Raw genomic sequence first — 112,646 nt, 5'->3', positions numbered from 1 at the left:
GTTTCGATGCGCTGCGCCATGCCGATGGCGGAACACCGACCGCCGAATTGCGGCTTAAAATGCAGAAGATCATGCAGGAAGATGCCGCTGTCTTCCGCACTGCAGAGACACTCAAGTCAGGGTGCAAACGCATCGGGGAAGCCTGGAAAGGGCTTTTCGATCTCAAGGTTTCCGATCGCTCGATGGTCTGGAATTCCGATCTGGTGGAAACGCTGGAACTGGAAAATCTCCTGATCTGCGCTGTCAGCACGGTTACCGGCGCGGAAGCCCGCAAGGAAAGCCGTGGCGCCCATGCCCGCGAGGATTTCAAGGATCGCGATGACAAGAACTGGCGCGAACACACTCTTTCCTGGATCGACAACAAGGGCAAGGTGAAGCTCGACTACCGCCCGGTGGTACTCGACCCGCTTACCAAGCCCGCCGAAGGGGTATCGAACCCAAGAAGATAGCCCCCAAGGCGCGGGTATATTAGAGCGTGTCAAGCCCCCCGAATCTGGTTGAGAGTTCAACCACACCGGTTGTAACTGTCCTCCAGTCTCACAATGTCGTCTTCGCCCAGATAGGTGCCGGTCTGCACTTCAATCAGCACCAGGGGTTTGCTGGCCCGGTTGGCAAGCCGGTGGACGGCGCCCAGGGGTATGTAAACGGAATCGTTTTCCCTGACGGTACTTGTCATGCCGTTGATTGTCGTTTCAGCCTCGCCGCTTACGATGATCCAGTGCTCGGCCCTGTGGCGATGTTTCTGCAGAGACAGGATACCGCCGGGCTTTACCGTGATCCGCTTGACCTGATGACCGCCCGAAACATCCAGTAGTTCATAACTGCCCCAGGGCCGCTCGTACAGCAGTCCATGGCTGGCCTCCGGACGCCCGCATTCGCGCAGCTTGCCGACCATCATGTCGACCTTTTCCGCCTGCTCCCGGTTTGCGACCAGAACGGCATCGCGGGTGCTCACAACAACCAGGTTTTCCGCACCGACCAGAGTGGTAAGCCTGCCGCTGGAATGAACAACGTTGCCGCTGCTGTTGAGCGACACGACGTCACCGAAAAGGACGTTGCCGTCAACATCGCAATTTGTAACGTCGCCCAGGGCGCTCCAGTTTCCCATGTCGGACCAGGCGTAATCGACAGGACATACAGCAGCCTTGCCGGTTTTCTCCATCACGGCATGATCAACCGAGATGGCCGGGCAATCCCCGAAGGCTGCCGGTTCTGCCCTTATGAAATCCAGGCCGGGCGAACGCCGGACGAAGGACCGCCGGACCGGATCATGTATTTGCGGCGCCAACTCGGCTAGTTCGCTGAGGAAGGCAGAGGCTTTGAACAGGAAATTGCCGGTATTCCAAAGATAGCCGGCCTTTAACAAGCTGATGGCCTTTTCTGCGTCGGGTTTTTCGACAAATGCATCGACCCGGTATCCGGCGCCTGTTTCTGCGCCGGGAAGGATATAGCCATATCCGGTTGCCGGCCGGTCCGGCTTGATTCCGAAGGTAATCAGCCATCCCTCGCCAGTCAGGCCTGTGGCAGTGAGGACTGATGCTTCGAACTTTGCCCGGCTTTCCATGAAATGGTCGGAAGCCAGAACAAGCACAGTGGCGTTTGCATCGCGTTCCACAGCCTGAAAGCAGGCCAGGGCAATGGCGGCACAGGAATTTCTTGCAACCGGTTCGAGCAGGATGTCGGCGGTTACATCCAGTTGCTGAAGCTGTTCGGCGATCAGAAAACGATGAACATGGGTTCCAGCGACAATCGGATTTGGATCGAACAATGCGCCGCGGCAGCGCAATACGGTATCCTGAAACAGCGATCGTTTGCCGGTAATGGAAAGAAACTGTTTGGGCCGGGAAGTCCGGGACAATGGCCAAAGCCGTGTGCCCGGTCCGCCACACAAGATTACCGGAATGATAGACGCCAAATTCCCCACCCTGCCAAGTTTTCCGGCATTCTGTAGTTGAGTGGGTTTGAACGCGTCAGGCGTACAATCAACACAGCGAATACGACCCTATCGCGCCTTTCGGAGTTTGCCAAGCAGCTTGATGCCAGATTGCTGTTTGGCAATGCACCGCAGGCTGCGGATATGCTTTTGGCCATGGTTGATGTTGAACTTGCCGCTCGAATGGGCTTAACGATGCTTGCGGGAGAGCCCGCCAATCCGGCTTACAGGGTACCAAAATGCTGATTGCCAATCTTGCGACCTATCCCCCTAGAGCCGGGCGGCTGGAACAGATGATGTCCATCATCGCGCCCGGCGTCGATCGCGTTAATCTTGTGCTTAACGAATATGAGGAAATTCCGGCCCATCTGGCAAAGCACAAGAATGTCTTTGCGGTAATCCCCGAGGAAGACACGAAGGACACCGGCAAATTTCTGCCGAAGGCGGACAAAAACGACCTTGTGTTTCTGGTCGATGACGATCTCATCTATCCAGCAGACTATTTTTACCGAAGCGCCGAGATCTACGAAGCACTGGGCCAAGGAAAGTGGGTCGGCGGCTATCATGGGACGTTCTATTCCCGGTTTCCGAAAAAGCTGACACCGAGAAAGCTGCTGCAGGTTCTGCCGGTGAGCCTTGGCAAGGCAGAACCGTTCAAGAACACCTATCACTACAGCAAGAAGCTGGCCCAGCACAGAAGGGTGGCGCAGATCGGAACGGGTACTGCCGTGTTGCGCGGCAATCTGATGCCGCCATTTGACTACATGCGCTCATCGCAGAAATTCGTCGACATCCGGTTTGGCCGCTGGTGTGCCGAGCAGGGCATCAAGATGGTGTGTTTTGCCAGGGAAAAAGACTGGATCGGCAAGATTGCGTTTCCGGTCACGATCCGCAACTCGTTCACGCGCCACTTGCCGCAGGAAGTGGTGGCCGAAATACGTTCTTATGCGCTTGAACTGCCGGACATGGGAAAGGCCCACCGGATTGAAGCCTATTGAACTTTGGTAAGATGTGCGCTGCTCAGCGGTTGCGACAGGCCGAATTCGCCGTTACTACGAACTGGATCATCAATTGACGCGAAACGATCTCGCAAAAGCACAACGTTGCGATCCCACGGCATGAGAATGCACCCGCAGGCAGGTATCCATGGTTGAACTGACGCTCCCGAAAAATTCACGGATTACCGAAGGCAAGACCTGGCCAAGGCCGGAGGGTGCCACCAATTTGCGTGAATACAGGATTTACCGCTGGTCGCCTGACGATGGCGACAATCCGCGCGTCGATACCTATTATGTCGATATGGACGATTGCGGTCCGATGGTGCTTGACGGCCTCATCTGGATCAAGAACAACGTTGACCCGACGCTGACCTTCCGCCGCTCGTGCCGCGAAGGGATTTGCGGCTCCTGCGCGATGAACATCGACGGCACCAATACGCTGGCCTGCACAAAAGGGGCCGATGAAGTCTCCGGCACGGTGAAAATCTATCCGCTGCCCCACATGGAAGTTGTGAAGGATCTGGTGCCGGACATGAATCACTTCTACGCCCAGCACCGTTCCATCGAACCCTGGCTTCAGACCACCACGCCGCAGCCGCAAAAGGAATGGCGCCAAAGTCACGACGACCGCGAAAAGCTGGATGGACTGTATGAGTGCATCCTGTGTGCCTGCTGCTCAACTTCCTGCCCGTCCTACTGGTGGAATGGCGAGCGCTATCTCGGTCCTGCCGCGTTGCTGCAGGCCTATCGCTGGCTGATCGACTCGCGTGACGAGGCGACCGGCGAACGGCTGGACAATCTGGAAGACCCTTTCCGCCTTTACCGCTGCCATACCATCATGAACTGCACACAGGCCTGTCCGAAAGGGCTGAATCCGGCCAAGGCAATTGCGGAAATCAAGAAGATGATGGTTGAGCGGCGGCTCTGACTTGACCCTGGTCAAGGCCGCCTTGTTCCAAACGGCTACCTCTCCAGTAACCAATGTTACTGGAGGCATATGATGGCCGCATCTGACTGGACTGAATTTACCGCCCGCACGAATGCGCGCATGGCAAAACTGCGCAAGGACATGCCGGAAACGGCAACGGCCTTTGGCAGTCTGGCCAAATCGGCCATCGCACCGGGAGCGCTGGATTCCAAAACCAAGGAATTGATTGCGCTTGCGATCGGAATTACCGCCCGCTGCGACGGCTGCCTTGCATTTCACACCAAAGCCGCCAGGAAATACGGCGCCAGCCGGGAAGAGATCATCGAGACGATCGCCGTGGCGCTCTACATGGGCGGCGGGCCATCCATGATCTATGGTGCAGAAGCCCTCGATGCTTTCGACAGCTTGAGCTGAAGGGTTTCCGCCCGCTGTCGCGCCTTGCTGAAACCGAGCTGGCTGATTACCTGAATATCTCGCCCCGCTTACCGCTCCGGTAAACGTTCCGGGAGCGCAGATAGGGTGCGATTTTCCAGCTCAACCACGGTGTGGCAAGAAGGCTTGCCACGACAACGGAGGGCAGCAGCCACGTCAGATGGTCGCGCAAGGGCGGAACGGTCAGCACAATGATGGCGCCTGTTCCGAACACAACGGCATTCACCATCAGGGCCACCAGAATGGTCATTATGGTTCGTGTGCGCATGGTCTGCTCCATATTGTTTTGCGATATGGACAAAACGATCGTGCGTCTTGATGGTTCCACTCGTTGGCCTTCCAGGACAGGAGCGATGGTGTCCTTTTCACGGCTTTGTGTGCCGGATTGAGTTGCGCGGCAAAGCTGCCTGCCTCATTTCACATGCAAGCCAAATGGATACATCCGGAGGGTAACTGCCATGAACAAGATTGCGGCGATTGTGAAAGTGGGGCTCGTCTGTGCCGGAATGCTGGTTTCCTCGGGTTCGCCCGCCAGATCGGAGACGGCCACGGCCATTCTTGCCGGGGGCTGTTTCTGGTGTATCGAATCCGATTTCGAGCAGGTGGAGGGTGTTGTCGACGTGGTGTCCGGCTATACCGGCGGCGAGACCGACAATCCGACCTACAAAAATCATGTGAAGGCAGGTCATCTGGAAGCCGTCCGCATTACCTACGACACGGAAAAAACCTCCTACGCCGAATTGCTGGAAACGTTTTGGCGTACGGTCGATCCGACCGATGCGGGAGGGCAGTTCTGCGATCGCGGCAATTCTTATACGACGGCGATTTTCGTTGCTGATGCGCTGGAGCGTGAAATGGCCGAGGCGTCCAGGCAGGAAGCGCAGGAAGCGCTGGGAAAACCGATCGTCACGCCGGTGCTCGATGCTGCCCCGTTTTATCTCGCGGAAACCTATCACCAAGACTACTACAAGAAGAATCCCAAGCGTTATAAATACTACCGCTGGGCTTGCGGGCGCAATCAGCGCGTGAAGGCCCTTTGGGGCGAGCACGCCTATCAAGGGGTTGCAGATCACTAGCTGTGAGTTCTCACCAGGTTGTTCATTCGGTCCCTCTCCTGATCACTGATGGTTTACAACTTCAGCTTTTCAGAATGGGATCGAGTGAACAACCTGGTGAGAACTCACAGCTAGGCGATTAATACGACCGGGTCCGTCCGGGCTGCCAGCCCAATTCGTGCATGGTTGCGAACCAATATTCCGTTAGGTAATGTTCTGTTCAGCTTTGGTTTACCTTGTTTGTCATATGCTGTTGCAGCCAAGGCGATTCCAAAGCCGGATTGGCAAGTTTGCGCGGTGAACATATTTCGGGCGCATCTGTAAGCATTATGACGGCGAAAGCCGAAACGGTAGGCTGCCCATGCGGCAGCGAACGGGGCAACAAATGGGACTGAAATCGTTAGCAATGCCACTGGCGTGTGTATTGGTGCTGGGCGCGGCCGTGAGCGGCTGCAACCGGTCGATCAATTCGATTGCACCAGCTTCATCGGCGCCTCAGCGGCTGCCGGCAGCTCCCGTTGAATCAGTGCAAGCCGACCAGCTCCCCCCGCCTGTCGATCAGCCTGTGACAGAAGGTCAGCAGGCGCCTGTTATACCGCAATTGGCTGATGGCCAGACCCAGGTGGCTTCCACCGATACGGCACCTGCGCCCAGCGGAGAACCGGTCAGCCGTGAATCTGTTTCCGGTGCCTGGATTGTCGGCAGCGACAATCCCGATTGCCGGATGATTCTTGCCTTCACCAAATGGTCGGGCGGCTATCGTGCGGCCACCAAACGCTGCAGCTCACCGGAAGTTGCCAGCGTCAGTGTGTGGGACGTGCAGGGGCAGCAGGTGGTGCTGATGGATGCCAACGGCAACACCATTGCCAGGCTCTACAACTCCGGTGGCGAACGGTTTGATGGCACCACGAACAGCGGTCAGCCAATTACCTTCACCCGGTAGGCGTTTCCTTCTTTCGGTAACTCTTCAGTGGTTTCAGGGACTTGACAGCAGGTGGTCTGCTCGTCATGCCTGAAGAGCGTTGTTTTCAAGTTACCGGTTTCCGGCTGTGTCCAAATCAACCGAATTAATGCCAGAGGCCGATGACGGTGCCAGCCGCACCGGAGCGGTCAGCAGTCTGCTTGCTGCGCGGATACGCAAGGGTGAAATCGAACAGGATCCGGTACAGACCAGCCTTGCCCGCAAGCTGGATGCGCTGGCGGCGGAACTGGAGACGAGGGCGCTTGCCTCGAAATCGTCGTCTCTGGGCTGGCTCTTTTCACGGCAGAAGAAACCGGAACTGTTCCGGGGCATGTATATCCACGGTGGTGTCGGCCGTGGAAAATCGATGCTGATGGACCTGTTTTTCCAATCGGTGAACCTAAAAAGGAAGCGGCGGGCGCATTTCCATGATTTCATGGCCGACGCGCAGGAGCGGATTCATCAACAGCGGCTGGCTTTCAAAAACGGAGAAACGAAGGAAGAAGACCCCATGCCGCCGGTTGCCAGGGAACTGGCTTCAGAGGCAAAGCTGCTTTGTTTCGACGAATTCACCGTCACCGACATAGCCGATGCGATGATCCTGGGACGGCTCTTCAGCGGGTTGTTTGAAGCCGGCGTCGTCGTCGTAGCAACGTCGAACGTGGCGCCGGACGATCTGTACAAGGATGGCCTCAACCGGCAGCTGTTTCTACCGTTCATCGATGTGCTGAAAGCCCACTGTGCTGTTCACTGGCTGGACGCACGTACCGACTACCGCCTCAAGAAGCTTTCCAGGGCGCCGGTCTATGTCACCCCGCTTGATGCTGGCGCCAAAGCTGCAATGGATGATATCTGGCAGCGCATGACGGCCGGCAATCCCGCTGCACCGTCAGCGCTTGAAGTAAAGGGGCGCAAGGTGGCCGTGCCGCTGGCAGCCGGTGGTGTGGCACGATTTTCCTTTACCGATTTGTGCGAGCAACCGCTTGGCGCCCGTGACTATCTGGCCATTGCCCGAAATTACCACACGGTCTTCGTCGACGAGGTGCCGCTGATGGACCGAAGCGTTCAAAATCATGCCAAGCGGTTTATCAATCTGATCGACACGCTTTATGACTGCGGAACGCGGCTGGTGATTTCGGCTGAAGGTCCTCCTGAGGCGCTTTACAGCGCCAGTGCCGGGACGGAAGCCTTCGAGTTTTCGCGAACCGTTTCGCGGCTTCATGAGATGCAATCGAAGGAATACCTTGCCGCAAAAACCGGTTGAATTGCTGGAGAACCCGCGGCTTTGCCTCTGCTGCTTCCTGGCGGATATGGCAGTAAGCGGCTGGAATCATGTAAAATTCCATCAATATTTTACTTTTACGTAAGCCCCATATTTTTTAAACCATTGAAAAAGTTCAAGTTTTCGTGTCCACTGTTGTCAAGCGATAAAAAATCCGTTACGGGATCGCCGCTAGCGCAGTTCGGCAATTGACGGAAGCGGAGAATTTTGAACGCGCAAACACAGTCCGCCGGTTGGGATGCCGGCTTGCGCCCGGCAGGCAAGTCATGTGCGGAAAGCCGGGTGAAAGGCGACGTTAGCGGCTGCAAAGGGCAGCACTTCAAACAGGGCCCTTGTGGCGTCGAAGGATGCAGGGCCTGGAAAGAAAAGGAATTTCCATACAATGGCGAGAAACAAGATCGCATTGATCGGATCGGGCATGATCGGCGGAACGCTGGCCCATTTGGCGGGCCTGAAGGAACTCGGCGATATCGTCCTGTTCGACATTGCCGAAGGCATTCCGGAGGGCAAGGCACTGGATATCGCAGAATCCTCGCCCGTTGACGGTTTTGACGCCAAGCTTTCCGGCACCCAGAGCTACAAGGCGATCAAGGGCGCCGATGTCTGCATCGTTACCGCCGGTGTGCCGCGCAAGCCGGGCATGAGCCGCGACGATCTGCTGGGCATCAACCTGAAGGTCATGGAGCAGGTAGGCGCCGGCATCAAGAAATATGCCCCCAACGCCTTTGTCATCTGCATCACCAATCCGCTTGATGCCATGGTCTGGGCGCTTCAGAAATTCTCCGGCCTGCCGCGCAACAAGGTCGTGGGCATGGCAGGTGTGCTCGATTCCTCGCGCTTCCGGTACTTTCTTGCCGATGAATTTGACGTTTCCGTCGAGGATGTGACGGCCTTCGTACTGGGTGGTCATGGCGACACCATGGTTCCGTTGATCCGCTATTCCACCATTGCCGGCATTCCGCTGCCCGACCTCGTCAAGATGGGCTGGACCACAAAGCAGCGTATTGACGAAATCGTCGACCGCACCCGCAAGGGCGGCGGCGAGATCGTTGCCCTGCTCAAGACCGGTTCGGCCTATTACGCGCCCGCCGCTTCGGCGATTGCCATGGCGGAGAGCTATTTGCGGGACAAGAAGCGTGTGCTGCCCTGTGCGGCGCATCTGAAGGGCGAATATGGCGTGAAGGACATGTATGTCGGCGTGCCGACCGTAATTGGCGCCAATGGCGTGGAACGGGTGATCGAGATCGATCTCAACCGGACGGAGGAAAAGATGTTCCAAAAGTCGGTCGATGCGGTTTCCGATCTATGCGATGCCTGCATTGGCATCGCACCGAACCTGAAGTGACGAACAGCCCCGGCCCCCGAAAACGGGCCGGGGTTTTTGCAATGGCCCCACCTGTCGAGGGGGGAGCTGGAAAAAAGACCGTGCGAAACGGCAACAGGCGCAAGCGCTACCGGGAGCGAGAGCATGAGCGAGCAGCAATCCAACCAGGAATTCGCCAATTCGTCTTTTCTGTATGGCGGCAATGCCGGCTACATTGAAGAGCTTTATGCCCGTTACAAGGAAAATCCTGCTTCGCTGAGTCAGGACTGGCAGGACTATTTTGCCGCTCTTGCCGATGCCAGCGACGATGTGTTCAAGAATGCAAAAGGTGCTTCCTGGAAGCGCGACAACTGGCCCATACATGCCAATGGGGAGCTTGTTTCGGCGCTTGATGGCGACTGGTCACAGGTCGAGCAGGCCATGTCCGCGAAGATCGCCGGCAAGGCGAAGGCGGCCGGCGAGCCGCTGAGCGAGGAAGCGATCCGTCTGGCAACCAAGGATTCGGTCAGTGCGGTAATGATGATCCGTGCCTACCGCATGCGCGGCCATTTGCATGCAACGCTTGATCCGCTGGGGCTTGCCGCCAAAAAGGAGGATCACAACGAGCTGCATCCCTCTTCATACGGCTTTTCGGAATCCGACTACGACCGGAAGATTTTCATCGACTACATGCTCGGGCTCGAATACGCGACGATCCCGGAAATGCTGTCGATCCTGCAGCGCACCTATTGCTCGACGATCGGTGTCGAGTTCATGCACATTTCCAATCCGCAGGAAAAGGGCTGGATCCAGGCCCGTATCGAAGGCCCGGACAAGGGTGTTGCCTTCACCGAGCTCGGCAAGAAGGCCATCCTGCAGAAGCTGATCGAGGCGGAAAGCTTCGAGCAGTTTCTCGATGTCAAATACAAGGGCACAAAACGCTTTGGCCTGGATGGTGGCGAGTCGCTCATCCCGGCGCTCGAGCAGATCATCAAGCGCGGCGGTCAACTGGGACTGAAGGAAGTCATTCTCGGCATGGCCCACCGCGGGCGCCTCAACGTGCTGACCAATGTGATGGCAAAGCCCTATCATGCCGTTTTCCATGAGTTCAAAGGTGGCTCCTTTGCTCCCGAGGATGTCGAGGGCTCAGGCGATGTGAAATATCATCTGGGAGCCTCTTCAGATCGGGAGTTTGATGAAAACAAGGTGCATTTGTCCCTGACGGCCAACCCATCGCACCTTGAAATCGTCAATCCGGTCGTTCTGGGCAAGGCGCGCGCCAAGCAGGATTATCTGGAAGACAAGAACGAACGCGGATCGCGTGAGCGCGACAGCGTCCTGCCTTTGCTGTTGCATGGCGATGCGGCCTTCGCCGGCCAGGGGGTGGTGGCGGAGTGTTTCGGCCTTTCGGGACTGAAGGGCCATCGCACAGGCGGCTCGATCCATGTCATCATCAACAACCAGATCGGCTTTACCACCAATCCGAGCTTCTCGCGTTCCTCGCCCTATCCTTCGGACGTGGCGAAGATGGTCGAGGCGCCGATCTTCCACGTTAACGGCGATGACCCGGAAGCGGTTGTCTACTGCGCCAAGATTGCCACAGAATACCGGCAGAAATTCCACAAGCCGGTCGTTATCGACATGTTCTGCTATCGCAGGTTCGGACACAACGAAGGCGATGAGCCTGCCTTTACCCAGCCGAAAATGTACAAGGCAATCCGTTCGCATCCCACCGCCGTTAATGTCTATTCGGAAAAACTGATTGCCGAAGGCCTGCTGACCATGCAGGACGTTGCCGACATGAAAGCCCACTTCCGCAAGCATCTGGAAACCGAATTTGAAGTTGGGCAGGATTACAAGCCCAACAAGGCCGATTGGCTTGATGGTGCGTGGTCCGGCATGAAAGTGGCCGACAATGCCGATGAACGCCGTCCCGGCAGTACCGGCGTTCCGCTCAAGGAATTGCGGGAAATCGGCGAGAAGATCACCAGTGTACCGGATGGGTTCAACGTTCACCGAACGATCCGCCGTTTTCTCGACAACCGTGCCGAAGCGATCAAGTCCGGCAAGGGCATTGACTGGGCGACGGGTGAAGCGCTGGCATTCGGGTCGCTGATGATGGAAGGCAATCTGGTGCGCCTTTCCGGCCAGGACGTGGAACGCGGTACCTTCTCCCAGCGTCACAGTGTGCTCTACGATCAGGAAACCGAAGCGCGCCATATCAGTCTCAATGCGCTTGCGAACGGCACGGTGGAGTATGACGTCATCAACTCCATGCTGTCGGAAGAGGCGGTGCTTGGTTATGAGTACGGCTATTCGCTCGCCCGTCCCGACGCGCTGGTCGTCTGGGAGGCGCAGTTCGGCGACTTCGTCAACGGCGCGCAGGTGGTCATTGACCAGTTCATCTCATCGGGTGAACGCAAATGGCTGCGAATGTGTGGACTGGTGATGTTGTTGCCGCACGGCTATGAGGGCCAGGGGCCGGAGCATTCTTCGGCGCGGCCGGAGCGTTTCCTGCAGCTTTGCGCGGAAGACAACATGCAGGTGGCCAATTGCACGACGCCTTCGAACTATTTCCATATCCTGCGCCGGCAGCTGCGCCGCGAATTCCGCAAACCGCTGGTGATGTTTACGCCGAAATCGCTGCTGCGCCACAAGCGGGCTGTCTCCGAACTTTCGGAAATGGGACCGAAATCAAGTTTCCACCGCCTGTTGTGGGATGACGCGGAAAACCGCAAGAACGAAGCGATCAAGCTGGTTTCAGACTCCAAAATCAGGCGTGTGGTGCTGTGTTCCGGCAAGGTCTATTACGACCTTTACGAAGAGCGCGAAAAGCGCGGCGTAAACGATGTTTACCTGTTGCGTGTGGAGCAGCTGTACCCGTTCCCGGCAAAGGCGCTGATCAAGGAGCTGGCACGGTTCAAGAATGCCGAAATGGTCTGGTGCCAGGAAGAGCCCAAGAACATGGGATATTGGGCGTTTATCGAACCGTATCTTGCCTGGGTGCTTGCCCATATCAAGGCCAAACACGCCCGGCCGCGCTATGCGGGCCGCGCGGCAGCCGCATCTCCGGCAACCGGCCTGATGTCGAAACACCTTGAACAGCTCAATTCATTTCTTGAGGATGCTCTCGGCTGAGCTGAAACACCCAAATCGCGAAAAGTACAGGAAAACCGACCATGGCAACTGAAATCCGCGTCCCGACTCTCGGCGAATCCGTCACGGAAGCGACAATTGGCAAATGGCTCAAGGCGGAAGGAGACGCTGTGGCGGTGGACGAGCCGCTGGTGGAGCTTGAAACCGACAAGGTTTCGGTGGAAGTGCCGGCGCCTGCGGCCGGAAAGCTCTCTTCGATTTCCGTCAAGGAGGGGGACACGGTCGAGGTTGGTGCTCTGCTTGGCACGCTGGAAGAAGGTGCGGCGGGCAATGAAGCTGCGCCAGCGCCAGAACCAGCTCAAGAGAAAGCATCTGATCCTGCCCCGGCAAAGGGCGGGGACATGCCTGCCTCTCCTGCTGCTGCCAGGCTGGCGGCGGAGAAAGGGGTCGACACTGCCGGCGTTGAAGGCAGCGGCAAACGGGGCCAGGTTCTCAAGGAAGATGTCATGAAGGCGCAGGCAACGCCGTCCAAACAGCCCGATGAACCTGCCGCCGCCCGGGCGCCTTCCGCACCATCCGACCAGGCGCGAGAGGAGCGGGTCCGCATGACCAGGCTGCGGCAGACCATTGCCCGCCGTCTAAAGGACGCCCAGAACACTGCCGCCATGCTGACCACCTTCAACGAGGTGGACATGACCGCGGTCATGGAAATGCGCAAGAAATACAAGGAGCTGTTTGAAAAGAAGCATGGCGTGAAGCTGGGCTTCATGGGCTTCTTCTCGGTGGCCGTTTGTCATGCGCTGAAGGAGGTTCCGGCTGTCAATGCAGAGATTGATGGCGATGAGATCGTCTACAAGAATTTCTGCCACATCGGGGTTGCGGTCGGCACCGACAAGGGACTGGTGGTTCCGGTGGTGCGCGATGCGGACCAGATGGGCATTGCCGGTATCGAAAAGGAGATTGGGCGGCTCGGCAAGGCAGCCCGTGACGGCCAGCTTTCCATGGCTGACATGCAGGGCGGAACGTTCACCATTTCCAATGGCGGGGTATACGGATCGCTGATGTCGACACCGATCCTCAATGCCCCCAGTCGGGCATTCTGGGCATGCACAAAATCCAGGAGCGGCCCATGGTTGTGGGCGGTGAGATAAAGGTGCGGCCGATGATGTATCTGGCGCTGTCCTATGACCACCGGATTGTCGACGGCAAGGAAGCGGTTACCTTCCTGGTGCGGATCAAGGAGAGCCTTGAAGATCCAGAGCGGCTCGTGCTTGATCTTTAAGGGGCTAAAACCGGTGCGCTGAATTTCTCAAGGAGGGAAGCAACATGACCATCGAACTGAAGATGCTGCTTTATTCGACCATTCTGCTGCTTGTGCTGCTGGTCTTTCAGGTGCTGGCGGAGATCATCCAGAATGGCGTTGGATGGGCGCTTGGTGCGCGGGATGAAGAGCCGGAAGTGGGCGGCTATGCCGGCCGGTTCGAGCGGGCGTTCTACAACATGCTGGAGACCTTCCCGGCTTTTGCGGCTCTCGTCCTGATGGTCGAGGCCACCGAAAGCTGGACGTCGCTGACGGCGATGGGCGCACAACTCTATTTCTGGGGCCGGGTGTTCTACGTGCCTGCCTATGTTACCGGCATTCCGTTGGTGCGCACCCTGATCTGGGCGGTTTCCTTTATCGGCATGTGCCTGATGGCCTGGGTGCTGGTCGGCGTCGCGACGGGCGCTGTAACGGGGGCTGCGGCCTGATCGATGGCAGGTGTCATCGTCATCACCGGTGGCAGCCGTGGCATTGGCGCTGCCTGCGCAAAGCTTGCGGCTGAAGCCGGGTATGACGTCTGTCTCAACTATCGGTCCAACGCGAAAGCTGCCGATGGCATGGTTTCGCAGATCGCGGCGGATGGCGGCAGGGCAAAGGCCGTGGCCGGCGACGTGGGCGACAATGACGACGTCATTGCCCTGTTCAAGGCCGCCGACGAAATGGGGCAAGTGAAAGGCCTGATCAACAATGCCGGCATTCTGGATGTGCGCGCCCGCGTCGACGAGATGCCGCCTGAACGGCTGGAGCGCATCATGCGGGTAAACATCCTGGGCAGTTTCTTCTGCGCCCGTGAGGCGGTCAGGCGCATGTCGACAGCCAAGGGCGGCGAAGGCGGGGCGATCGTCAATCTTTCTTCGGCCGCAGCCCGTCTGGGTGCTGCCAGTCAGTATGTCGACTACGCCGCCTCCAAGGGGGCAATCGACACTTTTACCAGGGGACTGGCACTGGAAGTTGCCGGGGAGGGCATCCGTGTCAACGGCGTGCGGCCCGGCATCATCGATACCGACATTCACGCTTCCGGCGGGGAGCCCGATCGGGCAAGGGAATTGCGTGACATCGTTCCGGTAAAGCGTGAAGGCACGGCAGAAGAAGTGGCGCAGGCGGTTCTGTGGTTAATGAGCGGCAAGGCTTCCTATGTTACCGGCGCAACCCTGGATGTAACCGGCGGGCGATAACATCCCGCATCACGAAAGAGACGAAAGACAATCATGGCAGATCAATACGACGTCGTTATCATCGGTTCTGGCCCCGGCGGCTATGTGTGCGCCATCAAGGCTGCGCAGTTGGGGCTGAAGACCGCAATCGTGGAAAAAATGAAGACGCTTGGCGGAACCTGTCTCAACATTGGCTGCATTCCGTCCAAGGCGCTGCTGCATGCTTCCGAAATGTTCCATGAGGCCGAACACGGGCTTGAAAAACTCGGCGTGAAAACCGGCAAGCCCAAGCTCGATCTGAAGGCAATGATGGCCCACAAGGAGGCAACCATCAAAGCCAATGTGGATGGGGTCGGCTTTCTGATGAAAAAGAACAAGGTGGATGTTCGCCAGGGCAGGGGCTCGATCCCGGAGAAGGGCAAGGTCGCGGTTGCTGATGACAAGGGCAAGGAAACCGTGCTCGAGACGAAGAATATCGTCATTGCCACCGGTTCGGATGTTGCAGGCATTCCGGGGGTCGATCTTGAGTTCGACGAAAAGGTGATTGTTTCCTCCACCGGGGCACTGGAACTTCCCTCAGTACCGAAAAACATGGTTGTCGTCGGTGGCGGTGTCATCGGGCTGGAGCTCGGTTCGGTCTGGGCGCGGCTAGGCGCCAAGGTCACGGTAATCGAATTCCTCGACAAGATTTTGGGCGCAATGGACAAGGATGTGTCGAAGAACTGCCAGCGTGTGCTGGCCAAACAGGGCCTGGACTTCAAGCTCTCCAGCAAGGTCACCGAGGTCAAGAAATCGGGCAAGAGTGCCAAAGTGACGTTCGAGCCGGTGAAGGGCGGGGATAGTGAAACGGTTTCGGCCGATGTCGTACTTGTTTCCACCGGCCGCCGGCCCTACACCGACGGGCTTGGGCTCGAAGCGCTGGGTATCGAGATGGAGCGCGGCATCATCAAAACCGACGCCCATTGGCGTACCAATGTCGAAGGCATTTATGCCATCGGCGACGTGACCGCCGGCCCGATGCTTGCCCACAAGGCGGAAGATGAGGGGGTTGCAGTGGCCGAGACGATTGCCGGCAAGCACGGCCACGTCAATTACAACGTCATTCCGGGGGTGGTTTACACCCAGCCGGAAGTCGCTTCGGTGGGCGCAACGGAAGAGGAGTTGAAGGCAGCCGGCTTAAAATATGTCTCCGGCAAATTCCCCTTTACCGCCAATGGCCGGGCACGTGCGATGAACCATACCGATGGTTTCGTGAAGTTTCTTGCAGATGCCGAAACCGATCGGGTGCTGGGCGTTCACATTCTGGGTTTCGGTGCGGGAGAGATGATCCATGAGGCAGCCGTTTTGATGGAATTCGGCGGTTCCTCGGAAGATTTGGGTCGCACCTGCCATGCCCATCCGACGATGAGTGAAGCTGTGCGCGAAGCGGCAATGGCGACTTTTGCCAAGCCAATTCACATGTAATGCAGCGAAAGCAGGTAGAGCGATGCCAGTCGTCAGCGAAATTGCGGTCCGGCTGCCTCACAATGCGCTGAGGCATGCCGATTGGGCCGATGCCTGGCAAACGCAGATATCAAGACCGTTTGACAATGCGCGCAAGGCTGCTGAGGCTGTTGGCCGGAACTTCCCGAAATGGACCTGGCCAATGCTGGTATTGCGCCAGATTCTGGTGCTGCCCTTCGGCTTGAAGGGGTCAGGCCAAAAAAACGATCGCGTCAGCATATTTCCGGTCGTATCGGAAACCGGCGAACAGATCGTTGCGGGCTTTGACGACCGGCATCTTGATTTTCGCATTGTGGTGGATGTTGCTTCGGCAGATAGCGCGCCCGACTTTCAGACGGTCACGCTGACCACCGTTATCCGGCGGCACAATCTGCTCGGGCGTCTTTATCTTGCTGCGGTGCTGCCGTTTCACAGGGCAATTATAGCGAGCGCGCTTAAGCGCATCGCCAGGCAGCAGAGTTGATACCGGCAAACAAAGGTCACGGCACAGGGCCAGGCTCTAGCTGAGCGGCTGTTCCAGATATTTGACCAGCCATCCATCGGCAAGGCTGGCGGTCTGGACCTGCTTTTCGACCTGTTCGGGTTTCGCCGGGCTCATCGCAAGATGCTTTGCGGGAGTGCCCTTTGAAACATGTGCCATGCCAAAGGAACATCCACCGGCAGTTGCGGGCGCAACCGCAAGGGCTGAAACGGCAAGGCTTAGAAGTAAAGTCTTCATGGCTTTCTCCTTTCCGCCGGCTGTCTGGAACCGGACGGAAACCAAGCCATAGCACAAATCAAGGTTTCCGAAAAGAAAGGCGCCTACTCTGCCGGGCTGACCTGATATCCGGCCTCTTGAAACGCGGCAACAAGACCGGTTTCGCCCGGCAGGTGCAGGGCGCCAACAGCGATGAATGCGTTGCCCTGCTCAAGATAGGGAAGTGCGCGTTCCGCCATGTGGCGGTTACGGCTGGTGATCAGCTTTTCCTTGAAGTCATCATAATCCCTTGAAGCAGCCGATTTGGGCGATACGGCCTTGGTCAGCGGCAGGATCATGCCGATGTCGCCAGCAAGATAGAGCTGTTTCATGGTTTCCAAGACGTCTTCGGCCAGATTGCCCATTTTGAGGGTTTCTTTCAGCGCCTCGAGATGAAAGCTCTCGGGGAGCGCTGCCATGGCGCCGAATTGTTCGCCGATGGTTTCAAGGCCAATGAGATTCTTGCCTTCGACCTTTGCCCGTTTGGCAATCAGCCCGTCAAGAACCGGCTTGCCGGAGCGTTTTTCCGCCAGCTCGCAGGCGGGCAGCGCGACCATGGTTGCCACCAGCCAGGGCCGCATGACCTGGGCCATGGCGAATGGAACGCCGCGTGCTTCGACCGCCTGACGCAGAAGGATCAGGGAGTTTTCATCCAGCCGGTCGGCAAGGGTCGAACCGTCGGTGTAAAGGGTCATGTCCTTGAATTGCAGCATGGCTGCGGAGGCTTGTGCCTGATCGAGTGCCTCGATGTTCTCCACTACCACCGTATGGGCGGCATCGAATGCCTTGCTGCGCGCTCCGTCAAGACGGGCGATGCGGGCATCGGCCATGTGCATGGTGCCGAGGAGCCAGGATGGGGCAACGCCGTCCTTCTCGATCTTCCAGAAAACGGCATTGCCATTTGCTTCGCCCTTCGCCTCCGCTTTCAGCGCAGCCAGCTTTTCCGGTTCTTCCGCAGCGTATTTGGCGATGAGGTTGCTGCCGCTGCAGCTTTCAGGTCCGCTGTTCTGGGCCGTTTCCTGGGCAAGGGCACCAGCAGCCTGGCTGAGTACCATCAAAAATGAGATGAAGAATGCCGCCATCAGGCTTGCCAGCGCCAGCAAGGCACGTTCGCCGTGGCGGTCGAGAAATTCAGTCAGGGTGATTTCAGAATGCATGGGCTTTCCATAGGCCAAAGACATGGATTTCCCGTTAAACCTGCCGGTTAATGAAGGATGAATCGGCCTGCTATCGTTTCTAAGCCCTGGGATGGGCATTTTCATAGACATCCAGCAGGTAGTCGGTATCGACCGCCGTATAGATCTGGGTTGTCGAAAGCGAGGCATGGCCGAGCAGTTCCTGTATTGTGCGCAGGTCACCGCCGCTGCCGAGCAGATGGCTGGCGAAGGAGTGCCGCAGGGCATGGGGGGTCGCCGTTTGAGGCAGGCCGAGGGCCGGGCGCAGTTTTCTTATCTGGCGCTGGATGATCTCCGGACGCAGCTTGCCGCCCTGGGCACCGCGAAAGACCGGTTGGTCTTTATCCAGATGAAAGGGGCAAAGCGTCTGATACTGGCTGATTGCCTCGCGCACTTGAGGCAATAGCGGCACCATGCGCGTCTTTCCGCCCTTGCCTGTTACCGGTAGTACTCCGTTGTTTTCGGCGAGCATTTTCGGGGTCAGGGCGAGCGCTTCGGAAATGCGCAGTCCACAGCCGTAAAGCAAGGCAATCACGGCAACGTCCCGTGCAGCGACCCACGGCTCATCCCGCATGTGTTCGGCGGGATCGGTCAACTGCAACGCCTTGGAAACGGCGACCGGCTTGGGCAGGGTCTTTGGCTGTTTGGGCGCACGGATTGCCGAAAGGCCGGCAGAGGAGGCAAGTCCCTTTTTTTCAAGAAACCGGATGAAGGAGCGTATGCCGGCAAGCCCCCGGCCCAGGGTGCGTGCGCCAGCGCCGGAGTTTCGCCGCCAGGCCAGATAGCCGCGCATGTCGATGGGCCGCAACCTGGCCACATGTTCAAGCTTTGGCGGTTCGCCCACATGGCCGGTCAGAAAGGTCAAAAACTGCCGCAGGTCCCGCTCATAGGCTTCAAGCGTCTTTTCGGCCATGCGCCGTTCGCTGGCGAGCGAAGCCAGCCAGGCGGTGCGGTGCCGGGCGAGCTCGGGCGAAAGCGTAACGAGAAAAGGTTCGGCATTCATGTCGCCAGAATGCCGTAACGAGGTTAGCGAAGGGTGAAAGGCCGCCTAGCCGATCTGCCTAGCCGATCTTCTGGCCGGTTTTTGCCCAGTCGGCGAGGAAGGCATCAAGCCCCTTGTCGGTCAGCGGATGCTTGACCAGCGCCTTGAGGGTTGCAGGCGGAACGGTTGCGACATCCGCACCGATCATCGCAGCTTCCTTGACGTGGTTCACGGTGCGGATGGAAGCGGCCAGAATTTCAGTCTGAAAATCGTAATTGTCATAGATGATGCGTATTTCCTCGATCAGTTCCATCCCCTCGATGCCTATGTCGTCGATACGGCCGATGAAGGGGGAAATATAGGTTGCGCCCGCCTTTGCAGCGAGCAATGCCTGATTGGCGGAAAAGCAGAGCGTTACATTGGTCTTGTGGCCATCGCCGGTCAGCTTCTTGCAGGCTTTCAGCCCGTCCATGGTCGGCGGCAGCTTGATGCAGATGTTGTCGGCAATTTTCGCCAGGACCTTCGCTTCGCGCATCATGCCGTCAAAATCCGTCGCCGTTACCTCGGCGGACACCGGCCCGTCGACGATACCGCAGATTTCCCTGGTCACTTCCGTTATGTCGCGGCCCGACTTCAAGATCAGCGAAGGGTTGGTGGTAACCCCGTCCAGGAGGCCGGTTTCATTGATCTCGCGGATTTCGTCCACATCCGCCGTATCGACAAAGAACTTCATACTGCTGTTTCCGTGTTTGCCAGTGCCTTGATTTCCGGTTCCCTGACCACATTATCCAAAGGCAGGGTCCGGTGTTCCGGCGCTCCTCATATAGCATAATCTGCACGAGGTCATTACGCTGCGTGGCAAGATTCGCGCAGATGACGCTGTGCGGGCAATTCAGGATCACCCCTCTTGGCAGAAACCGTTTCCGTATTGCTGCCCATTCCGGCCGACCGGCCCTACACCTACGCCGTGCCCGAAGGCATGACGGTGGCCCCCGGCGATCATGTTCAGGTGCCGCTCGGCCCCCGGCAGGTTGCGGCAGTCGTCTGGGATGTGGACGGCGACAAGGTCGATGCCAAGAAACTGCGGGAGATCACGACCCGGTTCGACTGCCCGCCGCTTTCAGCCGACATGCGCCGGTTCGTCGAATGGATTGCCCATTACACGCTCTCCCCGCCCGGCATGGTGTTGCGCATGGTGCTGCGGGCGCCGGGCGGGCTGGAACCGCCTGCACCCACCATCGGATATCGCTGGGCAGGCGGCGAGCCCGACCGCATGACCGATGCACGGCGGCGGGTGCTGGAATTGGCACGGGACGGTTCAGCCTGGTCGAAATCGGGCCTTGCCCATGCTGCAGGCGCCAGTGCTTCCGTAGTCGGCGGCCTCATCAAGCTCGGGGTGCTTGAGGAAGTTGCCCTGCCCCATCAGCCGTTGGTACCGCCGCCCGATCCGGCTCATGCGGGCGCTGACCTGACCGCCGATCAGCAAACTGCCGCGGAGGCGGTTTGCAAGCGGGTACAGGGCGGATTTTCCGTTACCCTGCTGGACGGTGTAACCGGCTCCGGCAAGACGGAGGTCTATTTTGAGGCGGTGGCCGAAGCGCTGAAGAAGGGCCGTCAGGTGTTGATCCTGCTGCCGGAAATCGCGCTGACTGCTGCCTTTCTCGACCGGTTTGAGGACCGGTTCGGCGCAAGGCCCGGCGAATGGCATTCCGATGTGGCACCGCGAAAACGCGAACAGCTGTGGCGGCAGGTTGCTACTGGCGAGGTGCGTGTCGTCGCCGGTGCGCGTTCGGCCCTGTTTCTGCCTTTTGCCGATCTCGGCCTTGCCGTGGTCGATGAGGAACACGATTCGGCCTACAAGCAGGAGGACCGGGTTTTCTATCATGCCCGCGACATGGCGGTGGTACGCGGACAAATCGGTGATTTTCCGGTCGTTCTTTCCTCAGCAACCCCATCGGTGGAAAGCCTGGTCAATGCACAGCGCGGGCGTTACCACCACCTGCGGCTGGAAAACCGGTTCGGTGGCGCGGCGCTGCCGGACATTCACACCATCGATCTTCGCAGTTCGCCGCCGCCGCGGGGCGGTTTTATTTCCCCCATCCTGAGCAAGGCGGTGGAAAGGACGCTGGAAGGGGGCGGGCAGTCACTGCTTTTTCTAAACCGCCGCGGCTATGCGCCACTTACCCTGTGCCGGGTGTGCGGACACAGATTCCAGTGTCCCAATTGCACGACCTGGCTGGTGGAACACCGGTTTCGGGGTCAGTTGCAGTGCCATCACTGCGGATACAGCGAGGCAGCGCCACAAGCCTGCCCGCATTGCGGTACGTTCGATCACCTGGCCGCTTGCGGGCCGGGCGTGGAGCGGCTGGGGGAAGAAGCGGTCGATCTGTTCCCCGATGCGCGCATTTTGGTGCTTTCCTCGGACCTGATGGGCGGGGTAAAGCGGCTGCGGCTCGAACTTGAGGCGATTGCGAAAGGTGAATGCGATATCGTCATCGGCACGCAGCTTGTGGCCAAGGGCCACAATTTTCCACTGATGCGCTGTGTCGGCGTTATTGATGCCGATCTCGGCCTTGCCAATGGCGATCCGCGCGCTGCCGAGCGGACCTTTCAACTGCTGTCGCAGGTTACCGGGCGGGCAGGGCGCAGCGGCGGTGAAAGCACCGGGTATCTGCAGACCTACCAGCCCGGCCATCCGGTGATCGATGCCATCGCCAAAGGCGACCGCGAAGCATTCTATGAACGGGAAATCGCCAACCGGGAAAGTGCCGGCCTGCCGCCGTTTGGCCGGCTTGCCTCGCTTATCGTCTCTGCGGCATCCAAGCGTGAGGCGGAAGAACACGCCAGAAAACTGCGCCAGGCGGCAAACCCGCCACAAGACATTACTGTGCTGGGACCAGCTGAAGCACCGATTTTCATGCTGCGGGAGCGCTATCGCTATCGCCTGCTGGTGCATGCCGCGCTGAAAGCCAAACTGCAGGACTGGCTTGGCCACTGGCTGGCGGGCGGGCCCAAGGTGCGCGGTTCGGTTCGCGTGCAGGTGGATATCGATCCCCAGAGCTTTCTGTGAGCCTGTGGATAATCAATGTCCCATGCAGTGTGCATCATTCCATATTTATTCGGCCAACACCCGGGATTCGCTGTGCCGGTGCTTTTGAATCTGCTGTTTCAGCTGTCCTCATGCGACGAAAGACCCCTTGGATTCAGCCGGATGGACTCCCTTTCCTTGGTTGCCACGCATAATCCAGTATGCTAGGTGAAGCGCGATTTTGGACACCCACTGGGTATCCACTATCCGAAAGCTGAAAAAAACAACGAATTTTCAATTACTTGCCGTGACCCGATATGAACGGGCCAGAGCGGATTTCTGCGGGCAGGTCAATTGAATGCTTGTTTGGGGAATTTTAAGCCTTGGCACAGTCCGCCTCACCTGCTTCCGGTGTTACCCGGCGTTATGCAAGCGCCTTGTTCGAACTTGCCGTTTCGGAAAAGAAAATCGATGCGGCAGAAAAAGACCTGGCCCGTTTCGATGCCCTTCTGAAGGGCTCCGATGACCTCATGCGGCTGGTCCGCTCGCCGGTCTTTTCCGCTGATGATCAGTTGTCTGCCATCGACGGTATCCTGACGAAAGCAAAGATCGGCGGCCTGGTCGGCAATTTTGTCCGTGTCGTTGCCCGCAACCGCCGCCTTTTTGCCATGCCGGACATGCTGGCTGCCTTCCGTCAACTGGTCGCCGAACACAGGGGCGAGGCCAGTGCCGAAGTAACGGTGGCAAAAGCGCTTTCAACTACCCAAAAGAAAGATTTGAAGACGGCGCTGAAAAGCGTTGTCGGCAAGGACGTCGCCATTGAGGAGAGCGTTGATCCCTCGCTGTTGGGCGGCATGATTGTCAAAGTTGGCTCACGCCAGATCGACACTTCACTCAGAACGAAACTTTCCTCGCTCAAGCTAGCGCTCAAAGAGGTCGGATAAATGGACATTCGCGCAGCGGAAATCTCCGCAATTCTCAAGGACCAGATCAAGAACTTCGGCAAGGAGGCCCAGGTTTCCGAAGTGGGGCAGGTGCTCTCCATCGGTGACGGCATCGCCCGCGTATACGGCCTCGACAACGTTCAGGCCGGCGAGCTGGTCGAATTTCCCGGCGGTATTGCCGGGATGGCGCTGAACCTTGAAACCGACAATGTCGGCGTCGTTGTCTTCGGTGACGACCGCAACATTCAGGAAGGCGACACCGTAAAGCGTACCGGTTCGATCGTTGACGTTCCGGTTGGTCCCGAGCTTCTGGGCCGTGTGGTCGACGCGCTCGGCAATCCGATTGACGGCAAGGGTCCGATCAAGTCCAAGACGCGTGCGCGTGTGGACGTGAAGGCGCCGGGCATCATCCCGCGCAAGTCCGTGCATGAGCCGATGTCCACCGGCCTGAAGGCAGTTGACGCACTTATCCCGATCGGCCGCGGCCAGCGCGAGTTGATCATTGGCGACCGCCAAACCGGCAAGACCGCGATCATTCTGGATACGTTCCTTAACCAGAAATCGATCCACGACGATCCAAAGCGCGAAGCCGACCGCCTGTACTGCGTGTATGTTGCCGTTGGCCAGAAACGCTCCACGGTTGCCCAGTTCGTGAAAATCCTCGAAGAGCGCGGCGCACTGCCCTATTCGATCGTTATCGCGGCTACCGCTTCCGATCCTGCTCCGATGCAGTATCTTGCACCGTTTGCCGGCTGCACCATGGGTGAATATTTCCGCGACAACGGCCAGCATGCGCTGATCGGCTATGACGATCTGTCCAAACAGGCCGTTGCCTACCGCCAGATGTCGCTGCTGCTTCGCCGTCCTCCGGGCCGTGAAGCCTATCCGGGCGACGTTTTCTATCTGCATTCGCGCCTTCTTGAACGTGCTGCCAAGCTCAATGAAGACAATGGTGCCGGTTCGCTGACCGCGCTGCCGGTCATCGAAACCCAGGCCAACGACGTGTCGGCCTATATTCCCACCAATGTGATTTCCATCACCGACGGTCAGATCTTCCTGGAGACCGATCTGTTCTATCAGGGCGTCCGCCCGGCGGTGAACGTCGGCCTGTCGGTGTCGCGCGTTGGCTCTTCTGCCCAGATCAAGGCCATGAAACAGGTGGCGGGTTCGATCAAGGGTGAACTGGCCCAGTATCGCGAGATGGCTGCCTTCGCCCAGTTCGGATCGGACCTTGATGCTGCGACCCAGCGCCTGCTGAACCGCGGCGCCCGTCTGACGGAACTCCTGAAGCAGCCGCAGTTTTCGCCCCTGCGCACCGAGGAACAGGTCGCTGTTATCTTCGCCGGCGTAAACGGCTATCTCGACAAATTGCCGACGGCCGATGTCGGCAAATTCGAGCGTGGCCTGCTGGCTCACATGAACAGCAATCACGCCGACATTCTCGACGCCATCCGTACCGAGCAGGCGCTGACCGATTCCATCAAGGAAAAGCTCACAGCGGCCATCGACTCCTACGCCAAAAGCTTCGCCTGAGGGAGCGCGGGATAACGCATCATGGCTTCTCTTAAGGACCTGAAAAACAGGATTGCCTCGGTCAAGGCGACCCAGAAGATCACCAAGGCCATGAAAATGGTGGCTGCGGCGAAGCTTCGGCGCGCGCAGGCGGCGGCTGAGGCGGCCCGGCCCTATTCGGCGAAAATGGCCAAGGTTCTCGGCGGACTTGCCAGATCGATGGAAGGCCGTGCAGGCGCACCCGAACTGCTGGCCGGAAACGGCAAGGACCAGGTTCACCTTCTGGTGGTGGCAACGGCCGAGCGCGGCCTTTGCGGCGGCTTCAACTCCTCCATTGCCCGTATGGCGCGCCAGCATGCGCGCAAGTTGATGGGTGAAGGCAAGGAAGTGAAGATTTATACCGTTGGCAAGAAAGGCTATGATGCGCTGAAAGGCGAGTTCAGCCCGATGATTGTCGAGCGGATCGATTTTCGCGGGGTGCGCCAGCTCAGCTTCGATGAAGCCGAGCAGGTGGGCAAGCGCATTATGGAAATGTTTGAAGACGGCGCGTTCGATGTCTGCACGCTGTTTTACTCTGAATTCAAGTCGGTGATCAGCCAGATCCCGACTGCCCAGCAGTTGATCCCGGCTTCTTTCCCCGATCTGGAGGAAGATGAGAGCGAAGGCGATATGGACTTCGTCTACGACTATGAGCCGGGTGAAGAGGAAATTCTCGGCGAGCTGTTGCCCCGCAACATTTCCGTCCAGGTGTTTCGCGCACTGCTGGAGAATGCGGCATCCGAACAGGGTGCACGGATGTCTGCAATGGACAATGCGACCCGCAATGCGGGCGAAATGATCGACAAGCTGACGCTTTCCTACAACCGGCAGCGTCAGGCCCAAATTACCAAGGAACTGATCGAGATTATCTCGGGCGCAGAAGCGCTTTAAAGTCTGGAGAGATGAACGATGGCAAAAGCAGCTACCAGTAAAGCGCCGGCCAAGAAGGCGCCTGCCAAAAAGGCTCCGGCCAGGAAAACCGCAGCCGCAAAGGCGCCGGCAGCCCGAAAATCGGCCGCTGTCAAGGGCGCGACCGGCAAGGTGACGCAGGTCATCGGCGCTGTTGTCGACGTGCGTTTTGACGGCAAGTTGCCGGAAATCCTGAACGCGCTTGAAACCGACAACAATGGCAACCGCCTGGTGCTCGAAGTTGCCCAGCACTTGGGTGAAAACACCGTGCGCACCATCGCCATGGACGCTACCGAAGGCCTGGTTCGCGGCCAGCCGGTTGCTGACATGGGCGAGCCAATCGCGGTTCCTGTCGGCGATGAGACCCTTGGCCGCATCATGAACGTGATCGGCGAGCCGGTGGACGAGGTCGGCCCGCTCAAGACGAAGGCCAAACGCGCCATCCACCAGGCGGCCCCTGAATATATCGAGCAGTCCACGGAAGCGCAGATTCTGGTTACCGGCATCAAGGTCGTTGACCTGCTGGCACCCTACGCAAAGGGCGGCAAGATCGGCCTGTTCGGCGGCGCCGGCGTTGGCAAGACCGTTTTGATCATGGAACTGATCAACAACATCGCCAAGGCGCATGGTGGCTATTCGGTTTTCGCCGGTGTTGGCGAACGTACCCGCGAAGGAAACGATCTGTATCACGAGATGATCGAATCCGGCGTGAACAAGGAAGGCGGCGGCAAGGGTTCGAAAGCAGCCCTCGTCTACGGCCAGATGAACGAGCCGCCGGGAGCCCGCGCCCGTGTTGCGCTGACCGGTCTGACGGTTGCCGAGCATTTCCGTGATGAAGGCCAGGACGTGCTGTTCTTTGTCGACAACATCTTCCGCTTCACCCAGGCCGGTTCTGAAGTGTCCGCCCTGCTGGGCCGTATTCCTTCGGCTGTGGGCTATCAGCCGACGCTTGGTACCGACATGGGCGCCATGCAGGAGCGCATTACCACCACCACCAAGGGTTCGATTACCTCGGTGCAGGCTGTGTACGTTCCCGCAGATGACCTGACCGACCCGGCCCCGGCTTCGACCTTTGCCCACCTTGACGCCACGACCGTGCTGTCGCGCGCCATTTCGGAAAAAGGCATCTATCCGGCGGTTGACCCGCTCGATTCCACCTCGCGCATGCTCGATCCGATGGTAATCGGCGAGGAACACTACAAATGCGCTCGCGACGTGCAGGAGATTCTCCAGCGCTACAAGGCCCTTCAGGACATCATTGCCATTCTCGGCATGGACGAGTTGTCGGAAGAGGACAAGCTGGTCGTTGCCCGCGCCCGCAAGATCGAGCGCTTCCTGTCGCAGCCGTTCTTCGTCGCCGAGGTGTTTACCGGTTCTCCGGGCAAGCTGGTTCCGCTGGAAGACACGATCAGGGGTTTCCGCGATCTGGTTGACGGCAAATATGACCATCTGCCGGAAGCTGCCTTCTACATGGTCGGCACCATTGAGGAGGCCGTCGAGAAGGCACAGAAACTGGCTGCGGAAGCAGCCTGATTGAAGCGCGATGGCGGACGGCCTGAAACCTGAGGATGCCGTTAATGAACTCTGCCCGTGGTCGGGCAAGCCGATATCGGCAGATTCATTGACGTTGTACAAGGACAGGGTCGTCGGCTTCTGCAACACCGGTTGCAGGGACAAGTTTGAAAAGGCGGTCCACCATTTCGAGACCGCGCTTTCGAAGGAAGAATGACCATGGCCGAAGCGTTTCCATTCGAGCTCGTCTCGCCTGAAAAGCAACTTGTATCGGGCGAGGCTACCGAGGTGCTGATCCCCGGTACCGAGGGCTATTTTCAGGTATTTGCCAACCATGCGCCGGTAATGTCGACCATCAAGCCGGGCGTGGTTGAGGTAAAGATGGCCGATGGGGAATCTTCCCGCTATGTGATCTTTGGCGGCTTTGCCGATGTTTCTCCTGCCGGCCTTACCCTTCTTGCCCAGCATGCCGTCGACGTTGCCGATCTCGACAAGGCCGATCTTGAGCGCCGCATCCAGGACGCCAAGGAAGACCTTGCCGATGCCAAGGACGAGGAGGCCAGGGCGAAAGCGGCCGATTACCTCGATCAGCTGACGACGCTGCAGACAGCCTTCTGATCCTGTATGACGGTGAACGATTTGTGGAACCCGGAAGCTGCCGCTTTCGGGTTTTTTGTTTATCCCGGCGGAATGAAAAGCGGATATGCACAAATGCCGCTGGACCCTGCAAGGCGGGCCCCGTATCCTCTCTGCCAATCATATTTCCATTTGAAGCCAGGAGCATAACTCATGCAGCTTTCCGATACCGTGGCCGTCATCACCGGCGGCGCTTCCGGTCTGGGCGAGGCCACCGTGCGCGATTTTGTAGAAGGCGGGGCACGGGTTGCCATCTTCGACATGAATGAAGAGCGCGGCACGGCGGTTGCCGATGAACTCGGCGAGAATGTCATTTTCAACAAGGTCGATGTGACCAGCGAAGAAGACGTTCAGACCGGTGTCAATGCCGCCATGGCGGCGTTCGGCAAGATCACGGCCAATGTGAACTGCGCCGGGATTGCCCTTGCCCAGAAAACCCTCGGCAAGGAAGGTCCGCACACCCTTTCGATGTTCAAGAAAACCATCGACATTAACCTGACCGGCACGTTCAATACCTTCCGTCTTTGCGCCGAACAGATGGCGAAGAATGAGCCGGGCGAGGATGGCGAACGCGGCGTCATCGTCAACACCGCTTCGGTGGCCGCCTATGACGGCCAGAAGGGCCAGGTTGCCTATGCTGCCACAAAGGGCGCCATTGTCGGCATGACGCTGCCGGTTGCCCGCGATCTTGCCTTTTACGGCATTCGCATCTGCGCCATTGCGCCCGGCATTTTTTATACGCCGCTGTTTGAGGGGCTGGGCGAAGAGGTCTTCAATTCGCTGTCGTCCCAGGTGACTTTCCCCAAACGCCTTGGCAAGCCGTCCGAATTCGGTGCGATGGCGCGCACCATCGTTGAAAGCCCCTATATGAATGGCGAGACCGTTCGTCTTGACGGCGGCATCAGGCTCCCCTGACCGGCCTGCATCATCTGGCGCGTGCCGTTCTGTTTCCTGCCAATGCCACAAAAAGGCATGGCGTTGCACCTGCTTTACCCAGGAGCCTTTCACGCTCAAACGATTGCAGGAATGACAGGTATTCAACAGGTTAAACTCCCGGCTGTGGAAGCTTTTCCAACCTGACTTCGTCGAAATCCTCGCAGGATGGAATAACATCCTGCTGCGGTGTTCTCCTTGTCAGATGTGAAAAATCCCACCATTCAAACTGCTTCCATAAGAGCGTGAAAGGCTCTAGCGTTTTGCAGCCATCCGGCACGGTTTGCCGGTGGCGGAGGGAGGCGTGATGGGCAGGAGTGCGGCAGAATTCGACTACATTATTGTTGGTGCCGGGTCGGCGGGCGGATTTCTCGCCCTGCGGCTTTCGGAAGACCCGAGCCTGCGCATCCTGCTGCTGGAAGCTGGGCCATCTGCAAACCACTGGACAACGCGTATTCCGGCTGCGGCGCGGTATACGTTCGATGGCGGTCCGCGCAATTGGGCGTTCGAGACCGAGCCCGAACCCTTCATGGACAACCGGCGGCTGTTTCAACCGCGCGGGAAGACGCTGGGCGGCTCTTCCTCGCTCAACGGCATGGTGTTCGTGCGCGGTCACCGGCGTGATTATGCCGACTGGGTTGCTGCCGGTGCGACCGGCTGGGGGTACGAGGACGTGCTGCCCTTTTTCAAGAGCATGGAACGCTACCGTAACGGACCGAGCGATTTGCGCGGTGACAGCGGGCCTGTTTCGGTGATGAAGGTTACCGACAATCACCCGATTGAAACTGCTTTCATTGAAGCGGGTGTTCAGGCAGGCCATGCAAACCCGGCCGATTATAACGGCGCGGCGCAGGAAGGCGTGACGGTATTCGATGCCAATGTGGACAATGGCCGGCGTTCGGGCACGGCGCGTGCCTGTGTCGAGCCAGCCGCCAAACGCCCTAACATGACGGTGCTGACCGGCGCCCAGGCGATGAAGGTCATGATTGAAAGCGGCCGCGCCACCGGCATCGCCTACCGTTACCGGGGCGAGGATGTCACAGCGATGGCGGCGCGCGAGGTCATCCTGTCGGCCGGTGCCTTTCAGTCGCCGCAATTGCTGATGCTCTCGGGCATCGGCCCGGCAGATCATCTGCGCGAGCACGGCATCGGCATTGAAGCCGACCTGCCGGGTGTCGGCGAAAACCTGCAGGACCATCTTGAAGTCCATCTGAAGTTCACCTGCCCGCACAAAGGCATGACACGCAACAAGCTGATGGCGCGCCATCGCATCCTGCTGGCCGGTTTGGAGTGGTTGCTCTTTAAAACTGGGCCGGCCTCCCTGCCGCCGAGCCGGGTCGGTGCTTTTTTGAAAAGCACGCCTGACGTGGACCGGCCCGATATCCAGTTTCACTTCTGGCCCTATCTGCTCGAAGGGTGGTCGCCGCCGCCCGGCAAGGACGGTTACTGCTTCGATGTCGGCCCGGTTCGCTCTGAAAGCCGCGGCTGGGTGAAGCTGCGCTCGGCCGACCCCTTTGCTGCGCCGCGCATTCAACTCAACGGGCTTTCCAACCCCCAGGATTTCGCCCTCTTCCGCGCTGCGATCAAACATGCCCGGGAGATAGCCGCCCAACCGGCCTTCGACTTTTGCCGCGGCCCTGAGATCTCCCCCGGTGCGGATGCGGTGAGCGACAAGGACCTTGATGCCTATGTGCGGGCCAATGCCAATTCGGCCTACCACCCTTGCGGCACTGCGAAGATGGGCACCGACAAAATGGCGGTGACCGACCCGCAGGCGCGCGTGCACGGCGTTGAAGGCCTTCGCGTTGCCGATGCCTCCATCATGCCGGTGATCACCAATGGCAACATCAACGCGCCGTCGATGATGATCGGCGAAAAGGTCGCCCACATGATCGCGGGGTCAAGCCCGAGGATGACGTAGAAAGGGGGCTTGCCTCGTCCTCCGCCCTTCGGAAAGTTCAGGAGGTTCAGGATGAGGGTGGAGATAGACCGCGCACGCCTTTCCGTTCACGCGCCGCATTCAAGACCGTGTTTTGAAATTGAGAAAGAACACGCAAACCGCAGGGCGGCTCCGCCTTGTTCCTTGGGCATGTGTGCAGCCCGAAAGCCGCCCTGCGCGGAGATTTTGGGTACCGGGAGGCTCTTCAGCACACAGTCCAGCCCGGCCCTCAAACAGGCCCATGGTCCGTCGGGACTTGCCCTAACAAGACAGCCCCTTCACCAACGGCGCAGCGCTCCGCTGCCGCCACCCTCCGGAACCGACGGCGATATCAGACCGGCGTTTGCGCTGGATGGCAGTGGGTGAAGGATAGGGGGAGGTTTTCGGGGTGGGGATATCTTTTCCGGCACAAGCACCACCAACATGGTCATCCTCGGGCTTGTGGCAAGAACCCAGCACCAAAGTTATTCACTGGATCCTCGGCTCAAGGCCGAGGATGACGAAGGAGGGGGCCGAGGATGACGAAGGAGGGGGCCGAGGATGACGAAGGAGGGGGCCGAGGATGACGAAGGAGGGGGCCGAGGATGACGAAGGAGGGGGTGGGGACGACGAAGATGGGCGCGAGGATGACGAGGAAGGGGCCGACAATGACTGCAGTCAGGACCACTCCCTGACATCCACAAAATGTCCTGCAATGGCAGCGGCAGCGGCCATGGCGGGGGAGACGAGGTGGGTGCGGCCCTTGAAGCCTTGCCGTCCCTCGAAATTGCGGTTGGAAGTCGAGGCGCAGCGTTCTTCCGGCTTCAGGCGGTCATCGTTCATGGCAAGGCACATGGAGCAGCCCGGCTCACGCCAGTCGAAACCGGCTTGAATAAAGATCTTGTCGAGGCCTTCGGCCTCCGCCTGTTCCTTCACCAGGCCCGATCCCGGCACGATCATCGCATCGACGGTATCGGCGACCTTTTTGCCCTCGACGATCTTGGCGGCCGCACGCAGATCCTCGATGCGGCCATTGGTGCAGGAGCCGATGAAGACGCGGTCGAGGGTGATGTCGGTGATCTTCGTGCCCGGCTCAAGCCCCATATAGTTGAGCGCCCGCCATTTGGATTCGCGCTTGGTTTCATCAGCGATGTCGTCGGGGTTGGGCACCGTGCCGGTGACCGAGATCACGTCCTCCGGGCTTGATCCCCAGGAGACGATGGGCGGCAGGTTGGCGGCATCCAGCGTCACGACCTTGTCGAACTGTGCGCCCTCGTCGGTATAGAGCGTCTTCCAGTATTCAAGCGCCATGTCGAAGGCCGCGCCACTGGGCGCCTTGGGCTTGCCCCTGATGTAATCGAAGGTCTTTTCATCCGGCGCGATGAGGCCGGCGCGCGCACCGCCTTCAATGGACATGTTGCAGACCGTCATGCGCCCTTCCATGGAAAGGGCGCAGATCGCGTCGCCGGCATATTCGATGACGTGGCCGGTGCCGCCGGCCGTGCCGATCTCGCCGATGATGGCAAGGATAATGTCCTTGGCGGTGACGCCGTCGGGCAGGTCGCCGTCGACGCGCACGAGCATGTTTTTCGCCTTTTTCTGGATCAGCGTCTGGGTCGCCAATACATGCTCGACCTCGGAGGTGCCGATGCCGTGGGCAAGGGCGCCAAAGGCACCATGGGTGGAGGTATGGCTGTCGCCGCACACAATGGTCATGCCGGGCAGGGTGAAGCCCTGTTCAGGGCCTATGATGTGGACGATGCCCTGGCGCTTGTCGTGCTCGGAATAATATTCAATGCCGAATTCGGCGGCGTTATTTGCCAGCGCCTCGACCTGGATGCGGCTTTCCTCGTTCTTGATGCCGTCGACCCGGTCAGGCGAGGTGGGCACGTTGTGGTCGACCACGGCGAGCGTCTTTTCGGGCTGGCGCACCTTGCGTCCGGCCATGCGCAAGCCCTCGAAAGCCTGGGGGCTGGTAACCTCATGCACCAGATGGCGGTCGATATAGAGCAGACTTGACCCGTCATCGTTGCGGGCTACCACATGGGCGTCCCAAATCTTGTCGTAAAGGGTTTTCGGTGCATCAGCCATGAGAATTCCGTGCCGGTATGAATGGAATTTGATTGTTGGCGTTGATCTAAGCTGCGGCGCGGATGAGGTCAAGGAATTCGGCAGCCGGGCGTGTGCAGACACGGCATTCAGGCACGGTACCGGCCCAATGTCAGCCCAATGTCGGCCCAATGTCGGCCATGGGCCGGTGCAAACAAACAAGGCGGCCCCAAAACCATGGGAACCGCCTTTTGCAAATTGATTGTGCAGGCAGGGAAAGCCTATTGTTTGGCTTCGCCTTCTGCCGGGGCCTCTGCTGCCGCTGCTTCCTCTGCAGCCTTGGCGGCGTCCTCGGCGGCCTTTTCCTTCGCCAGGGCTTCGGCAGCGGCGACCTTCTCGGCCTCGATCCGTGCCTTTTCCTCCAGGAATGCCTTGCGCTCGGCGTCGTTCAGCTTCTTGGCGCGGACGTTGGTGTTTTCGGTAATGCGGGCCGACTTGCCGCGGCGGTTGCGCAGGTAATACAGCTTGGCGCGGCGGACCTTGCCGCGGCGCACCACTTCCACCCCTTCGACCAGCGGTGAATAAACCGGGAAGACGCGCTCGACGCCTTCGCCATAGGAAATCTTGCGAACGGTAAAGCTCTCATTGAGGCCGCCGCCGGAACGGGCAATGCAGACGCCTTCATAGGCCTGAATACGGGTGCGGGTACCCTCGGTAACGCGCACCAGCACGCGCACGGTATCGCCGGGTTCGAAATCCGGCAGTTTGCGGTTTTCGGATATTTTGGCAGTCTGCTCGGCTTCGAGCTGCTGAATGATGTTCATCGGTCTGTACCTTCGTTTTCGTTGCCCGCCAGCATTCCCGTATGCGGTTCTTTGCGGAACACTCTTGTTCTTGTTTGAAAGGCAAGAGCGACCAAATCCGGTTTGGGGTGCATCCATGATGTGCCGCGGCAACTCGCCAACCCCGCTCCGGATGGTTTGCACCCGGTCGATTGCATTTTCCGGTATGTCGGAAATTCCGCGCTGCTATAGGCGAAAACAGGCGGTTTGTCGACACTTAGGGCGATTCTTTTTTGCCGTTTGAAAGCAGGTCCGGTCGCCTTTGCCGTGTCAGTTTTTCCGCCTGTTCGCGGCGCCATTGTTCCACCTTGCCGTGATCGCCGGAAGTCAGCACTTCAGGGATGGTACGGCCCTCCCATTGAGCGGGCCTGGTATAATGGGGATGTTCCAGCAGGCCGGTCTCGAAGCTTTCATGGGTTCCGGACTGATCGTTGCCCATGACCCCCGGCAGCAGGCGCACGACGGCGTCGAGCAGGACGATGGCTGCAGGTTCCCCGCCAGACAGCACATAATCGCCGATGGAAACTTCGGTCAGCCCGCGCGCCTCGATGACACGCTCGTCCACGCCCTCGAAGCGGCCACAGACGATCACCGCACCCGGCCCTGCGGCCAGCTCCCGCACGAATGTCTGGTCAAGTACCCGCCCCGGGGGCTCATCAACAGGCGCGGCCGTGATGAGGTTTGGGGGTCTTGCCCGATGCTGTCGATGGCGTTGGCCAACACATCCGCTCTGAGCACCATGCCGGCGCCACCGCCTGCGGGCGTGTCGTCCACCTGGCGGTGTTTGCCCTGGCCGAAATCGCGCAGGGCAATGGTATCCAGGCTCCATGTGCCGTCGGCCAGCGCCTTGCCGGCCAGCGATACGCCAAGCGGGCCGGGAAACATCTCCGGATAGAGGGTGAGGACGCAGGCGCGGAAGGTCATTGTTCCTCCTCTTCGCGCGCGCTGATGGTTTCCGGCGGCACAAAGGTCATCCTGCCTTCATTGATATCAATCGCGGGAAAGTTTTCCCGGGTGAAGGCGAAGAGTTCGCTCTTTCCCCCGGCCAAGCGGATTTCGATCACATCCCCGCCACCGAAATCATGCACAGCGGCGACCTTGCCCAGTACCTCGCCCTCCGGCGAAACGGCTTCAAGCCCGACCAGGTCGGACAGATAAAATTCATCCTCTTGGGGTGCGGGAAGTGCCGAGCGCTCAACAAAGAGTTCCGTACCATTGAGGGCTTCGGCAGCCTCACGGCTGTCGATGCCCTTGAAACGGACCACCAGCACGGTCTTTTGCGGCCGCATTGAGATGATCTCATAGGCCCGGCCTGCGGCATCGTGCAGCGGGCCGTACTGGTCCAGCATGTCCGCCTCGCCGAACGGCTTGACCCGCACTTCGCCGCGGATGCCATGGGCTGCACCGATTTGCGCAAGCAGGACGGATTGATCGGTTGCTTTGTTCATGGGCAGCGTTTTGCGGCCAAACGGGCCCGCTGTAAAGCCGTCAGGCAGCCGGCGCTTCGGCAATATGCGTTGCCAGCTTGTAGGCTTCAAGTTCCTGCGGCGTGAAGTAATAGAGCTGGCTTGGCGGTGTTTCGAGGGCGTGCAGCCATACCGCAGCATCAACCCCCATGGATTCAAGGTGACGGGTGATGACGGCAGTCAGCGTCTGGGTGCCTGAAACCTCGTTGTCGGCATCGCGCAATTCCCGCTGGGCGATAAAGGTCTGATGGACGCCGATGGCCGCCTTGCCGCCTGCCGTTCTCTGCACCCCGCCGGCAAATATCAGCGGACAGGAGGAGGCGCACAGCGCGCCGTCACGCACCACCGTGTCCAGCTTGCGTTCACGCACAAGGCGCGAAATTGCCAATGCATCGTGAACCGATCCGCCCGGAGAACTGAGTTCCACGCGTTTCACATACTCACCGACCTTGTTCATCTCGTCGGCAAAGCGCTGCGCGGAGCCGGGGTCGATCGTGCCTGTAGCCTGCAATGTCCCGCCTGCGCCAAGTTCGATCTTCAGTGCGCTGCGCAAGGTTTCCGGATCGGCGGTTACCGGCGGATGGCCCCGCGTCGTTTGGGTGTCCGTAGAGCCGGGCGGCAGATAGGCGGGGAGAACCGGTTGCAGAATAGTTGGTGCCAGCGGAGTAGCCTGACGGTTCTTGCGAAGGGCATCAAAGTCATGGACGAGCGCCAGCGCAATAACAGCGATCATGACATAGAAAAGACCGCGCATGATCTGCCCGTCGTTCGGCAGGCCATTTGGCCATCCAAACCGGTGCGAGCCGATGGCATTAAGGGGCCGTTTGGCCTTTTCCCACGCCGGGCTTGTCAGGTTGGGGGCCATCAGCCGCGCCTCCGGCTTTCCTCGATGCGCTTGCGCTGTCCGGCACTGACCGGGCGCAGCAATTGCGGCTCCGCCGGAGATGGCGTTTCATCGGATGCTGTCTGCCGGGCGTCATCCCCTGCTTCATCCGGTTCACCGTCTGCAGCTTCCTTTTCTGCAACTTTCTTTTCTGATGGCAGCTCGCTGTCACCAGCCTGCGCGGGCTGATGCTGTGTCATCTGCTGATACAGGCTGACGGCACGGATCATTTCAGCTGCGGTGATCTTTTCAGCCGGTTCCAAAACGGCTGAATCGCGCCGCATGGCCGAATGCGCCACAGCAAGAATCAGCACAAGGACGGCGGGCAGCAGATCGATTGAAATGGCGCCTGCCCAGCTTGGCGCAAAATCCCGGCATAGCGCAGCACCGCTTCGGCGCTCGACAGTGGCACGAACCGGCGAACGGGAACCTTTGCCTCGGCGAGAATGCCGTCGGCTGCTTTCGACAATTGCCGGGACTGGGCCTCGACGGACTGGCGCACGGTCGCCATGACCTGCGACTGGCGCGATGCCAGATCGGCATTGCTGCCATCGGCCACCGGCGCGATGAAGCCGAGGGAAAGGTCGTCAGCGGCGCGGCGCACGGACGGGGCAATGGAGGTCTCCTGCAGGGCGGCGATGACACCGCCAAGCTCGACCGCCTGCTCTGCAAACCGGTCGGAGCGGGGCGCGACCGCGCCGGGCGCGGAGACCAGCCCCCGCATGGCAGCAAGGTGGCGGCGGCCCTTTTCAAACAGTTCGGCAGTCTCCTCGCGGGAGGCCTGGATGGAAGCGGACAATTCGTCCAACTGGGCGCCCATCTGCACAAGAAGCTGCACCACGCTGCCCGAGCCCGAAGTGCCGGTAAGGGCGCCTGAATTGCGCTCATCCTCGGCCAGCCGCTTGAAACGCTCGGATGCGCGCTGGACATCGGGCAGCAGGCTTTGGGCGGAAAGGGCTCTTGCATGGGCTTGGTCGAAATCGGCGGAATATTCTTCCTGAGTGACGGCAAGGTGCTGTTCCAGGGCCGCTGATCCCGCCAGCGCGGCCGCGTTGAGCCAGGAAGACATGGCGATGATCATCAGCGATCCGGCCGCCATGGTGGCAAACAGCAGCAGGCGGCGCGCGCCGTCGCTCACCAGCGGGACGAAGCGCAGCATGTAGGACCAGAAGGCATAGATGCCGACCGAAACGGCCGCCGAATAAACCACTGCGGCGAAAAACACCTGGGCGGCGCTGCCGTCGAGCAGGCTGCGTACCCCCAGATAGGTGTAAACGCCGCTGGCAAGCGCCAGGATTGCCAGCGCAAACCGAGTCATCATCTCCAGCCCGAGAATGGACTGCTTGATTTTGGCGGATTGATTGTTTTCGAGCATGAAGGCTCCACTCTCTACACGATATTGCGGCAGGCTCTTGTCCCTGCCACAACTTTGGGTGTGAGAGCTAAGCACATTGCCGGTTCGAGGGAAAGAAAGCGCATGGTTCGGGCGGGATTAAGGCCGGCCTCAAGGTGCGATTTCAGCATGGTGCCACAGGAGAGGAGCGCGCGCCGTCACGGGACGGTTTGACGCAGATCAATACGCAACAGGGCTGCCTATATATAAGATCATTCTTATATATCCCAATCGAAGGAGAAAGCGATGAGCATTCACATTGGCGATCTGGCGCCGGATTTCGACGTGGAAACCACCACCGGCAAGATCAATTTTCATGAGTGGATCGGCGATGCCTGGGCCTTTTTCTTCAGTCATCCGGCAGACTTCACCCCGGTCTGCACCACTGAAATGGGGCGCACCGCCCAGCTCTCGGAGGAATTTGCCAAGCGTAACGTCAAGCCGATCGGGCTTTCGACGGACTATGTCGCAGAGCACATGAAGTGGATCGACGATGTCAACGATACCCAGGGCACGGTGCTGAAATTCCCGATCATCGCCGACCCTGAAATGGAGATTTCACGCCTCTATGACATGATCCATCCCGGTGAAAGCACCACGGAAGCCGTGCGCTCGGTTTACATCATCGATCCCGACAAGAAGATCCGGCTGATGATGACCTATCCGATGAATGTGGGTCGCAATTTCGACGAGATACTGCGGGTGATCGATGCGCTGCAGCTTGCCGATGCCCGGAAGGTTGCAACGCCCGCCGACTGGACGCCGGGCGGCAAGGTCATCATCCCGCTCTCGGTCAGCGATGAAGAGGCCAAGGACATCTTCCCCAAGGGCTGGGACGAGCAGCGCCCCTATCTGCGGGTGACGGAGTTGTAAAAAACGGATGGATCAGCGTTTCTGATTGCAGAGCATGAAGAATTTTTCCACCCAGTTATCCAAAGCAGCCATGTCATGCCGATTCAACGTTACCGATGTAATATCTGTCACTGGTTGGTCAGCACGAAGCCGTTGAATAAACTCCTCCATCGCGTGAATTTCCACATTGTGCAACGTGTTGTAGAAGCGCTTGAGGTAGTCAAACGGATAGCTTGAAAACAAATCCCGATTGCTGGCCCAAGCATTTCCGCATGCCATGGCAAATATCGGATTTGCCAGAAATGCTTCGAGATTGGATACATCGTCTGGATTAAGTGCCGCGAATGGGCGAACAATCATGACAGCGGTCGCTGATATTGCAGCCTTTTTGTAGTCATCCGTTCGGCTTTCTGGCTTTAACCGGGCAGCCTTGTAGGAGTCGCTCAAAAGAAAATAGCAGTGAGAAAGCAGGATTGGTGAGTCTGTTGTGAAATGGGTGTATTTTCCAATTTCCGGGTAAACACCAAGAAGTCGTTCAGCCATTCCCGAGAAGAAGGCGGCCCTTTTTTGAACCCGGTTATTCTCGAAAAAATCGTTGCTACTCAAGTACCGGCCTGGTTATTAGCTTTTTCTATAAATTTTCGGTTCGTGTCAGCAAAGGATTTCTTAAAAGTATCAAAATTGTCAAGCGCTGTTTGTTCAACCGCCTCAACAGAATCGTTGTTGTCGAGTAGGTTTTCAAATAACTTAACTGCCTTACCTCTTAGGTCTGAATTCGCTAATTTGATGTCAGCCATTTTTTCAATCCTGAATCAAGCGTCGCCGGAACATTCCAGCGACGCTTTATTATGAATCGCCTCGAATCAGCTGTCAATTCAGCTGGCAACTGCAGTTACTCAGCCTTTTCCTCAGCCGGAGCCTCTTCTGCAGGAGCCTCAGCGGCTGTTTCCCCGGCGGGCGCTTCGGCGGCAGCCTCTTCAACTGGAGCTTCCTCGGCAGGTGCCTCGGCGGCAGCCTTGGCTTCTTCCTCGGCGGCAGCGGCAGCAGCAGCGGCTTCCTCTTCCTTCGCCTTGGCTTCGGCGACGCGCTCCTGGGCCTTCTTGCCGGGCTGGGCCTTTTGCGGGTTGTTGCGGGCTTCGCGCTTCATCAGGCCTTCGGCATCGAGAAAACGGGCAACCCGGTCAGTCGGCTTGGCGCCGTGTTTGAGCCAGTGTTCGGCGCGCTCCTTGTCGAGCACGACGCGCTCGCCGTCCTTCGGAAGCATCGGGTTGTAGGTGCCGAGTTTTTCGATGTAGCGGCCGTCGCGCGGCATGCGTTCATCAGCGGCAACGATGGAATAGAACGGGCGCTTCTTGGAACCGCCGCGTGCGAGACGAAGTTTTACAGCCATGGTTGATTTCCTTTTTGACTTGACTGGTTAAGGCACGCTCTAGCCGCGCGCCTGTTCGTGGTGCCGGATCACTTCCCGGATGATGAAATTGAGAAGTGTTTCGGCAAAGTCCGGGTCGAGATCGGCTTCAATTGCGAGTTTCCTCAGCCGTTCGACCTGTTTTTTCTCGCGCTGGGGATCAGCGGGAGGAAGATCGGCTCCGGCCTTCAATTCGCCCACCGCCTTGGTGATGCGGAAGCGTTCGGCCAGAATGTGAATGAGCGCGGCATCGAGATTGTCGATCGATGCGCGGTAATGGGCGAGCTTTTCAAGCGCGTTGTCGGGGGAGGGATTGTTCATTATTTTTTCCCCGGCAGGCCTTTGGGCAGTTTGACGCCCATCTGCTGGGCCATGCGTTCAAGCTCCTTGGGGTCCATGTTGGCGAGATCGCCCATGCCACCGGGCATGCCGCCGCCACCCATGCCGCCGGGAAGTCCCGGCATGCCGCCTGCGCCGCCCATCATTTTCTGCATCATGCCGCCGCCCATTCCGCCGAGCAGGCCGCCCTTCTGCTTCGACATCTTCTTCATCATGCCGGCCATCTGCTGATGCATTTTCAGCAGCTTGTTGATCTCCTGGACGCTCGTGCCGGAACCGGCGGCGACACGCTGCTTGCGTTTCATGTTGAGCAGTTTCGGACTTTTGCGTTCGGCCCGTGTCATCGAGGAGATCATTGCCTGCTGCTTCTTGAAGATCGAGTCGTCGATGCCGGCTTCCTCGATCTGTTTTTTCATTTTGCCGATGCCCGGCAGCAGGTTCATGATGCCGCCCATGCCGCCAAGATTCTGCATCTGGCCAAGCTGCTCTGAAAGGTCGTTCAGGTCGAACTCCCCTTTCTGCATGCGCTTGGCCATTGCGGCGGCTTTTTCCTGGTCGATGGTCTCGGCGGCCTTTTCGACCAGCGAGACGATGTCGCCCATGCCAAGAATGCGGTCGGCGATACGCGCGGGATGAAAGTCTTCCAGTGCGTCCATCTTCTCGCCGGTGCCGATCAGCTTGATCGGCTTGCCGGTGACTGCCCGCATGGAAAGGGCTGCGCCACCGCGCCCGTCGCCATCGACGCGGGTCAGCACCAGGCCGGTAATGCCGACACGGTCGTCAAAGCTCTTTGCCAGGTTGACGGCGTCCTGACCGGTCAGGGCATCGGCAACGAGCAGGATTTCGTGCGGATCGGCCTCCTTGCGGATATCGGCCATCTCGACCATCAGCGGCTCGTCGATATGGGTGCGTCCGGCGGTATCGAGAATGAGAACGTCATAGCCGCCAAGCTTGGCAGCCTGCTGGGCGCGCCGGGTGATCTCCACGGGCTGCTGGCCCTCGACGATGGGCAGGGTTTCAACGCTGGTCTGTTCGCCAAGCTGGCGCAATTGCTCCTGGGCAGCGGGACGGCGCACGTCGAGCGAGGCCATCAGCACTTTCTTGCGGCTCTTTTCCGTCAGCCGTTTGGCGATCTTGGCCGAGGTGGTGGTTTTACCGGAGCCCTGAAGGCCGACCATCATGATGGTGACCGGCGGGGCGGCTGCCAGGGAAATCGGCTCGGCGTCGGAGCCCAGCATTTCGACCAGTTCGTCATGGACGATCTTGACGACCATCTGGCCGGGGGTGACGGACTGGACAACTTCGGCGCCAACGGCCTTTTCACGGATACGGTCGGTGAAGTCGCGCACCACTTCGAGCGCTACATCGGCCTCGATCAGCGCACGGCGCACCTCGCGCAAGGCTGCGGAGACGTCTTTTTCCGACAGCGCGCCGCGCTTGGTAAGGCCTTCGAAAATGCCGCTTAAGCGGTCCGACAGCGATTGAAACACGTTTTCTTCCTTTTCCCGCGGGGTTCGTCCCCACAAGGTATGCACTCACGCCGCAAAACCCAAGCTTGCCGTGGTTTGCTGCAAAGCAAAAAACACCCAAGGGCGCATCGCGCTGTTGGGTGGTGGCTTCCAGGGTCGGTTTTTTCGCCTTTTCAGGCGGCCCCGGTCGGCCTTGGCATATGTCAGCCTTTGGCAGGGTATGGTCTCGCAGGTGAGATGACGGGCTTCAACAGGAAAACCGGGCAAAAGTCAAGCTTTGCGGCATGGGGTCCCGGCAATACGGCAGTGCTGAACGCAACCAATCCGCCGGCCCGGCGTTGTAGGGGGAGGCTGGCGTGCTCCATGCGGACTGCGCCGGGGGTTAAAGCGTTCAATCACAGGAGTATTCCCCATGAAGTTTCCCGTAGCGACGAAAGCAATTTCTGCTGCCGCTCTTGCCCTTTCGCTCACCCTGGCAGCATCGCCTGCCACAGCGCAGGAAGGCGGTGTCGAGCTTGGCCAGCTAAATTGTGAGGTGGCCGGTGGCGCCGGTTTCGTTTTCGGCTCCACCAAGAACATTTCCTGCACTTTTACCCATGCCGATGGCTCGTTTCCCGACGAAGTCTATGCCGGCACGATCCAGAAATTCGGCATCGACATTGGCGTCACCGGTGAACAGGTGATCCTGTGGACCGTGGTTGCAGCCCAGGACAACGTCTATCAACCCGGCGCGCTGGAAGGTACCTATTCGGGTGCAACGGCGTCCGCTGCCTTCGTTGCGGGGCTTGGCGCCAATGTGCTGCTGGGCGGATCAGAGGATTCCTTTGCCCTGCAGCCGGTCAGCGTTTCCGCAGGCACGGGTGTCAATCTGGCCGTTGGCCTTGCCCAGATCACCCTTGAGCGCATGCAGTAATCGGCGCACAATCGGGTAATCGGACTTCTCGCCCCGCAATCGGCCAAGTTACCAGTTGCGGGGTGGGGCCAGGCATCGACCTGGTTTATGGGTCCATGACATAAAACGGCAGGAGGTAGCCATGGGAGACATCAGATTGCCCCGCGACGGCTGGATTGTCGTTGCCGACGGCGAAAAAGCCCTGTTCCTTCGCAATGAAGGCGATGCAAAATTTCCCAATCTGGCCGTGTTCCGGGAAATGGAGCAGGAAAATCCGCCAACGCGGGAACAGGCGGCCAACCGGCCCGGCCGGTTCAATGACGGTCCCAGCGCCCACAAGAGCGCGGTGGCCGATACCGACTGGCACGAATTCGAGAAGACCCGGTTTGCCCGCGAAATCGCCGCCAAGCTTTATGAACTGGCGCACAAAGGCAAATTCAGCGCGCTGGTGCTGGCGGCACCACCGAAGATACTTGGCGAATTGCGCGATGAAATGCACCAGGAAGTCGCCCATTGCGTCATCGGCGAGGTGGACAAGACCCTGACCAACCATCCCGTGCACGAGATCGAGAAGCTGTTGCTGGCAACCGGCTAGAGCGTGTCCTGGTTGGATGGAATCGTTTGAACGCCGGGAACCAGGTTCAGGCGATTACAGAAAACAAAAGGGATTCAACATGGTATTGCATCACCTGTGGTGTCTTTTGCGCGCTGGCTTCGTCGAAATCCTCGCAGGATGGATAAACAAACCTGCTGTGGTCTTCTCCTTGCCAGAGGCGAAAAATCCATCCATTCAAACTGCTTCCAGCTAATCAAGACAGGCTCTAGGCGTTCGGGGCAATCTTCTTCATCACAAGCTGGCGCAGACCGGTGGGCAGGCGGAAAAATATCCGTTTTGCATGCGGCCGGATGAAACCGAGCCACAAACGGGTGTAAAGACTGCCCTTTCCGGTCAGCGGCACGATGAGGTCGCAGACCTGGGTGACGTCGTCTGTCCAGTTCAGCTTGTAGCTGGAGGCGGGAATGAGAAAATCGGCTGTTTTAAAACCCTTGTCGAAGCAGGTCTTGATGACCTCACCAAGATGCAGCCTGCCGGGGCTCGAGGCTTCGTAGGCCGGATTCCAGTTGGCCATGAAGGCATAGTAGCGCCCGCGATAGACAAAACCCCACTGATCGGAAAGCGGCTGGTCGCCGTGCTTCAAGGACATGGCGATGGTGCGGATGGCGCCGCCGCCTGGTGCAGTGCAGTCGGCGAAGCGTTTCAGAAACGCCTCGAAGTCCGTGTCCTGAAAGGCGCGTGAGGTAAGTCCGATGCGTGCCAGCCAGGCTTCGCGTCCCTCATAGGCCCGCTCGATGACTTCGCGGAGAAGCGGACCGTCTTCCGCCACTTCATGGGTAACCGGTGCGCTGCGCTCCAGGCGGTTTTTCGCGTTGCGCAGGTTCTTGCGGGTTTTGGCACGCACGGTTTTGATGTAGGCAGCATGGCTGCCGAATGCCGAAAGGCGAACATAAGGCGCGCCCTCCTTTTCGCCCATTGGCAGCAGCTTGCTGTTCGACAATTGGGCCAGTGCGCTGTCCTCGCGAACCTGACCGAAATGGACATAGTCGGCACCGGTCTTTCTCAATGCCTCAAGCAGGAATGGAGCAAAATCCTCCGCTCTGCTCTGCGGGTCGAGCAGCATGTCGGTATATTGCTGGAAGGGTTCGGCAAAACCCGTCAGTACCTTCATCCGGCCTTTGGTTTGCAGGGCGAGCGGCAGAATGCCGGCAAGTCTGGCAGAGCCATCGGGCCGGGATTTGCGGAAGGTGATGACACGCGGTGCGAAGCCTGGTTTGCCGCGGGAAAACTCCAGGAAATTGCGGCACCATGCAAAGGACTGAAAGAAAACCGTGTCGGGGCAGCTTGCCTCCAGCGCTTCCCATTCCTCGCCCAGGGCGAGAATTTCAGCGGGATCGCAGATGATGTCGACACCGGCGCCAGACTGGAAAGGTCCGGCTCTGGCCTTAGAGCCGGTGAACGCCGTTTCAAATGTCTCATCGAGGTTGACGGTGTCTGGCAGCTGCAACGTTGTTCTTACCGCTTCTTGTGGGGTCATGTGCCGCATCCTGTGCTAGCGTTTCAGATTACAGGCGCAGTTCGTATGGGTCGATGTCGCGTATGCCGGCCTTGCCACTGGGGTCGACAACAAAGTCGATGGTGTAGGGTTTATGAGCCTGTCTGCGCAGGCCTGAGAATTTTACCGCACCGGCAAGCGCCGTCTTGGCGGTGGCGGCGAGGCCACCGGTCTGTTTGCGCGGGTTGGCAATGCCGGCCTTTCGCAACAGGCCATTGGCATAGTTGACGGCATAGGACGTGCGGATTTCCCTTGTGAAGTGCTCTGTGGTCACCGAAACGTTCAGGCAATCATGGTTTTCCACCCGATGCGGCCAGTTGAGCGGCCAGTGCAGCATGTCGCCGGGCTGAAGGTCGGTCACGAAAGCCTTTTCATCAAGGGTTTCGTCATACGGCATGTCGGTTTCATGCAACTCGCCGAGAATGAGTTTCTCGATGGCGTTGCGGGTGACAAACGGCTCTTCGGCCGGATACAGCCAGACACGCTTTGTGCCGCGGACCTGCCACAGCATCTGGCCCGGTACGTCGGAGTGAAAGGGAACGTAGACGTTGGGCGAGGAAATCAGAATGGTGGTCTTGTGCTTGAAGGTTTCAAGGCCGGGCACGCGGGTCTCGAACTCCGCATACATGTCATGCAGCATGTCTCCATAGGCCGGGTCCGCCAGTTGCGGTGCCCGCAGATTGATCCAGATATCGCCCTTGCGGACAGCCTGCAGTACCTCCATGCCGGACAGGCCGCCGAATTCGCCTTCGCGGCGGCGTTTCTTTCCATCGGGTCCCGAAGAACGGGTATTGACATGATAATGGCTGCGTTCAGCCTTTTCGATCAGGTTCGCCAGGCGCTCATCGCTGAACCATTCCGACTGATGCAGCGTGTGCTTGAGCTTCAGCGTTTCCTTGCCGAACATGCCCGCATATTCCGGCTTCCAGTCGGCGATGATGTTTCCGGTGGTAATGTCTCGCATGGTATCTACCTATCTTGATGCAATCGGCCCTGTTGCGGCGGGGACGGGAACCTTCTGGCAAGAGGCGTGCCAAGTCCGTCAGGTACCTTCGCGGGAGGTGAATTGTCTTATTAAAGTGAAATGAATGAAGAAAACGTGCAAAAACACGGGGTTGGAGGGGTGTTCCGGCCGGTTTTCCCGCTCACGTCTTGGTTTGGGGTAAACGGTTGGTAAACGCGTGCCCCGCATCAAGGTTAAGCAAGTGCTAACGAGAATGCTGGCCTGGTACACCCATGGTCAGTTCGGCACAGGAAGGTTGCCGGAGGCGGCAAGCGTCCGGGGCCAACCAGGGAGAATATGGAGACCATGAGCAGGCGGAAAAAGCCGAGCAGAACCGGTGCCGCAGCATCCTCCGCTTTTTCCGCGATGTGGTGGAGCCTGCGGCCGTTCAGCAAAAACCCTTTTTATCGCGGTCCCGTGTCCGATCATTTTGACGGCAAGCGGTTCTACAATGAGGGCGGCACGCCGCCGGGAACGTTCAAGGATCTTGTGCGCTGGAAATTGCAAGGCGAACGCACCAAGTGGCCGGCGCGTTATGACAGCCCGTTTGAAAGGGATGTGCCACCGCAGCGGGTTGCTGCGGACACCGCCCGGGTTACCCATGTGGGCCATGCAAGTTTCCTGATACAGACCAACGGGCTCAATTTTCTCACCGATCCGGTATGGGCAGAGCGGGCCAGCCCGCTGGGATTTGCCGGCCCCAAGCGGGTCAATCCGCCGGGAATAGATTTCGATGCCCTGCCGCCGATCGATGCCGTTCTCTTGACCCATTCCCACTACGATCACATGGACCTGCCGACCCTTGCAGAGTTGGTGGAAAAACATGATCCGCTGATCATCACACCGCTCGGAAATGATGCAATCATCCAAAAGACGGTTCCGGAGGCCCGCACGGCAACCGGAGACTGGTCGGATACTGCCCGGCTTTCCAACGATACCGTGGTTCATTTCGAACCGTGCCACCACTGGGGCGCGAGGGGGCTTCGCGATGTGCAGATGACACTGTGGTGCGCCTTTTCGCTCGAAACCCCGGGGCTGAAAATCCATCATGTGGGCGATACTGCCTTCCATAAGGGCGCCCACTTCCGTGCTGCGGCGCAAAAACATGGCGGTTTCGACCTCGCCATCCTGCCCATCGGGGCCTATGAGCCGCGCTGGTTCATGAAGGCCCAGCACATCAACCCGCAAGAGGCGGTGGAAGGATTCAGGCTGCTGGGGGCAAAGCGTGCCATCGGCCATCACTGGGGGACTTTCCAGTTGACCGACGAGCCGGTGAGCGAGCCGAAGGAGAAGCTTGCCGAAGCGCTGGCAGAAGCTGGAATTCAGGCGGACCGATTTGAGGCGGCTCATCCGGGGCAGGTGTTTATCCTCCCGCCGCCAAAGGCAAATTGACCCAGCCAACCTAAGTAATTTGACGTTGCGGCAGGGCGGGAACCAATCTGCCAGACCGGCGTTACCCTGCTGTGGTAACTGGAGAGAACACTCATGCTTGAATGGATTCTAATTCTGCTGGTGGTCGCAGCCATCGCCAGCCTGTTCGGCCTCAACCGGGTATCGGGCATTGCGCTGACCGGTGCAAGGCTTCTCATCGTCGTCGCGCTTGTGTTGTTCCTGCTCATGCTGCTGGGCGTATTTGCGATCGGGTAATCAGCGCTCTATATGAGGTTCCGGCTGCCGGGACCTCTGGCCGGCTGCCGTAATCTGGAAGTACCGGCCATGGCGAGCGATGTACCTTTTTGCAAGATGAACGGCGCAGGCAATGCAATCGTCGTTGCCGACATGCGCGGGCGTGCGGATTACCTGGCGCCGCAAGCGGCAATTGCACTCAATGAAAGCGTGCCGTTCGACCAGTTGATGGAAGTGCGTACTCCGAAAGGCGCGGGGTTTGACGCCGGTCTGCTGATCCACAACTCCGATGGCAGCGAGGCGGGCGCCTGCGGCAACGGCATGCGCTGCGTCGTTTCCTGTCTCAACAGGGGGGAAGCAAAATCCGAGTGGCTGTTTCGCACCCGGGCAGGCATGCTGCCGGCCACGGTCAACGATGATGGCACGATTTCCGTCGACATGGGCATGCCGCATTTCGGCTGGGAGGACATTCCGCTGGCCGAAGCATTTGCCGATACCACCCGGATCGAACTGCAGATAGGGCCGATCGATGCGCCTGTGCTGCATTCGCCCAGCGTTGCCAGCATGGGCAATCCCCATGCGATTTTCTGGGTGGAGAACGATCCGGAAAGCTATGATCTGGAGCGTTTTGGTCCGTTGCTGGAAAACCATCCGATCTTTCCCGAGCGTGCCAACATCACCCTGGCGCAGGTGGTTTCGCCCGAACACATCGTGATCCGTACCTGGGAACGCGGAGCCGGGCTGACGCTTGCCTGCGGGTCAGCGGCCTGTGCAACGCTGGTCTGTGCGGTGCGCAAGGAGCTTGCCGCACGCAAGGCAAAGATCACCCCGCCAAGCAGAAAGCACCTGACGGTCGAATGGAAAGAAGACAACCGGGTGCTGATGACCGGGCCCGCCGAATTCGAGTTTTCCGGCAGGCTCGATCCGCAAACCGGGGCGGCTGTCATTGATCCGTGACTGTGTGACCGCATCCGTCAGTTGCAGCTTGCGTGCACGCCGGTGATTGCCGGGCCGCCTGTCGTGCAGATCGTGCCGCCCCAAACATAGCCTTCCAGCCCTTCCGAATAGCGGATGCGTATCCACTGCCAGCCATCGTAAAAACTGCCGGTTTCAGAGATGATCTCGATGGGGTCCCCCAGGGGAATGCGGTCAAGTTCGCGCGCAGAAGGGGAATCACCGTCGCGGACAATGGAACCGAAAAGCGACCGGGCTATGCGGTATGCGCCGGCGCCATCACCGCTGCCGGCGCTGGCCGAAGCGTTTGCCACACAGGGGAAGGTGGTGCCGTCGTTCAACTGCAGGAAGCCTTCATTGCCCTTGGCGGCAAATGTGATGGTTCCGTTGGAAAACTGCATGCCGGAGCCGGAGACCACCTGGGGCAGTTGTTCTGCAGGTTCGGCATAGCCGACCAGGCCGACACGCTCTCCCAGAAAGTAGATGTTTTCGCCGAGCAGATAGCCATCGCGCTGCAGGGCGGGATGGGCAAGCACCTTGCAGGTGAAATCGGCAACGGGGGATGCGGCGCTTATGCCGGTAAGGGCGGCAAGAATGCCTGCAGATGCCAGCAGGGGGGAGAGCCATCTGCGGCGGTTGTTCCGATCATGCAGTTTCATTTTTTTTCCTCTCGTTTCAGCCCCCCACCACCTTAGGCTGTATCGACATTCAGGTTTCGGAAGCCGCGCGAGACGGATTTCGTCCCTGGCTCGGCGTCGCGGAACCTCGAAATGATACCGGCCTGTCATCGGTTCCGCTCCTGGAATTGAACGATTTTCCCCATACCGCGCTCCAAATCCTGAATGTCGATACAGCCTAGAGCGTGTCCGGCTTGGTTGGAAGTGGTTTGAATGCTGGCAATTGGCAGCACTTTACGCCATATACGCCGCCAAACCTGTAGAAACCGCAACCACCGGCAAACCGTGCTGAAGACATGGCCATCAGGACGCTCACATTCGGATGCAGGCTGAATGCCTACGAAACCGAAGTCATGCGCAAAAAAGCGCAGGACGCCGGTCTTCATGCGCTTGAGGAAGACGCCATCCTGGTCAACACCTGTGCGGTGACGGCGGAAGCCGTGCGCCAGGCAAAGCAGGCGATCCGCAAGGCAAGGCGCGAAAACCCCAATGCGCGGATCATCGTCTCGGGATGCGCGGCGCAGACGGAGCCGGAAACCTTTGCGGAAATGGTGGAACCCGATCTTGTTCTCGGCAATGAGGAGAAGCTGAAAAGCCAGCCCTACCGCGCCCTGCCGGACTTCGGTGTCAACGATTTCGAGAAAGTTCGCGTCAACGACATCATGGAGGTGCGCGAGACGGCCTCGCACATGGTGCAGGCGGTGGAGGGCCATACCCGCGCCTTTGTGCAGGTGCAGAACGGATGCGATCATCGCTGTACCTTCTGCATCATTCCCTATGGCCGGGGCAATTCCCGGTCGGTGCCCGCGGGCGAAGTGGTCGAGCAGGTAAAACAGCTGGTGGCAAACGGCTATCGCGAAGTGGTGCTGACCGGCGTCGACACCACGTCCTGGGGTGCGGACCTGCCTGGCAGTCCGAAACTTGGCCGGCTTGTTCAGGCGGTACTGAAACAGGTTCCCGATCTGGTACGGCTGCGGCTTTCCTCCATCGATTCCATCGAAGTGGACGAAGCGCTGATGGAGGCCATTGCCGGCGAAGCCCGTTTCATGCCGCATCTGCATCTGTCCCTGCAGCATGGCAGCGATTTGATCTTGAAACGCATGAAGCGGCGTCACTTGAGAGACGATTCGATCAAGTTCTGCGAGACAGTGCGCAAGCTTCGGCCGGAGATTGCCTTCGGTGCAGATCTGATGGCCGGCTTTCCCACGGAAACGGACGCCATGTTCGAAGAAACGCTGTCGCTGATCGATGCCTGCGGGCTGGATTTCGTGCATGTTTTCCCGTTTTCGCCAAGAAACGGAACCCCGGCGGCAAAAATGCCGCAACTGCCGCGTGAGGCAATCCGCGAGCGGGCACGCATTTTGCGCCAGAAAGCCGATGAAGCGCTCTCTGCGCATCTTGCAGGGTTTGCCGGTACACGCGCTAGCATTTTGCTGGAGCAGGGCGGCAAGGGCCGGTTGCCGCAATTCACACTGGCAATGCTGGATCAGGTGGCGGGCCACGAACCCGGCAGCTTCATTCCGGTGGAAATCACCGGGACTACCGGCACCATGCTTTTGGCCAGAATTGCGGAAGCTTCCGGGCGTGAAGCTGCGGCATAGGGAAACAGGATGACGGAAGAAAAAAAGCCCGGCCTTTTAAAGCGTATCTTCTCCTTCGGCTTTGGCCGCAAGAAGGCGGACGACGAAGCGCCCGATGCAGATGCCGCGGCGGAGGCGGAAGCTGCCGAAGCTGCGAAGCTTGCTGAGGCTGCGGAGAAAGCAAAGGCAAAAGCCGGGAAAGAGGCCGCCTCAAAGAAAAAGGCAGAAGAAGCTGCGCTCAAGAAAGCGGAAGCTGCCGACAAAGCTGCTGCCGAAAAACAGGCCAAGGCGGAAGCTGAAAAAAAGGCAAAAGAGGAAAAGGCCGCCACTGACAAGGCGGCGAAAGCTGAAAAGGCTGCAAAGGAAAAAGTAGCAAAGGAACGCGCTGCCGCCGAGAAGAAGGCTGCAGCTGAAAAGGCCAAAACCCAGAAGGCGCAAAAGGCCGCCAGGGCGAAAGCCGGGAAAGAAGCTGCTGAAAGGAAGGCAGCCGAGGAAGCTGAAGCTGCAGAGGAGGCTGCAAGGCTTGAAGCAGAACAGGCAGCCCTCGCCGCTGCTGCAAAAAAGGCCGCCGAAGAAAGCCTGGAAGACGCAGAGGATGATGCCGCTTCCGGGCCCGGGCCCGATGAGGGCCTGGATGAAGAGCCGGATGAAGGCGATGCGGAGTTCGATGCGGCAGGCGATCCCGATCTTGAGCCTGCTTTTGACGAGGACGGGGTTGTTGCACCGCCGCCCGAAGCGCTTGAGATCGAGGACAGCAAGATCACGCTCACCGAGCGCAAGGCAAAAAAAGAGCCTGAGCCCGAACCGGAGGAAGACGAACAGCAAGCGCGCCGCGAAAGCTGGCTGAAGCGCCTCTCCAAGGGCTTGTCGCGCTCTTCAAACCAGCTGAAGGAGAACATCTCCCAGGTCTTCACCAACCGCAAGCTGGACGATGACACGCTACAGGATCTCGAGGACATTCTAATTCAGGCCGATCTGGGCGTTGAAACGGCGATGAACATTACCGATGCGCTTTCGGCGCAGAAATTCGGCAAGACCGTCACCGATGAAGAGGTTCGCGAGATCATGGCCGACGAAATCGAGAAAATCCTCGATCCGGTCGCCGTCGATCTCGATCTGGACCTCGAACACCAGCCGCATGTCATTCTCGTCGTCGGCGTCAATGGTTCCGGCAAGACGACGACGATCGGCAAGCTGGCATCAAAGCTTTATGATGCCGGTTTTTCGACCACGCTGGTTGCAGGCGATACCTTCAGGGCTGCCGCCATCGAGCAGTTGAAGATATGGGGCGAGCGCACCATGTCTCCGGTGTTGTCACGGCCGCTCGGGTCGGATGCTGCCGGTCTTGCCTTCGATGCCTGGGCGGAAACCCGCAAGGAACGGCGCGACGTCATGCTGATGGATACCGCCGGCCGGCTGCAGAACAAGACCGAACTGATGGCGGAACTGGAAAAGATCGTTCGCGTGCTGAAGAAGCAGGACCCGTCCGCGCCCCATACCGTGTTGCTGACGCTCGATGCCACCACCGGCCAGAATGCGCTTAACCAGGTGGAAATCTTCAAGGATATTGCCGGTGTCAACGGTCTTGTCATGACCAAACTCGATGGAACCGCGCGCGGCGGCATTCTGGTGGCGATATCGGCCAAGCACAAATTGCCGGTCTATTTTGTCGGCGTCGGTGAGCAGGTCGAGGATCTGGAACCCTTCGAGGCGCGGGAATTTGCCCGGTCGATTGCCGGCCTGCCGCGTGAAGATGAAGCATAGACCGTATTGGAACCAAATGGATGGCTGACGAAAAACGGAAACTGAGCCAGGGGACCAAGCTGGCGCTGGAAATGGGGCCGCTGGTGGTGTTCTTTCTCGCCAATACCTATGGCGAGGAACTGGCCGCAGCCTTTCCCGCGCTCAAGGCACTGGGCGGCAAGATTTTCGTCGGCACGGCAGCTTTCATGGTTGCCATGGCAATCTCCCTGACCCTGACATGGATATGGGAACGGCGTCTGGCCGTCATGCCGCTGATCACTGCCGTCATGGTGTTCATCTTCGGCGGGCTGACACTGTATCTTCAGGATGAAACCTTCATCAAGATGAAGCCGACCATCGTCAACATCCTGTTTGGCAGCGCGCTGTTCATCGGCCTGTATGTCTTCGGCAAACCGCTGCTGAAACTGCTGTTCGAGGGGCCGTTTCAGCTCGATGACGAGGGCTGGACGAAGCTGACCTTCCGCTGGGCCTGCTTCTTCTTCTTTCTGGCGCTTGCCAATGAAGTGGTGTGGCGCAATTTTTCCAGCGATTTCTGGGTCAATTTCAAGGTCTGGGCGACCATGCCCATGACCATTGTCTTCATGCTGTTTCAATATCCGCTGATCCAGCGCCATTCCCTGGAGACGCTGGAAGAGGAAGATTCAGCCTAGCGCGATCCGGCGGAATATCCCATGACCGCCCCGGTATAGCCATATGCGCCGTTTTGGCCTGGCGCGTCCGCGCCGCCGGAAACGTCATTGAGGGGGTAGTGTTCTTCGGTGATATAGGGTCCGCCGCCAATAGAGGCCTTCGATGAGAGCAGGTCGAAACGGTCAACGGCAAAGGAAGGTGAGGTATAGCCGCCGCGCGAATGGATGAAGTGGGCCACTTCATGGGGCGCCGTCCCCTTGAGCCTTGCAAGTGTCACATGGGGCAGAAACTTGCGCCGGTCGGGTGGCACGCCATGGCGTTTGGCAAGGCGTTCGATTTCCGACTGCAGTTCCATCAGCGCCGCTACCGGCTCGATGCGGGCATACAGCGCCCGTGGCTTGCCATTGCCGAAGGCGTCAAGCCGATCGATGCGAAGGTCGAAAGCGTGGCGGTCTATGCCGCCGAGCGCCAACGCCAGGTCGTTTGCGATGTGGCGGTCGATATCGCCGAAAAAGGCCAGGGTGATGTGAAAGTTCTCCGTGTCGATCCAGCGTGCACCGTTAAGGCCGCCGCGCAGGAGCGATAATTGCATGGCAATGGAAGGTGGCAGGCGCAGCGCGGCAAACAGTCTGGGCATGACAATACTCCCCGCCTGCAACTCACACGGCACTCCCGAAGGGCCGGCATTTTGACGTCAGGCCGCACGAGGCGGCAGGCCGCGAATCGCCGCTTCATGGAATCACGTTTTCTGCCCTGCTCCAAATGAAAATACGGTGACGGCAAATCACCAATCCGCAAGACAGACACTCACCGGTGTTTTATTGAAGATTGCGCACAAAGGCTTCGACCGCCGGCAGCAGGCGTTTGGCAATGACCTGCATGCCCTGCGCATTGGGGTGGATGCCGTCGTCCTGATTGAGGGCTGCCTCGGCGGCAACGCCGTCGAGAAGAAACGGATGGAAGGCGACATCGTATTGCTGCGCCAGGTCGCCATAGATGGCGTTGAAGGCCTTTTCATAGTCTTCGCCCATGCTGGGCGGGCTCAGCATTCCGGCAAGCAGAACGGCGATGCCGCGCGCTTTCAGCGTTTCAATGGCGGTTGCAAGATTGTTGCGGGTTTCCTCGACGGGAATGCCGCGCAGGGCGTCGTTGCCGCCGAGCGCCAGCACAACACCTTTGGTGCCATCGGACACCGACCAGTCGAGCCGGGACAGGCCACCTGCGGTGGTGTCTCCCGAAACCCCGGCATTGACGATTTCAACGGACAGCCCCTTTTCCTTCAGCATTGCGCCAAGCCGCTCGACATAGGCTTCACCCGGACCCAGGCCGAACCCTGCCGTCAGGCTGTCGCCGAGAAAAACAATGCGGACGGGTTCCTGGGCCTTTGCCGGCAGCGGCATCATCATCGCGAGCATGAGACAGAATGGCGCCAGAAGGGCTACCAGCAATGCCGCCCGCATGGGCGCGGATGACATTACCAATCGTTCACGTGACATACCGGGCGGTCTTTCTGTTATGAAGCTTCAAGTGTGATCTTCGCCGAATGGTTTGAAAACCGGCGCAGCAATCCCACATTGGAAATGTAGATTCCGCATTGCAAATGTTGATCCCGTGCCGGGGTCGTTTCTCCCAAATGGAGTTATCGTGGCCAAAAATCCAGCCCCAGCGAAAACAACCGCCAAATTCTCCAACCGGCCAAATACCGTTGCTGCGCCCGCCATCCGGCTGCGCAAGGTCGATCTTACCCTGGGCGATGCCGCCTCCAAGGTTCACGTGCTCAAGGAAATCGACCTTGATGTGGCGCAGGGGGAATCGGCCGGCATTGTCGGGCCGTCGGGTTCCGGCAAGTCGACGCTGCTGATGGTCCTGGGCGGGCTCGAAAGAGCCGACAGCGGCGTGGTTGAGGTGGCGGGAGAAGATCTCTCCGGCAAGAGCGAGGATGCGCTGGCCGCCTTTCGCGGGCGCAATATCGGCATTGTCTTCCAGTCCTTTCACCTCATTCCCAACATGACGGCGCTTGAAAACGTTGCCGTGCCTCTGGAACTTGCCGGAGACGGGGAGGCTTTCGAAAAGGCAACGCTTGAACTTGAGGCAGTGGGTCTTGGAGGCCGGCTCCACCACTATCCCGGCCAGATGTCCGGCGGGGAGCAGCAGCGCGTTGCGATTGCCAGGGCGCTGGCACCTTCGCCGCGCCTGATCGTAGCGGACGAACCGACCGGCAATCTGGACCGCAGGACAGGCGACCAGATTGCCGATCTTCTGTTTGCAAAGCAGAAAGAGCGCGGGGCGACGCTTTTGCTGGTAACCCATGATGCCAATCTGGCGAAGCGCTGTGACCGCATGATACGGGTTTCCTCGGGCCGCATTCTGCCTGACGGCGGAAGGAAAGCTGCCTGATGGACGCCCGCACCGCCGACACTGCTCCCGCTCAGGGGCAAAGCGCTCAGGATCAGGGTTCTGTGGATGCCGGGCAGGCTGCCGCCGGTTCTGCAGGGTTCCTGCTTGCCTTGCGCTTTGCAATGCGGGAGCTGCGTGGCGGATTGCGGGGGTTTTATGTCTTCCTGACCTGTATCGCGCTTGGCGTGGCGGCCATTTCCGGTGTCAATTCCGTCGCCGGATCGATCACCAGCGGGATCGCGGAAGAAGGCCAGAAAATTCTGGGTGGAGATGTCTCTGCCTCGCTGGTTCAGCGCGAGCTTGATCCCCAGCAATTGGCGTTCCTTGAAAGCTATGGAGCCGTCACGAAATCCACCACGCTGCGCACCATGGCCCGCAAGCTGGATGGATCCGATCAGACGCTGGTCGAGTTGAAGGCGGTCGATGATGCCTATCCGCTATACGGCACCCTCGAAGGAGAGGCCGGCTCGATTACTGCGGAGGAGTTGGGCGGCAGGGCAATCGCCATGGAAGGCCTGCTGGGCGAGCGGCTGGGCCTTCAGACCGGCGACCAGTTGAAATTGGGAGCGGCGGAATTCACCATCAGCGATGGTATCGTTTCGGAGCCGGATCGCTTGGGAGAAAATTTCGGCTTCGGGCCCCGCGTCTTGATGTCGATGGAGGCGCTCAAGGCTGCCGATCTGGTCAAACCCGGTTCGCTGGTTCGCCATACCTGGCGGGTTCGTTTCGACGACGCTTCACCCGCCAATGTGAAACGCTTTGCCGAACAGGCGCGAGAACGCTTTCCCGATGCCGGATGGCGCTTGCGCTCGCGGGAAAATGCCGCGCCTGCGCTTTCGCGCAACATCGAACGGTTTTCCGATTTCCTCACCCTGGTCGGGCTGACGGCCCTCATCGTCGGCGGGGTAGGCGTTGCCAATGCGGTGCGCGCGTTTCTGGAAGCCAAACGGCCGGTGATTGCGACGTTCAAGTCGCTCGGGGCGCCCGGCGGTTTCATCTTCAATGTCTATCTGGTGCAGATCCTGCTGATTGCGGCGGGCGGCATATTGATCGGCCTTGCGCTCGGCGCGCTGATGCCGGCGCTTGCCGGCTGGGCGCTTGCCGGCGTATTGCCTCTTCCGCAATCATCTTCCCTTGCTGCGGGGCCACTCGTTGCCGGCGCCATTTATGGCTTTTTGACCGCTCTGGTCTTTGCCATCTGGCCGCTTGCCATTGCGCGCGAAGTGCCGGCGACCGATCTTTTCCGCGGGCAGGGCGGCATTGATTTTGGGGGATGGCCGAAAGCAGGCTATTTGCTTGCGCTGGCGGCCTGCGTCGCCCTTCTTGTGGGGCTTGCCATCCTCACCTCCGAAAACCGCTATATTGCCAGCGTTTTTGTGGGCGCGATTGCCTTTGCCTTTGTGTTGTTGCGTGTGGTCGCCCTGCTCATTCAGCTGGGCGCGAAGTCGATGCCCCATGCCCGCTCGACCGAGCTGCGCATGGCGGTTGCCAATATCCACCGGCCAGGCGCGCTGACTCCCTCGGTCGTCCTGTCGCTCGGACTGGGGCTTGCACTCCTGGTCGCGCTGGCGCTGATTGACGGCAATCTGCGCCGCCAGGTCAGCGACAATCTGCCGGAAAGGGCGCCGGACTTCTTCTTTGTCGACATCCAAAATGGCGAGAAGGATGCGTTTGAAACGCTGCTGAGCGGCCTTGCCCCGGACGGAAAGGTCTTTTCGGTGCCCATGCTGCGCGGCAGGATTACCGAGTTGCGGGGCATCCGTACCGAGAACTATCCTGTCGGCTCGGAAGGGGGCTGGGTACTGCGCGGCGACCGGGGCATAACCTATGCAAGGAACATTCCGGAGAATTCAACCCTGTCCAAGGGCACGTGGTGGCCTGAGGACTATGATGGCGAGCCGCTTGTATCCTTTTCCGCCGAGGAAGCAGGCGAACTCGGTCTTGATGTGGGCGATCCGGTAACCGTCAACGTGCTTGGGCGAAACATCACCGCCCGCATTGCCTCGCTCAGAAATGTCGAATGGGAGACCCTGGCGATCAATTTCGTCATGGTGTTTTCGCCCAACACCTTCGCCGGCGCACCGCACGCCCATCTGGCGACGCTGACGCTGGAGGATAACGTCGCACAGGACGCTGAAGAACGCACTGCACTTGATGCACGGGACGGGGCGATTGTCCGCGCCATTGCCGCACAATACCCTGCTGTCACCACGGTACGGGTGCGCGAGGCGCTCGATACGGTCAACCGGCTGATAGGTCAGCTTGCAACGGCCATCCGGTCTGCCGCCGCCGTGGCGCTGATTGCATCCGTTTTGGTGCTGGGCGGTGCACTGGCAGCGGGCAACCGGGCACGGGTGCACGATGCCGTCGTGCTGAAGACGCTGGGTGCGACCCGTGGGCGGCTGGTGCGTGCCTTTGTCTATGAATATGCCATTTTGGGCCTGGTAACCGCTGTTTTCGCCCTTGCGGCAGGATCGGCGGCAGCCTGGTTCGTGGTTTCAAGGATCATGGAGTTTTCCTACACGTTCGATCCGGCAGTGGCCGGTTTCACCGTCCTTGCCGCGCTGATGATGACGGTCGGTTTCGGCCTGATCGGCACCTGGCGCATTTTGGGCCGCAAGGCGGCGCCGGTCTTGCGGGAACTGTAGGCAGTGCCTGTACAAACCGGGCTTTGACCCGGCTTGGTGCCGCCACGGCAATGCCGCAAAGATTTGTCTTCATGCTCTTGAATGGCGACCCTTGAAGGGTCATATTCCTTGCAAACCGGCCCTGTCCGGAAATGATCAACCATAAGCCACCTCAAGAGGAGACTTATTAGATGGCTGACTATCGCGACAATCCGCTGCGCAATGGCTCTGTTACGGGCCAGACTGCCGGAGCGGAGATTGACCAAGGCCTGCGTGCCTACATGCTGCGGGTCTACAACTACATGGCCCTGGCACTGGCCGTTACGGGCATTGCCGCGCTGGGAACGTTCAACCTGGCGGTTTCCGATGGCCAGCTGACCGCGCTTGGCGCCACGCTATACACCAGCCCGTTGAAATGGGTTGTCATGCTGGCCCCGCTGGCGCTGGTCTTCTTCCTCAGTTTCCGCATCAACAAGATGAGCGTTGCCGCAGCGCAGACGACCTTCTGGATTTACTCCGCCCTGGTCGGCATTTCGCTGTCGACGATCTTCCTCGTCTTCACAGCGACGTCGATCACCCAGACCTTCTTCGTCACGGCTGCCGCCTTTGGTGCGCTGAGCCTGTACGGCTACACCACCAAGCGGGACCTTTCCGCCATGGGATCGTTCATGATCATGGGCCTGTTCGGCCTGATCATCGCCATGGTGGTCAACATCTTCCTGCAGTCGAGCGCGCTGCAATTCGCCATCTCGGCGATTGGCGTGCTGGTGTTTGCAGGACTGACGGCCTGGGATACCCAGAAGATCAAGAGCATGTACGACCATGTTGCCCATGACGAGACGATGATGGGCCGCGCCGCTATCATGGGTGCGCTGAACCTGTATCTCGACTTCATCAACCTGTTCATGTTCCTGTTGCACTTCCTGGGGAACCGGGAGTAACAGCTGCGAACACGGCAATCGGAACGGCGCCCTTTCGGGCGCCGTTTTTGTTTGAGGCTTCACCAAAAGTGTGCTTTCTGGCTCCCCGCGCAGACCCCTTGCCGAGCCAGCCATGTCCTTCCTGATCCGCCCTGCCGAGGAAAAAGATTTTGATGCCGTCACCGCCATCTATGGCGAGGCGGTTGCCCATGGCACGGCAAGTTTCGAGCTCACCGTGCCGGGGCGGGACGATCTCATTGCCCGTCATGACGCCCTTGTTTGCCAGGGCTATCCCTATCTGGTGCTGGAAGCAGACGGTGCGGTTCAGGGTTATGCTTATGCCGGGCCGTACCGGGCGCGGCCCGCCTACCGCTTCGTGGTGGAGAACTCGATCTATCTAGACGCGCGAGCCCGGGGGAAAGGCTACGGCAAGACATTGCTCATGGAGCTTGTTTCCATCTGCGAAAAGGCCGGTTTCAGGCAGATGATCGCTGTCATCGGCGACAGCGCCAATTCCGGTTCGGTGGCTGTGCATGCGGCCTGCGGGTTCCGCATGGTGGGGACGCTTAAAGATGTGGGCTGGAAGCACGGCCAATGGCTCGATACCGTGCTGATGCAATTGCCGCTGGGTGCGGGTGGCGCCATGCCGCCGGACGCTGAAAGCCTGCCCGGTCGGATGGAAACCATCACCAAGACGGCATGACGCGGCGGCGGCTTGACAAGTTCCTATAATTCGATAATTCTAGAAATATCGAATTATAGGATAGCGCATGACCCCGGACAACGCTTCTGAAGGATTTACCGCCATGGGCTCGACGGCCCGGCTTGAGGTTCTGCGTGCGCTGGTAAAGGCAGGGCATGGTGGCCGGCCGGTAAGCGAAATCCAGACGACCCTGGGCATTCCGGCATCCACGCTGACGCATCATTTGAAGGTGCTCGCCGATGCGCGGCTCATTGTTCAGGAAAAGGCCGGGCGCAGCATCATCAGCCGGGCAAATTATGATCAATTGGAGGCGCTGGCCGCCTTCATTCTTTCCGAGTGCTGTTCGGAAGAGGGAAACCGCAATGACTGAAATTACCGGACAGACACCCCCGTCGGCGAAAGCGCTGCTGGAGCCGCTGCGCACGCCCTGGACGCTCACCATCCTCGTGCCGTTGCTGGTTGCAGTATTTGATCCTGAAACGACGGGATCGTTCACGCAGTTTGCGCTGAAGGCGTTTGCCGGGACGTTGCCGTTCATATTGTTCGCGGTTGCCACCATCGCCTATCTGAAGGCATCGGGCGCCGAAACGCTGATTGCCAATGCCTTCAAGGGCCGCGAAACAAGAATGATCGTGCTGGCTTCCCTGTTTGGCGGACTGGCGCCGTTCTGCTCCTGCGAGGTTATTCCCTTCATTGCGGGCCTGCTGGCGCTCGGTGCGCCATTGTCTGCGGTGATGGCATTCTGGCTTTCCTCGCCGCTGATCGATCCGCCGACGCTGCTGATCACCGCTGCTGCGCTCGGCTGGCCGTTTGCCATCGGCAAGGCGGTTGCAGCTGTTGGCGTCGGGCTTGCCGGCGGGTTCATCATCAAGCTGGTGATGGCGCGGGGCGGATTTTCAGAACCGTTGCGCGAATACCGGCGCAAGGGCTGTGGCTGCGGGCCAGACCCGTTCAGCGGCGCACCGGCATGGCGGTTCTGGCAGGAAGAACGGCGCGTCGGCACCTTCCGGGCCGAGTTCATGGACAATCTTCTGTTTTTGGTAAAATGGCTGGCGCTGGCCTATGTGCTGGAATCGCTGCTGGTGCATTATGTTCCCGCCAGCCTGATTGCCGGTATCGTTGGCGGAGAGGGCGTCGTGCCGATTGCCATTGCCGCGCTGGTGGGCATGCCGGCCTATCTTAATTCCTATGTGGCACCGCCGCTGCTGGCAGGCCTGATCGAGCAGGGCATGAGCGCCGGTGCCGCGATGGCCTTCATGGTGGCCGGCGCGATCAGTTCGATCCCGGCCATGGCGGCGGTATGGTCGCTGGTCAGGGCACGGGTGTTTGCGGTCTATCTGGGCCTGGGGATTGGTGGTGCCATCCTTTCCGGCCTGCTGTTTCAGGCAGCGGTTTGAAAGCTGATTGAACCTGGCACTCAAACCACGCTGAGCTTCGGGCGCTTTTTTTCCAGAACCTTCAGCACGGTTGCCAGTTCGTGACCGCGTTTGAGGATGCGGCCATCTGCACCGGTAACCACATAGGCGCCCTGCTTTGCGGCCAGCTTGGGCACTTTCTCGATACAGTGCAGCGGCATGTCGTGGGCGCGGCGGTAAACCGAGAACACCGCACGGTCCTTCAGCATGTCGATGGAATAGTCTTTCCATTCGCCGTCAGCCACCTTGAAGCCGTAGATGCGCAGGATCTGGTCGAGTTCCCGCCGGTCGAAGGAAACGATGGCCGGCTGGCCCTGCCGCATCTTGCCGGAAGCGGTATTCGATGTGGTGGTACTTCGGTCGATCCGGATGATGTTTTCCGTACTGGCCCCGCCTTCAGGTGAATGAAAGCCGGCACGACCCGGCCTGGTTCCCCGCAAATCCGGATTGTCGCTCATTAAGTCGCCGCTCCTCTTCCCCAAGATTTCGACTGCAACGCAACCTGCCGTTATCTTGGGTCGTGCGCTGCAATTTGGCAAGGGGCAGGGCCGGCGCTCAGGCAGACGGCGCAGAAAGAATTCACGGTTTGGCCGCAATTCCTCCCACTTGTCGCCAAGGTCGGGGTCAATTCTCGGCTTGTTGCCTCAGACGGCCCGGCCCGGACATACTGGTTTCCAGCCCCCCCAGCCCCCAGTATTCCGGCCGGGTCCGGCACCAGCGGCTCCCCACCCAGAAGGCCGCCGGATGCGCCAGAACAAAAGAGGCAACGCTTCCCCAAACTGAATGACCGGCAATGTGAAAACACTGCCGGTCTTTTCTTGTCCAGGGTTCCTGTTCGGGGTTTTATCGGGTCGAACAGGTGGCGTGTAATCGGAGTTATATACCGGAAATCACACTGGCACCGATGATCGGGCCGGGCAGGCCGTCTGCCGTCTTGGTCTGCAGGATGAGGGCGCAGTCGGTGAAGCCCTTCTGGCGAATGTCCGGGATGGAAAACTGCAGTTCCATCCCGCCGGACCCTGCCATGCCGAGCATTTCCATCTTGCGGACAATGTTGGAGTAGGTGATCGTTTTCCCGGCGTTTTCGCCGTGTTCAATATGAACCTCACCCTCTGAATTGTAATAGATGGCGTACAGCGTTGCGTCCCTGGCTTCCGGCGATGGAGCGATGGAGACGGAGATGACATTGCCGTCCGTTGTCAGATCAATGGGGACCGTGAGCCCCTTGCCGGTATCCGAGAACTGCTCGGCGGCCTGGACAATGTTGCCCTTGCGCGATCCGACGAAATGGGCCCGGCCGTTAACGATGGCCTGGGGCGTATAAACCTGCCGCTCGCCCAGAGCGCCGGCATAACGCCACTGGCGCTCGGTGTTCTCCGGACTGGCAAAGGTATCCTTCCAGCCCAGACGGTCCCAGTAGTCGACATGCATGGCCAGGCCGAGAATTTCCTTGCCGGCGTTGAACTCGCCAAGCGCGGCATCGGCCGGCGGACAGGAAGAACAGCCCTGGCTGGTGAACAGTTCCACCACTGCCTTTGGCGTGATAAACTCGACAGCAAGGGCGTTTGCGCCCGATACGGCAGTAAGTACAGCCGCCAGCGTCATGGCTGCAAGGCGCCCGGCCATGGGGCGCGGCCCGTCTGTTCTGTCATTTCCCTGCATCGATAAAGTTCCTGTTCGGCTTGCCCGGCGGCTGCAAAGCTGCTCACACGGCAATGTTCCTTATTTAGGTAGGGGAAAGACCGTTCAAACAAAATTCAAATAACGGTGAGAAAAACGTAACGCAAACGCGCAAATATTCCGTCACGTAAGGGTTTTCAGGCGATCCCGGCAGACTTACCGACCGCCCTGAATGTAGTAAAATCAGTTGTTTGAAAAGAAAAAGGGCGGGTTCCCCCGCCCTTCAAAATCAATAGATATTTTTGCACTCCGTGGATTGTAAACCTAGAGCGTGTCCTGGTTGGATGGAATCGTTTGAACGCCGGGAACCAGGTTCAGGCGATTGCAGAACAAAAGGTATTCAACATGGTATTGCATCACCTGTGGCGTCTTTTCCGCTCGGGCTTCGTCGAAATCCTCGCAGGATGGATAAACATCCTGCTGTGGTCTTCTCCTTGCCAGAGGCGAAAAATCCATCCATTCAAACTGCTTCCAGCCAAACAAGACACACTCTAGGCTGCCTTGTTCAGATTGCGCAGGACGTAGTGCAAAATCCCGCCATGGTTCACATAACCGATCTCCTCGGCGGTATCGATGCGGCAGGTCACCGGCACCTTCTTCACCTTGCCGTCGGCGAAGGTAATGACCGCTTCCAGCCGCTGGCGGGGTTTGACGTTCTCGATTCCCTCAATGGTAACGGTTTCATCGCCGTTCAGTCCCAGCGACTGCCAGGTCGTGCCTTCGTCCAGCACGAAGGGAACGACGCCCATGCCCACCAGGTTCGAACGGTGGATGCGTTCGAAAGACGGCGCGATGACCGCCCGCACGCCGAGCAGGTTCGTGCCCTTTGCCGCCCAGTCGCGTGAGGAACCGTTGCCGTATTCGCCACCGGCAAAAACAACCAGCGGAACGCCTTCCTTCTTGTATTGCATGGCAGCGTCGAAGATCGACATCTCCTTTTTCGAGGGATAGTGGATCGTATAGCCGCCTTCCTGTCCGTTCGGTCCCAGCATGTGGTTGCGGATGCGGATGTTGGCAAAGGTGCCGCGCATCATCACCTCATGATTTCCGCGGCGCGTGCCATACTGGTTGAAGTCGACCACCTTCACGCCGTTGTCGGTAAGATACTTTCCGGCGGGTGAAGCAGCCTTGATCGAACCGGCCGGAGAAATGTGGTCGGTGGTGATCTTGTCGCCGAACAGACCCAGAATGCGGGCGCCCTCAATATCGGAGATGCCGTCGGTCTGCATGGTCATGCCCTCGAAATAGGGCGGGTTCTGCACATAGGTGGATTTTGCGTCCCAGGCATAGGTCTCGCCGGCAGGCACCTTGACCTTGCGCCAGTTGGCATCGCCCTTGAAGACGTCGGCGTATTTTTCCTTGAACAGCTTCTTGGTGACGTATTTGTCGATGAAGCCCTGGACTTCCTTTGAGGACGGCCAGATGTCTTTCAGGTAGACCGGATTGCCCTTTTTGTCCTCGCCGATCGGTTCGCGCGTCAGATCGCGGGTTACCGTGCCGGCAAGTGCATGGATGACCACCAGTGGCGGGGAGGCCAGATAGTTTGCCTGCACGTCCGGTGATATCCTTCCCTCGAAGTTGCGATTGCCTGAAAGCACCGAGGCGGCGATCAGCCCCTTGTCGTTGATGGTCTTGGAGATCGCCGGCGGCAGCGGGCCGGAATTGCCGATACAGGTGGTGCAACCGAAGCCGACAATGTTGAAGCCAAGCTTGTTGAGGTCCTTCTGCAGTCCGGAATTTTTCAGATAGTCGGCAACTACCTGGGAGCCCGGCGCCAGGGAGGTCTTGACCCAGGGCTTGGTTTTCAGGCCGAGCTTGACGGCATTTCGCGCCACCAGGCCGGCGGCAATCAACACCGAGGGGTTGGACGTGTTGGTGCAGGAGGTAATGGCAGCGATGGCGACATCGCCATGGCCAAGGTCGTAGTTTTCGCCCTCAACCTTGTAGCGGCGGTCGGCATCGACCGTCTTCTTGTATTCGGTTGCCAGCCCATCGGAAAAGTTCTCCGAGACATTTTCAAGCGCCACGCGGTGCTCGGGGCGCTTGGGGCCGGCGAGGGAGGGCACAACCTCGTCCAGGTCGAGCTCAATCGTGTCGGTAAAGACCGGTTCTTCGGAGCGGGTGGTGCGGAACAGGCCCTGCGATTTGCAGTATTTTTCAACCAGTGCGACGCGGGCCGGCTTGCGGCCGGTCATGGTCAGATAGCGCAGGGTTTCCTTGTCGACCGGGAAGAAGCCGCAGGTGGCGCCGTATTCCGGTGCCATGTTGGCGATGGTGGCGCAATCGGCAAGCGACATGTGGTCAAGGCCGGGGCCGAAGAATTCGACGAACTTGCCGACAACGCCCTTCTTGCGCAGCATCTGGGTAACCGTCAGCACGATGTCGGTGGCGGTAATGCCGTCCCGCGGCTTGCCGGTCAGGCGAAAGCCGATGACTTCGGGCAGCAGCATGGATTGCGGCTGGCCAAGCATGGCAGCCTCGGCCTCGATGCCGCCCACGCCCCAGCCAAGCACGCCAAGGCCGTTGACCATGGTGGTGTGCGAATCGGTGCCGACCACCGTATCGGGATAGGCAAGTTCAACGGTTTGCGTTTTCCCGCCTTTTTTGACCTTTTCCTTCCTGGACCAGACCGTCTGGGCAAGATATTCAACGTTGACCTGGTGACAGATGCCGGTTCCCGGCGGTACGACGCGGAAATTCTTGAACGCCTGCTGGCCCCATTTCAGGAAGCGGTAACGCTCGCCATTGCGCTGGTATTCAAGCTCCACATTGTGCTTGAAGGCTCGCGGAGTACCGAATTCGTCGACGATCACCGAATGGTCGATCACAAGATCGACGGGGACCAGAGGATTGATCTTCTGCGGATTGCCGCCCAGGGAAACGGTGGCATCGCGCATGGCGGCCAAATCGACAACGGCGGGAACGCCGGTAAAGTCCTGCATCAGCACGCGTGCCGGATTGAAGGCAATCTCCTTGCCCTTTTTGCCCTTGTCGCGGAGCCAGGCTGAAAACGCCTTGATGTCGGCTGCCTTGATGGCCGAACCGTCTTCATGGCGCAGTACGTTTTCCAGCAGGATCTTCAGTGAATTGGGGAGTTTGGAAATGCCCTTCAGCCCGTTCTTTTCAGCAGCTTTCAGGGAATAATAGTCGTACTTCTTGCCGCCCACGGTCATGGTTTTGCGGCATTTGAAGGAGTCGAGGGAAGTCGTCATATGCGTGTTCCGTCTGCATGTGTCTTGCCAGTGCATGACCGTCGATGCAGGCTTACGCTTGGCGTTCGGGCAGCGCATGCTGCCCAATGAGGAACACGCCTTTGGAGAGGGCCAGAAAAGCACGAGGCGTGCGGCACGCTCCAGCGGGTACGACCATTTCCGCGCATCAGCCTGCAAGACAACCGCGCCCTTCGGGGAGCGATACCGGCAGGAAAAGGGTTTCTAAAACAGGCCGGCCGCTGGCCCGTCGCGGGCCTTATAGGCGGTTTTGCCTCAAGTGCAAATAGGCGGTTGGTTTTAGGCGGAACGGCACAGAAGTGTTTCAATCGTCATGGGAAACGGTCTAAACAAGCCGGATGCGGTTTGAGGCAGACACCATTTCGGTCAATCGCGGCTTGCGGCGGATCGTTCAGGACGTCAGTTTCTCCCTTGGCAAGGGGGAGATGCTGACGGTTACCGGTTTAAACGGCGCGGGAAAGTCCACCCTGCTCAGGGCGCTTTGCGGCCTGTTGCCGCTGGCGGGCGGGCGGCTTCTGCTGGAAGGTGCCGGCGAGGGAGAAGACGAGCCGCTGATCTTTCGCGAACACATGCACTATCTTGGCCCCAGGAATGCCATGAAACCGGCGCTCAGCGTGCATGAAAACCTTTCTTTCTGGAAGGAGTTTTCAGGCTCCGGGGACGATGGAATGACCATCGGTGAAGCCCTGCTGGCGGTTGAACTTCCCCATGTGGCCGACCTTCCGTTTTCCTATCTTTCGACCGGGATGAAGCGCCGGGTGGCGATCTGCCGCCTGCTGGTTTCGAAAAAGCCCGTATGGATCGCCGACGAACCGACCTCTGGGCTCGACAGCCGTTCCAGCGAACTGTTTTCCGAACTCTGCCGTACCCATTGCGGCGATGGCGGCATTCTCATCGCCGCCACCCACCTGCCGCTGGGGCTTTCCCATGCCAAAACCCTTGAGGTGGATTTGCTCAACAGCTTCGTTGACGGCGATGCCTTCTTCACGGCGGAGAATATGGGATGACCGCGCTGCTTGTCCGTGAGGTTCGTGGCGCGCTTCGCGCCGGCGGCGGGGCACTGATGGGTGTCCTGTTTTTTCTGGCGGTGGTCACCGTTTTTCCCTTCGCCATCGGCCCTGACCTCAACCAGCTGGGCCGCATCGGCCCGGCAATCTTATGGATCGGCGCGCTGCTAGCAAGCCTGCTTGGGCTCGACCGCCTGTTTGCCATGGAGCGCGAGGACGGCTCGCTCGACATTCTCGTCATGCAGCCTCATCCGCTGATGGTGACAGTCCTTGTCAAATGTCTTGCCCACTGGATCGTCAGCGGCCTGCCGCTGATCCTCGCAACGCCTTTGTTCGGGGTCATGCTAAACGTTTCGCCCCTGGGCATTGCCGCCGTAATGGCAACGCTTGCAGCCGGCACGCCGGCCATTACCTTCATTGGTGCGGCATCTGCGGCCGTTGCCTCGGCCCTGCCGCGCGGTGGACTGCTGATTGCTATCCTGACCCTGCCGCTTGTCATTCCGGTGCTGATTTTCGGCATCACGGCCACCAATGGAGCGCTCTATGACCCCGATCCGTTTACCGCGCCGTTCCTGATCTTGTTGGCGTTGACGCTGTTTTCCGGAGTTCTCGGCCCTCTTGCCGCCTCATTCATGCTGCGGCATTCTGCGGAGTGACCGCGTGGCGATGACCCACTATATGAAAGGCCCATGAGCAGCACCCCGAACACACAGAGCATTGCCCAGGCCTCCGCCTCCTGGTGGACGCGGCTTGCCAATCCGACGCGGTTCTTGGCGCTGGCCGGGCGGCTGATCCCGTGGCTTGCCGCGCTTGCCTTTCTTGCCGCCGCTACCGGTCTGTATCTCGGTTTTTCCGCCCCGCAAGACTATCAGCAGGGCGCGACGGTGCAGATCATGTTCATTCATGTGCCGTCCGCCTGGCTTGCCATGATGTGTTATTCGGTGATGAGCATTTCAGCGCTTGGCACCCTGGTATGGCGCCATCCGCTGGCCGACGTTTCGCTCAGGGCGGCTGCGCCCATCGGCGCCGCCTTTACCCTGCTGGCGCTGGTGACGGGTTCACTTTGGGGCAAGCCGATGTGGGGCACGTGGTGGGTGTGGGATGCGCGGCTGACCAGCGTTCTGATCCTCTTCCTGATCTATCTTGGCATCATGGCGCTGTCGCGGGCCATCGAGGATCCGGTGCAGGCGGCAAGACCGCTTGCCATCGTCACGCTGGTCGGGTTCGTCAACATTCCGATTATCAAGTTTTCCGTCGACTGGTGGAACACGCTGCACCAGCCGGCATCCGTTTCGCGCTTCGGCCGCCCGGCGATGGACGCGGTTTTCCTTTATCCGCTGCTGACCATGGCTGCCGCCTTCACGCTGCTGTTTTTTACCCTGCACCTGATGAACATGCGCAACGAGATTCTCGCCCGCCGCATCCGCGTCATGAAGCTCAAACAGGCGGGAAAGTAGGCAATCCATGTTCGGCAAGCACGCTGTCTTCATCATCCCGTCCTATGCGATCACCGCACTGGTGATCGCGGCACTGGTTGTGTGGATTGCCGTTACCTACCGCCAGCGCAGACGGGAAGTCGAACGCATGGAAGATGGTGAGACATCCCGCTCCCGCAAAAGGGCCAGCCAATGAACGCAAATTCCTCGCGAAAGGCGGCAGAATCGGCATCCGAGAAAGGCACGCCGGCCGCGCGCCCGGGCCAGGGTTCGGGACGGGGCATGCTGATTGCCCTTCTGCCGCTGATCGTCTTCCTGGCGCTGGCATTGATTTTCTACAAGCAACTCGCCGATGGCGGTGCAAGCAGCGATATTCCTTCCGCACTGATCGGAAAACCGGCGCCGGAGGTTGTTTTTGCTCCGCTGGAAGGACTGAAGCAGGCAGGCGCGCCGGTGCCGCCGCTGACGCCGGAATTGCTAAGGAACATACCGGCCGGAAAGCTGGCAATCGTCAATGTATGGGCGTCGTGGTGCGGCCCGTGCCGTCAGGAACACCCGGTGCTGGTGGAACTGGGCAAGGAGGATGCGTTTTCAATCTACGGCATCAACTACAAGGACCGCACGCAAAACGCCCTGCGGTTTCTTGGCCAGCTTGGAAATCCGTATGATGCGGTCGGTGTTGACCCGAAAGGCCGCGGTGCCATTGAGTGGGGGGTCTACGGCATCCCCGAAAGCTTCATCGTCGGTGCGGACGGCGCGATTCTCGCCAAGCATGTGGGGCCGCTGACACAGGAGGCGGTTGAAAAAACCATCCGGCCACTGCTCACCAGTTCAGGAAAGTAGCCGGTTCAGGCCAATAGCTGATCGGGCAAGGGGAAAGCTACAGGGTGGCCGCGCCGCTGTCCTCGATGGATTCCGGCTTGGTATTGAGGGCTTCCAGCGCCTCGTCGAGCAATTTCAGTTCTTCCCCGAAATCCCTGTCGGAGGCCGCGCCACCTTCGGTTTCGGCACGCATCTGGGCGCGGACGTCTTCGCGCAAACGTTCCAGTTCGGCGATCTGCTCTTGTGTGTTCAGCTTCCGGTTGGAGGCGATCTCCTCGATTTCGGTTTTCATACTCTGGCGGGTCATAAGCGGCCTCCATGCTTTCGTTCAGCGCGAATGGGCAATGGGTATAACGGCGAACCACCCCGAAGGGTTCCAAAAAGCCGGGAAAATCTTTAGTCAGCGCAGCAGCCGTTCGGCGATGGCCGGTGTTGCACGGCCGATCATCTGTGCCACGGCATCATAGGCGGCCTCTCCATGACCCCAGGGATCGGGAACATCTTTCATGCCGAGGCCGGCATAGTCGAGAAAGAGCCCGATTTGCGCCTTCGCATCGGGGTTTTCAGCTTCAAGCCGCCGAAGGTTTTCCACATTGCTGCGGTCCATGCCAAGAATGACGTCGAATTCGGCAAAGTCGGCCCGGGTTAGCTGGCGGGAGACCTGGCCGGCCAGTGAAACGCCAAGCTTGTTTGCCGCCTTCATGCTGCCTTCATGGGGCGGTTCGCCATCATGCCAGCCGGATGTCCCTGCAGAATCGGCAGTGGCGGTCCACTCCGTTCCCGACCGTGTCAGGTGATGGTTGAACAGGCCTTCTGCAAGGGGCGAGCGGCAGATATTGCCCAGGCATACAAACAGTATTCGCTTCATTGGCGCTTGATCCCAGTTTCCGCAGGGCTTGGCAAGAAGCACAATCCCGGTTTCAATACCCACCTGTCGCGACCGAAAGGAAGAGATCATGGCCACACCCCTTGCGCCGCAGGAAATTGAAATGCAGCTGCAGCAGATCGATGGCTGGGAACTGGCCGCGGACAAAAAGGCCATCCACCGCCAGTTTCGCTTCAAGGATTTCAGCGAGGCATTCGGCTTCATGAGCCGGGTGGCGCTGGCAGCTGAAAAACTCAACCACCATCCCGACTGGAGCAATGTCTACAACCGGGTCGACGTCTCGCTGTCGACCCATGATGCGGGTGGATTGACCGAACTCGATTTCAAGCTGGCAGGGATGATGGACCGGATGGCCGCCAAGTCATGAACTGGCACCATTCAAGTCACAATAAGGAGTGCGAACCCTGGATTTGCAAGGCGGCCAATGCATTACCATATGTAAGATATGACTAAGACAGAGGAAAAGCCCGCCGGGCGGCAAGAGCGCGCTGCCGACGAGGATCTGAAGAAGCAGATTCTCGAGGGGGAGATTCTTCCCGGCGCCGAAGAGAAAATGGATGCCAACGAGAAAAAGGTGGCATCGGGCTTCTGGAAAACGCTTGCCAAGGCCGCCGGCAAGGTCCCCTTCGTGGAAGAGCTGGTTGCGGCCTATTATTGTGCCTTTGATCCGAAAACGCCGAACAAGGTGCGCGCCATTCTGCTGGCGGCGCTGGCCTATTTTGTATTGCCGCTGGATGCCATTCCCGATTTTCTGGCGATTTTCGGTTTTTCCGATGATGTTGCGGTGCTCGGCGCGGTTCTTGCCATGCTGCAGGGCCATATCCACCAGGAACACCGCGATCTGGCACGGGAGAAACTTGCGCAATTGCGCGAATTCGCCGAATAACACTGCCTACACCAACAACAGGGTTGAAAACGGGCAGTGGTACTGGTTTCCGATATGGGTTCACGCCCGCCCCGGGGTTATTTCGGCATCGGGGTGGAGGGCATTTCCAAACCGATGAACTTCGGCAATTTGATGCGTACGGCACATGGGTTCGGTGCCAGCTTCGTCTTTACCGTGGCGCCTGCGAGAGCCATCGGCGAACCGAAGTCCGATACTACCCGTGCCCGCGATCACATGCCCTGGTACAGTTTTTCCTCCCCCGGCGAACTCGTTGTGCCCGATCAGTGCCGCCTGGTTGGCGTGGAGCTGACAGCGGAGGCGGTGGAATTGCCGAGTTTCCGCCATCCGCTCAGGGCGGCCTATGTACTCGGCCCGGAAGGCGGTTCGCTGTCGCCTCAAATGATGGAGCGCTGTGAGTTCATCGTCAAAATCCCCATTCACATCTGCATCAATGTCGCCATGGCGGGCGCTGTGGTGATGTATGACCGGATGATTTCGCTGGGCCGCTTCGCGGAGCGGCCGGTGGGGACCGGCGGGCCGAAGGAGGCACTGGCTGAGCCCGTTCACGGCAAACCGGTTTACTCCGGTGCCAAGCGGCTTGCATCCGGCAAACGCAGCAAGACATGACAAGCCCAAATCTCGCCCAGTTTGTTTGCGACGGACATTCTGACAGAACAATGCACAAACTGCCTTGATACCGGACCGAATCGTAAAACTGTTCACGCTTTGGTAAGGAAAATTAAAGCATGGTTGGCACGATTCGCCGGCAAAGACCGTAGTGGTTGCCCATGCCTGCCGGAAGGCTGGCTGGCCTGACCGGCGAGGCAGCGAAAACTGCCAATGCAAACCGATTGGGCACACAGCAATTGATTGCAAGATGATTGGACCAATGACCGCCAAAAACAGACAGAAGAAGACAGCACGCATGCTCAAAGGAGCTGCCGTCCTCAGCCTGGCCTTGGGCGTTGCCGCTCTGGCCGTGCCACACATTGCCAATGCGCAGTCGCCAACCCAGATCAAACAGCACAAGGCCTGGGGCTCGTTCAGCTATCAGGGTTCCGATGGCAAGGTCTGCTATGTGCTGTCGGTGCCGACCGAAAAGAGCCCGAAAGAGCTTAATGGCCGCGAAGTCGACCATGGCGACGTGTTCTTCATGCTGGCACAGCATCCGGGACAGAATGTACGGCTTGAGCCGCAGTTCACCGCCGGCTACCAGTTCCAGGAGGAATCGAAGGTCGTTCTCGACATCGACGGCAAGAAATTCTCCATGTTCACACGCGGTAAGAATGCATGGCTTGAAAACCCTGCCGAGGAAGCAACGGTGGTATCTGCCATGAAAGCCGGTGCGAAGATGAGCGTTTCGGCCGTTTCGCGCCGCGGCACCCAGACCAGCTATCAATATTCGCTTTCGGGCGTCACCGCTTCCATTGGCGATATTGCCGAGTGCAAATAAGTCCGGCAGCTGTTGAAATTCTGCCTTTTGATCCACGACTGCTGCCGGGCCGCCATGCGGTCCGGCAGTTTGTTTTAGGCTGTATCGACATTTGGGATTTGGAGCGCGGTATGGGGGATAATCGTTCAATTCCAGGAGCGGGACCGATGCCAGAGACGAAATCCGTCTCGCCCCGCGTGCGAAACCTAGAGCGATTCCATCTAACCAAGACATGCGCTGGGGCGATGTGGACGCACCTTACGAAGTAATTGGCGGTAAAATCCGGCTGCGGGTGCGTCTTGCACCCGGGGCGCGCACCGAGATGCTGGGCGGTGTGTGGAAAGATGAAAACGGCCGCTGCCATCTGAAGGCAAGCGTGCGTGCCGTGCCGGAAAAGGGGCAAGCCAACAAGGCGCTGATTGCCCTGCTTGCAGGAAAAACCGGGGTAGCCAAAAGCCGCATCGCACTGGAAAGCGGCAGCGCCGGGCGCTTAAAAACCCTCAAAATGCCATTCGAGGCGGCCGCAGGCATTGATGAAGCGGTGAAGAAAGCAGGCCGAAGTTAGCTCCCGCCGGCCCGTTCTATGGCTTCACGGATCATCTTCTGGGCGGTCTTTGCGCCCATCCAGTCGCCGATCTTGACCCATTTCCCGGGCTCCAGATCCTTGTAGTGCTCGAAAAAGTGCTGGATCTGGGAAAGCGTGATCTCCGGCAGGTCGGTGTAATTCTTGACCGCATCGAACCTTGCAGAAACCCCTTTTGAGGGCACGGCGATCACCTTTTCGTCCTGGCCGCCATCGTCCTCCATGATGAGGACGCCGATGGGCCGCACATTGATGACGCAGCCCGCCACCAGGGGGCGGCTGTTGGCGATCAGCACGTCGATCGGATCGCCATCCTGCGACAAGGTATGCGGCACGAAGCCGTAATTGCCCGGATAGGTCATCGGGGTGTAGAGAAAGCGGTCAACAACGAGCGTGCCGGCTTCCTTATCCAGTTCGTACTTGATCGGATGCCCGCCAACCGGCACTTCGACGATAACATTGACGTCTTCGGGCGGGTTGTTGCCGATGGAAATTGCATCGATGCGCATGGAGGCAGCCTTTTTTGCGGGAGTTTGCCGCACTTTTATTGCCTCTGGCGCGAAATACAATTGTCAATTGGTAGCGATTGCGCTGCATAGTGTTGTGCAATGACCGCCAGCCATCAGGAAGCCAGCCATGAGGAAGGAAACCCAGTGAACAAGATCCGGATACGTGAGGCCCTGACGGCCGTTTTGGTTGCCAGCGCACTTGCTTTCATTCTCCCGGTGGCAGCGCAGGCAGCCGATTCAGCCTATACCAAGCTTGATTTCGACAAGGGTTGTGCCTGGAAGAAAGCTGAAAGCGAGGAAGAGGCACAAATGGGCGGCGAGGCGGTCTGCAAGGGGCTTGCCGGTTATCCGGTGCATTTTGCCGAGAGCGATCTGCGCCAGTTTCTTGCCTATGGCCCGGTGACGGACCCGTTTGCCTTTCCATCGGGATTTGCACAGTGGAACTCCGTACATGACACGCTGGAATGGCGGCTTGAAGATGGCAAGCCGTTTGCGACCATCCACCGCTGGTTCATTGACAACATAAACCCGGATACCGGAAGCGCCGAGGAGGCGCGCCGAGGCCAGGTTCTGGTGGTTTCCACTGTTGCCGACCCCGATCTTCCAGAGGCTGAAAGGGTTTCCTGCGTCGCAGGATATGTGGATGCGCTGGCCAACCGCGATGCCAATGTGCTGGCGCGCATTGCAGCCGATGATTATGCTGCAGGTTTTCGCTGTGGCATTGACCGCCCGGTCTTTCACGGTGAACGGGGCGAGCGTTCGGGAACGCCGAATGGTCTCCAAGATTGACGGCCATCTGGATAAACCCCTGGTTTCAAGGCGATATGCGCAGTGAGAATGCAATGAACGAGAACGCCATCACGGTGGAGGTAGCGCTGGGTGAGCGCAGCTATCCGATTTACATCGGTGGCGGCCTGCTTGAAACGCTCGGGCCGCGGATTTCGGCAATGCGGCCCGGCGCCCGTTGTGCGGTCATCACCGATGAGAACGTTGCTGCCCTGTACGCCGAGGCCGCGATTGAAAACCTGTCAGCGAGTGGCCTTAAACCGCTCCTGGTCACGGTGGCGGCCGGCGAGGGCTCCAAGTCGATGGCAGTGCTGGATGAGGTGCTTTCGCAATTGCTGGAAGCCCGTCTTGAACGCTCCGATCTCATTGTTGCGCTTGGCGGCGGTGTCGTTGGCGATCTGGCCGGATTTGCTGCTGCCGTCTACAAGCGGGGCATCGATTTCATTCAGGCACCGACCAGCCTGCTGGCACAGGTCGACTCCTCTGTCGGTGGCAAGACCGGCATCAATGCCAGCCAGGGCAAGAACCTGATTGGCGCATTTCATCAACCGGTTCTGGTGCTCGCCGACACCGATAGCCTGAAAACCCTGCCGGATCGCGAATTTGCTGCCGGCTATGCCGAGGTGGTCAAATACGGCCTGATCAACGATGCGGATTTCTTTGCCTGGCTGGAAACCAATCGCGGGGCGGTTTTTTCCCACGAGCGCGCCCTAAGTGAGGCCATTGCCCACAGTTGCCGGGCAAAGGCTGAAATCGTTTCCATGGATGAGCGTGAAAGCGGCGCACGCGCCCTGCTCAATCTGGGGCACACTTTCGGCCATGCGCTGGAGGGCCATGTCAAATACGATGCGGGCCGGCTGGTGCACGGCGAGGCCGTTGCGATTGGCATGGCGCAGGCGCACCGTTTTTCCAACCGGTTGAACCTGTGCAGCATGGATGACGTTGCACGGGTCGAACGCCATCTGAAGGAAGCCGGCCTGCCGGTATGCGTGGGCGAAATCCCGGGTACGCCACCGCCCGCTGAAACGCTTTTCAGGTTCATCACCCAGGACAAGAAGGTCGCTTCGGGGAAACTGAATTTCATCCTCACAAAGGGCATTGGAAAATCCTACATAGCAAAGGATGTTCCTGGCGATGAGGTCGTGGCATTTTTGAAAGAGGACTGTTTGCGATGACACCGGCAGATTGGCTGCTTTTGGCCTCCATTGTGCTTTTGATCCTGTTTTCGGCGTTCTTTTCCGGCTCCGAGACGGCGTTGACGGCTGCTTCGCGGGCGCGAATGCACACCCTGGAAAAACAGGGCGATCCGCGGGCCGCGGCAATCCAGCGCCTGCTGGGCAAGCGGGACCGCCTGATCGGCACGCTTTTGATCGGCAACAATCTGGTCAACATTCTGGCCTCGGCGCTGGCTACCAGTTTCTTTCTGAAAATGTTCGGCGAGGCGGGCGTTTTCATCGCCACCGCATGCATGACCGTTATTGTGGTGATCTTTGCCGAGGTGATGCCGAAATCCTGGGCGATTGCGAAGGCCGACCAGTTTTCCCTGAGCGTTGCCCCGTTTGTCCTGTTTTTCGTACTGGTGTTTGCGCCGTTTGCCCGGTTCGTAACCTGGCTGGTCAAATCCATTCTCAAACTGTTCGGCGTGCGGCTGGATGATGCCCATGACATGCTCAGCGCCCACGACGAATTGCGCGGCACCTTCGAGGTCTTTCACCGCGAGGGCGCGGTGATCAAGGATGACCGCGACCGGCTCGGCGGCGTGCTCGACCTGCATGAACTGGAGGTTTCCGATGTCATGGTTCACCGCACGGCGATGATGTCGACCGATATTGATCAGCCGGCGGAGAAGGTGATCGCCGAGATTCTCGACAGCCCCTATACGCGGGTTCCGTTGTGGAAGGACACCAGCGACAACATTGTCGGCGTTCTGCATTCCAAGGACGTTTTGCGGGCCATCGGCCAGGGGGTGAAGCCGGCCGATATCGATCTGGGGAAAATCGCCTCGACGCCGTGGTTCGTGCCCGAGACCACTTCCCTGCGCGATCAGCTCAACGCGTTTTTGCGCAAGAAGGCGCATATCGCCATCGTGGTGGACGAGTATGGCGAGGTGATGGGTCTGGTGACGCTCGAGGATATTCTGGAAGAGATTGTTGGCGACATCGCCGATGAGCATGACGTGGAAGTCAGTGGCGTCACCAGTGAGCCGGACGGCTCGGTGGTGGTCGATGGCGGTGTGCCGATCCGCGATTTAAACCGTGCGCTGGATTGGGAACTGCCCGATGACGAGGCGACCACCGTCGCCGGACTGGTGATCCATGCAGCCCAGATGATCCCGGAGGAAAAGCAGGCCTTTACCTTCTATGGCAAGCGGTTCGTTATCTTGAAGCGGCAGAAAAACCGCATCACCCGGGTGCGCATCCGCAATCTGGTGAACTGAGTTTACGACAGTTCGGAAGGCGCTTTTGCCTCTATGGCGATGGCGTGCAGCCCCTTTTCCATCTCTCCGGCAACAAGCGCATTGATCCGGCGGTGGCGCTCAAGGCGCGAAAGGCCTTCGAATGCTTCCGCCACAATCTTGATGCGCAAATGGGTTTCTCCCGTCCCGTCAAAGCTTTCCTGATGACCTGCGTGCAGGTGGCTTTCATTGATGATTTCAAGCGCTGCAGGCGCAAGTTCGCTGCGTATCTGGTCCTCGATATTCTGTATAATGCCCATCGCTCATTTTCCGGGTTTGTGCTTTTTAAGCCTGCTTGATGGGAGCAATAAAATCGCCTGTCAATTCTTGTTCAAGGGGATGCAAATCCCTATACCAGCCCCATGAAGCCAACATCACCCCTTTTTGATTCCATTCGCGTCGGCAAACGGTCGTCGAAGAAAAAGAAGGAAGAGGACCACAGCCGTCCCTGTCAATGGGAGGGCTGTGACAAGCCGGGTACCCACAAGGCGCCGATGGGCCGCAACCGGGAAGGACAGTTCTTGTGGATGTGCATCGAGCATGTCCGCGAATACAACAAGAACTACAACTATTTTTCCGGCCTAGACGATGATGCGATCGCGAAATTCCAGAAGGATTCGATTACCGGCGCTCGCCCGACCTGGGAGATGGGATCGAACCGCTGGGGCAAATATCCGCCGGTCAATGAACATGATCCGCGGGCAGCCGGTGCGCAGCGTCTTTATAACCGGATGAACCGGCGCACCGGAAAGGCAAGCGGCAGCGGGCCTGTGCGCGCGCGCAAGCTGAAGGCTCTGGAGAAGAAATCCTTTGAGGATCTCAACCTGCCTTCGACGGCAACCAGCGACGACATCAAGGCGCGCTACAAATTGCTGGTGAAACAGAACCATCCCGACGCCAATGGCGGAGACCGCAAGTCGGAAGAACGGCTGCGCGAGGTGATTACCGCCTACAAAATCCTGCAGAAGGCGGGGTTCTGCTAAGCGGCCCTGCGCCGCAGGCATGGCGGTGATCGGCCAAGGCCATTGTTTACTGCAAAAAAAGACGCTAAGCGAAACTGAAAGGAATTCCGGTACCGGCGTTTCCGCCGGGCGACACTCTTCCGAATCCCACAGGTCGCTGATTGGGCCATGGCTTTAATGCCGCTGGTACTGTGAGCCCGTGTTCTGAGGGGTGATAAACCGGACGTACAACCAGCTTCTTTGGGAGATGCCACGGATGAGCGAAGGAATGCCGGACACCGAGCTGTCGGTGAAGAAGACCTTCAATATCGATTCGGACATGACGGTGCCGGCCTACAAGGAACGCACCGAGCATGTGCCCGAAGTGGACCCGGACTACCTGTTCGACAAGGCGACGACCCTGGCAATTCTGGCCGGTTTCAAGCACAACCGCCGGGTTATCGTTTCCGGCTATCACGGCACCGGCAAGTCGACGCATATCGAGCAGGCGGCCGCGCGCCTCAACTGGCCTTGTGTGCGGATCAACCTCGACAGCCATGTCAGCCGTCTCGATCTGATCGGCAAGGATGCCATCATCGTGCGTGACGGCATGCAGGTAACCGAATTCCGGGACGGAATTCTGCCCTGGGCCTATCAGCACAACGTGGCGCTGGTATTCGACGAATACGATGCGGGCCGCCCGGATGTGATGTTCGTCATCCAGCGCGTGCTGGAATCATCAGGCCGCCTGACCTTGCTTGACCAGAGCCGGGTAATCACGCCGCACCCCGCCTTCCGACTGTTTGCCACGGCCAATACGGTGGGTCTGGGCGATACCACCGGCCTGTATCATGGCACTCAGCAGATCAACCAGGCGCAGATGGACCGCTGGTCCATCGTCACCACGCTCAACTATCTGCCCCATGACAAGGAGGCGGGCATCGTGCTCGCCAAGGCAAAGAGCTTTGATACGGCCGAGGGGCGCGATACGATTTCGAAAATGGTGCGGATCGCGGACATGACCCGCGCCGCCTTCATCAATGGTGATCTTTCAACCGTGATGAGCCCGCGAACGGTCATCATGTGGGCCGAGAATACCGAGATCTTCGAGGATGTCGGCATGGCGTTCCGGCTGACGTTCCTCAACAAGTGTGACGAACTGGAGCGGGCGACGGTTGCCGAGTTTTATCAGCGCGTATTTGGCGAAGAATTGCCGGAATCGTCTGCCAATCTGGTATTGGACTAAACCCTGAAGAACGGGTGAGCATGACAGGACCAGGCGACAACCGCAAAAAGAATGCAGGGCCGGTGGACTATGAGCCGCTGAAACAGGCCCTGACCCATTGCGTGCGCGCCATTGCCAACAAGCCGGATGTGGAAGTTGCCTTTTCCAACGACCGGCCTTCGCTGATCGGCGATCAGGTCAAACTCACCGATCCCGGCCGCAAAATGACCAGGGCACAGCTTGCCGCCACGCGTGGCTATGGCGACTCGATGGCGCTGAGGCTTGCCTGCCACGACAAGGCGATTCACAGCCGGCACGCGCCGGTCGGGCAGTTGGCCCGGGCCATTTACGACCGGGTGGAGCAGACCAGGGTCGAAACCCTCGGTGCGCGCCAGATGGACGGGGTGTCCGCCAATCTTGGTGCGATGCTGGAGGAGAAATACTCGCGGGCCAATTACCAGAACGCCGTCGACCGCAGCGATGCACCGCTGGAGGAAGCCGTTGCGCTGATGGTGCGCGAAAAGCTGACTGGGGAAAAACCGCCTGCGAGTGCGGAGAAATTCGTCCGGCTGTGGCGTGAGTTCATCGACGACAAGGCGACGGAAACCATCGCGGCGCTGGACAACAACCTGCTGGATCAGGCCGCTTTTGCGAAATCAATCCGCAATCTGATCGCCTCCCTCGACATGGCCGACGAGCTTGGCGACGAGGAGCCTGAAGAAGACCAGGAACCGGCAGAGGACAACGAACCGCAATCGGCCGACAGCGATGCCGAGAATGAAAACGACGAGGCTTCCGCACAGGAAGACGGCCAGCCCGAGCAATCCGACGAAACATCCGAGGACGCGCAGGATGGCGAGATGGACGCCTCGGAAATTGGTGACGATGATTTCGACGACGATGCGGACGATGCCGAAAGCCCTGGCGAGGCGCAGCGCCCGCAATTGCCGTTTTCCGACTTGCCGCCTGATTCCGATTATAACGTGTTCACCTATGAGTTCGATGAGATGATCACGGCGGAGGAACTGTGTGACGATACCGAGCTTGAACGGCTGAGGGCGTTTCTCGACAAGCAGCTTGCCCATCTCCAGGGTGTGGTCGGCCGGCTTGCAAACCGTTTGCAGCGCCGCCTGATGGCTCAGCAGAACCGTGGCTGGGACTTCGATCTGGAAGAGGGCTATCTCGATACGGCCCGGCTTCCGCGCATCATCATTGATCCCATGACGCCGCTCTCCTTCAAGATGGAGCGCGAAACGATCTTCCGCGATACGGTGGTTACCCTGCTGATCGACAATTCAGGCTCCATGCGCGGGCGGCCGATTACCGTGGCTGCGACCTGCGCCGACATTCTTGCCCGCACGCTGGAGCGCTGCGGCGTGAAGGTTGAAATTCTCGGTTTTACCACCAAGGCCTGGAAGGGCGGGCAGGCGCGGGAGAAGTGGCTGAAGGCGGACAAGCCGCCACAGCCGGGCCGGCTCAACGATTTGCGTCATATTGTCTACAAGAGCGCCGATGCGCCGTGGCGCCGCGCGCGCCGCAACCTCGGACTGATGATGCGCGAGGGGCTTTTGAAGGAAAACATCGATGGTGAAGCCCTTTTATGGGCCCACAACCGGCTAATGGCGCGGTCGGAAAAGCGCCGCATTCTGATGATGATCTCCGATGGAGCGCCGGTGGACGACTCGACCCTGTCGGTCAATCCGGGCAATTATCTGGAAAGGCATCTCAGACACGTGATTGCGGACATCGAATCCTATTCGCCGATCGAATTGCTGGCGATCGGCATCGGTCATGACGTAACGCGCTATTACAAGCGCGCGGTGACCATCGTTGATGCCGAGGAACTTGCCGGGGCGATGACCGAACAGCTTGCAGCGCTGTTTGCCGAAGAGGGACCGGCAGAACGCCTTGCCCATCCCGGTGCGCGCAGGAGCGGCGGGCAGGGTGGCGGAACCCGGCGCCGCGCCACCGGATAACGCCAGCCAATGTCCCGGCTTGCCCTTTTTGCCACAAGACTGTTTTCAGCGGCTTTTATCCTGGCATGGCTGATGGCGCCGGTCATGGCGGAACCTGTCAAGGTAGTCAGCGAGCCGATCGGGTATTTCCATATCGGTTCTTCAAGCAACAAGGTTGGCAGGCTTGCCTATGCCGGCGGGCTGGAGATCACCGCGGAAGACGAGCGCTTTGGCGGGTTTTCGGGTCTGCGCATCAGCGGGGATGGCAGCAGAATATGGGCGGTTACCGACAAGGCCAACTGGCTTTCTGCCGTCATGGAACGGGACGGGAAAGGCGCAGTTTCAGGGCTTGCTGATGCAGCTCTTTATTGTCTGTGCCGTCAGGACGGCACCCGCTACGGATCAAAGCACTGGGGCGACTCAGAAGGCCTCGAGATCAGCGGCAATACTGCCTATGTCTCCTTTGAGCGCCTAAACCGCATCAACCGCTATCAGATCGGCCGTGACGGTTCGCCCGGCAAGCCGGTGCAGGCAACGGCCTCGTTTGGGCCATTGAAACTGGCCTATCTGGAGGGATTGGAGGCCGTGGCCATTGCGCCGGCGGCTTCTCCGCTTGCCGGAAAAGTCGTCGCGATTGCCGAAGAAAGCCTCAACGGTGAGGGCAACAACCGTGCCTTCATCGCGTCGGACAGGGGAATCGAGGAGTTCGCCATCACCCGCAGTGGCGAGTATTCGGTTACCGATGCGGTATTTTTGCCGCAAGGCGATCTGGCCGTGCTGGAGCGCCGCTTCGGATTGTCCGTGGGGCTTGGCATGCGCATCCGCCGTTTCGACACGGCATCGATCCGCGCCGGCGTTACCCTGAAAGGCGAAGTGCTTGCCGAAGCCGGTCTTTCCAGCCGGATCGACAACATGGAAGGCATTGCCGCCTGGCAGGATGGTGCCGGCAAGACCCGCATCATGCTGATATCGGATGACAACTTCAACCGGACGCTGCAGCGTACCCTGCTGCTGGAATTCGTGCTGAACGAATGATCATAACCTACCCTCATTGGCGGCGGGGGTCTTTGCGGTAAGCCGCAGCAGGCCCGCATAGGGCAGCAGGGCGACAAAGCCGATCAGCACCTTGACCAGAAAATCGCCAATCGCCAGCGATACCCACAGCGGCATTTCGTAGCCGAACATGACAACCGGGAAGCCAAGCGACCCGTCTTCCATGCCGAACCACCGGTCGATCCCTCCAAAGGAGGGCGCGAAAGCAAGACGGAAGAACAGGGCGGTATCGATTGCCGATGCGATGATGCTGGAAACCAGCGGTGCCTTCCACCACGTCATCATGCGCATGCGATCGAAGATCAGCAGATCGAGAATCTGGGCGACCGCGAAGGCGGTGCCCGAGGCAATGGCGATTCGCGGTGTCGCCAGCCAGATTGACAGGATGACGGCAAGCAAAAAACCTGCAGCAACAACCATGCGGGCGGCGCTCATGCCAAGACGGCGGTTGGCAAGGTCATTGGCAAGGAAAGCGAAAGGATAGGTGAAGGCGCCCCAGGTCAGCAACTCTCCCAGTCCAAAGGGCGTGAAGGGGTGTTGCACCAGAATGTTGGAGGCGATGACGATGGCCGCCATGGCGCCAACATAGGGCAGGAGAGCGGCAAAGGCCGGACGTGATGTATTGCGTTCCATTTTTTTATCCTGGGTGATGGCACCAGCGGGAAAGCCCCGGATTTCCGGGACCGGGCGAATTAGCGTTCAGCCGGCCTGTATCAGGCAGCGGCTTCTGCGGACTTTTTGGCGATCTGGCGCTTCAGCAGACGGGCTTTCTGGGAAAGTTCGCCCTCTTTGGCTTTTGCCAGAAAGGCATCAAGACCACCGCGGTGCTCGACGCTGCGCAGGGCAGCGGCGGAAATGCGCAAACGAACGCGCTGGTTAAGCGTTTCGCTCATCAGCGTGACGTTTACCAGATTGGGCAGAAAGCGGCGGCGGTTCCGGTTGTTGGCATGGCTGACATTGTTGCCATACATGACGGACTTGCCGGTAAGTTCGCAGGTTCTGGACATGGTTATGTTCCTTGTCGAAATCGGGTGCGGCCTGGTCATCTACCCTGCCGGCTGCCCGGTATCAAAGCGCCCGCTTCGCCCAGCTTCATCCGCCGAGCGCCAAGGTGACGCAAATCTCGGGAAATTCGGCGGTTCTATAGTCTTCAACGTGAAGGCCGTCAAGGAAAAAGCAGGCAACTCCAGCTTTTTGCGCCCCATTTACGCTTGATTTGCGCAGGATGGTCGCAGAATCGGTTCATCGGGCGTTCAGGCTGATTTCCTATGCTTGCCGGAGAATAACGGATGGTGCCACATACGGATCAAACGCGATGAAACACCGCTTTAGTGTCATGGCCCTGCTGGGGGCTGTTTTTCTTGCTCCTGCGCCCGCCGGCCCCGCACACGCACAGGAAGCGCCTGTAGTGAAGACCTCACTTTCCCAGGATCAGCGCCATGAAACCAAATTCAGGGTAAAATTCGGCTCGGTAACGGTGGGCAAGGTCACCTTTGGCGTTGCCATGAATGGTGACAATTACACCTTCACCGGCAATGGCCGCACCCAGGGGCTGGCCGACTGGTTTGCACCCGGCAAAGCCGTGATCAAGAGCGAGGGCAAGGTGGCCGGCGACCGTCACAATGCGGCCAGTCACTATCTTTCGGTAACGGAGAACAAGAAGACTGCCGTGCTGAAGATGGCTTTTACGGGCGGCAAGGTGAGCGATGTCTATCTGAAACCTGACAAGCGCAAGAAAAAGAAAGCGCCAAAATACATTCTTATCAAGCCGGACGACCTGGTGAACGTGATCGATCCGGCAAGCACGATGGTGGTGCCCGTGCCGTTCGAAAAAGCCAAGGACCCCAAGGCGGTCTGCAATCACCGTTTTCGTGTCTATGACGGTGATACACGTTTTGACATCAAGCTCAGCTACAAACGCAACAAGGCCATCAAGACCCAGGGCTATGATGGCCATGCCTATGTCTGCAAGCTGAAATACATTCCTGTTGCCGGTCACAAGAAGAAGCACAAGAGCACCCGGCGGATGGCGAAAAACAACGACATGGAAATCTGGCTGGCGCCAATCAGCGGCGGCACGGACAAGCAGAGCATCTTCACGCCGATCCGCATTCTCGTGCCGACCTGGATTGGCACGTTTTCCGCAGAGCCGGACTATTTCGGGCCGGCACGCTCTTAGAAACAGATACCAGGACACGCTCTAGGGTTGCCGGGGCCTAAATCCGGGTGGCGCAAGCAAGCGGTCTTTCCTATATGCTGGAAGCAGCTGCTGTTTTTGGCGGCGCCCTGCGATCCGAAACTCCCGTGCCGGCCCTTCAGCGATGAACTTTCCACCCTCCACCAATCTTCCGGCCAGCGGGGCGCGGTCAGGCTTGCAGGGCGGGAGCGGGCGCGGCGTTACCGCGATCCTGGGCCCGACCAATACGGGGAAGACCCATCTGGCCATCGAGCGGATGGCGGCACATTCGAGCGGGCTGATCGGCCTGCCCCTGCGCTTGCTGGCGCGCGAAGTTTATCAGCGCCTTTGTGAAAAGGTCGGGGTGGCGAGCGTTGCGCTGATCACCGGAGAAGAAAAGATCGTGCCGCCCAGGGCGCGCTATCAGGTCTGCACGGTGGAAGCGATGCCGTCACAGGCCGATGTCGCTTTTGTTGCCATCGACGAGGTGCAACTCGCAGCCGATTTCGAACGCGGCCATATTTTTACCGACCGGCTGCTGAACTTGCGCGGGCGGGAGGAAACGCTGCTGCTCGGAGCGGAGACCATGGCCGGAGTGCTGCGGCATCTGCTGCCGGGCATCGAGATCGTTTCAAGGCCGCGCATGTCGGTCCTGACCTATGCCGGATCGAAAAAGATCACACGGCTTCAGACAAGAAGCGCCATCGTCGCCTTTTCCGCCGGTGAGGTTTACGCCATCGCCGAACTGGTACGCCGCCAGCGCGGCGGCGCGGCAGTGGTGATGGGTTCGCTGAGCCCGCGCACCCGCAATGCCCAGGTCGAGCTTTATCAGGCGGGGGATGCCGACTTTCTGGTGGCAACCGATGCCATCGGCATGGGGCTTAATCTCGACGTCAGGCATGTTGCCTTTGCACAGGACCGGAAATTCGATGGCCGCCAGTACCGGCGGCTGACGGCTGGCGAACTGGGCCAGATTGCAGGCCGGGCAGGGCGGCACATGCGGGACGGCACTTTCGGAGTGACCGGCCAGGTGCCGCCGCTTGAGGGGGAACTGGCCGGACAATTGGAAAGCCACGCCTTCGAACCGGTCAAGGTGTTGAACTGGCGCAACCGGGATCTTGATTTTTCAAGCATCGGCACATTGCGGCAAAGCCTGGAGATGCCATCCGGCAACCGGCTGTTGATGAAGGCGCTGCCGGTATCCGACCTGGTGGCGCTGGAGACGCTGTCGCGTGAGCGGTGGGTGCATGGCGCCTGCACATCGGCAGAGGTTGTGCGGCTGCTTTGGGACGTGTGCTGTGTTCCCGATTACCGCAAGATTTCGCCGGCTTCTCATGGTGAGCTGCTGTTGCGCATTTTCAGACAGATCAGCGAGCGCGGAAAAATCGACACGGACTGGTTTTCAGCACAGATCAAACAGGCCAACCGGCGCGATGGCGGTATCGATGCCCTGTCGGCCCGGATCGCGCAGATCAGGACCTGGACGTATCTCTCCCACCGCGAGGAATGGCTTGATGACGCACCATACTGGCAGGAGACCGCACGCCAGGTGGAAGACAGCCTGTCCTACGCTTTGCATGAAGCCTTGACGAAACGCTTTATTGATCGCAGGACAAGCCAACTGATGAGGAAACTGCGGGACAACGCCTCAATGGAAGCGGAAATCAAGCCTGATGGCGCAGTGCAAGTGGAAGGCCATCATGTGGGCAAGCTCGCCGGGTTCCGGTTTACGCCGGATACGGCCGGCCAGAGCCCCGAAGCCAAGGCAGCCAATGCGGCGGCATCCAAGGCCCTGACGGGAGAGATGGAAAAACGGGCCAACCGGCTCAACGCATCGCCCAACACCGATTTTGCACTGGACAGCGACGGCATGCTGCGCTGGCAGGGCGAGCCGGTGGGCAAGCTTGTTGCAGGCGAAGATTACCTGCATCCGCGGATCGTGCTGCTTGCCGATGAACAGTTGACCGGCACGGCCCGCGATCAGGTTGTGCAGCGGCTGGATCGCTGGATTGCCAACCATACGGCAAATGTTCTCAAGCCACTGGTGGAGATGAGCAGCGACCAGACGCTGGAAGGGCTGGCGCGGGGCACCGCATTCCGCCTGGTGGAGAACTACGGCAACATCCAGCGGCGTGAGATCGCGTCCGATGTGCAAAACCTTTCCCAGGACATGCGCGCCGGACTGCGCCGGCACGGGGTGCGTTTCGGGGCCTATACCATCTACGTCCCGGCCCTTCTGAAACCGGCACCGGCCGAGTTGCTGTGCCTGCTTTGGGCGGTAAAAAATGACCGTCTGGATGCACCCGGCCGTGCGGAAGTGCTGCAGGTGCTGGCCTCCGGGCGGACATCGGCGGTGCATGAAGCTTCCTACGAGGACGAGGTTTACCGGATCTGCGGCTATCGCATACTGGGAGCCAAGGCCGTGCGCATCGATATTCTCGAGCGGCTGGCCGATCTCATTCGTCCGGCGCTGTACTATAAGGCGCAGGACGGCGCTGCGAAGCCGGAAGGGGCGATCGACGGGCGCAGTTTTTATGTAACGCCGGCCATGCTTTCCATTCTGGGCGCCACCCATGAAGACATGGAACTGGTGTTGAAGGGGCTTGGCTATCGCGGCGAGCCAAAACTTGAAAGCGATGTGAAGCCGCCAGAGCCGGTTGCAGAACAGGGCGCTGCTGACGCTGCTGCTGCAGATGGTGCTGCGCCGGAAACAGAAAATGCGGTGGCTGGTGAAGCTGGTGATGTTGCCACGCCGCAGGTGGCGAGTGAAGGGGCGGGGCCTTCCAGTGAAACGGTAACGCTGTCGGGAGAACCGCAGGCGGAAGCTGCGGCGAACAATGGATCGGAAGCGGCTTCGCCAGCGCTGGTGGAACGTACTGAAACAGATGCGGAAGCCAAAGATCAGCCAGAAGAAGGTGTTGCCGCCGATGCTGCCGCAGATGGTGCAAGCGATGGCGGGCAGCCCGATGCCTCCGGCGAAGCCGATGAAGGCCCCAAGACGATCCTTGTCTGGCGGCCGGCGCCGCGCAAAACCGGGGGCAAGCCGCGCCGTGCGACCGGTCAGGATCAGGGAAAACGCCAGGATGGTGGCGAGAACCGGGGCCCACGCAAGGGCAAAGGCAAACATGCCAAACCCGGCGGCAAGGGAAGAAAACCGGCCGGCGGCCAGCGCATGCAAAGCGGCCCGAAAAAAAACCGTGATGCGATCGATCCCGATTCTCCGTTTGCCAAGCTTGCCGCGTTGAAGGAAGATCTGAAGAAGGGTGAGTGAGCAGCGGCCACAATCCCCCAAGGCGGGCAAAATCCGCCTCGACAAGTGGCTTTGGCATGCCCGGCAGGCAAAAAGCCGGTCGCTGGCGCAGAAACTGATCCAGTCCGGACGGGTGAGAATCAACGGCCAGCGCATCGCAAACAACGCCTTTCCCGTCGGTCCGGGCGATACGGTTACACTCGCAGTACATGGCGGCACACACCATGCCGATGTGAGATTGCTGGAGATCGTTGCCTGCGGAGAACGGCGCGGGCCCCATTCGGAGGCCGCCATGTTGTATGTGGACCGCTCGCCACGCCCGGAAAACGGCCCGGATGGAGAGAAAGTGGCTTCTGCTTCAGGCATGCTGCGGGAAAAGCGGCCCGATGCCCGCGAACGCAGACTTGCCCGCAAGCTTGCCGGAAAGGACGGCTTTTAAGGCTGCCAAACAGCCGTGCAGAAGGCTTTTCGGGACTGTGAAAAAATGCCGCTTCCGGTGTTCTCCCGAACCCCTTGAACCGGCATGGCAAAGCCTGTAGTCACGGCAAGGTCGCTATTGATCCAGCAGTAATCCGTTCCCCCGGTGTCATCATGACTTACATCGTCAACGACAAGTGCATCAAATGCAAATACATGGATTGCGTCGAAGTATGTCCGGTCGACTGCTTCTACGAAGGCGAGAACATGCTCGTCATCCATCCCGATGAATGCATCGATTGCGGGGTTTGCGAACCGGAATGCCCTGCCGAAGCCATTTTGCCGGATACCGAGCCGGGGCTGGACAAGTGGCTGCAGCTCAATGCCGAATATGCCGAAAAGTGGCCCAATATCACCATCAAGCGGGAATCCCCGGAAGATGCCAAGGAATTTGACGGCGTTGAAGGCAAATTCGAAAAGTACTTTTCGCCCGAGCCGGGCCAGGGCGACTGAATTCCTGCCCGCAGGTTAAACTGCCCTGAGACATTGTCAGCGTTAAGCATAACGTGCGGAGTTTGCCCTTCCAGCCATGCCGCAAGTGCGAAATCGTTGATTTTTGGCGTTTTTTGTGTTAGGAACTTGTTAACAGTCGAAATTCGCAACAAAGGCCTGCATCTTTCTGTAGCAATAAGCCCCGGAAAGGTGTGATCTTTCTTGTCACAAAAACAAGGCATTTACCTGAGCGCATCCGATCAAGGGGACCATTATTGCTTTTGGCAATCGGCTCTTGCCTTTCGGCATGCACCAAAGGGATTTTCTTTCGTGCCTCAATCAAACGGCTGTTGAAATCAGGTTGCTGCCGGCGTTCGGCGGTTGGCAGCATCTGAAATCCGTTTGGCCGGATTTTTTTCGTCCGGTCACAAAAGCCCGCGCTCTGAACGGGTTAATGAGGGAGTAAGTGTAGAATGGCTACCGCCAAGAAAGCCACCCAGCGTCAAGGTTTCCGTGTCAACGAATACATCGTCTATCCCGCTCACGGGGTCGGTCAGATTTCGTCGATCGAGGAACAGGAAGTAGCAGGCCACAAGCTGGAACTGTTTGTCATCAGCTTTCTGCAGGACAAGTTGATCCTGCGGGTTCCTGTTGCCAAGGCATCTTCTGCCGGCATGCGGAAACTTGCAGAGCCTTCCCTGGTGGAAAAGGCGCTGAAAACCGTGCAAGGCAGGGCGCGCATCAAGCGCACCATGTGGAGCCGGCGGGCGCAGGAATATGAGGCAAAGATCAACTCCGGCGACCTGATCCAGATTTCCGAGGTTGTGCGAGATCTGTTCCGTTCCGACAATCAGCCGGAGCAGTCCTACAGCGAACGCCAGCTCTATGAGGCAGCTCTTGACCGCATGGCGCGTGAGATTTCCTCCGTCAACAAGATTTCCACCACCGAAGCAGTGGTTCTGATCGAAAAGAACCTCGCCAAAGGACCGCGCCGCGGTGCGGCTGCCAATGACGAGTCGGAAGAAAAAGCCGCCTGATACCGTCAAAATTCCGAAATTCAAGAAAGCCCGGAAACCATTCCGGGCTTTTTTTCGTATTGCCCATGGAAGCGCGTTTCAGATCGAAACGGGCATGCCCGCCGAACCGGCTGTGCCAATCTGTGATGGCTGCCTTGCCGGCGGGGGAGGAAGGCAATGGCTTATCAGGAGTATCCCAGCAAGCAGATTCTCAAGGCGGCATCGGATGCGCCCTATCTGGAACGTTCACAAGAGCTCGATCTTGTCAGGCGCTGGATAAACAGGCGCGACCAGCAGGCCCTGCACGCCCTGACCCTGGCACATATGCGCCTGGTGCTTTCACTGGCCTTCAAGTTTCGCCGTTATGGCCTGCCGCTGGCCGACCTCATTCAGGAAGGTCATATCGGCCTGCTGGAGGCAGCGGCACGCTTTGACCCGCAGCGCGAGGTGCGCTTTGCGACCTATGCCACCTGGTGGGTCAGGGCGGCGATGCAGGACCATATCCTGAGGAACTGGTCGATCGTGCGTGGCGGTACCAGTTCCAAACAGAAGGCCCTGTTTTTCAACCTGCGGAAACTGCGTGCCCGAATTGCGGCCAATGGCAGTGCGTCCGATGGCCGGCAGACCTATGAGGAAATCGCCCGCGCGCTGAAGGTTTCCGTCAAGGACGTTGCGCAGATGGACGCGCGCTTTTCCGGCGCGGACCTGTCCCTTGATGCGCCGATGAGGGATGATGACGGAGGCGGGTCGACGCCGCGGATCGAGGGGCTGGTGTCGGAGGAAGTAACGCCGGATGAAGCCGCTCAGCGGTCAATCGATGACGAGCGGCATCACGGATGGCTCAACGATGCAATGGCGATGCTGAATGCCCGCGAGCGGCAAATCATCAAGGCACGGCGGCTGCGTGAAAACGGCGCCACCCTGGAAGAACTTGGCCAGGAGTTCGGCATTTCGAAAGAACGGGTTCGGCAGATCGAGGCCCGCGCGCTTGGCAAGCTTCGCGAACAGCTGGTTTTGCTCGATCCGGAATTTTCCACCTATGGGCGGGCCTGATCCAAGCGCGCATGAGCGTCGGGAGCCTTAGACGTATTTACCGTGGCAGTGCTTGAACTTCTTGCCAGAACCGCAGGGACATGGCGCGTTGCGGCCGGTTTTCAGCCATTCATCCGGTAATTCTTCAGGGTCGACGCCGCCCTCTGGAGAAAAGCCTGCAGCGGCAGCGGCGGCAGGCTGCGGCCGATCTTCCGGCGGCGCAAGTTCGACCCGGGAAAGCTGGGCGCAGACGGCCTGGCGCAGATTGACCAGCATGGCCTGGAACAGTTCGAAGCTCTCACCCTTGTATTCCTGCAGCGGATCACGCTGGCCGTAGCCGCGAAAGCCCACTACCGAGCGCAGATGATCGAGATTGACCAGATGCTCGCGCCAGAGATGGTCGATGGTCTGCAGCACGACTGATTTTTCGACGTATTTGGAGATTTCCGGCCCGAAACGCTGTTTCTTGTCTTCATAGGCCTTTTCGGCGGCCTCGGTGATGCGATCGATGATGTCTTCCTCGTCGATGCCCTCTTCCCCGGCCCATTCGTCAACCGGCAGATCGAGGGCGAAGTAGGCATTGACGCCTTCCTTGAGTTCCTTTGTCTCCCACTGCTCCGGATAGGCCCGCTCAGGAATGTGGCGGGCAACGAGATCATCGATAACCTCGTTGCGCATGTCGGCAATGGTATCGGAAATATCCTCCGACTGCATCAATTCGATGCGTTGTTCGAAGATCACCTTGCGCTGGTCGTTCATCACGTCGTCGAACTTCAGCAGGTTCTTGCGGATGTCGAAGTTGCGCGCTTCCACCTTTTGCTGGGCTTTTTCCAGTGCCTTGTTGATCCAGGGATGGATAATCGCTTCGTCTTCCTTCAGCCCCAGCTTGCGCAGCATGCCGTCCATGCGGTCGGAGCCGAAGATGCGCATCAAATCATCCTGCAGCGACAGGAAGAACTTGGAACTGCCTGGATCGCCCTGGCGGCCCGACCGGCCCCGCAACTGGTTGTCGATCCTGCGGCTTTCGTGGCGTTCGGTGCCGATGACGTAGAGGCCGCCGGCGGCTTTTGCCTGTTCCTTGAGCGCCGCCACTTCATCGCGGATCGCCTTTTCCTTCTTGTCGCGCGCCTTGCCTTCGGCCATGTCGGCGAGCTCGTGCTCGAGCCGCATGTCAATATTGCCGCCGAGCTGGATGTCCGTGCCGCGGCCGGCCATGTTGGTTGCAATGGTGATGGCGCCGGGAACGCCGGCCTGTGAAATGATATAGGCTTCCTGCTCATGATAGCGGGCATTGAGGACCTGGAAGTCCTTGATGCCGCCCTGGCGCAGTTGCTCGGCCAAAAGTTCCGATTTTTCGATCGAGGTGGTGCCGACAAGCACCGGCTGGCCGCGCTCGCGGCAGTCCTTGATGAGATGGATGATCGCCCGGTATTTCTCCTCGACCGTCCGGTAGACCTCATCGTCCTCATCCATCCGGGCAACCGGCAGGTTGGTGGGCACATCAACCACCTGAAGGCCATAAATATCGGCGAACTCCTCGGCTTCCGTCATGGCGGTGCCGGTCATGCCGGCAAGCTTGTCATACAGGCGGAAATAGTTCTGGAACGTGATGGAGGCGAGCGTCTGGTTTTCAGGCTGGATGGTCACGCCTTCCTTGGCCTCCAGCGCCTGATGCTGGCCCTCCGAATAGCGGCGCCCCGGCATCATGCGGCCGGTGAACTCGTCGATGATGACAACCTCATCATTGCGCACGATGTAGTCGCGGTCCTTCTGGAACAGCTTGTGTGCCTTCAGCGCGTTGTTCACGTGGTGGACGATGGCAACGTTTTCGATATCGTAGAGGGATTCGCCCTTCAGATGCCCGGCTTCCCTCAGCAGGCCTTCCAGCTTTTCCGTGCCGTCCTCGGTGAAGTTGGCCGACTTCTGTTTTTCATCGATTTCGTAATCGGCCTGGTCAAGCATGGGGATGAACTTGTCGACGGTGACATAGAGTTCGGAACGGTCGTCGAGCGGGCCGGAGATGATCAGCGGAGTACGGGCCTCATCGATCAGAATGGAGTCGACCTCATCGACGATGGCGTAGTTGTGGCCACGCTGCACCATGCTTTCCAGATCGAACTTCATGTTGTCGCGCAGATAGTCGAAGCCGAATTCGTTGTTGGTGCCGTAGGTCACGTCGCAGGCATAGGCGGCGCGGCGTTCATCGTCGTTGAGGCCGTGGACAATGACGCCGGTGGAAAGGCCGAGCCACTCATAGAGCTTGCCCATCCATTCGGCATCGCGCTTGGCCAGATAATCGTTGACGGTGACCACATGGACGCCATTGCCTGCAAGCGCGTTGAGATAGACGGCAAGGGTTGCCACCAGCGTCTTTCCCTCACCGGTGCGCATCTCGGAAATGCCGCCATCATGCAGGATCATCGCGCCGATCAACTGCACGTCGAAGGGCCGCATGCCGAGGGATCGCTTCGCCGCCTCGCGGGCAACCGCGAAAGCTGGAACCAGAAGATCATCCAGCTTCGCGCCATTGGCGATTTGCTGGCGGAACTCGTCGGTTTTGGCTTTCAGGTCTTTGTCGGAAAGCGCGGAGATTTCTTCCTCAAGCGCGTTGATCGCCTCCACCTTCGGTAACAACATCTTGACCTGGCGTTCGTTGGCCGAACCGAAAATCTTCTTTGCGATACCAGAGAACATGCCCATTGCGGGATCCTTAGCTGTGTTGCGCCATCGGCAGGCCGGCACGGAAACCGGCAGTGACAGGCGTCAGACCCAAGCCATTGTAAAACTGAGTGAATTTGCCCGGTCTTTGAATATGCGTGTTTCCATCATTTGAAACATGAAAAATGACGGGGCCGGTGGACGGCGGCCAAAGCGACAGATAAGAGTGGAGTAGGTCTATGTCAACGCCGGGAGCCAAGCGGAATCCGGCCCGAAAGGAAGCGGAATGATCAAGGGAATGAGGCTGCCGGCAGCAATTGTGATGGCTGCAATGCTGGGCAGTGGGCTGGGCGCTGGCAGCGCTGCAGCCGAAGGCAAGGTGGTTGCCAAAGTCGGCGAGATGAAAATCACCACCCAGGAACTTGCCTTTGCGGAGTCTGAACTGAGCCGCGAATTTGCCCAGGTTCCCGAAGACAAGCGCAAGGCTGCGATCCTGGCTGCCCTGATCGACATCAAACTGCTGGCCAACAAGGCGGCAGTCGAAGGGCTTGACGAAAAGGACAGCTTCAAGGCCCGCATGGCCTTCGTTCAATCGCGCAACCTGCACAATCTCTATTTTCAGGAGACGGTGGTTGCCGGTGTGAGCGACGAAGAGGTTCGCGAGCGCTTTGACAAGGAAATCGCGGCAACGGCACCGGAAACCGAAATCAAGGCACGGCACATTCTGGTGGCGAGCGAAGAAGAGGCAAATGCCGTCATTGCAGAACTTGCCCAGGGCAAGGATTTTGCCGAACTCGCCAAAGATAAGTCAACCGGCCCGTCGGGTGCCAATGGCGGCGATCTGGGATATTTCGGCAAGGGGCAGATGGTTCCCGAATTCGAGGAAGCCGCCTTCGGCCTCGACAATGGCAAGTTCACCACCACGCCGGTGAAGACCCAGTTCGGCTGGCATGTCATCTTGAAGGAAGAAGAGCGCGAAAAGCCGAAACCTCAGTTTGATCAGGTCAAGGACCAGATCCGGCAGGTGGTGTACCGGGAAAAGTATTTCGAGCTGGTCAAAAAGGCGCGCGAGGAAACCGATGTGGAAATCCTTGACGCTGATTTGAAGTCGGCGGTAGAGGCAACCACAGAAACGAAAGAACAGTAAGGTTCGGGCGGCATTGGGGAACCGGGCTCAATCCTTGACTCTTCCCGCTATTCCCTTGGTTTGCCGGACCGATTTGCAAACCGGATTGCATGAATGGGGACAAGCCCTATGAAGGTCTCGCCGCTTGCACCAAAAGGATATCCCGCCATGCCGGCAATCGAGGGGGTGCGGCTGGGCGCCGTTGAGGCGGGAATCAAATACAAAAATCGCGAAGATCTTGCGGTGATTGTTTTTGACCGCCCGGCAAGTGTGGCCGGGGTCTTTACCCGTTCAAAATGTCCTTCTGCGCCGGTCGACTGGTGCCGCAAACAGTTGCCGAAGGGCAGGGCGCGCGCCGTTGTCGTCAACTCCGGCAATGCCAATGCGTTTACCGGTATGAAGGGCGCAGATGCCGTCAAACAGACCGTAGCGGCCGCCTGCCAGGCATTCGGCTGCAAGGTATCGGAGGTATTTGCCGCTTCCACCGGCGTCATCGGTGAACCGCTTGATGCTTCCAGCTTTGAACAGCACCTAAAAAAAGCCGGCAGCAAGGCGGCGGCGGAAGGCTGGGAGGCAACCGCCCGAGCCATCATGACTACCGACACCTATCCGAAGATGGCGACACGAACCTTCGAGGTGGCCGGCAAATCCTACCGGCTCAACGGAATGGCCAAGGGATCGGGCATGATCCAGCCGGACATGGCGACCATGCTTTCCTTTCTGGTAACCGATTATCCGATGGAGAGCGGCCTGTTGCAGAAGCTGCTGGCGAAAGCCGTTGGCCCCAGCTTCAACTCGATCAGCGTCGACAGTGATACGTCGACAAGCGATACCGTCCTGCTGTTTTCCGCTCTGAATGGACGCGAGGGAGAGACGAATTCCAGGTCCGGCGGAGTTAATGTGTTTGCCAGGGCACTCAAACAGGTGTTGCACGAACTTGCGATGCTGGTGGTGCGCGACGGGGAAGGTGCCTCCAAGCACGTGGAAATCACCGTAAGCGGCGCCAGGAGTGCGGCATCGGCCCGCCGTATCGGACTTGCGATCGCCAATTCGCCGCTGGTCAAGACGGCAATTGCCGGCGAAGACGCCAATTGGGGCCGTATCGTCATGGCTGTTGGCAAGGCTGGCGAAGCCGCCGACAGGGACAGGCTGAAAATCTCCTTCGGTGGCTTGTGCGTTGCGCGCAAGGGCGTTCGGGCTCCCGATTACGAAGAGGAAAAAGCAACACAGATCATGAAACGGGATTTTATCGATATCGCGGTTGATGTTGGCGTCGGGCGCGGCTCGGCCACGGTTTGGACCTGCGATCTCACAGCAGACTATGTAGCCATCAATGCCGATTACCGGAGTTGAACCGGGAAGCAATCGGCATTCAGCTACGCAGCCGGGCGGTGCCGGAGGCGTCTTGAAATATCATCTTCCCAAAATCCGGTTGCTGGAGGCGGCAAGCTTCCGTTCGTTTCCCTCCACCACCACCCGCTACGATGGTACTTGGGCAATCCGCATGACCGCAGGCCATCCTGCAAAGCGGCTTAATTCCGTAAATCCCCTTGATCCCGATGACCGGCTCGATCTTGAAAACCGCGTTGCCCTTGCCGGAGAGCGGTTTCGCAGTTTCGGGCGGCCGCTGCTGTTTCGCCTGACGCCACTGGCGCCTGAGGTGCTGCGGAAAACGCTGCTGGAAAAGGGATGGCGCAGTTTTGAGGAAAGTCTGGTGATGATGGCCGATTTGACACCGCAAACGGCGGCCGGCGCTGAAGACCAGCTGCCGATGAAAGACATCGGGCGTTGGGTTGACGGGTATATTGAACTGTCGCAGGAAAGCTCTGCCTTAAAGCCCGGCCTTGCAGAAATCATCGGAGCGACCGAGCCGGAGACCGGCCTGTTCATGCGCCACCGGGACGATGACGGCAAGTTGGTCAGTGTGGTGCGCTGCGTGCGCGATCTGCGGCTTGCCGGAGTTTTCGATCTTGTCACCTGCAAGGCCGAGAGCCGCAAGGGCCATGCCCGCAAGGTTCTTTCCACAGCGCTGCGCTGGGCCCATCATCACGGCGCCCGGCAAGCCTGGCTGCAGGTCGTTGCCGACAACCGTCCGGCGCGCAAGCTGTATGAGCAGGCGGGGTTCAAGGAGGTTTACCGTTACAGCTACTGGAAGCCGCCGGTTGGGGAAGCGGGTGAGGCGGAGGCAGGTTCATGAAAACGCTGCTGGTGGTAGCATGCGCACTGATTGATGCCGACAACCGGGTGCTGATTACCCGGCGGCCAGAGGGAAAGGCCATGGCGGGGTTGTGGGAATTTCCCGGCGGCAAGGTTGAGAGGGACGAATTGCCGGAGGATGCCCTGCTGCGTGAATTGCAGGAAGAACTGGGCGTGACCACGTGGAAGTCGTGCCTGGCACCGCTGACCTTTGCCAGCCACGACTACGGGGATTTTCATCTCCTGATGCCGTTATATGTCTGCCGCAAATGGGAAGGACTGATGGCGGCGCGGGAAGGCCAGGCGTTGAAATGGGTCCGGCCCAACCGGCTGCGCGACTATCCCATGCCCCCTGCCGATGCACCGCTGATACCGGCGTTAATCGATCTTTTATAAAGTTGTGAAAAATTTAACCAAGCCGGCGCATGTGATCTTGCCGGCCAGTCTGCACGAAATCGTGTGTTTGAGAGGGGTTGCCACAATGAACAGGACGAAATTGTACAGCCGGCTTGCCAATCGGTTCTGGACCAATCACAGCGGCAACATCACGGTACAGTCCGCCTTGCTGTTTGGTGCCATTGCGCTTTCTCTTTCCGTGCTTGCCGCGCCATTGCTGAACAATGCTGCCAGCCGATATGCGGAAAACCGGGCGCTTGGCATTGATCGCGTGATGACGGGAAGCATTGAGAAATCAAAGACTTATACTGTACGTAAAAGTGTCCTCGACAAGTAAGGCAACCGTTTACCGGTTTCGCAAAGAAAAAGCGTTAAGCATGTTTGTTAAGAGGCAGGTTGGAAGTTCCCGGTAAGCTTCCTGACACCAAGTGGAGTCGAGATATACAATGTGGCGCTTTTTCAAGAACTTCCTCAAAAATGAAGATGCAGCGACCTCAATTGAGTATGCGCTGATCGGTGGCCTGATTTCGATTGCCATTGTCGGCGGCGCCACTGCGATCGGCACTTCCGTTGGCGAAGATTACAACGAGCTTGGCGACAAGTTCAATAACTTCTGATCGTTCCGTCCTGCAGCGCCTTTATTTCTTTTTCAGATAATCCTGCAGCCGATGGGTGGCAGAACCGGGCTTTGACGGCTGCTGCTGGTTCGCTGCGTGTTTCCACCCGGTTGCGAACGCCATTCTGGCGCTTGCCTGAATGCGGCCATCCGCCGTTCCGGCCAGTTTTCCATAGACATTTTCCAGGGTTGAAAGTGCCTTCTTTGGAAGCGCCGGAGAGCTGGTGCTTTGCAGGGATGCAGCGCCGGCTGCGCGAATATCGCCGAGCAGATGCTTCACATCGCGATAGCGGATGTCGCGTTCCTCCAGATCGCTGACCACCAGTTTGAAGCCGGCCTGCTGCAGCAGGTTGCCGATTTCGCTGGTGGCGCGAAAATGGTCGACACGGGCTGCCGCAGCCTCCCGCAGCGACAATTCCGTTTCGATCAGGGCTTGCCGCAACTCGGCGAGAAAACCGGCGGCCGGCAGAACGGCCATGAACAATCCGTCGGGAACAAGGGCATGATTGATCTGCAGCAGCATTGCCGCAGGATCGGCGACCCGCTGTAGATCGAAAACGGAGACAATGAGGTCGGCTGATTGCGGTTCCATCGGTAGAATTTCACCGGTTTTGCCCGGTTTGGGCCAGGCAACGTGCGAAAAGGTGCCGTCAATGGGCGCGCCAGCCTCGCAGACGATCCGCCCGATGTTTGCGGCGAAGGGGCCGTCAAACAGCAGAGCCGGTTTCTCGAACCGCCGGTTGATTGCTGCAAGGCGCTCGCCGACGATCCCTGCGGCCTCACCGTGCAGGAAATCTGCGCCGGGCATTGCGATGCGGGCGGCTCGCTCTGTCAATTGTTGCCGTCGGCGGGCGTACATTGTGCTGTCCATGTGCGGTCCATAATCGGTTTTGAGCGCCGAAGGAAGCCGATGGTGAGACAGCTTGCGGTCCGGCTGCTTGCCGGCCCCGGCTCTGCATGCTTCAATTGATGCATGATGTCAGCTACACGTCTTGCGGGAAGGGTCCTGTCCGGCCTTGCCAATGTGGCGGTGCCGCCGCAATGTCTGATCTGCGGCGCGCTTGCGGCGGAGGCCGGTGCCTGCTGTGCACAATGCTGGTGCAAGCTGCGCTTCATCGCCAAGCCGTATTGCGCGATTTCGGGCAAACCTTTCGAGTATGACGCTGGTGAGGGGGCCCTTTCGCCGGAAGTGCTGGCGGCACCGCCGCCCTATGAACGGGCACGGGCAGTGCTGATCTATGACGGCGCCAGCAAGGTACTGGTTACCCGCCTCAAATATGGTGACCGGCTCGATCTCGCCCCGTGGATGGCGCAATGGATGGTGCGGGCGGGCCGCGAATTGCTGGAGCCCGGCGTGGTGGTTGTGCCGGTGCCGCTACACGGAATGCGGCGTCTTGGCAGGCGCTACAATCAGTCTGCAGAGCTGGCACGGCATATTACCAGGGCATGCGGGCTGGACTATCGCCCCGAATTTCTGCAGCGTATTCGCAAGACCCGCCAGCAGGTCGGCCTGACCGCGAACCAGCGGGCGCGCAACGTGGCTGGTGCGTTCCGCGTTCCTGCCGCGCAAAAGGCCGGTGTTGCAGGCAGCAAGCTTGTTCTGATCGACGATGTATTTACCAGCGGTGCCACAGCAAGCGCTGCCTGCCGGGCGCTCAAACGGGCGGGCGCTGCACGGGTTGACGTTCTTACCTTTGCAAGAGTTGAACCGACAGCAATCGAAGCTCTATATACCGTGTAAGCCCCGATCCTCCTGTTACCGGAACCCTGCATGGCCAATGTTGTTATCTATACCCGCAAGCTTTGCGGCTTTTGCACTGCGGCGAAAAGCCTGCTGTCGCGCAAGGCGGTGGCGTTTCGCGAGATCGACGCCACCTTCGATGCGAAACTGCGCCAGGAGATGATCCGGAAATCGGGACGTACCACGTTTCCGCAGATTTTCATCGGTGGTCATCATGTTGGCGGTTGCGATGAATTGATGGCGCTGGAGCGAGCCGGCAAGCTGGATGCGATGTTGAACCATGGCTGATACCCAAAACAGCTTCCGCGTTGCCTGCGTCCAGATGCGATCTGGCACCGACCCGGACGCCAATGTGCGCGTCATGCGGCAACTGACCGAAGAGGCAGTTGCAAAGGGTGCCAACTATGTGCAGACGCCGGAGATGACCGGGTTGCTGGAGAAAAACCCCAAGGCGCTGCTTGAGATCATAAATCCGCAGGAAGAAGACCCGTCGTTTCTGGCCGCGGCAGAACTGGCGAAGCGCCATGGCATCTGGTTTCACCTTGGATCAACGGCGATCCGCCGCCCGCAAACCGATGAAGATGGGCGGGCAGCAAACAGAGCAGCGGTCTTTTCGCCCGATGGCATGCTGGTTGCCACCTATGACAAGATCCACATGTTCGATGTATCGGTGGATGAGAAAAACCGCTGGCAGGAATCGGCCCGCTATGCGCCGGGCGACCGGGCGGTGGTGGTGGAAGCGGGCTTTGCCAAGATCGGGCTGTCAATCTGTTATGATATCCGCTTTCCGCAGCTCTACCGGCAGCTTGCCAAGGCAGGCGCGCAAATCCTGACCTGCCCGGCGGCGTTCACCCGCCCGACCGGCAAGGCGCATTGGGAAACCCTGCTGAGGGCAAGGGCCATTGAGAATGGCGCATTTGTCATTGCGGCAGCCCAGGGCGGCAGCCACGAAGACGGGCGGGAGACCTGGGGCAGATCGATGGTTGCCGGACCGTGGGGCGAGATTGTGGGCCGTCTTGATCATGACGAACCGGGGGTTCTGGTTTGTGATCTCGATCTGGATGAGGTTGAAAGTGCCCGCCAGCGCCTGCCGGTGCTCGACAATGAGCGCCGCTTTGCACTGACCAAGGTGTGATGGCTATTGAAGAGGCGGCCTTTACCTTGAATGCCGGTTTCCTGTAGAAAGCAGCGCTCTGCTGTACCCTTGGGAAGGGATATCCAGCGGCTCGCGTATATCGGAAGCAAGAGATGATCAAATACTCGCTTGTTTGCAGCAATGGCCACGAATTCGAAGGCTGGTTTTCAGCCGGCGAGGAATATGACCGGCTTGAAAAGGCAGGCCATCTTGCCTGCGCGGTCTGTGGCAATGGCGGTGTGTCCAAGACAATCATGGCGCCATCGGTGAATTCGCCGAAAAAGCGCAGCAGCGTGCCGGTGGCGGTTGAAGCGGGAAGTTCTCCAGAGAGCGCCGCAAAGACGGATGCTTCCGGCACTGCAACCGTTGCCTCCCTGCCGCCGCAGTTGCGCCGGGCCTTTATCGAGCAGGTGCGGGCCTTCCGCAAACAGGTGACGGAATCGGCAGAGGATGTGGGCGACCGGTTTGCCGAGGAAGCACGCAAAATCCACTATGGCGAGGCGCAGGAGCGTGGCATTTACGGACAGGCCAGGGCCGAGGACGCTGCCGAGCTGGTGGAAGAGGGCATTGACGTCTATCCGCTGCCGGAGTTGCCGGAAGACCGTAACTGACATTATGACGGATTGCCGCGGTCAGTCGCGTGCCGCGAGGATCATGTAGTTGACGTCCATGTCACGCGAGCGTGCCCATTGGTCGGTGAGCGGGTTGTAAAACACGCCGGTACGGTCGATGACCTGCATGCCGCTTTCTTTCAGCGGCTTTTCCAGTTCCTGCGGTGTCACCAGCTTCTCGTATTGGTGGGTGCCTCTGGGCAGCCAGCGCAGCACGTTTTCCGCCATGAAGATGGCCAGGGCCCTGGCCTTCATGGTGCGGTTGATGGTGGCGGCGAACATCAGCCCGCCAGGGCGCACCATGGCGGCGCATTTGCTCATGAAAAGATCGACATCGGCAACATGCTCGACCACTTCCATGTTGAGTACGATGTCGAAGGTTTCCCCTGCTTCCTGAAGCGCTTCGGCCGACATGGCGCGATAATCGATCGTCAGGCCGCTCTGGGCTGCATGAAGTTTTGCGACCTCCACATTGGTTTGGGAAACATCGGCACCGACGACTTCCGCACCAAGGCGCGCCATGGGTTCGCTCAGCAATCCGCCGCCACAGCCGATATCGAGCAGGCGCAATCCGCTGAAGCCCCGGCTGTCCCTGGGATCACGATCAAAGCGCTGGCTTGCCTTTTCCTTGATATAAGCCAGGCGGACGGGATTGAACTTGTGCAGGGGCTTGAACTTGCCAGAGGGATCCCACCACTCGGCTGCCATGGCCGAAAAACGGTCGACTTCCGCCTGATCAATGGTGGTAGCGGGCTTTGCTTGTGCGGACATTACGGCGTTTTCCTTGTACAGGCGGCTTGCCTTTCGATCCATTCGGGCGGACCAAACGGGCTGGCGGATTGCTTGCATGCCAAACGGTTATTCAGTAAGGAACCGGCGATTTCAAGACGGAGGCCCCGCATGGGCCTTCTTTCCTCTGGCAATATGCCCCTTTAGGGGTGCATGGTTTCGGAAATCCCTTCTATGGCGCGTCTCGTGCTCAAATTCGGCGGCACTTCCGTTGCGGATATCGACCGCATCCGCAACGTTGCGCGCCACGTCAAACGGGAGGTTGATGCCGGCCATCAGGTTGCGGTGGTGGTCTCTGCCATGGCGGGCAAGACCAACGAACTGGTTGCCTGGACACGGGAAGCTTCGCCCATGCACGATGCCCGCGAATATGATGCGGTGGTCGCCTCGGGCGAACAGGTGACGGCCGGCCTGCTGGCCATCACGCTGCAGGGCATGGGCGTGGAGGCACGCTCCTGGCTGGGCTGGCAAATCCCGATCCGCACCAACAACGCCCATGGCTCGGCGCGTATCGAGGAAATCGACGGCAGCGAACTGATCCGCCGTTTTGATCTTGATCAGGTTGCGGTGATTGCCGGTTTTCAGGGCATCGGCCCGGACAACCGGATTGCCACGCTGGGCCGTGGCGGCTCCGATACGACGGCGGTGGCGCTGGCTGCCGCCATTCAGGCGGACCGGTGCGACATCTACACCGATGTGGATGGCGTTTACACCACCGATCCCAGGATCGAACCGAAGGCCCGCCGCCTTGACCGCATCGCCTTTGAGGAAATGCTGGAAATGGCATCGCTTGGCGCGAAGGTGCTGCAGGTCCGTTCGGTGGAAATGGCGATGGTAAATGGTGTAAAAACCTTTGTGCGTTCCAGTTTCGACGATCCGGATGCGATTGAAAGCGGTCCGGACGCCTCGCCGCCGGGAACGCTGATTTGTGATGAGGATGACATCGTGGAAAAGGAAGTCGTAACCGGTATCGCCTATGCCCGCGACGAGGCGCAGATTTCGCTTCGCAGGCTGCCCGACAAGCCTGGAATATCAGCAGCGATTTTCGGACCGCTGGCGGATGAAAACGTCAATGTCGACATGATCGTGCAGAGCGTTTCGGAAGATGGTTCGCGTACCGACATGACCTTCACCGTTCCCGATGGTGATGTTGAGCGTGCGCTCAAGGTGCTCAAGGACCGCCGCGATGCTATCGGGTTCGAGGTGATTCAAAGCGACAAGGGGCTGGTAAAGGTGTCGGTAATCGGCATCGGCATGCGAAGCCATGCAGGGGTTGCATCCACCGCGTTCGCTGCGCTTGCCCAGCGCGGGATCAACATTCGGGCGATCACGACCTCCGAAATCAAGTTTTCGGTGCTGATCGATTCTGAATATACGGAACTGGCGGTGCGCACCCTGCATGCCGCATACGGCCTCGACAATGTAGCATAGGGTCTGTGCCAAGCCGCCGGCTTCCGATTGGCGGCTGACAAGGGCGGCGGCAGGCCATAAGATCGGCAAACGTGAAGGACGCGCAGCCTCTCCGGAAAGTGGGGGGCGGCATATGTTGTGGGCGCCATCATGAAGAGATGGCGAATGATGCGATGAACGAGAGAACCGGCGGGCCGCGCACTTTGCTGAAGCGGCTGCGGGAAGTGATGGCCGAGGAACTGGGCGCCCAGGAGCGTCTGGACAAGATCGTGCGCCATATCGCCTCCAACATGGTGGCCGAGGTCTGCTCGGTCTACGTGCTGCGCTCCGACGATGTGCTGGAACTGTTTGCCACACAGGGACTAAATCCGAAATCGGTGCATGAAGTCTCATTGCGGGTCGGTCAGGGTCTGGTCGGTACCATCGCCGCAACGGCACGAACGCTCAATCTGGAAGATGCACAAAGACACCCCGCCTTCCGCTATCTGCCGGAGACGGGCGAAGAGATTTTCAATTCGTTCCTCGGGGTTCCCATCCTTCGTTCAGGCCGGGCGCTCGGCGTTCTGGTGGTTCAAAATCAGGAACAGCGTGTCTACCGCGACGACGAGGTGGAGGCACTCGAGACCACCGCCATGGTGCTTGCCGAACTGATCGCCGCCGGTGAACTGGAAGGCCTCGACAAGCAGGGCCAGGGGCTCGATCTCTCGCGTCCGCTCAATCTGAAGGGAACGGCACTGGCCGACGGCATCGGGCTTGGGGGCGTTATCCTGCACGAGCCCCGCGTCGTGGTCACCAATCTCTTCAACGAAGATGCCGAATACGAGAAACGGCGGCTGCACCAGTCGCTGGCGAAGTTGCGCTTTTCCATTGATGACATGCTTCAGCACCGCGAAGTGGCGCGCGACGGCGAGCACCGGGAGGTGCTGGAAGCCTACCGCATGTTTGCCAACGACCAGGGCTGGGTCAGGCGCATGGAAGAGCAGATCCGCAACGGCTTGACGGCGGAAGCTGCGGTCGAGAAGGTTCAAAGCGACAACCGCGCCCGGATGATGCGCCAGGCCGATCCCTATCTTCGCGAGCGGCTGAACGATTTTGACGATCTTGCCTACCGGCTGCTGCGGGAGCTGGTCGGCAAACCGCATGGCCCGGTCGCCGATCGCGGTGACAAGGACTACGTGGTGGTGGCCCGCAGCATGGGAGCTGCCGAACTGCTCGACTATAACGGCCCTGCCTTGCGCGGCCTGATCTTGGAGGAAGGCGCGCCGACAAGTCATGTGGTGATTGTTGCCCGGGCGCTGGGCATTCCGGTGGTCGGCCAGGTACACAATGCGCTGTCCTTTGCCGACAGCGGAAATCCGGTCATTGTGGATGGCGAAGAAGGCACGGTTTTTCTCCGCCCCACCGAAGAGGTTGAAGACGCTTACCGGGAAAAGGTGCAGTTCCGAGCAAAGCGCCAGGAAGTCTACCGCAGCCTGCGCGATGAACCGGCGATCTCCAGGGACGGCCAGGCGGTAAACCTTTTGATGAATGCCGGACTTCTGATGGACTTGCCCAATGTGGTGAGTTCAGGGGCAGCGGGCATCGGCCTTTTCCGTACCGAACTGCAATTCATGGTTTCCTCGCGCTTTCCCCGCTCGGGCGAACAGGAACAGCTCTACCGGGAAGTGCTCGAGGCCGTTGACGGCCGGCCGGTGACGTTCCGTACGCTTGATGTGGGCGGGGACAAGGTGCTGCCTTATCTGCGCAGCGAACAGGAGGAAAACCCGGCACTCGGCTGGCGGGCAGTGCGTCTGGCACTGGACCGGCCGGGTCTGATGCGGGCGCAGTTGCGTGCCCTGCTGAAGGCGGCCGCCGACCGGGAGTTGCGCGTCATGGTGCCAATGGTCACCGAAACGCGTGAAATTTTGCAGGTACGCGAAATCATAAGCCGGGAGGTCAGCCTGCTGACCCGTTTCGGCCACCGCATTCCCCGCTCTCTGGCGCTGGGAGCCATGATCGAGGTGCCCGCACTGCTCTATCAGCTGGATGATTTGATGCAGGCGGTGGATTTCGTGTCCGTCGGCTCCAACGACCTGTTTCAGTTCGTCTTTGCAAGCGACCGCGGCAATGCCCGGATTGCCCGGCGCTACGATCATCTGAACCGCGCTTTCCTGCGCATCTTGCGCGAGATCGTGGTTGCTGCACAAGCCCATGACAAGCCGCTGACCCTGTGCGGGGAAATGGCCGGCCGGCCGCTTTCGGCGATGGCGCTGTTCGGTCTCGGCTACAGGTCCGTCTCCATGGCGAGCGCTTCGGTGGGACCGGTCAAGGCGACGCTTCTTGAGACCGATTTCGGCAGGCTTGAGGAAGCGCTGCTGGCCGAGATCAGCAAATCCTATGGCGGGCAGACCATCCGCGAGTTTCTGATGGATTTTGCCGACAGCAACGGTATCCCCTATTAGCCTTGCTGTCTTCTGCTCCCGCTCCCGCCATGCCCTGACCTATCGGACCCTGATTTGCTGCCATGCTCGATCCTTCAAAACTTGACCAACTGACCAGCCGCTTCGAAACGCTTGAAACGCAAATGGCGGCCAATCCCGATGCCGATACCTATGTGGCGCTGGCGTCGGAGTATTCGGGCCTTGAGCCGGTGGTCGGAAAGATCCGCGAGTTGCAGGCAGCGCAGGCGTCGCTTGCCGGGCTTGATGAAATGCTGGCCGACAAGACGATCGATGGCGAAATGCGTGAAATGGCCGAGGCGGAATATCCGGAACTGCAGGAAACAGTTGAGCGGCTATCCGGTGAAATTCGACTGTTGCTGCTGCCGCGCGACAAGGCAGATGACAAAAGCGCCGTTTTGGAAATCCGCGCGGGAACCGGCGGGAGTGAAGCTGCCCTGTTTGCCGGTGATCTGTTTCGAATGTATGAGCGCCATGCCCTGGAAAAAGGCTGGAAGGTGGAAGTTCTTTCGGCAAGCGAAGGCGATGTTGGCGGCTACAAGGAGATTGTGGCTTCGATCAGCGGAAAGGGCGTCTTTGCCAGGCTGAAATTTGAATCCGGCGTTCACCGGGTGCAGCGTGTGCCGGAAACCGAGGCAGGGGGAAGGGTGCACACATCGGCAGCGACGGTAGCGGTATTGCCGGAAGCCGAAGACATCGACATCGAGATCAAGCCGGAGGATATTCGCATCGATACGATGCGGGCATCGGGGGCCGGCGGCCAGCACGTCAACACGACGGATTCGGCGGTTCGCATCACCCATCTGCCGACCGGCATTGTGGTAACGTCATCCGAAAAATCCCAGCATCAGAACCGGGCCAGCGCCATGAAGACGCTGAGGGCGCGGCTTTACGACATGGAACGGCAGAAGGCGGATGAAGAGCGGGCCAGTTCGCGCAAGTGCCAGGTCGGGTCCGGCGACCGTTCCGAGCGCATCCGCACCTACAATTTTCCGCAGGGAAGGGTTACCGACCATCGCATTGGCCTGACGCTCTACAAGCTGGACCGGATTATCCAGGGCGAAGGCCTGGACGAGATCATCGATGCACTGGTCACGGATCATCAGGCAAGCCTGCTGGCTGCCGAAGAGGATGCCTAGTGAGCACGCCGGCATTTCAGGCGAAGGGCGCATGACAGGCGTTACGGTGCAGGAGTTGCTATCTGGTGCCGGCCAAAGGCTTGCGGCAGCAGGCATTGAAACACCGGCGCTGGATGCGCGCATCCTGCTGGCCGAGGTATTGTCGGTGGAACCGGGCAGACTGGTCAGTTGCGGCAGGGAAATGGCGCCGCATGATGCTGTGGAGATGTTCGAAGCCTTGGTCGGGCGGCGCCTCGCCGGTGAGCCGGTTCACCGCATTCTTGGCCGGCGGGAATTTTACGGCAGGACGTTTCTTCTAACGCCGGAATGTCTCATTCCCCGGCCCGAAACCGAATTGCTGGTGGACCGGGTTCTGCAGGATTTTGGCGAGGGCTTGCCGGCACGGTTTGTTGATGTGGGTTGCGGCAGCGGCGTCATCTGCGTCTCCCTGCTGGCTGAAAACCCGGCCCTTTCAGCAGTGGCTACCGATCTTGCTGGCGGCGCACTGGAAGCAACCGGTGTCAATGCGCAAAGACATGGCGTTGCCGACCGGCTGGAGATGGTTCGCACAAGCTTTCTGAGCGACATCGAAGGACCGTTTGCCTTCATCGTGTCCAACCCGCCCTATATAGCAACGGGCGAGATGGCCGGGCTTTCTCGGGAAGTGCGCGAACATGATCCCGATCTTGCGCTCGACGGGGGCCCGGACGGGCTGGAAGCCTATCGCGCCATTTTATCGCAGGCGCATGGCCGTTTGCGGCCGGCAGGCCGACTGTATCTTGAGACTGGCCACGGCCAGCATGATGCAATTATGCAACTGGCGAAGGAATTGCGCTGGGGAATTGTCTCCAGCCATCTTGATCTTTCCGGCCGGGAACGCATGGTGGTGCTGGAAAAGCGCTGAGTCGCCGCAAATGCCAGTTCCGGCGATCGGGCAAGGCGATTAATCTATTTCGAAGAAAAGGCTTGGAATCGCCCCGGTTTGGCGCTATTGCAGCATAAACCGTGTGCGAGACCTGAGGGTTCTGGACCGCACGATGTGACCTCACCAGTTCGATCGCCCCGCCTGCCGAAGGTCAGGGAATATGATGAAGATGCGGATGTGATCGCATTACCGATCTGTCCGGCTGGGGTAACGGAAGAAGCAAGGATTGCAGTTCCAAGGCATGAGGCATGCAGCCGCAAGGCGCGATGGACGGGACGTCCATTGCCATGGCCAGACAAAATCTAACCGCTAGAACCGCCGGACATGAAGTGCCGGCAAACCGCTGAAATGTTTTTCCAGGGCAAGGACAGTTGAAGACGCAATGAGGCAACAGCAAAACAACAAGAACCGTATGCGCGGCCGGGGACGCAACAAGCAGTCCAATTCAATCAACCGGAACTATGAGAGCAACGGGCCTGACGTGAAAATTCGCGGCAATGCCGCCCACATCGCCGAAAAATATGCGACCCTGGCCAGGGATGCCCAGTCATCCGGCGACAGCGTGATTGCAGAAAACTACCTGCAGCATGCCGAACACTACAACCGCATTGTCCTTGCCGCACAGGCTCAGCGCGAAGAGGCGCAGGCCAACCGGGCGCGCCAGAACGATGCCGCCCAGGACGATCAGCCCGATGTGAATGACGAGGACAGGCCGGAAGCCGTCTCGGCAGGGGACCGGGACGATGGCAATGAGGATGGCGAGCGTAAGCCGGCCGGGCGCCGGGGCCGTAATGCAAATGGAAGGGCGCCGCGCAAGCGTGATGCCGGCGGCGATCGCGATGGAGTTGCTGCGGAAGCCGGTGGGGCAGAGTCAGCCGCAGAGCTCGGTAACGAGGCCGGTAACGAGGCAGAGCAAACCGAAGAAGCTGCGAAAAAGCCTTCCCGGCCGCGCAGAACCACGCGCGCAAAGCCGGAACCTGCCGGCGAAATAACAGAGGACGCGGCCTCCCTGCCGCAGGGTCTGCTGGGCAGCGGTGCCGGACAAACGGTGGGCGCGGAAGAGTAGGCTACCTGTTACAGGCAGACAGCACGCTGGCGAACTGCCGTTGAGCGCTGGTTATCTGCCGCACTTACAGGCTTTGTTTGTTTGCCTTACCCCTTCAACGCGGGGTGCCCAATTCCTATATCTCCCTCATAATGAGCCTGCCAAAATCGTTGGGGGCTCGTCTTCAATCTGATTTGCCGTGCCTAGGATGGGCGGCAAGCAAGGGAGATGCACATGGATATTGAGAAATATTCGGACCGGGTGAAGGGTTTCATCCAGTCTGCACAAACCAAGGCTCTCAATGACGGGCATCAGCAATTCACCGCCGAGCATGTTCTGAAAGTTCTGCTCGAAGACCCGGAGGGTCTCGCCGCTTCGCTCATGAAAAAGGCCGGCGGAAGGCCGAAGGACGCCCTGATGGCGACCGACCTTGCGCTCGACAAGATGCCCAAGGTCGAGGGCGGCAATGGTCAGCTCTACATGTCGCAGCCGCTGGCAAAGGTATTTGCCACGGCCGAAAAGGCCGCGGAAAAGGCAGGCGACAGCTATGTCACCGTGGAGCGTCTTCTGCTGGCGCTGGCCATCGAAAAATCGGCACCCACCTCGCAAATTCTGGAAAAAGCGGGTTTGACGGCCAACGCGCTCAACACCGCCATCAATGAGTTGCGGCAGGGCCGTACGGCCGACTCAGCCAATGCGGAAGCCGGCTATGATGCGCTAAAAAAATACGCCCGCGATCTGACCAAGGATGCCCGCGAAGGCAAGCTCGATCCGGTTATTGGCCGGGACGACGAAATCCGCCGGGCAATCCAGGTGCTGTCGCGGCGCACCAAGAACAACCCGGTTCTGATCGGCGAACCTGGTGTCGGCAAGACGGCGATCGCGGAAGGTCTGGCGCTTCGCATTGTCAATGGCGACGTCCCTGAAAGTCTGGAGGAAAAGCGCCTGCTTGCCCTGGACATGGGCGCGCTGATTGCCGGTGCGAAATACCGCGGTGAATTCGAAGAGCGGCTGAAAGCGGTATTGTCGGAAGTACAGGCTGCAAGCGGACAGATCATCCTGTTCATTGACGAGATGCACACCCTGGTCGGTGCCGGCAAGGCGGATGGTGCCATGGATGCCTCCAACCTGCTGAAGCCTGCGCTTGCCCGCGGCGAATTGCACTGCGTGGGTGCAACGACTCTGGATGAATATCAAAAGCATGTGGAAAAGGATGCGGCACTGGCCCGCCGGTTCCAGCCGGTGTTCATCAGCGAGCCGACCGTGGAAGACACGATTTCCATTCTGCGCGGGATCAAGGAAAAATATGAGCTGCACCACGGGGTGAGGATCGCCGATTCGGCACTGGTGGCTGCCGCCACGCTGTCAAATCGATACATCACGGACCGCTTTTTGCCGGACAAGGCCATCGACCTGATGGACGAGGCGGGTTCGCGGCTCAGAATGCAGGTGGATTCCAAACCCGAGGAACTCGATGAGCTCGATCGGCGTATCATCCAGCTGAAAATCGAGCGCGAGGCGCTGAAAAAGGAGACCGACAAAGGCTCGAAGGAACGGCTGAAGGCGCTGGAAGGCGATCTGGCTGATCTTGAGGAAAAGGCCAACTCGCTGACCGCCCGCTGGGAAGCGGAGAAAAACAAGCTTTCGGGCGCACGCGATCTGAAGGAAAAGCTCGACCAGGCCCGTATCGAGCTCGAGCAGGCGCAGCGCAAGGGCGATCTTGCCCGCGCCGGCGAGCTTGCCTATGGCGTTATTCCCCAGCTTGAAAAACAGCTTGAGGAAGCCGAAGCAAGCGAAGGCGGCGACAGTGAGCCGATGGTCGAAGAGGCAGTTACCCCCGATCACATCGCCCATGTGGTTTCGCGTTGGACCGGTATTCCCGTGGACAAGATGCTGGAAGGCGAGCGCGACAAGCTGCTGCGCATGGAAGACGAACTGGCAAAGCGCGTCGTCGGCCAGGGCGATGCGGTGCAATCGGTCTCCCGGGCTGTGCGGCGTGCGCGCGCCGGATTGCAGGATCCGAACCGGCCCATCGGTTCGTTCATGTTCCTTGGGCCGACCGGGGTCGGCAAGACAGAGCTTACCAAGGCGCTGGCCGGCTTCCTGTTTGATGACGACAGCGCAATGGTCCGACTCGACATGTCGGAATTCATGGAAAAGCACTCGGTTGCCCGGCTGATCGGCGCCCCTCCCGGCTATGTTGGATATGATGAGGGCGGTGTGCTGACCGAAGCGGTGCGGCGTCGGCCTTATCAGATCGTCCTGTTCGACGAGGTGGAAAAGGCGCATCCCGATGTGTTTAACGTGCTGCTGCAGGTGCTTGATGACGGCCGCCTGACCGACGGTCAGGGACGGGTTGTCGATCTCCGCAACACACTCATCGTGATGACATCAAACCTCGGCTCGGAATATCTTGCCGGTCTGGGCGATGATGATGATGTGGACAAGGTCCGCGACGAGGTGATGAATGTGGTCAAGGCCAGTTTCCGGCCGGAGTTCATCAACCGCATCGATGACATCATCCTGTTCCATCGCCTGAAGCGTGAGAACATGGCCGAGATCGTGCGTATCCAGCTCGCCCGTCTGGAGAAACTGCTGACCGACCGGCGGATTTCCCTGTCGCTGACCGATGAGGCCGTCGAATGGCTGGCCAGCAAGGGGTATGATCCAGCCTATGGCGCAAGGCCATTGAAGCGGGTGATCCAGACTGCCCTGCAGGATCAACTTGCCGAACGCATTCTTGCCGGCGACATTCATGACGGCATGACGGTAAAGGTCTCCGTGAGCGCGGATCGGCTGCATCTGTCCGGAGTGGAGGCCGCCGACAAGCGGTCCGCTGCCTGATTTGCAGGGTTTGACCGGTACTGAAATTCTGCGCCGTCCCGCTGTTGCGGGGCGGCGTTGTTCCCCGGAGAGGTCCTTGAAGCTGGAAGCGTATAACCGGTTCTGCGAGAAGCTGCCTGCCACCAGCCATGTGGTCCAGTGGGGTGGTGCCCATGTGTGGAAGGTCGGCGGCAAGGTCTTTGCCATTGGCGGCTGGAATGATGGCGCCGCCGAAGACGCGCCGGAACTGTTCGTAACCTTCAAGGTTTCCGAATTGGCCTATGATATCTTGAAGGAGCAGCCGGGCTGCAGGCCCGCGCCCTATCTGGCATCCCGCGGCATGAAGTGGATACAGCGTGTATCTTCCGACAGCCTGGATGATGCGGCATTGAAGGATTATGTGAAGGAAAGCCATCGCATCGTCGCTTCGGGATTGCCGAAACGCAAGCGGGCCGAACTGGGGCTTTAGAGCGATTCCATTTAAGCAGGATGCGCTCTAATCGTCAGTTGCCGGCGAACTGGGCACCTGCGAGGCGGCGTTCTTCAAGCAGGGCGTCGATGCGGTTGCGTTCGTTTTCGAAAGCCACCAGTTCCTCGCCGCGGAAGACCTTGCCGCGCGGCAGCTTGATCTTCATCGGATTTACCCTGTTGTTGTTGACGTGCACCTCGTAGTGAAGGTGCGGCCCGGTGGACAGGCCCGTCGAGCCGACATAGCCGATTACCTGTCCCTGACGAACGCGAACGCCCGGCTTGATGCCCTTGGCGAAGGATGTCTGGTGCAGATAATAGGTCTCATATCCGTTGGCATGGCGAAGAATGGTGCGCTTGCCGCTGCCGCCGGCCCAGCCGGCTTTTTCGACAATGCCGTTGCCGGCGGCCAGAATCGGCGTGCCCCGGGGCGCTGACCAATCGACGCCCCAGTGCATTTTTCTGACCCGGGTAATCGGATGGCGGCGCATGCCATAGGGCGAACGGAATACCCCATTGGGAACCGGCTGGCGCAGCAGGAACTGTTTGGCGCTCTTTCCGGTCTCGTCATAATAATCGACGGCGCCGGTTTCAGGATCGCCGAAGCGGTAGTATTGGCGGGTAATGTCGCCAAGGGTTACGCCGGCATAAAGAATTTCGGCATTTTCGGTCAGGGCATTTTGGCCCTCTTCCAGTGAAAGAAAGAGTTCGAGCCGGTCCTGGGTGGTGATCTGTGTGCGAAAGTCCACGTCAAAGGCGATAATGCGAATCAGCCGGTTCACGGTTTCCACGTCGAGGCCTTCGTTGAGCGCTGCGCGATAAACCGCATTGTAGATGTTGGGAAGCTTGTTGCGGGCAAGCAGCACTGGCGGTTTGGGACCCTTGCTGCCGGTTTCGCCGGGTGCCGTGTCCGGCGGGGCGGCATAGGCAAGCGCACCGGACTTCTTGCGCACGACGGAAACCATGTGCCTTCCATCGCGGTAGACGCTGATGCGGGCAAGTGACTGGCCTCCGCCATCTTTCTCCGGCATGGCCAGAAACGACATCATCAGGCGGTCGCCACCAAGGAAGTTTTCCGAGGCAAGGTTGGCGGCGATGGCGTTTGCAAACTCGATTGCTTCCGACTCTCCCAGTCCCTCGCCCTGAAGCACCAGCGCTATTGGCAGTTCCGACTTCACGGCCGCCTTGCGCTCGAGGTAGCGCATGCCGGGATAGGCTTCGGGATCGACGCGGCTGATGACCGAAACGTTCTCTGCCGTGATCGTCAGACCAGGCGTGGAGAGCACGGAGCTGTCTTCGGCGGAAAACCGGGCGGCATCGAAATAGGGTACGGATGTCAGCGCGGTCGCACCAACATCGAGCGTTGGCGCAGTGTTGCGGACGATGCTTTCAATGTCCTCGGAAGTCTGGCGGCTGACGACGGAGATGTTGGGATCGCCCAGCGGGTAGGGCTCGATCTTCAGGGAAATTTCCCCTTCCACATCGGCGCCGTAAATCTGTTCGGCGGTGTAGGCGATCGGTTCGGCCTTGCCGTTTTCGGAGAAGATCGCCAAGGGATCGAAGCGGGGATAATCGACTTCGCGCCTCGGCAC

Annotated in this window: 110 protein-coding genes and 5 pseudogenes (2 of these 115 only partly in view); 80 read left to right on the top strand and 35 right to left on the bottom strand. The window is 59.2% G+C overall.

Annotated elements, in window-relative coordinates; all coding sequences use genetic code 11:
* Positions 1-472 (top strand): annotated as a pseudogene (gene sdhA, locus BVL55_RS14815) (succinate dehydrogenase flavoprotein subunit) (it extends 1,366 nt beyond the left edge of the window).
* Positions 473-505: 33 nt separating this feature from the next.
* On the opposite strand, the gene BVL55_RS14810 reads toward sdhA, so the two are convergent.
* Positions 506-1,858, bottom strand: a complete 1,353-nt coding sequence (locus BVL55_RS14810) for a mannose-1-phosphate guanylyltransferase/mannose-6-phosphate isomerase (RefSeq protein WP_244530531.1) — start codon at positions 1,856-1,858, stop codon at positions 506-508.
* 314 nt (positions 1,859-2,172) lie between these two features.
* On the opposite strand from BVL55_RS14810, the gene BVL55_RS14800 reads away from it, so the two are divergent.
* The 3 genes from BVL55_RS14800 (at position 2,173) to BVL55_RS14790 (ending at position 4,273) form a co-directional block, all read left to right on the top strand.
* Positions 2,173-2,931, top strand: coding sequence for a hypothetical protein (locus tag BVL55_RS14800; protein WP_075997547.1), 759 nt, complete (start codon positions 2,173-2,175; stop codon positions 2,929-2,931).
* Positions 2,932-3,079: 148 nt separating this feature from the next.
* On the top strand, positions 3,080-3,859 hold the full coding sequence (locus BVL55_RS14795; RefSeq protein WP_075997546.1) for a succinate dehydrogenase iron-sulfur subunit: 780 nt from the start codon (positions 3,080-3,082) through the stop codon (positions 3,857-3,859).
* A 72-nt stretch (positions 3,860-3,931) separates the two neighbouring features.
* Positions 3,932-4,273 carry a carboxymuconolactone decarboxylase family protein gene (locus tag BVL55_RS14790; protein WP_075998199.1) on the top strand — a complete coding sequence of 114 codons (342 nt, stop codon included), beginning with the start codon at positions 3,932-3,934 and terminating at the stop codon, positions 4,271-4,273.
* Positions 4,274-4,319: 46 nt separating this feature from the next.
* Here BVL55_RS14790 and BVL55_RS14785 read toward each other — a convergent pair whose 3' ends face one another.
* Entirely contained in the window at positions 4,320-4,559 is a 240-nt protein-coding gene (locus tag BVL55_RS14785) for a hypothetical protein (protein WP_075998198.1), read from the bottom strand.
* 190 nt (positions 4,560-4,749) lie between these two features.
* Between BVL55_RS14785 and msrA the strand changes: the two genes are divergently transcribed.
* From msrA to BVL55_RS14735, 10 genes and pseudogenes are all read left to right on the top strand, one after another.
* Positions 4,750-5,367 carry a peptide-methionine (S)-S-oxide reductase MsrA gene (gene msrA, locus BVL55_RS14780; RefSeq protein ID WP_075997545.1) on the top strand — a complete coding sequence of 206 codons (618 nt, stop codon included), beginning with the start codon at positions 4,750-4,752 and terminating at the stop codon, positions 5,365-5,367.
* A gap of 580 nt (positions 5,368-5,947) precedes the next feature.
* Positions 5,948-6,289 (top strand): protease inhibitor Inh/omp19 family protein, encoded by a 342-nt coding sequence (locus BVL55_RS16870; protein ID WP_205410814.1) that lies wholly within the window; start codon positions 5,948-5,950, stop codon positions 6,287-6,289.
* 127 nt (positions 6,290-6,416) lie between these two features.
* Entirely contained in the window at positions 6,417-7,571 is a 1,155-nt protein-coding gene (gene zapE / locus BVL55_RS14770; protein ID WP_083649682.1) for a cell division protein ZapE, read from the top strand.
* 400 nt (positions 7,572-7,971) lie between these two features.
* Positions 7,972-8,934 (top strand): malate dehydrogenase, encoded by a 963-nt coding sequence (gene mdh / locus BVL55_RS14765; protein WP_075997542.1) that lies wholly within the window; start codon positions 7,972-7,974, stop codon positions 8,932-8,934.
* Between the two features lie 123 nt (positions 8,935-9,057).
* Entirely contained in the window at positions 9,058-12,030 is a 2,973-nt protein-coding gene (locus tag BVL55_RS14760) for a 2-oxoglutarate dehydrogenase E1 component (protein WP_075997541.1), read from the top strand.
* A 41-nt stretch (positions 12,031-12,071) separates the two neighbouring features.
* Positions 12,072-13,198: pseudogene (gene odhB / locus BVL55_RS14755) on the top strand (2-oxoglutarate dehydrogenase complex dihydrolipoyllysine-residue succinyltransferase); the annotation flags it as partial.
* Positions 13,199-13,314: 116 nt separating this feature from the next.
* The gene (locus BVL55_RS14750; RefSeq protein ID WP_075997540.1) at positions 13,315-13,737 is read left to right on the top strand and encodes an MAPEG family protein; all 423 of its coding nucleotides are present in this window, start codon (positions 13,315-13,317) and stop codon (positions 13,735-13,737) included.
* A 3-nt stretch (positions 13,738-13,740) separates the two neighbouring features.
* Complete coding sequence (locus BVL55_RS14745; protein WP_075997539.1) at positions 13,741-14,484, top strand: SDR family oxidoreductase; 744 nt, start codon at positions 13,741-13,743, stop codon at positions 14,482-14,484.
* 33 nt (positions 14,485-14,517) lie between these two features.
* Positions 14,518-15,927: a dihydrolipoyl dehydrogenase gene (gene lpdA, locus BVL55_RS14740; RefSeq protein ID WP_075997538.1), complete on the top strand. Its 1,410-nt coding sequence runs from the start codon at positions 14,518-14,520 to the stop codon at positions 15,925-15,927.
* Positions 15,928-15,949: 22 nt separating this feature from the next.
* Positions 15,950-16,429, top strand: a complete 480-nt coding sequence (locus BVL55_RS14735) for a DUF2867 domain-containing protein (protein ID WP_075997537.1) — start codon at positions 15,950-15,952, stop codon at positions 16,427-16,429.
* Between the two features lie 36 nt (positions 16,430-16,465).
* Here the strand turns inward: BVL55_RS14735 and BVL55_RS14730 are convergent, their stop codons facing one another.
* From BVL55_RS14730 to fsa, 4 genes are all read right to left on the bottom strand, one after another.
* The gene (locus BVL55_RS14730) at positions 16,466-16,684 is read right to left on the bottom strand and encodes a hypothetical protein (RefSeq protein ID WP_156892566.1); all 219 of its coding nucleotides are present in this window, start codon (positions 16,682-16,684) and stop codon (positions 16,466-16,468) included.
* Between the two features lie 83 nt (positions 16,685-16,767).
* Positions 16,768-17,859 (bottom strand): TraB/GumN family protein, encoded by a 1,092-nt coding sequence (locus BVL55_RS14725; RefSeq protein WP_075998197.1) that lies wholly within the window; start codon positions 17,857-17,859, stop codon positions 16,768-16,770.
* A 79-nt stretch (positions 17,860-17,938) separates the two neighbouring features.
* The gene (locus tag BVL55_RS14720; protein WP_075997535.1) at positions 17,939-18,880 is read right to left on the bottom strand and encodes a tyrosine recombinase XerC; all 942 of its coding nucleotides are present in this window, start codon (positions 18,878-18,880) and stop codon (positions 17,939-17,941) included.
* 58 nt (positions 18,881-18,938) lie between these two features.
* A complete protein-coding gene (gene fsa, locus BVL55_RS14715) occupies positions 18,939-19,592 on the bottom strand; it encodes a fructose-6-phosphate aldolase (protein WP_075997534.1) in 654 nt (217 codons plus the stop codon).
* Positions 19,593-19,766: 174 nt separating this feature from the next.
* Between fsa and BVL55_RS14710 the strand changes: the two genes are divergently transcribed.
* The 9 genes from BVL55_RS14710 (at position 19,767) to BVL55_RS14670 (ending at position 30,293) form a co-directional block, all read left to right on the top strand.
* Complete coding sequence (locus BVL55_RS14710) at positions 19,767-21,929, top strand: primosomal protein N' (RefSeq protein WP_075997533.1); 2,163 nt, start codon at positions 19,767-19,769, stop codon at positions 21,927-21,929.
* Between the two features lie 341 nt (positions 21,930-22,270).
* Complete coding sequence (locus BVL55_RS14705; RefSeq protein WP_075997532.1) at positions 22,271-22,831, top strand: F0F1 ATP synthase subunit delta; 561 nt, start codon at positions 22,271-22,273, stop codon at positions 22,829-22,831.
* A complete protein-coding gene (atpA, locus tag BVL55_RS14700) occupies positions 22,832-24,364 on the top strand; it encodes a F0F1 ATP synthase subunit alpha (RefSeq protein ID WP_075997531.1) in 1,533 nt (510 codons plus the stop codon).
* A gap of 21 nt (positions 24,365-24,385) precedes the next feature.
* Complete coding sequence (locus BVL55_RS14695; protein ID WP_075997530.1) at positions 24,386-25,273, top strand: F0F1 ATP synthase subunit gamma; 888 nt, start codon at positions 24,386-24,388, stop codon at positions 25,271-25,273.
* A gap of 18 nt (positions 25,274-25,291) precedes the next feature.
* Positions 25,292-26,824, top strand: coding sequence for a F0F1 ATP synthase subunit beta (atpD, locus tag BVL55_RS14690; protein ID WP_075997529.1), 1,533 nt, complete (start codon positions 25,292-25,294; stop codon positions 26,822-26,824).
* Between the two features lie 10 nt (positions 26,825-26,834).
* Positions 26,835-27,020 carry a glutathione S-transferase gene (locus BVL55_RS14685; RefSeq protein WP_075997528.1) on the top strand — a complete coding sequence of 62 codons (186 nt, stop codon included), beginning with the start codon at positions 26,835-26,837 and terminating at the stop codon, positions 27,018-27,020.
* Between the two features lie 2 nt (positions 27,021-27,022).
* Positions 27,023-27,421 carry a F0F1 ATP synthase subunit epsilon gene (locus tag BVL55_RS14680; protein WP_075997527.1) on the top strand — a complete coding sequence of 133 codons (399 nt, stop codon included), beginning with the start codon at positions 27,023-27,025 and terminating at the stop codon, positions 27,419-27,421.
* A 171-nt stretch (positions 27,422-27,592) separates the two neighbouring features.
* Entirely contained in the window at positions 27,593-28,354 is a 762-nt protein-coding gene (locus BVL55_RS14675; RefSeq protein ID WP_075997526.1) for a 3-hydroxyacyl-CoA dehydrogenase, read from the top strand.
* Between the two features lie 325 nt (positions 28,355-28,679).
* Positions 28,680-30,293: a choline dehydrogenase gene (locus BVL55_RS14670; protein WP_075997525.1), complete on the top strand. Its 1,614-nt coding sequence runs from the start codon at positions 28,680-28,682 to the stop codon at positions 30,291-30,293.
* A gap of 675 nt (positions 30,294-30,968) precedes the next feature.
* Here BVL55_RS14670 and leuC read toward each other — a convergent pair.
* From leuC to BVL55_RS14640, 6 genes and pseudogenes are all read right to left on the bottom strand, one after another.
* On the bottom strand, positions 30,969-32,381 hold the full coding sequence (gene leuC, locus BVL55_RS14665; protein WP_075997524.1) for a 3-isopropylmalate dehydratase large subunit: 1,413 nt from the start codon (positions 32,379-32,381) through the stop codon (positions 30,969-30,971).
* A gap of 239 nt (positions 32,382-32,620) precedes the next feature.
* Positions 32,621-33,163, bottom strand: a complete 543-nt coding sequence (gene rplS / locus BVL55_RS14660) for a 50S ribosomal protein L19 (protein WP_075997523.1) — start codon at positions 33,161-33,163, stop codon at positions 32,621-32,623.
* A 235-nt stretch (positions 33,164-33,398) separates the two neighbouring features.
* Positions 33,399-34,105 (bottom strand): annotated as a pseudogene (gene trmD / locus BVL55_RS14655) (tRNA (guanosine(37)-N1)-methyltransferase TrmD).
* Positions 34,102-34,629: a ribosome maturation factor RimM gene (rimM, locus tag BVL55_RS14650; RefSeq protein WP_075998196.1), complete on the bottom strand. Its 528-nt coding sequence runs from the start codon at positions 34,627-34,629 to the stop codon at positions 34,102-34,104. Before rimM ends, trmD begins: the two are co-directional and overlap by 4 nt.
* Before the next feature lie 40 nt (positions 34,630-34,669).
* Entirely contained in the window at positions 34,670-35,512 is an 843-nt protein-coding gene (locus tag BVL55_RS14645) for a COG3904 family protein (protein ID WP_244530530.1), read from the bottom strand.
* A pseudogene (locus BVL55_RS14640) lies at positions 35,512-36,905 on the bottom strand (hypothetical protein). Before BVL55_RS14640 ends, BVL55_RS14645 begins: the two are co-directional and overlap by 1 nt.
* 264 nt (positions 36,906-37,169) lie before the next feature.
* Here BVL55_RS14640 and BVL55_RS14635 point away from each other — a divergent pair.
* The gene (locus BVL55_RS14635; protein WP_075997522.1) at positions 37,170-37,796 is read left to right on the top strand and encodes a peroxiredoxin; all 627 of its coding nucleotides are present in this window, start codon (positions 37,170-37,172) and stop codon (positions 37,794-37,796) included.
* Positions 37,797-37,808: 12 nt separating this feature from the next.
* On the opposite strand, the gene BVL55_RS14630 is transcribed toward BVL55_RS14635, so the two are convergent.
* From BVL55_RS14630 to ffh, 5 genes are all read right to left on the bottom strand, one after another.
* On the bottom strand, positions 37,809-38,381 hold the full coding sequence (locus tag BVL55_RS14630; RefSeq protein WP_156892565.1) for a hypothetical protein: 573 nt from the start codon (positions 38,379-38,381) through the stop codon (positions 37,809-37,811).
* The gene (locus tag BVL55_RS14625) at positions 38,378-38,572 is read right to left on the bottom strand and encodes a hypothetical protein (protein WP_075997520.1); all 195 of its coding nucleotides are present in this window, start codon (positions 38,570-38,572) and stop codon (positions 38,378-38,380) included. Before BVL55_RS14625 ends, BVL55_RS14630 begins: the two co-directional genes overlap by 4 nt.
* A 95-nt stretch (positions 38,573-38,667) precedes the next feature.
* Entirely contained in the window at positions 38,668-39,165 is a 498-nt protein-coding gene (gene rpsP, locus BVL55_RS14620; RefSeq protein ID WP_075997519.1) for a 30S ribosomal protein S16, read from the bottom strand.
* Between the two features lie 39 nt (positions 39,166-39,204).
* On the bottom strand, positions 39,205-39,504 hold the full coding sequence (locus tag BVL55_RS14615) for a chorismate mutase (RefSeq protein ID WP_075997518.1): 300 nt from the start codon (positions 39,502-39,504) through the stop codon (positions 39,205-39,207).
* Positions 39,504-41,012 (bottom strand): signal recognition particle protein, encoded by a 1,509-nt coding sequence (ffh, locus tag BVL55_RS14610; RefSeq protein ID WP_075997517.1) that lies wholly within the window; start codon positions 41,010-41,012, stop codon positions 39,504-39,506. Before ffh ends, BVL55_RS14615 begins: the two co-directional genes overlap by 1 nt.
* 391 nt (positions 41,013-41,403) lie before the next feature.
* On the opposite strand from ffh, the gene BVL55_RS14605 reads away from it, so the two are divergent.
* From BVL55_RS14605 to BVL55_RS16860, 3 genes are all read left to right on the top strand, one after another.
* A complete protein-coding gene (locus BVL55_RS14605; protein WP_075997516.1) occupies positions 41,404-41,904 on the top strand; it encodes a DUF992 domain-containing protein in 501 nt (166 codons plus the stop codon).
* 121 nt (positions 41,905-42,025) lie between these two features.
* A complete protein-coding gene (locus BVL55_RS14600) occupies positions 42,026-42,478 on the top strand; it encodes a host attachment family protein (RefSeq protein WP_075997515.1) in 453 nt (150 codons plus the stop codon).
* 16 nt (positions 42,479-42,494) lie between these two features.
* Entirely contained in the window at positions 42,495-42,692 is a 198-nt protein-coding gene (locus tag BVL55_RS16860) for a hypothetical protein (RefSeq protein WP_075997514.1), read from the top strand.
* Between the two features lie 12 nt (positions 42,693-42,704).
* Here the strand turns inward: BVL55_RS16860 and BVL55_RS14590 are convergent, their stop codons facing one another.
* Complete coding sequence (locus tag BVL55_RS14590; protein WP_162841517.1) at positions 42,705-43,976, bottom strand: GNAT family N-acetyltransferase; 1,272 nt, start codon at positions 43,974-43,976, stop codon at positions 42,705-42,707.
* 28 nt (positions 43,977-44,004) lie between these two features.
* Complete coding sequence (locus BVL55_RS14585; RefSeq protein WP_075997512.1) at positions 44,005-44,958, bottom strand: cupin-like domain-containing protein; 954 nt, start codon at positions 44,956-44,958, stop codon at positions 44,005-44,007.
* A gap of 345 nt (positions 44,959-45,303) precedes the next feature.
* Between BVL55_RS14585 and BVL55_RS14580 the strand changes: the two genes are divergently transcribed.
* The 3 genes from BVL55_RS14580 (at position 45,304) to dapF (ending at position 47,580) form a co-directional block, all read left to right on the top strand.
* A complete protein-coding gene (locus BVL55_RS14580; protein ID WP_083649681.1) occupies positions 45,304-46,389 on the top strand; it encodes an MBL fold metallo-hydrolase in 1,086 nt (361 codons plus the stop codon).
* A 93-nt stretch (positions 46,390-46,482) separates the two neighbouring features.
* Positions 46,483-46,644, top strand: coding sequence for a DUF1328 family protein (locus BVL55_RS14575; RefSeq protein WP_075997511.1), 162 nt, complete (start codon positions 46,483-46,485; stop codon positions 46,642-46,644).
* Between the two features lie 69 nt (positions 46,645-46,713).
* Entirely contained in the window at positions 46,714-47,580 is an 867-nt protein-coding gene (gene dapF, locus BVL55_RS14570; protein WP_075997510.1) for a diaminopimelate epimerase, read from the top strand.
* 17 nt (positions 47,581-47,597) lie between these two features.
* On the opposite strand, the gene BVL55_RS14565 is transcribed toward dapF, so the two are convergent.
* A complete protein-coding gene (locus BVL55_RS14565) occupies positions 47,598-48,236 on the bottom strand; it encodes an SH3 domain-containing protein (protein ID WP_075997509.1) in 639 nt (212 codons plus the stop codon).
* 314 nt (positions 48,237-48,550) lie between these two features.
* Here BVL55_RS14565 and mtaB point away from each other — a divergent pair, with 314 nt between their 5' ends.
* The 3 genes from mtaB to BVL55_RS14550 are packed head-to-tail and all read left to right on the top strand — an operon-like array spanning position 48,551 to position 52,248.
* A complete protein-coding gene (gene mtaB / locus BVL55_RS14560; protein ID WP_075997508.1) occupies positions 48,551-49,855 on the top strand; it encodes a tRNA (N(6)-L-threonylcarbamoyladenosine(37)-C(2))-methylthiotransferase MtaB in 1,305 nt (434 codons plus the stop codon).
* Positions 49,856-49,864: 9 nt separating this feature from the next.
* The gene (ftsY, locus tag BVL55_RS14555) at positions 49,865-51,598 is read left to right on the top strand and encodes a signal recognition particle-docking protein FtsY (protein WP_075997507.1); all 1,734 of its coding nucleotides are present in this window, start codon (positions 49,865-49,867) and stop codon (positions 51,596-51,598) included.
* Between the two features lie 5 nt (positions 51,599-51,603).
* On the top strand, positions 51,604-52,248 hold the full coding sequence (locus tag BVL55_RS14550; RefSeq protein ID WP_428977288.1) for a septation protein A: 645 nt from the start codon (positions 51,604-51,606) through the stop codon (positions 52,246-52,248).
* Here the strand turns inward: BVL55_RS14550 and thpR are convergent.
* On the bottom strand, positions 52,245-52,865 hold the full coding sequence (thpR, locus tag BVL55_RS14545) for an RNA 2',3'-cyclic phosphodiesterase (protein WP_075997505.1): 621 nt from the start codon (positions 52,863-52,865) through the stop codon (positions 52,245-52,247). The two genes, BVL55_RS14550 and thpR, sit on opposite strands and share 4 nt — an antisense overlap.
* Before the next feature lie 181 nt (positions 52,866-53,046).
* A complete protein-coding gene (locus BVL55_RS14540; RefSeq protein WP_428977264.1) occupies positions 53,047-53,703 on the bottom strand; it encodes an arylesterase in 657 nt (218 codons plus the stop codon).
* A 244-nt stretch (positions 53,704-53,947) separates the two neighbouring features.
* Between BVL55_RS14540 and BVL55_RS14535 the strand changes: the two genes are divergently transcribed.
* The 6 genes from BVL55_RS14535 to BVL55_RS14510 all read left to right on the top strand — a co-directional run bounded on the left by BVL55_RS14535 (position 53,948) and on the right by BVL55_RS14510 (position 60,272).
* Complete coding sequence (locus tag BVL55_RS14535) at positions 53,948-54,625, top strand: ABC transporter ATP-binding protein (RefSeq protein ID WP_075998193.1); 678 nt, start codon at positions 53,948-53,950, stop codon at positions 54,623-54,625.
* A 122-nt stretch (positions 54,626-54,747) separates the two neighbouring features.
* On the top strand, positions 54,748-57,273 hold the full coding sequence (locus tag BVL55_RS14530) for an ABC transporter permease (RefSeq protein ID WP_075998192.1): 2,526 nt from the start codon (positions 54,748-54,750) through the stop codon (positions 57,271-57,273).
* Between the two features lie 170 nt (positions 57,274-57,443).
* The gene (locus BVL55_RS14525; protein WP_075997503.1) at positions 57,444-58,193 is read left to right on the top strand and encodes a Bax inhibitor-1/YccA family protein; all 750 of its coding nucleotides are present in this window, start codon (positions 57,444-57,446) and stop codon (positions 58,191-58,193) included.
* Positions 58,194-58,305: 112 nt separating this feature from the next.
* Positions 58,306-58,875, top strand: a complete 570-nt coding sequence (locus tag BVL55_RS14520; protein ID WP_075997502.1) for a GNAT family N-acetyltransferase — start codon at positions 58,306-58,308, stop codon at positions 58,873-58,875.
* Between the two features lie 67 nt (positions 58,876-58,942).
* A complete protein-coding gene (locus BVL55_RS14515) occupies positions 58,943-59,245 on the top strand; it encodes an ArsR/SmtB family transcription factor (protein ID WP_075997501.1) in 303 nt (100 codons plus the stop codon).
* Entirely contained in the window at positions 59,238-60,272 is a 1,035-nt protein-coding gene (locus tag BVL55_RS14510) for a permease (protein WP_075997500.1), read from the top strand. Before BVL55_RS14515 ends, BVL55_RS14510 begins: the two co-directional genes overlap by 8 nt.
* Before the next feature lie 20 nt (positions 60,273-60,292).
* On the opposite strand, the gene BVL55_RS14505 is transcribed toward BVL55_RS14510, so the two are convergent.
* From BVL55_RS14505 to acnA, 3 genes are all read right to left on the bottom strand, one after another.
* Positions 60,293-60,748: a DUF2794 domain-containing protein gene (locus tag BVL55_RS14505; RefSeq protein WP_075997499.1), complete on the bottom strand. Its 456-nt coding sequence runs from the start codon at positions 60,746-60,748 to the stop codon at positions 60,293-60,295.
* A 418-nt stretch (positions 60,749-61,166) separates the two neighbouring features.
* On the bottom strand, positions 61,167-61,952 hold the full coding sequence (locus BVL55_RS14500; RefSeq protein ID WP_083649561.1) for a DUF1223 domain-containing protein: 786 nt from the start codon (positions 61,950-61,952) through the stop codon (positions 61,167-61,169).
* A gap of 509 nt (positions 61,953-62,461) precedes the next feature.
* Complete coding sequence (gene acnA / locus BVL55_RS14490; protein WP_075997496.1) at positions 62,462-65,182, bottom strand: aconitate hydratase AcnA; 2,721 nt, start codon at positions 65,180-65,182, stop codon at positions 62,462-62,464.
* A gap of 419 nt (positions 65,183-65,601) precedes the next feature.
* On the opposite strand from acnA, the pseudogene ccmA reads away from it, so the two are divergent.
* The 5 genes and pseudogenes from ccmA to BVL55_RS14460 all read left to right on the top strand — a co-directional run.
* Positions 65,602-66,207, top strand: a pseudogene (ccmA, locus tag BVL55_RS14480) (heme ABC exporter ATP-binding protein CcmA); the annotation flags it as partial.
* On the top strand, positions 66,204-66,863 hold the full coding sequence (ccmB, locus tag BVL55_RS14475; RefSeq protein WP_075997493.1) for a heme exporter protein CcmB: 660 nt from the start codon (positions 66,204-66,206) through the stop codon (positions 66,861-66,863). The pseudogene ccmA and the gene ccmB, both read left to right, overlap by 4 nt.
* 33 nt (positions 66,864-66,896) lie before the next feature.
* A complete protein-coding gene (locus BVL55_RS14470) occupies positions 66,897-67,664 on the top strand; it encodes a heme ABC transporter permease (protein WP_075997492.1) in 768 nt (255 codons plus the stop codon).
* A 7-nt stretch (positions 67,665-67,671) separates the two neighbouring features.
* Positions 67,672-67,839 (top strand): heme exporter protein CcmD, encoded by a 168-nt coding sequence (gene ccmD, locus BVL55_RS14465; protein WP_075997491.1) that lies wholly within the window; start codon positions 67,672-67,674, stop codon positions 67,837-67,839.
* Between the two features lie 86 nt (positions 67,840-67,925).
* Positions 67,926-68,486 (top strand): DsbE family thiol:disulfide interchange protein, encoded by a 561-nt coding sequence (locus BVL55_RS14460; RefSeq protein WP_075998191.1) that lies wholly within the window; start codon positions 67,926-67,928, stop codon positions 68,484-68,486.
* Between the two features lie 37 nt (positions 68,487-68,523).
* On the opposite strand, the gene BVL55_RS14455 is transcribed toward BVL55_RS14460, so the two are convergent.
* Both BVL55_RS14455 and BVL55_RS14450 read right to left on the bottom strand, forming a co-directional pair.
* A complete protein-coding gene (locus BVL55_RS14455; protein ID WP_156892564.1) occupies positions 68,524-68,772 on the bottom strand; it encodes a hypothetical protein in 249 nt (82 codons plus the stop codon).
* Positions 68,773-68,865: 93 nt separating this feature from the next.
* The gene (locus BVL55_RS14450; protein ID WP_075998190.1) at positions 68,866-69,333 is read right to left on the bottom strand and encodes a low molecular weight protein-tyrosine-phosphatase; all 468 of its coding nucleotides are present in this window, start codon (positions 69,331-69,333) and stop codon (positions 68,866-68,868) included.
* Positions 69,334-69,421: 88 nt separating this feature from the next.
* Here BVL55_RS14450 and BVL55_RS14445 point away from each other — a divergent pair, with 88 nt between their 5' ends.
* From BVL55_RS14445 to BVL55_RS14425, 5 genes are all read left to right on the top strand, one after another.
* Positions 69,422-69,718, top strand: coding sequence for a 4a-hydroxytetrahydrobiopterin dehydratase (locus tag BVL55_RS14445; RefSeq protein ID WP_075997489.1), 297 nt, complete (start codon positions 69,422-69,424; stop codon positions 69,716-69,718).
* Positions 69,719-69,904: 186 nt separating this feature from the next.
* Positions 69,905-70,237, top strand: coding sequence for a YkvA family protein (locus BVL55_RS14440; protein ID WP_075998189.1), 333 nt, complete (start codon positions 69,905-69,907; stop codon positions 70,235-70,237).
* Positions 70,238-70,291: 54 nt separating this feature from the next.
* On the top strand, positions 70,292-70,864 hold the full coding sequence (locus tag BVL55_RS14435; RefSeq protein WP_075998188.1) for an RNA methyltransferase: 573 nt from the start codon (positions 70,292-70,294) through the stop codon (positions 70,862-70,864).
* A gap of 298 nt (positions 70,865-71,162) precedes the next feature.
* A complete protein-coding gene (locus tag BVL55_RS14430) occupies positions 71,163-71,690 on the top strand; it encodes an invasion associated locus B family protein (RefSeq protein WP_075998187.1) in 528 nt (175 codons plus the stop codon).
* Positions 71,691-71,901: 211 nt separating this feature from the next.
* Complete coding sequence (locus BVL55_RS14425) at positions 71,902-72,234, top strand: DUF167 domain-containing protein (protein ID WP_075997488.1); 333 nt, start codon at positions 71,902-71,904, stop codon at positions 72,232-72,234.
* On the opposite strand, the gene ppa is transcribed toward BVL55_RS14425, so the two are convergent.
* Complete coding sequence (gene ppa / locus BVL55_RS14420; protein ID WP_075997487.1) at positions 72,231-72,761, bottom strand: inorganic diphosphatase; 531 nt, start codon at positions 72,759-72,761, stop codon at positions 72,231-72,233. The two genes, BVL55_RS14425 and ppa, sit on opposite strands and share 4 nt — an antisense overlap.
* Positions 72,762-72,905: 144 nt before the next feature.
* On the opposite strand from ppa, the gene BVL55_RS14415 reads away from it, so the two are divergent.
* Genes BVL55_RS14415 through BVL55_RS14405 form a run of 3 tightly spaced genes read left to right on the top strand, consistent with a single transcriptional unit; the run spans position 72,906 to position 75,984 of the window.
* Positions 72,906-73,550, top strand: a complete 645-nt coding sequence (locus BVL55_RS14415; RefSeq protein ID WP_244530529.1) for a hypothetical protein — start codon at positions 72,906-72,908, stop codon at positions 73,548-73,550.
* Positions 73,551-73,603: 53 nt separating this feature from the next.
* Complete coding sequence (aroB, locus tag BVL55_RS14410) at positions 73,604-74,722, top strand: 3-dehydroquinate synthase (RefSeq protein ID WP_075997485.1); 1,119 nt, start codon at positions 73,604-73,606, stop codon at positions 74,720-74,722.
* On the top strand, positions 74,719-75,984 hold the full coding sequence (locus BVL55_RS14405) for an HlyC/CorC family transporter (RefSeq protein WP_075997484.1): 1,266 nt from the start codon (positions 74,719-74,721) through the stop codon (positions 75,982-75,984). Before aroB ends, BVL55_RS14405 begins: the two co-directional genes overlap by 4 nt.
* A 2-nt stretch (positions 75,985-75,986) precedes the next feature.
* Here the strand turns inward: BVL55_RS14405 and BVL55_RS14400 are convergent, their stop codons facing one another.
* Positions 75,987-76,262 carry a BolA family protein gene (locus tag BVL55_RS14400; RefSeq protein WP_075997483.1) on the bottom strand — a complete coding sequence of 92 codons (276 nt, stop codon included), beginning with the start codon at positions 76,260-76,262 and terminating at the stop codon, positions 75,987-75,989.
* A gap of 102 nt (positions 76,263-76,364) precedes the next feature.
* On the opposite strand from BVL55_RS14400, the gene BVL55_RS14395 reads away from it, so the two are divergent.
* From BVL55_RS14395 to BVL55_RS14380, 4 genes are all read left to right on the top strand, one after another.
* Positions 76,365-76,985: a J domain-containing protein gene (locus BVL55_RS14395; protein ID WP_075997482.1), complete on the top strand. Its 621-nt coding sequence runs from the start codon at positions 76,365-76,367 to the stop codon at positions 76,983-76,985.
* Between the two features lie 235 nt (positions 76,986-77,220).
* The gene (cobS, locus tag BVL55_RS14390) at positions 77,221-78,189 is read left to right on the top strand and encodes a cobaltochelatase subunit CobS (protein WP_244530528.1); all 969 of its coding nucleotides are present in this window, start codon (positions 77,221-77,223) and stop codon (positions 78,187-78,189) included.
* A 20-nt stretch (positions 78,190-78,209) separates the two neighbouring features.
* On the top strand, positions 78,210-80,144 hold the full coding sequence (gene cobT, locus BVL55_RS14385; protein WP_075997480.1) for a cobaltochelatase subunit CobT: 1,935 nt from the start codon (positions 78,210-78,212) through the stop codon (positions 80,142-80,144).
* A 9-nt stretch (positions 80,145-80,153) separates the two neighbouring features.
* A complete protein-coding gene (locus BVL55_RS14380) occupies positions 80,154-81,158 on the top strand; it encodes an esterase-like activity of phytase family protein (protein ID WP_075997479.1) in 1,005 nt (334 codons plus the stop codon).
* Here the strand turns inward: BVL55_RS14380 and BVL55_RS14375 are convergent, their stop codons facing one another.
* Positions 81,159-81,809 (bottom strand): VUT family protein, encoded by a 651-nt coding sequence (locus tag BVL55_RS14375; protein WP_075997478.1) that lies wholly within the window; start codon positions 81,807-81,809, stop codon positions 81,159-81,161. It abuts the gene before it with no gap.
* An 80-nt stretch (positions 81,810-81,889) separates the two neighbouring features.
* Positions 81,890-82,183: a 50S ribosomal protein L28 gene (rpmB, locus tag BVL55_RS14370; protein WP_075997477.1), complete on the bottom strand. Its 294-nt coding sequence runs from the start codon at positions 82,181-82,183 to the stop codon at positions 81,890-81,892.
* A 4-nt stretch (positions 82,184-82,187) separates the two neighbouring features.
* Between rpmB and BVL55_RS16855 the strand changes: the two genes are divergently transcribed.
* From BVL55_RS16855 to BVL55_RS14335, 7 genes are all read left to right on the top strand, one after another.
* Positions 82,188-82,391, top strand: coding sequence for a hypothetical protein (locus tag BVL55_RS16855; protein ID WP_205410810.1), 204 nt, complete (start codon positions 82,188-82,190; stop codon positions 82,389-82,391).
* 100 nt (positions 82,392-82,491) lie between these two features.
* Complete coding sequence (locus tag BVL55_RS14360) at positions 82,492-83,355, top strand: DUF3108 domain-containing protein (protein ID WP_075997475.1); 864 nt, start codon at positions 82,492-82,494, stop codon at positions 83,353-83,355.
* A gap of 142 nt (positions 83,356-83,497) precedes the next feature.
* Positions 83,498-86,623, top strand: a complete 3,126-nt coding sequence (locus tag BVL55_RS14355) for a helicase-related protein (protein ID WP_075997474.1) — start codon at positions 83,498-83,500, stop codon at positions 86,621-86,623.
* The gene (locus tag BVL55_RS14350; RefSeq protein WP_075997473.1) at positions 86,616-87,041 is read left to right on the top strand and encodes an RNA-binding S4 domain-containing protein; all 426 of its coding nucleotides are present in this window, start codon (positions 86,616-86,618) and stop codon (positions 87,039-87,041) included. The genes BVL55_RS14355 and BVL55_RS14350 overlap by 8 nt, the downstream gene beginning before the upstream one ends.
* 152 nt (positions 87,042-87,193) lie before the next feature.
* Positions 87,194-87,532, top strand: a complete 339-nt coding sequence (gene fdxA, locus BVL55_RS14345; RefSeq protein WP_075998186.1) for a ferredoxin FdxA — start codon at positions 87,194-87,196, stop codon at positions 87,530-87,532.
* A 452-nt stretch (positions 87,533-87,984) separates the two neighbouring features.
* Entirely contained in the window at positions 87,985-88,548 is a 564-nt protein-coding gene (locus tag BVL55_RS14340) for a CarD family transcriptional regulator (RefSeq protein WP_075997472.1), read from the top strand.
* Between the two features lie 156 nt (positions 88,549-88,704).
* Positions 88,705-89,580, top strand: a complete 876-nt coding sequence (locus tag BVL55_RS14335; RefSeq protein WP_075997471.1) for an RNA polymerase factor sigma-32 — start codon at positions 88,705-88,707, stop codon at positions 89,578-89,580.
* A gap of 27 nt (positions 89,581-89,607) precedes the next feature.
* Here the strand turns inward: BVL55_RS14335 and secA are convergent, their stop codons facing one another.
* Positions 89,608-92,259, bottom strand: coding sequence for a preprotein translocase subunit SecA (gene secA, locus BVL55_RS14330; RefSeq protein WP_075997470.1), 2,652 nt, complete (start codon positions 92,257-92,259; stop codon positions 89,608-89,610).
* Positions 92,260-92,503: 244 nt separating this feature from the next.
* On the opposite strand from secA, the gene BVL55_RS14325 reads away from it, so the two are divergent.
* The 6 genes from BVL55_RS14325 (at position 92,504) to BVL55_RS14300 (ending at position 96,552) form a co-directional block, all read left to right on the top strand.
* Positions 92,504-93,364 (top strand): peptidylprolyl isomerase, encoded by an 861-nt coding sequence (locus BVL55_RS14325; protein ID WP_075997469.1) that lies wholly within the window; start codon positions 92,504-92,506, stop codon positions 93,362-93,364.
* Between the two features lie 108 nt (positions 93,365-93,472).
* Entirely contained in the window at positions 93,473-94,696 is a 1,224-nt protein-coding gene (gene argJ / locus BVL55_RS14320) for a bifunctional glutamate N-acetyltransferase/amino-acid acetyltransferase ArgJ (protein WP_428977287.1), read from the top strand.
* 52 nt (positions 94,697-94,748) lie between these two features.
* Positions 94,749-95,540: a GNAT family N-acetyltransferase gene (locus tag BVL55_RS14315; RefSeq protein WP_075998185.1), complete on the top strand. Its 792-nt coding sequence runs from the start codon at positions 94,749-94,751 to the stop codon at positions 95,538-95,540.
* Positions 95,537-95,935: a (deoxy)nucleoside triphosphate pyrophosphohydrolase gene (locus BVL55_RS14310; protein ID WP_075997467.1), complete on the top strand. Its 399-nt coding sequence runs from the start codon at positions 95,537-95,539 to the stop codon at positions 95,933-95,935. The genes BVL55_RS14315 and BVL55_RS14310 overlap by 4 nt, the downstream gene beginning before the upstream one ends.
* 85 nt (positions 95,936-96,020) lie before the next feature.
* Positions 96,021-96,272, top strand: a complete 252-nt coding sequence (locus tag BVL55_RS14305; RefSeq protein ID WP_075997466.1) for a hypothetical protein — start codon at positions 96,021-96,023, stop codon at positions 96,270-96,272.
* Positions 96,273-96,381: 109 nt separating this feature from the next.
* Positions 96,382-96,552, top strand: a complete 171-nt coding sequence (locus BVL55_RS14300; RefSeq protein ID WP_075997465.1) for a Flp family type IVb pilin — start codon at positions 96,382-96,384, stop codon at positions 96,550-96,552.
* Positions 96,553-96,573: 21 nt separating this feature from the next.
* Here BVL55_RS14300 and BVL55_RS14295 read toward each other — a convergent pair whose 3' ends face one another.
* A complete protein-coding gene (locus BVL55_RS14295; RefSeq protein WP_156892562.1) occupies positions 96,574-97,422 on the bottom strand; it encodes a methyltransferase domain-containing protein in 849 nt (282 codons plus the stop codon).
* Positions 97,423-97,524: 102 nt separating this feature from the next.
* Between BVL55_RS14295 and BVL55_RS14290 the strand changes: the two genes are divergently transcribed.
* The 4 genes from BVL55_RS14290 (at position 97,525) to BVL55_RS14275 (ending at position 100,038) form a co-directional block, all read left to right on the top strand.
* A complete protein-coding gene (locus BVL55_RS14290) occupies positions 97,525-98,292 on the top strand; it encodes a ComF family protein (protein ID WP_075997463.1) in 768 nt (255 codons plus the stop codon).
* A 30-nt stretch (positions 98,293-98,322) separates the two neighbouring features.
* On the top strand, positions 98,323-98,580 hold the full coding sequence (grxC, locus tag BVL55_RS14285; protein WP_075997462.1) for a glutaredoxin 3: 258 nt from the start codon (positions 98,323-98,325) through the stop codon (positions 98,578-98,580).
* On the top strand, positions 98,573-99,427 hold the full coding sequence (locus tag BVL55_RS14280) for a carbon-nitrogen hydrolase family protein (protein WP_075997461.1): 855 nt from the start codon (positions 98,573-98,575) through the stop codon (positions 99,425-99,427). Before grxC ends, BVL55_RS14280 begins: the two co-directional genes overlap by 8 nt.
* 113 nt (positions 99,428-99,540) lie before the next feature.
* On the top strand, positions 99,541-100,038 hold the full coding sequence (locus BVL55_RS14275; RefSeq protein ID WP_075997460.1) for a DUF1178 family protein: 498 nt from the start codon (positions 99,541-99,543) through the stop codon (positions 100,036-100,038).
* Between the two features lie 21 nt (positions 100,039-100,059).
* Here BVL55_RS14275 and ubiG read toward each other — a convergent pair whose 3' ends face one another.
* Entirely contained in the window at positions 100,060-100,809 is a 750-nt protein-coding gene (gene ubiG / locus BVL55_RS14270; RefSeq protein WP_075998184.1) for a bifunctional 2-polyprenyl-6-hydroxyphenol methylase/3-demethylubiquinol 3-O-methyltransferase UbiG, read from the bottom strand.
* A 192-nt stretch (positions 100,810-101,001) separates the two neighbouring features.
* On the opposite strand from ubiG, the gene BVL55_RS14265 reads away from it, so the two are divergent.
* The 7 genes from BVL55_RS14265 to BVL55_RS14235 all read left to right on the top strand — a co-directional run bounded on the left by BVL55_RS14265 (position 101,002) and on the right by BVL55_RS14235 (position 111,055).
* Positions 101,002-102,258, top strand: coding sequence for an aspartate kinase (locus BVL55_RS14265; RefSeq protein WP_075997459.1), 1,257 nt, complete (start codon positions 101,002-101,004; stop codon positions 102,256-102,258).
* 152 nt (positions 102,259-102,410) lie between these two features.
* Positions 102,411-104,678 (top strand): phosphoenolpyruvate--protein phosphotransferase, encoded by a 2,268-nt coding sequence (gene ptsP / locus BVL55_RS14260; RefSeq protein WP_075998183.1) that lies wholly within the window; start codon positions 102,411-102,413, stop codon positions 104,676-104,678.
* A gap of 62 nt (positions 104,679-104,740) precedes the next feature.
* A complete protein-coding gene (gene prfA / locus BVL55_RS14255; RefSeq protein ID WP_075997458.1) occupies positions 104,741-105,814 on the top strand; it encodes a peptide chain release factor 1 in 1,074 nt (357 codons plus the stop codon).
* A complete protein-coding gene (gene prmC, locus BVL55_RS14250; protein ID WP_162841515.1) occupies positions 105,807-106,697 on the top strand; it encodes a peptide chain release factor N(5)-glutamine methyltransferase in 891 nt (296 codons plus the stop codon). The genes prfA and prmC overlap by 8 nt, the downstream gene beginning before the upstream one ends.
* 403 nt (positions 106,698-107,100) lie before the next feature.
* Positions 107,101-107,784 (top strand): DUF4167 domain-containing protein, encoded by a 684-nt coding sequence (locus BVL55_RS17345; protein WP_075997456.1) that lies wholly within the window; start codon positions 107,101-107,103, stop codon positions 107,782-107,784.
* A gap of 213 nt (positions 107,785-107,997) precedes the next feature.
* A complete protein-coding gene (clpB, locus tag BVL55_RS14240; RefSeq protein WP_075997455.1) occupies positions 107,998-110,607 on the top strand; it encodes an ATP-dependent chaperone ClpB in 2,610 nt (869 codons plus the stop codon).
* 76 nt (positions 110,608-110,683) lie between these two features.
* Entirely contained in the window at positions 110,684-111,055 is a 372-nt protein-coding gene (locus tag BVL55_RS14235) for an MmcQ/YjbR family DNA-binding protein (RefSeq protein ID WP_075997454.1), read from the top strand.
* Between the two features lie 34 nt (positions 111,056-111,089).
* Here BVL55_RS14235 and BVL55_RS14230 read toward each other — a convergent pair whose 3' ends face one another.
* A protein-coding gene (locus BVL55_RS14230; RefSeq protein WP_075997453.1) for a M23 family metallopeptidase crosses the window boundary here: on the bottom strand, positions 111,090-112,646 show its 3' portion. Its footprint extends 411 nt past the window's final position; 1,557 of the gene's 1,968 nt are visible here — the last part of the coding sequence; the start codon falls outside the window, past its right edge; the stop codon is at positions 111,090-111,092.

Origin of the sequence: Salaquimonas pukyongi, from assembly GCF_001953055.1 — a bacterium.
Taxonomy (GTDB): Bacteria; Pseudomonadota; Alphaproteobacteria; order Rhizobiales; family Rhizobiaceae; genus Salaquimonas; species Salaquimonas pukyongi.
The sequence above is the reverse complement of the archived record's forward strand: the minus strand, read 5'-3'. Positions and strand labels throughout refer to the sequence as shown.

Excerpts from the sequence above, each read along its gene's own strand:
- BVL55_RS14405 (WP_075997484.1), top strand. The coding sequence starts at position 74,719 with ATGACACCGGCAGATTGGCTGCTTTTGGCCTCCATTGTGCTTTTGATC.
- BVL55_RS14600 (WP_075997515.1), top strand. The coding sequence starts at position 42,026 with ATGGGAGACATCAGATTGCCCCGCGACGGCTGGATTGTCGTTGCCGAC.
- ptsP (WP_075998183.1), top strand. The coding sequence starts at position 102,411 with ATGAACGAGAGAACCGGCGGGCCGCGCACTTTGCTGAAGCGGCTGCGG.
- BVL55_RS14450 (WP_075998190.1), bottom strand. The coding sequence starts at position 69,333 with ATGAAGCGAATACTGTTTGTATGCCTGGGCAATATCTGCCGCTCGCCC.
- BVL55_RS14795 (WP_075997546.1), top strand. The coding sequence starts at position 3,080 with ATGGTTGAACTGACGCTCCCGAAAAATTCACGGATTACCGAAGGCAAG.
- BVL55_RS14525 (WP_075997503.1), top strand. The coding sequence starts at position 57,444 with ATGGCTGACTATCGCGACAATCCGCTGCGCAATGGCTCTGTTACGGGC.
- BVL55_RS14670 (WP_075997525.1), top strand. The coding sequence starts at position 28,680 with ATGGGCAGGAGTGCGGCAGAATTCGACTACATTATTGTTGGTGCCGGG.
- mtaB (WP_075997508.1), top strand. The coding sequence starts at position 48,551 with ATGGCCATCAGGACGCTCACATTCGGATGCAGGCTGAATGCCTACGAA.
- BVL55_RS14760 (WP_075997541.1), top strand. The coding sequence starts at position 9,058 with ATGAGCGAGCAGCAATCCAACCAGGAATTCGCCAATTCGTCTTTTCTG.
- prfA (WP_075997458.1), top strand. The coding sequence starts at position 104,741 with ATGCTCGATCCTTCAAAACTTGACCAACTGACCAGCCGCTTCGAAACG.
- argJ (WP_428977287.1), top strand. The coding sequence starts at position 93,473 with ATGAAGGTCTCGCCGCTTGCACCAAAAGGATATCCCGCCATGCCGGCA.
- BVL55_RS14635 (WP_075997522.1), top strand. The coding sequence starts at position 37,170 with ATGAGCATTCACATTGGCGATCTGGCGCCGGATTTCGACGTGGAAACC.
- BVL55_RS16860 (WP_075997514.1), top strand. The coding sequence starts at position 42,495 with ATGGAATCGTTTGAACGCCGGGAACCAGGTTCAGGCGATTACAGAAAA.
- leuC (WP_075997524.1), bottom strand. The coding sequence starts at position 32,381 with ATGGCTGATGCACCGAAAACCCTTTACGACAAGATTTGGGACGCCCAT.
- lpdA (WP_075997538.1), top strand. The coding sequence starts at position 14,518 with ATGGCAGATCAATACGACGTCGTTATCATCGGTTCTGGCCCCGGCGGC.
- BVL55_RS14520 (WP_075997502.1), top strand. The coding sequence starts at position 58,306 with ATGTCCTTCCTGATCCGCCCTGCCGAGGAAAAAGATTTTGATGCCGTC.
- atpD (WP_075997529.1), top strand. The coding sequence starts at position 25,292 with ATGGCAAAAGCAGCTACCAGTAAAGCGCCGGCCAAGAAGGCGCCTGCC.
- BVL55_RS14445 (WP_075997489.1), top strand. The coding sequence starts at position 69,422 with ATGGCCACACCCCTTGCGCCGCAGGAAATTGAAATGCAGCTGCAGCAG.
- BVL55_RS14295 (WP_156892562.1), bottom strand. The coding sequence starts at position 97,422 with ATGGACAGCACAATGTACGCCCGCCGACGGCAACAATTGACAGAGCGA.
- BVL55_RS14340 (WP_075997472.1), top strand. The coding sequence starts at position 87,985 with ATGGCTACCGCCAAGAAAGCCACCCAGCGTCAAGGTTTCCGTGTCAAC.
- BVL55_RS14790 (WP_075998199.1), top strand. The coding sequence starts at position 3,932 with ATGGCCGCATCTGACTGGACTGAATTTACCGCCCGCACGAATGCGCGC.
- BVL55_RS14575 (WP_075997511.1), top strand. The coding sequence starts at position 46,483 with ATGCTTGAATGGATTCTAATTCTGCTGGTGGTCGCAGCCATCGCCAGC.
- BVL55_RS14300 (WP_075997465.1), top strand. The coding sequence starts at position 96,382 with ATGTGGCGCTTTTTCAAGAACTTCCTCAAAAATGAAGATGCAGCGACC.
- dapF (WP_075997510.1), top strand. The coding sequence starts at position 46,714 with ATGGCGAGCGATGTACCTTTTTGCAAGATGAACGGCGCAGGCAATGCA.
- BVL55_RS14680 (WP_075997527.1), top strand. The coding sequence starts at position 27,023 with ATGGCCGAAGCGTTTCCATTCGAGCTCGTCTCGCCTGAAAAGCAACTT.
- BVL55_RS14800 (WP_075997547.1), top strand. The coding sequence starts at position 2,173 with ATGCTGATTGCCAATCTTGCGACCTATCCCCCTAGAGCCGGGCGGCTG.
- BVL55_RS14580 (WP_083649681.1), top strand. The coding sequence starts at position 45,304 with ATGAGCAGGCGGAAAAAGCCGAGCAGAACCGGTGCCGCAGCATCCTCC.
- BVL55_RS14275 (WP_075997460.1), top strand. The coding sequence starts at position 99,541 with ATGATCAAATACTCGCTTGTTTGCAGCAATGGCCACGAATTCGAAGGC.
- BVL55_RS14460 (WP_075998191.1), top strand. The coding sequence starts at position 67,926 with ATGCTGATTGCCCTTCTGCCGCTGATCGTCTTCCTGGCGCTGGCATTG.
- BVL55_RS14605 (WP_075997516.1), top strand. The coding sequence starts at position 41,404 with ATGAAGTTTCCCGTAGCGACGAAAGCAATTTCTGCTGCCGCTCTTGCC.
- BVL55_RS14470 (WP_075997492.1), top strand. The coding sequence starts at position 66,897 with ATGAGCAGCACCCCGAACACACAGAGCATTGCCCAGGCCTCCGCCTCC.
- BVL55_RS14615 (WP_075997518.1), bottom strand. The coding sequence starts at position 39,504 with ATGAACAATCCCTCCCCCGACAACGCGCTTGAAAAGCTCGCCCATTAC.
- ftsY (WP_075997507.1), top strand. The coding sequence starts at position 49,865 with ATGACGGAAGAAAAAAAGCCCGGCCTTTTAAAGCGTATCTTCTCCTTC.
- BVL55_RS14745 (WP_075997539.1), top strand. The coding sequence starts at position 13,741 with ATGGCAGGTGTCATCGTCATCACCGGTGGCAGCCGTGGCATTGGCGCT.
- BVL55_RS14360 (WP_075997475.1), top strand. The coding sequence starts at position 82,492 with ATGAAACACCGCTTTAGTGTCATGGCCCTGCTGGGGGCTGTTTTTCTT.
- BVL55_RS14785 (WP_075998198.1), bottom strand. The coding sequence starts at position 4,559 with ATGCGCACACGAACCATAATGACCATTCTGGTGGCCCTGATGGTGAAT.
- ccmB (WP_075997493.1), top strand. The coding sequence starts at position 66,204 with ATGACCGCGCTGCTTGTCCGTGAGGTTCGTGGCGCGCTTCGCGCCGGC.
- BVL55_RS16855 (WP_205410810.1), top strand. The coding sequence starts at position 82,188 with ATGTTCCTTGTCGAAATCGGGTGCGGCCTGGTCATCTACCCTGCCGGC.
- BVL55_RS14455 (WP_156892564.1), bottom strand. The coding sequence starts at position 68,772 with ATGACCCGCCAGAGTATGAAAACCGAAATCGAGGAGATCGCCTCCAAC.
- thpR (WP_075997505.1), bottom strand. The coding sequence starts at position 52,865 with ATGCCCAGACTGTTTGCCGCGCTGCGCCTGCCACCTTCCATTGCCATG.
- BVL55_RS14325 (WP_075997469.1), top strand. The coding sequence starts at position 92,504 with ATGATCAAGGGAATGAGGCTGCCGGCAGCAATTGTGATGGCTGCAATG.
- BVL55_RS14335 (WP_075997471.1), top strand. The coding sequence starts at position 88,705 with ATGGCTTATCAGGAGTATCCCAGCAAGCAGATTCTCAAGGCGGCATCG.
- BVL55_RS14510 (WP_075997500.1), top strand. The coding sequence starts at position 59,238 with ATGACTGAAATTACCGGACAGACACCCCCGTCGGCGAAAGCGCTGCTG.
- BVL55_RS14425 (WP_075997488.1), top strand. The coding sequence starts at position 71,902 with ATGCGCTGGGGCGATGTGGACGCACCTTACGAAGTAATTGGCGGTAAA.
- rplS (WP_075997523.1), bottom strand. The coding sequence starts at position 33,163 with ATGAACATCATTCAGCAGCTCGAAGCCGAGCAGACTGCCAAAATATCC.
- ubiG (WP_075998184.1), bottom strand. The coding sequence starts at position 100,809 with ATGTCCGCACAAGCAAAGCCCGCTACCACCATTGATCAGGCGGAAGTC.
- BVL55_RS14500 (WP_083649561.1), bottom strand. The coding sequence starts at position 61,952 with ATGCAGGGAAATGACAGAACAGACGGGCCGCGCCCCATGGCCGGGCGC.
- fsa (WP_075997534.1), bottom strand. The coding sequence starts at position 19,592 with ATGAAGTTCTTTGTCGATACGGCGGATGTGGACGAAATCCGCGAGATC.
- BVL55_RS14290 (WP_075997463.1), top strand. The coding sequence starts at position 97,525 with ATGATGTCAGCTACACGTCTTGCGGGAAGGGTCCTGTCCGGCCTTGCC.
- clpB (WP_075997455.1), top strand. The coding sequence starts at position 107,998 with ATGGATATTGAGAAATATTCGGACCGGGTGAAGGGTTTCATCCAGTCT.
- BVL55_RS14720 (WP_075997535.1), bottom strand. The coding sequence starts at position 18,880 with ATGAATGCCGAACCTTTTCTCGTTACGCTTTCGCCCGAGCTCGCCCGG.
- BVL55_RS14280 (WP_075997461.1), top strand. The coding sequence starts at position 98,573 with ATGGCTGATACCCAAAACAGCTTCCGCGTTGCCTGCGTCCAGATGCGA.
- BVL55_RS14590 (WP_162841517.1), bottom strand. The coding sequence starts at position 43,976 with ATGACCCCACAAGAAGCGGTAAGAACAACGTTGCAGCTGCCAGACACC.
- cobS (WP_244530528.1), top strand. The coding sequence starts at position 77,221 with ATGAGCGAAGGAATGCCGGACACCGAGCTGTCGGTGAAGAAGACCTTC.
- BVL55_RS14540 (WP_428977264.1), bottom strand. The coding sequence starts at position 53,703 with ATGTCATCCGCGCCCATGCGGGCGGCATTGCTGGTAGCCCTTCTGGCG.
- BVL55_RS14395 (WP_075997482.1), top strand. The coding sequence starts at position 76,365 with ATGAAGCCAACATCACCCCTTTTTGATTCCATTCGCGTCGGCAAACGG.
- BVL55_RS14310 (WP_075997467.1), top strand. The coding sequence starts at position 95,537 with ATGAAAACGCTGCTGGTGGTAGCATGCGCACTGATTGATGCCGACAAC.
- BVL55_RS14305 (WP_075997466.1), top strand. The coding sequence starts at position 96,021 with ATGAACAGGACGAAATTGTACAGCCGGCTTGCCAATCGGTTCTGGACC.
- BVL55_RS14380 (WP_075997479.1), top strand. The coding sequence starts at position 80,154 with ATGTCCCGGCTTGCCCTTTTTGCCACAAGACTGTTTTCAGCGGCTTTT.
- BVL55_RS14355 (WP_075997474.1), top strand. The coding sequence starts at position 83,498 with ATGAACTTTCCACCCTCCACCAATCTTCCGGCCAGCGGGGCGCGGTCA.
- BVL55_RS14265 (WP_075997459.1), top strand. The coding sequence starts at position 101,002 with ATGGCGCGTCTCGTGCTCAAATTCGGCGGCACTTCCGTTGCGGATATC.
- BVL55_RS14585 (WP_075997512.1), bottom strand. The coding sequence starts at position 44,958 with ATGCGAGACATTACCACCGGAAACATCATCGCCGACTGGAAGCCGGAA.
- BVL55_RS14400 (WP_075997483.1), bottom strand. The coding sequence starts at position 76,262 with ATGGGCATTATACAGAATATCGAGGACCAGATACGCAGCGAACTTGCG.
- BVL55_RS14530 (WP_075998192.1), top strand. The coding sequence starts at position 54,748 with ATGCGGGAGCTGCGTGGCGGATTGCGGGGGTTTTATGTCTTCCTGACC.
- grxC (WP_075997462.1), top strand. The coding sequence starts at position 98,323 with ATGGCCAATGTTGTTATCTATACCCGCAAGCTTTGCGGCTTTTGCACT.
- BVL55_RS17345 (WP_075997456.1), top strand. The coding sequence starts at position 107,101 with ATGAGGCAACAGCAAAACAACAAGAACCGTATGCGCGGCCGGGGACGC.
- aroB (WP_075997485.1), top strand. The coding sequence starts at position 73,604 with ATGAACGAGAACGCCATCACGGTGGAGGTAGCGCTGGGTGAGCGCAGC.
- rpsP (WP_075997519.1), bottom strand. The coding sequence starts at position 39,165 with ATGGCTGTAAAACTTCGTCTCGCACGCGGCGGTTCCAAGAAGCGCCCG.
- BVL55_RS14430 (WP_075998187.1), top strand. The coding sequence starts at position 71,163 with ATGCTCAAAGGAGCTGCCGTCCTCAGCCTGGCCTTGGGCGTTGCCGCT.
- msrA (WP_075997545.1), top strand. The coding sequence starts at position 4,750 with ATGAACAAGATTGCGGCGATTGTGAAAGTGGGGCTCGTCTGTGCCGGA.
- zapE (WP_083649682.1), top strand. The coding sequence starts at position 6,417 with ATGCCAGAGGCCGATGACGGTGCCAGCCGCACCGGAGCGGTCAGCAGT.
- BVL55_RS14625 (WP_075997520.1), bottom strand. The coding sequence starts at position 38,572 with ATGGCTGACATCAAATTAGCGAATTCAGACCTAAGAGGTAAGGCAGTT.
- BVL55_RS14730 (WP_156892566.1), bottom strand. The coding sequence starts at position 16,684 with ATGAAGACTTTACTTCTAAGCCTTGCCGTTTCAGCCCTTGCGGTTGCG.
- BVL55_RS14515 (WP_075997501.1), top strand. The coding sequence starts at position 58,943 with ATGACCCCGGACAACGCTTCTGAAGGATTTACCGCCATGGGCTCGACG.
- acnA (WP_075997496.1), bottom strand. The coding sequence starts at position 65,182 with ATGACGACTTCCCTCGACTCCTTCAAATGCCGCAAAACCATGACCGTG.
- BVL55_RS14750 (WP_075997540.1), top strand. The coding sequence starts at position 13,315 with ATGACCATCGAACTGAAGATGCTGCTTTATTCGACCATTCTGCTGCTT.
- BVL55_RS14505 (WP_075997499.1), bottom strand. The coding sequence starts at position 60,748 with ATGAGCGACAATCCGGATTTGCGGGGAACCAGGCCGGGTCGTGCCGGC.
- BVL55_RS14725 (WP_075998197.1), bottom strand. The coding sequence starts at position 17,859 with ATGCATTCTGAAATCACCCTGACTGAATTTCTCGACCGCCACGGCGAA.
- BVL55_RS14645 (WP_244530530.1), bottom strand. The coding sequence starts at position 35,512 with ATGGCCCCCAACCTGACAAGCCCGGCGTGGGAAAAGGCCAAACGGCCC.
- BVL55_RS14685 (WP_075997528.1), top strand. The coding sequence starts at position 26,835 with ATGGCGGACGGCCTGAAACCTGAGGATGCCGTTAATGAACTCTGCCCG.
- prmC (WP_162841515.1), top strand. The coding sequence starts at position 105,807 with ATGCCTAGTGAGCACGCCGGCATTTCAGGCGAAGGGCGCATGACAGGC.
- BVL55_RS14675 (WP_075997526.1), top strand. The coding sequence starts at position 27,593 with ATGCAGCTTTCCGATACCGTGGCCGTCATCACCGGCGGCGCTTCCGGT.
- rimM (WP_075998196.1), bottom strand. The coding sequence starts at position 34,629 with ATGAACAAAGCAACCGATCAATCCGTCCTGCTTGCGCAAATCGGTGCA.
- BVL55_RS14375 (WP_075997478.1), bottom strand. The coding sequence starts at position 81,809 with ATGGAACGCAATACATCACGTCCGGCCTTTGCCGCTCTCCTGCCCTAT.
- atpA (WP_075997531.1), top strand. The coding sequence starts at position 22,832 with ATGGACATTCGCGCAGCGGAAATCTCCGCAATTCTCAAGGACCAGATC.
- ccmD (WP_075997491.1), top strand. The coding sequence starts at position 67,672 with ATGTTCGGCAAGCACGCTGTCTTCATCATCCCGTCCTATGCGATCACC.
- BVL55_RS14695 (WP_075997530.1), top strand. The coding sequence starts at position 24,386 with ATGGCTTCTCTTAAGGACCTGAAAAACAGGATTGCCTCGGTCAAGGCG.
- mdh (WP_075997542.1), top strand. The coding sequence starts at position 7,972 with ATGGCGAGAAACAAGATCGCATTGATCGGATCGGGCATGATCGGCGGA.
- BVL55_RS14565 (WP_075997509.1), bottom strand. The coding sequence starts at position 48,236 with ATGAAACTGCATGATCGGAACAACCGCCGCAGATGGCTCTCCCCCCTG.
- ppa (WP_075997487.1), bottom strand. The coding sequence starts at position 72,761 with ATGCGCATCGATGCAATTTCCATCGGCAACAACCCGCCCGAAGACGTC.
- BVL55_RS14735 (WP_075997537.1), top strand. The coding sequence starts at position 15,950 with ATGCCAGTCGTCAGCGAAATTGCGGTCCGGCTGCCTCACAATGCGCTG.
- cobT (WP_075997480.1), top strand. The coding sequence starts at position 78,210 with ATGACAGGACCAGGCGACAACCGCAAAAAGAATGCAGGGCCGGTGGAC.
- rpmB (WP_075997477.1), bottom strand. The coding sequence starts at position 82,183 with ATGTCCAGAACCTGCGAACTTACCGGCAAGTCCGTCATGTATGGCAAC.
- BVL55_RS14435 (WP_075998188.1), top strand. The coding sequence starts at position 70,292 with ATGGGTTCACGCCCGCCCCGGGGTTATTTCGGCATCGGGGTGGAGGGC.
- secA (WP_075997470.1), bottom strand. The coding sequence starts at position 92,259 with ATGGGCATGTTCTCTGGTATCGCAAAGAAGATTTTCGGTTCGGCCAAC.
- BVL55_RS14440 (WP_075998189.1), top strand. The coding sequence starts at position 69,905 with ATGGATGCCAACGAGAAAAAGGTGGCATCGGGCTTCTGGAAAACGCTT.
- fdxA (WP_075998186.1), top strand. The coding sequence starts at position 87,194 with ATGACTTACATCGTCAACGACAAGTGCATCAAATGCAAATACATGGAT.